Consider the following 115,343-nt stretch of genomic DNA (forward strand, 5'->3'; position numbering starts at 1 on the left):
TACTACGTTCTGAGCGACATTCTCGAGATACCGAACCTTGGTCAGCGCGCGACCAAATATCTCGGCTATCTGGTGCAGCGTTATCTGTTCGGCATCGAAAGCGCCGAAACGCCGGCGACCGCACAAGGCGAAGAGTTCTGGCTGTTCAGCTACGGCGTCACCGCGTTCTTCTACCGGATCGGCGTTATGGTGGCGATCGTCACATTGGTCAGCCAGCGTTTCTTTGTCGTCGGCATGATGATGGCTGGGTGGGCGCTGGTGCTGATGGTTGGCGTGCCGCTGGCGCGCCAGCTGTGGTTCCTGTTCACGAGTCCATCACTACGAAGGACGAGGGGGAGGGCCTTCGCCGTCGTTGCAGCCGGCCTCGCGCTGGTAGCCATGCCATTCTTTGTCGTCCCGCTGCCTTACGCGACCGCCGCGCAGGGCGTCGTCTGGCTACCGGGCGACGGAGTCGTCAATGCCGGTGTCGATGGCGTGGTAACGGAAATTGTCGCAACTCCCGGCGCCCGGATTGAGCGAGGCGCCCCGATCTTGCGGCTGGAAGACCCTTTGCTGGAAGCGCGGACTGTCCTGCTGGATTTGAGGGTTGGGGAGCTTGAGCGCCGCCTCGAAAAGCTCGATGTCTCAAACAAGGTCGACGCTAAAGTGGTGGCCGAGGAACTCAGGCTGGCACGCGCCGACCTCGTCCTCGCACGCGACCGTGCCGAAGCGCTGACGGTACGGGCGCAGGCAAGCGGGACTCTGATCGTTCCCTCGGCAAAGGATCTCGACGGCAAGTTCGTGCGCCGTGGCGAGACGTTGGCCTATGTGACGCGGTTCGATCAGCCGACATTGCGCGCCGTGATCCCAGAAAGCGACGCCGACCTGGTTCGCAACCATACGGCGTTCGTCGACGTGCGCTTCGTCGAAGACCCTTCGGTTTCGCATCTTGCCAAGATCATACGCGAGGTACCTTCGCTGACCGCAACTTTGCCGAACGCCGCATTGAGCACAGTGGGCGGTGGGGAGTTTTCGCTCGACCCGACCGATCCTTCGCAGAAGCGGGTGCTTGCCAACTTGATGCATCTGGAATTGGCGCTGGCCAATCCAAGCAAGATCGACCGCATCGGCGGGCGCATTTACGTCCGCTTTTTTCACGGCAACGTGCCGCTTTACGAGCGTACGTATCGCTGGATCAGGCAGGTGTTCCTGCGCGTTTACCAGGTCTAGTCCTCATGAACGGAGTCAGTAATCTGTGGTTGAAGTTAACTAAACTGCCCGGGAAGTGCGCTGAATGCCGCATTTCACTTTACAATCGGATGCCGCGGTGATGTGATCAATACTTGCTGATCAAGTATTAATGTAGAGAATAGCGCGGAAACGATAAATTAACCGAGTTTTCCACCTCAAGGAGAGTTATCATGACTGTTCAGCTTCTTTTCTATCAAGACGCCAAGCCGGTGACCTCAGACCGTCACAGGGATGTTTCGATCAAGACAGGTCACTCCTACGCCTTCGCCCGCAACGTGAACTCGGTACCGGTGACGGCTGTCGAATTCGCGCAGGCAGCGGCGGAGTATCCGATCGTTTTCGCGGGCACCGAACAGTCGATCATGCCGGCAGTCATTCTTGGCGTGAAGCAGACCGAAAACCTCTATGTCGACGATGCCGGCAACTGGAGCGGCAAATATGTTCCGGCGTTCGTGCGGCGTTATCCGTTCGTCTTCTCCTCCGATGCCAGCGGCCGAACATTCATCCTCAACGTCGACGAGAGCTTTGAAGGCATCAACCGGGAGGGCCGCGGCGAGCGCCTGTTCGACAGCGACGGACAGCAGACGCGCTACCTGAAAGAGGTGCTCGGCTTCCTTCAGGATTATCAGTCGCGCTTTCAGCGCACCAAGCGATATTGCGATCTTCTGAAGTCTCTCGGGCTGCTGCAGCCGATGCAGGCGCAGTTCAATTTGAACAGCGGCGAGCGCCGTTCGCTAGCCGGCTTCATGACGGTCGACCGGCAGAAGCTGAAGGCGATCGATGCCGCCGACCTGCAAGCGATGTTCGGAAATGACGAATTGGAGTGCACCTATCTTCACCTCCACTCCTTGCGGCACTTCGCCAACATGCTGGAGCGGATGCCTGCCGCAGGCCCAGATGTCGAGGACAAATTGGAACCGGCACCAGAAGCGACTTCTGCCAAGGCGAAACGGGAATCCGGCAAATCGGCGGCGCGCAAGGGCGGTGACGAAGCGGACGTGAGGCTGCCGCAGGCTTAACAAAGTGACGACCGAGATGTTACTCGAGCGTATTGGGGTGGGAGCTTGACTGCGGCCGGGCAAACGGCCGGGGTCCTGCTTCCGGCCCTCGATCTCGGCGCCGAGCGGGAAGACCCGGCGCCGAAATTCCTCGACTGGCTGGACCAGTGGCTGGTTGGCGTGGCCTCGCCGTTACGGGAGCGGGCAAGGCTCCGGCGGATGTATCGCGCGCTGCCTCGCATCGAGGCACTCGGACGTGATTATGCGGGCATAGCCGAAGTCGAGCTTGTCGAACGGGTCGCGGCGTTCCGCCCGGTGATGCGCCGCGGCGGCCTGACCCAGGCGAACATCGAACGATGCTTCGCGATCGTGCGCGAGATATCATGGCGCAAGCTCGGCCTGCGCCACCACAACGTTCAAATTCTGGGCGGCCTCGCAATGCTTGACGGGCGGGTGGCGGAGATGGCCACAGGCGAGGGAAAGACGATCACCGCCGGTCTTGCCGCATCGGCCGCGGCACTGGCGGGTACGCCGGTTCACATCATAACTGTGAACGACTATCTGGCGGCACGCGATCTTGCGACGCTCAAGCCTGTCTATGACTTTCTCGGCCTGACCACGGGCCTGATCCAGAGCGGCGACAGGGCAGGGCGACCGCAAGTCTATGCGTCGGACATTGTCTATGCGAGCAACAAAGAGGTTGCGTTCGATTACCTGCGCGATCGCATGGCGCTTGGCCAAAGGACCGGGCTGCTGCACCGCAAGCTCGGCTGCTTCGGCCAGGCCGGCAGTGTGAATTCGCAGACAGCCATGCGCGGTCTGCACCTGGCAATCGTCGACGAGGCCGACAGCGCGCTGGTCGATGAGGCGCGCACGCCCCTGATTATCTCCCAGGAAAGCAATTCCATCGACGAACGCAACTGGGCGGAAAAGACGTTTCGTCTGATCGAAGACCTGCAACAGGATGTCGACTACGTGCTGATGCCGGACCAGCGCCGCATCGAATTGACGGAAGCCGGCAAGGATAGACTCTGGACGCGCGCCGAGGCGGCCGACGGATTCTGGCGCAATCGCCTCCGACGCGAGGAATCGGCCAGGCAAGCGCTCTCCGCGTTGCTGCTTTTCCGACGCGGCGAACACTACCTGGTCACCGACGAGACCGTTCAGATCGTCGACGAATTCACCGGGCGCATCATGGCCGACCGCACATGGAGCGATGGCCTTCATCAATTGATCGAATTCAAGGAGGGCTGCAAGGTGACGCCGCGCAAACGCACCGCCGCGCGGATCACCTACCAGCGCTTTTTTCGCCGCTATCTGCGCCTCGCCGGGATGTCCGGCACTGCCTACGAGGTCAAAGGCGAACTGGGCGCCGTCTACGGGCTGTCGGTTCTCGCAGTACCGACCCATGTGCCGCCCCGGCGCGCGAAGCTCGCGCCAATTCTGTGCGTGACGCGCGAGGAGAAATGGAACCGCATCGTGCAGGAGGTCGAGACGATGCGGGCCCTCGGACGGCCGGTGCTGATCGGCACGCGTTCGGTCTCTGCCTCGCAGGAACTCAGCGCATGTCTCGACCGCGCCCGCATCGAGCATGCCGTGCTGAATGCCGAGCAGAGCGAGGACGAGGCGAATGTCATCGCGGGCGCGGGTCGTGTCGGAACGGTGACCGTCGCGACCAACATGGCCGGGCGCGGCGTGGACATCAAGGTCGATCCGGAGGCGCTGGCAATGGGCGGGCTTCATGTCGTGCTGAGCGAGCGCCACGATGCCCGTCGGATCGACCGGCAGATGGAAGGGCGGACAGCGCGCAAGGGAGACCGGGGGTCAACGCGGGACATTCTTTCGCTGGAGGATCCGATCCTCGATCTCGCGCCGCCACGCCTTGTCGAGTGGGCCAGCCGGCGTCAAAGCTGGTTCCGGCGCCGAGCCGCGCTTGCGCTGTTTCGGGTGGCGCAGATGCGCGCTGAACGCGCGCATGCATCGGAGCGCAAGGACCTGCTCGACCAGGACCGGCGACTGGGTGTGCTGCTCGCCTTCTCAGGCAAATCCGAATAGACTTGGGCCGGCGGCTGGACAGGCCGCGGCGGGCAGGGAGGCACGTCAAATGCTGCGACCTATCTTCTCCATCGCTGCCGTGTTTCTGGCCGGCGCAGCTCATGCGGCGGCATCCGATTGCGTCGTCAATCCTTCGATCGTGGTGGGTGTCGGCGGCACTGTGCCTGGCCTTCTGGAGGAGGTGCTGATCGATCGTGGCGACATCGTCAAAAAGGGTCAAATCCTGGCCCGGCTGAATGCCAACACCGAGCTGTCGACTATCGACTTGATGTCCGAACAGGCGGCCAACACGTCGGAAATCGAGGCCCAGCAGACACGATACCAACTGGCCTTGAACCGCATGGACCGCTCCAAGCGGTTGGCCGGCCTGAACGTCGCCTCCAGGGATGCCGTCGAGGAAGCGATCGCGCAAATGGAGGTCTCCAAACGCGAACTGGCGCTCGCCGAAACGCGCAAGCGCATTCTCGAACTGGAACTCGCCCGGGCAAAAACGGTGCTGGGCCAGAAGGTTATCCTCAGTCCGATCGACGGCATTGTCATGGAGCGCAAGCTATATGCCGGCGAGTACCTCGATCAGGACGGGCAACTGGCCACGATCGCACAGCTCGACCCGCTGAGCGTCGAAGCCTTCGTCGCCGACACCGAATACAGCAAGTTCAGCGTCGGCCTCGCCGTCCGGGTAACCGTCAGCGAGCCGCGCGATGAAGTCCATGTCGGCACAGTTCAAGTGATCGACCGGGTGTTGGACGCGGCCAGCAGGACGTTCGGCGTGCGCATCATGCTGCCCAATGCCGGCAGCCGTTTGCCCGCCGGCCAGCGATGCAAGGTCGAATTCGACGCCAAATCGAACTGAAGGGTTCCGACCGCAGCTGAATGCCGGCCGCGCATACGCTCCGGGCTCACCAAGTTGATCCATGCCATGCGGCCTGAGGTTGTCAAATCTCAACGACGGCGCGCGGTTGCGCTTTAAGGTTCTGCTGTTTTCCGTCCTCGCAAGGCCTGGATCGCCGCCCCTACGAAAGAGCGAGAGTGCGGACCGAGTCTTCCGTGACGGAGCCGGAGGAGAAGCCTCCTACGCCCGTCGCGGAGCTTGGCAATCGAACCATTGAGCAGTGTGTCAATCGAGATTTCTGGAAACTTCCTTAGCGCGGCAATCAACGGATCGATGAATCCGGAAAGCAGGTCAGCGCGAATACCAGGCTCCAAAATGGCGATGCTGACTGGGCAACAATTGTGTTTTCCCGCGCGTTGACTGGCCGCTGGCTAGCGGTGCACGAACACCTTTCGCCAGCCAGCGATACGGCCGTTGCCAAGTGCCGTCATATAGCCGTCATATAGAAGCAGCGGATCCGAGTTGACAGTCGTCGAAGCTCTCTAGATGTGAGCAACATACGGCACCCGCCACCGTTCGTCATCGTCAACTGGGTAAGTCCCAAATTACGCCTGGGCACCGGTAGCAGAACGGCCGCGTCCCAGGCCCGCGTGCTCCGCCTACCAACTTTGAGGTATCGCGGCTGGGCGGAAGGTCGATTGCGACTGCCGGGCGCCTGCAAGATAATGATGGCTCCGAGCTAGGGCTGAGTACCGGCTGGGCGCCGGCTTTGGACCAAATAGCGTTCGGGCGGGCAGGAACTGTCGCAGACGCAACGTGCATGCATTGCGCATAAGCGAGAGACAGCGAAGCTGCTGGAAAACTCAACGAATGCATTCAAGGAGGTCGCCATGAAACCCACCCTTTACTGTTTGGCACTCGGCGGACTCGTCGTTTTCCTGGCAGCGTCTACAGGCGCATCCGCGCAGGAACAGTCGATCAGCTGCAAGAAGGTGCCGTCGGTGGTGCGGGACGTGTTCCACAAGGATTTTCCCGATGCCAAGGTCAAGGCCTGCGCCCAGGAGGACGAAAACGGAGAGCTGGTCTTCGAGATCGCGAGCGTCGAGGGCACAATGATGCGCGATGTGCTCTACCATCGCGACGGGAGGGTCATCGTCGTCGAGGAATCAATTCCGATGGAAGCGGTGCCTCAGCCGGTGCGTGCGGCCGTCGATACGAAATTCGCAGGCGGAAAGATCAAGCTTGCGGAGAAACTGATGCGCGACGGCAAGGTGAGCTACGAGTTCCAGATACGCTACAAGGGCAAGAACGTTCAGCCCGTTTTCGATCCGGACGGAAATGAAGTGAAGGGCTGATGGACGAAGCCCTTGCGCTGAAGGGTCGTTGACGTAACGTTCTCTTCAATCAGCCTGAGGGAAGGAAGCAGCGGACATCCAGACTATCGGAGCCTACCTGCCGAACTCCACATCTCCGCCGAAATCGAGTGTCGCGCGCACGCTGAAAGTGTGCGTTCTCTCGTCTTCGGCATTCTGCGCGAAGGTGTAGGCGGTAGCGACGTTCCATTTCGCCCGGTCGAACGGCGTGTTTTCTCCGGACGTATAGATCATTTCGAAATCCGCCAGGTGCTCGCGCGTATCTGGACCTTCGGCGACAAAGTTCCTCTGCTGCGTGTAGGTGGCTACGTAGGTGAAAGGTTCCACGTCGAGCGCGACAGACCCGGTAAGAAGCAGAGCGTCGTCCGGACCGCTGTCGAAATGCTTGAGGTAGGCCGATTCGCCGAGAACCCTCAGTGTCATCCCGTTGAGGTCGAAATTCCTGGTGGCGGCAGCAAGGTAGGCCAATTCGTTGCCATGCGCTGGCTGCGGTTCCTCTTCTTCTTCTTCCTCGCCTGTGTCGGGGGACAGCCCGGCCTTCTGGTATCGAATGCCAAGGCGATAGCCAAATTCACCGTCCTGGTAGCAATCGGGCTTTTCCGCGCCTTTGCAGCCATCAAGGGTAACCGCGAATGAGGACAAACCGGTGGTGTTGCCGGCGCCGCCATCCGCCAGCGTGGCCCGTCCGCGGTTGGTAAACAGCGACTCGCTGAGGATCGTACGATCGGTTGTGAACGCCGTCGCGGCCAGGGCATGGTTCAGCCCAAAACCGTCGAAGCCAACGACAGCCTCGCCACCCAGACGTTCGTCAGCGTCGAAAGCCGATGCCAGGTCCGTGGAGCTCACCCCCGGCAGGACTTCGCTGGCAAGGCTGAAGACCGTGTCGAACTTTCCGATCCTTGCAGTGAACGGGTCGGCTTTAGCGACAGCGTAGAGTTCGCCGACATATGTGCCGATCCCCTGAAAGACTGCATTCTCGCCGGGTTCCGGGTCGACCACAGGCTCGGTAATGATGGCACTCACGAAACGAAGGTAATCCGTCGGCGCGTAGAAAAGATCGATCTCGACCGTCGGTTGCAACACGTCGGATCTCAGGAAAGACGGATCTGCGCCAAATATCCAGTCGTTCTGGAGCTCCACTGTAGCCTCGTACCCCGCGCAGGGCGCAGCGCATTCTTCGGCCAGAGCCGGTATCGTTTCTTCGGCCAGAGCCCGCTTCTGATTCTGGGCCAGTACCGAAGCCGATGAGGAGAGCAGCCCTATGCCGCAGAGAGTTAAGATAAGAAGGCGAATGGCCGACGAGCCCCCGTTAGACGCACCACGCGCCGATGATACCCGGGAATTCTGCGGCGGCAAGTGGGAGTTGGTCAATTTGTCCCTCGCAAACGCGACGTGTCGGCCGCATCTCTCTTCGCCATCCGGACGATCTCGGCTCGATACAGTTCGTCGAGGACCGTCGGTGCAGCAATTCGGCGATCTTCGGCTCGCCTTCCTCGAATCAATATCTGCATGGCCGCTCATGCTACCGAAAAGAGATAAAGAAGAACACCAATCCGCTGCCCGCGGCCGTTCGGATGAACATCCGGAACGGTATCCGAGGCTCGGTACATCCTGAACCGATCAAACGACGATTGGGGTCTGCTCGTTGTTCTGCCCGCAGTCCCCTCAGGCGGGCAGGAGGCGCTTCACGCGGCTTCGCCGTTCACGCCGCGGGAGCGTTGAACTACGCCAACAATCGCCAGCAAAATGACCGACCCCACCAGCCCTGCAAGCGCCGGATCGGCCATATCACCCACATCGATAACGTCGAGCCTGTCAAAGGCCAACCCGCCGATGAGCCCGCCCACCAGGCCGACCAGAATATTGCCAGTCAAACCCAGCCCCTTCATGACTTTCCCGGACAGCCCACCAATTATGGCACCAGTAATCAGGCAAATGACGGAGTCTATGCTGAGAAGGAATTCCATGGGTTGCTCCTATATTCGGGAAATTGCCGTTCGCCGCTGGTGCGTAGCCAGGTTGCGATCGCCTGTGTGCCCCGCTTTCTTGGCCGCGACCTGAGCAACGAGTCATGCATTGGTCTTGGAACCATCGGCGTTGGTTGCCCGGCGCCAGCGTTTGCTTCTGCGCGACAGCAAGGATACCGCGATCAGCCCGAGCGGCATACCTATGGCAACTGGCAGTACGCCGCCGGGATTGGTATTGGCAAACGGCCTTACCGTCAGGTGGATGCCCGGGCTGGAAACAGGCTGGCTTGTGGCCTCCGGACCCTTGGGTTTGGGGATGATCGTCAGGTACACTATGTACTCGCCTGCCAGAATCGCCTCGACGGCCCAGGACTGTTCGACCGATTCACCCGGCGCAAGCGACTCTACCTGTTGCGTCCGCTGTGGCGACCAGTCCTCCGGGTCCACCGGGTCTCCCTTGCCGACCAGGACAATGTTCATCGCCATGTTCAACGGGGGAGACTTCTCCGCACCGTGATTGGTCGCGACTGTTTTGAATTCGATCTGGCCGCCCGCATTGACAGTCTTGTAGCCCAAGTCGACGGTTATCCGCAGGTCTTGATCAATGTCTGTGGCAGGTGCTGTCTGTGCAGCCATCACCAGCGGCAGCGCAAGGAGAAGCGCCGCGCCAGTGCTCGTTAGCGAACTCGCAGCACGCTTGCTCTTGCGCGAGGTTAAGGGCGGCATCCCGCCCTCAAGATTAAGACGCGGTGCGGCATACAGGAAAAGCAGTCCAAGAACAACGACGGAGGAGACCGTGGCGGCCACAAGGTAATCTGACATTTCTGCCAAAGTCCGATTATTCACCAGAAACTTCTCAATGAACCCGCTGGTGCCTTGTATCGGGTTCAATTTCTGAACAAAGTAACCCCAGTCTCCCTTATGGGCGCCGCCCGGAAATTGCGTCGGGATGAGGAAGATGACATAGACGAGCAGGCACACCAGCAGGCTCACCTTGTTTGACTTCGACCAGATGCTCGTCAGCATACCAAACGCGGTGAACGCGGCTGCCAGTACCGTCCCCAAGAGGGCGCCAACGACGACCCCCTGACCGAAAGTCTCGTGTCCCCGGGACAGTACGGCCATATAGGGAATCGAAAGGAGCAGCGCCACGGGCCAGGGTGACAGCGCAGCCAGGAACTTGCCGAGAACGATCTGTCGGCGGCTTGCCGGCGTTAGCAGCAACGCTTCGAGGGTTACACGGTCGCGCTCGCCGCTGATGCTGTCTGCGCCAAGGATCAAGCCAATGAGCAAGCCGAATGAAAGGCTGCCCACCAGGGTCAAGAATACCATCTCGGCCGGAGGAATCAGACTCAACTCACTTTCGACTTCATTCAGGACGCTTGTGATTGACATCAGAAGACTGAAGATAATGAGAAGGACAAACACTCGCCCTCCCATCCATAGGTCGGTGAATTCCTGCTTCAGCACCAGCCACCACACTGGCGACGCCGGGCCCGACTTGCCCGATCGCTGCGCCTGAGAATTGCTCACGCTTTGGTTGCTCATTTGATTTCCTCTGCAGGGCGCCAAATCCGCCAGTTCATGCCTGCTCTTCCTCCCTCCAGGCTAAGACGTGGGGCGGCATATAGAAGAAGGACGCCAAGAAGCAGGGCAATGAATATTATTGGAGCAGCCAGGTAAAACCACACTTCGCCCAGAGGTTGACTTTCCACAAGCGTCCTTTTCAAGAATTGACGCGAGGCCTCCAGCGGGTTCGTTGTCGCGACAAGGACACCGAGCGGAGTGACCTGGAATTCGGAGGGAAGTTGAGCCGGAACGAGTGCAAAAACATAGGCCAGCAGGCTCACAGCCAGGCTGATCCTGCTCGAGCTTGACCACATGCTGAGCAGCATCCCAAAGCCCGTGAAGGCGACTGCCAGCAGGCTGCCCACAATCGCACCCCAGAACAGAGCCTGCCCCAAGACCGGTTCACTTCGAGACAGGACGGCAATGTAGGGGATGGAGAGGAGAAGGGTCACGGGCCACAGTGACAGCGCAGCCAGGAACTTCCCGAGGATGATGTGCTGGCGACTTGCCGGTGTGAGGAGGAGCGCTTCCAGGGTTGCGCGTTCGCGCTCGCCGGTGATGCTCTCAGCGGAGACGATGAGACCATTGAACAGGCCAAACGTGATGGCCGCCGTAAGCGCCACCAGGACCGTTTCGCTCAGCGGTAGCAGTTGCACCTCATTGTTGGTTGCCACGAGAAGCGCGGTGATCGACATCAGGACACTAAACAGGATGAGCAGGTTGAGCACGCGCTGCCCAAGCCATAACTCGATCAATTCCTGTTTGAGGACCAGCCACCAAACGGACGGTGCCGCGACTGATGGTTCTGTCTCGCCGCCCTTCGATCGTCGTCGGTCGCTCATTCGATTGCTCCTTCGGTCAACTGAAGGAAGACATCTTGTAAGCGGCCGCCTTCGACCTCGAAGCCGAGGATAGGAATTTCGGCACGAATGAGAGCCTCCAGGACCCTGTTCTTGCCGAGATGATCTGCTGACGAGGTTCCGTTGCCCGGGTCCGCCAATGCTATCGCCAGCGAGCCGGCTATCTTGTCTGTAGGGATTGCCCGCTTGACGTTCGGCAGCGTGTCCAGGACTTGCTGGGCTTGCGCAACCGACCCCGGCGGCACACGCACCCGGAGCTGGACCGTGTCGCGCCCGACTGCATTCTGCTGGGTTCGTCCGGTGACTTCTGCGACGGTCCCATTGGCAACGATCTGCCCCGCGTTCATGATGATCACGTCGTCACAGATGCCTTCGATCTCCGACAAAAGGTGGCTGCACACCACGACGCCCGCGTTACGCTCACGCGCGATCTGGAGAATGATGCCAAGCAGCTCCTGCTGTCCTCGAGGGTCTAGGCCCAAGGTGGGTTCATCGAGAAAGACAACCTTTGGGTCATTGACGAGCGCTCGTGCGATCCCCAGCCTTTGCCGCATGCCGCGGCTAAAGGTGCCGATTGCGGCGTCCGCCCTGTTCTGTAGTCCCATGTCTCTCAGATACGCCAGACCGATCCTGCGCGCCTCAGCCGCGGATCGCCCGTAAAGCTGACCAAAGTACGTCAAGTACTCGACAGCAGTAACGCCCTTGGGAAACCCCAACCCTTCCGGCAGAACGCCGATAGTCCGGCGGATCTTCTCCGGATACTTGGAACTGATGCCGTCCACAGAGAAGTCGCCCGACGAAGGTGTTAGAATCGTCGTCAGGATACGGATTGTTGTCGTTTTTCCCGCACCGTTGGGACCAAGAAAACCCAGAACTCGCCCGGCCTGCAGGGAGAACGACAGTCCGCGGAGCGCCTTCCGAGAACCGTAGGACTTACACAGATCTTGTGCTATCAGTACCGGCGGCGGGACTCTCGCGGCTTCACTCTGAACGTTCATCGGGGGCCCTTTCCCCTTTTTATATTGGATTTGTTTCTACTCCGCCGGCAATGTCTGCTTATAGACCTCGCTGATTTCGTAGGCATGCTTCTCCAATGCCAATGCCCCGGCGTTCAACTTCGCCAGCGCGTCAGCGTCTAGTTGCACGAAATCAACGAGTTCCAACTCCTCTTTCGCGGCGTCGTCACCCTTCCATCCGACGCGGAAGTTGCCGACCCCTGGTGCGTAGTACTTCACTTGGAAGGCGCCTTTTTCGGTCAGACTGCTCTCGTCGATGATCACAACATCCTTATAGCAGGCAACGGGGACGCAGTTTTCCTGGCCGACCTCCTTGACCTTCGCAAAGTCGTTCCACTCGACCGCAGGCCCCCAACCCAGATAGTGGCTGCCCTCTCCAACGGTCGGATTTGCTTTCATGTAGAGGCCGGCCTTGGCATCCGCGAATCCATGGATCCACGGTTTCGCGGCGACGAATACTTCGCTCTCGTATTCTTCTGGATACTCACCGAAGAACCAGACGTTGCCCATCTTGTCCTGCGCGAAGAATGAAATCTCCGACTCCACCAGCTCGTCATCCGCATAGTCGTTCGTAAAGACAACGACAGTTCTGACGCCGCCAATCTTCTTGGTTAACCCAGTTATGTGGAGTTCGATGCGGTGGGTTTCTTCATCACCCTCGACATCAATCGCTTTTCCTTCCAGGACAAGTTTCTTGCCGGGTGTCAAAGGGAGTAACTTGTTGTCAACCTTCGCCAAGTCATCGAAGTTTTTTGGGTCAAAGTCTGCGAATATCGGGTCAGAGGCTTGGCCGTAGCCAATGAGCGGCGACATCACAAAAAGCGCTGCGCCAATAACGCCGCCGAGTTGGACTCGCTTCATTTCAGATGCTCCTATCCTCGCCCCTGTTTTCCTGCTCAAGTCGCGTTGAATCTTGGGACTAGCTAAATCTTGGACGCTCGCCGTTCGCGCGACTTGGCGTGCGCATGGGCACGCCAGGAGCCGCAGGCAAGAAAATCGAGAAAATAGAATAACCCTTTTTGGTTCAATATGTTATATGCAACAAGTACGCCTATTAAACTGCATCTTTGTATCCTAATGGAGGAAGGGCTACGCCAAAGGTCGGCATGGCTTCCGCCGCCGCTGATGCAGTAACCAAAAGCTATCCGAATGGGAGCCTTGAAGCCGGCGATCCACTCGCACCAGGCCGAGAAGGGCTGAAGCGTGAGTGACGGCATCAGCGCGTACAACTGCTGAGGGCACCGTGTCGATAGCGAGAGTCTCCGTGGCAGGCGTGGTTCTCGACTATCGCTCGCAGACGCCGACTGTTGAGGCCGACTGTTGGCGGCGCGTTTACGCCCGTCTGCCGGACCGAAGCAGGTTGCGCCATGGCGCGTCCAGTCATTGCTGGAAACAGACGCACCCATGCAACCGCTGCGCGTTGTGGAACAATATTCAACCCTGAGACGCTCTCATTCTGATTTTGCAATGAACGCTACCTCTATTGGCATGCCATTTCTCTACTCCGAAAGTTTGCGGCTGCCGAAAATACGGCAAAAGTGCCTGCAATATGAAGTAATTATGCGACGCGTTTCCGCATGATACGTTGTTGTACTGTCTCTGATCTGTAGCAGTCGCTTTCGCGCACTGCCGAACCGCGGGGTGTTGCCGTGTTGCAAACGCTCGTCAAGCTGAGTCTCGAATTTCGGCATCTGGTCCTGGCAGCCGCGGTGCTCTTGCTAGCGGTGGGTGCCGTCCTGCTTCCCAAAGCCAAAATCGATGCTCTTCCCGAGTTCGGGGCGCCGATCGTGGAGGTGCAGACCGAGGCGCTCGGCTTGTCGACAGGCGAAGTGGAAAGCCTGGTGACCATCAATCTCGAGGAGATTCTGACCGCGACGCCCTTCCTCAAGTCGATTCATTCCAAGTCGGTACCGGGGATGACTTCGGTGTTGCTCACCTTCGAGCCCGGCATGGATCCGATGAAGGCCCGGCAAATGGTGCAGGAGCGTCTTACGATGGCTTGGGCCCTGCCCAATGTTTCGAAGCCACCCGCCATGCTGCAGCCGAAGTCGGCGGTAGGCCGGGCCATGATCGTCGGACTGTCGTCGAAGACCGTGTCGCTGATCGACATGTCGGTGCTCGCCCGGTGGACGATGACGCCGAAGCTGCTCAGCGTACCGGGCGTCGCCAACGTCGCGATCTGGGGCCAGCGCGCTCGCCAGCTCCAGGTGCAAATCGAACCTCAACGCCTGGAGTCGGCCGGCATCTCGCTCGAGGAAGCCATAGAGAGCGCCGGGGATTCGCTCTGGGTCTCGCCGCTGACTTATCTCGAAGCGTCAGTACTCGGAAGCGGAGGCTGGATCGACACGCCGAACCAGAGGCTCGGCATCCAGCATGTGCAACCGATCAGCAAGGCCAGCGATCTGACGAAGGTCGCTGTCGCGTCCTCCGCTCTCAAGCTCAGCGACGTCGCCGACGTCGTCGAAGGCCATCCGCCTCTGATCGGTGATGCCATTATCAACGGAGGGCCTGGCCTCATTCTCGTTGTCGAGAAGCTTCCCAACGTCGACGCCAGGGCGGTCGCAGCGGGGGTCGAAGCCGCGCTCGCGGAGTTGGGCCAAGGCATGCCGGGCATCGATATCGACTCCTCCCTCTACCGCGCCTCCGACTACGTCGACAGCGCCTTCGCCAATCTGGCCCGGATGCTGATCGCCGCCGCGGTGTTGCTGTCCGTAGCCGTCTTCCTGTCCTTGACGCCGGTCGGCGCGGCGAGCATCGCCGTCGTCGCGATCGTCCTGTCGTATGTCGCGGCATTTGTGGCGCTCTATCTCGGCAGCCCCACCTTCAACCTGATCCACCTGGCCGGCCTCGCGGCCGCGCTTTCCCTCGTGGTCGACACCGCCGTCGTGGCTGCCGAGGCCATCGCGCGGCGCCTCCGCGCCGCCGGTGGCGGTCGTCCGCTCGCCGCGGCCGTATTCGATGCGATCGGCGAGATCCGCAAGCCGATGATCTATGCATTGGTGATCGGTCTGCTGGCGGTCGCTCCGATTCTCGGACTCGACGGCGAAGCCGCGGCATTCTTCCGCCCACTGGCCCAGGCTTATGGCCTAACGGTGGCCGCTGCCTCGGTCGTGGTGCTCCTGGGAGCGCCCGCCCTCGCGATGGTTTTCCTCCGCTCGGGCAGCGCAGCAGGAACCAGATCCGAACCCGTGGTGGCGCGGCTGTTCGGTGCGGCCTACGGCCGGCAGCTGGCGAAGTTCTCGGCAACGGCCCGTCCTGCCTATGCCATCGCCGGTCTCGGTGCGTTGGCGCTACTCGCGGCAACGCCCTTCCTGAAGTGGTCGCCGTCGCCATCTTTTGACGAAGGCACCGTCCGCGTTTCGTTCGAGGCCGCGCCGGGTGCATCCTTGCCCGCCATGACCCGGACGATGGCGCAGCTGGAATCCGAAGTCCGCGCAATCGACGGAGTTAGCTCTGTCGCTGGCCATCACGGCCGGGCCATTACGGGCGACCAGGTCTCCGGCATCGAATCCGGGCAGCTCTGGGTTGGCCTCGACGAGCGGGTGGACCGGGCCGCCACGCTGTCGCGAATCCGCGACACGATGGCAGGCTTCGCGCACCTCGACGTGAAGGTTGAAGGCTATCTGGCCAGTACGGCTGGGCGGTTCTTCGCCGACGCCGGCGAACCAGTGGTGGTCCGCATCGAGGGGATCGAAACGACTGTGCTTGAAGAGCAGGCAAAGCTCGTTGCGGCGACGATCGCTGGCATTGACGGCGTCAACTCCGTACGTATCGACAAGAACGCTGTTTCGCCCGAAATCGAGGTCGCGGTCGACGTTGCGAAGGCGGCTGCACGTGGACTGAAACCGGGCGACATCCGGCGCGCGGCAGCTACGGTCTTCGCCGGGCTCGAGGTTGGCAATCTCTTCGAGCAGCAAAAGGTCTTCGACGTGGTCGTTTGGGGTGCTCCCACCGCACGCAGCAGCATCACCGACGTCGAGAATCTTGTGATCGAAACGCCTGATGGCCCGTATGCACGCCTTGGCGATGTCGCCGAGGTGCGGGTGGTTCCGCAGTTGCGCACCATCGAGCGTGAAGGCGTCACGCGCAGCATCGACGTTCACGCGAGCGTCGCGGGCCGCAGCGTCACGGCGGTGGCGGAAGACGTGGCGGCTGGACTCAAGAAGGTGCAGTTCCCCTTCGAATACCATGCCTATGTTCGAGGCGACTATGCCGAGAGCCGTGCAGCCATGCTGCAGGTGGAGCTCTTTGCAGCGTCGGCGGCGATCCTGATCTTCTTCCTGCTGCAGGCGGCGCTGCAAAGCTGGCGGCTGGCAACCGGCATGTTCCTTTCACTGATGGCAGTGTCGGGTGGCGTCGCGGTGATCCTCCTGGCGGTGACAGGCACTGTTTCGCTTGGGGCGCTTGCCGGGCTCCTCGCCGTCCTCGGGCTTGCGCTTCGCAACGGTCTGGTTTTGGCCAGCCGCGTCGATCAGACCAGCGAGCAAGAGGGTGGCGGATCCTGGCCGGACCTGGTGACGGCGGCCGCGCGTGAGCGCTTCGCGCCTGTGCTGACGAGCACGCTGATCACCTGCCTCGCCTTCCTTCCCGCGCTTGTCATGGGCAGCGTCACCGGTCTGGAGATCCTGCATCCAATGGCCTGGGTCGTGATCGCAGGCGCAGTCATTTCAGTCCTGATCAATCTGTTCGTCCTGCCGGCCCTGTTGCTCCATTCCGCTGCCAGCCCGGTTTCACGACACCTGGGAGGAGTTGCGCATGCCCCGCAATAAGCTTTTTCTCACGTCATCCGCCGTCGCCGGTGTGGTCTTCGTCGTGGTGGCCATGGCACCCTTTGCGACCGCGGAGTCGCCCGCAAGTGGTCCTGCCCGGCTGGAGGAGGTCGCAGGTTCCCCATTTCCACGGGTGGTTCTGACTGAACAGGCCGCCAAGCGGCTGAGCATCCAGACCGAAGCGTTGCGGGAGGAGATGGCGAAGCGGTGGACGATGATGAACGGTGAGGTCGAGATCGCGATCGGCGAGCCGTTGGTGAAGGCATTTACCGAGACGGCTTCAATCGCGCCAGTCGGTGCAAGCGACCAAGCCATGCAATCGCTGATCAGGGTGCCTGTGAATGCGGCGAGCCAGATGTTGATCGCAGTTGTCGTCGAAGAGGATGAAGAAGGCGAGAGCCGCGAGCATGACGAGTTTGCCGAGTTTTTCGGCGTCGATAACCCGGCCGACGAGGATAAGGACGGTCTGGTTGTCGTGCTGCTGACCGGCGAGGGCCGCTCCGGCAAATATTACAAGGCGCGGCCGGTCGAGGTGAAGGACCGGGACGACGGGCGGTTCTTCGAATTCCTCGAGGCAAGCGGCGGCGCCAAGCCCGGCGATCAGGTGTTAGTGGCCATGAAGGCGCCGGAGAGCGACAGGATGGCGAAGGTCGTGCCCTACTCGTCGGTCATCTACGACGAGCATGGAGACAGCTGGCTCTACTCCAATCCGGAGCCGCTCGTCTTCGTTCGCCAGAAGGTGGTTGTCGAGCGTGTCCTCGGCGACATTGCGGTTCTGTCGGACGGACCAGCGCGCGGTACGATGGTCGTGTCGGTCGGGGCGGTCGAGCTCATGGGGGTCGAACTGAAGGTTGGTGGGCACTGAGCGGGCGTGAAAACATTCCGGCCGCTTGCGAACACTGAGTTAGCCGGCATCCAATCATCGAACAAAAGGATAGGGCCATGTTCCGCTGGATCATCGGCACGAACCTGAAATACCGGTTTCTCGTTCTGGCCGCGGCAGCGCTGATGGTGCTGCTGGGCTTGGACGTCTTCCGCAAGATGCCCGTGGATGTCTTCCCCGAATTCGCCCCGCCGCTGGTTGAGATTCAGACCGAGGGTATCGGCATGTCGACCGCCGAGGTCGAGGAGCTGATCACCATTCCTCTCGAGGATGCACTGCGCGGCACGCCGGAGCTCGACGTCATCCGCTCGAAAAGCGTGATGTCGCTGTCCTCGATCGTCATGATCTTCAAGCGGGGAACCGATATCATGCACGCCCGGCAGCTCGTCCAGGAGCGCGTGCAACTTGCGTCGGCCAGACTGCCGTTCGGCTCGAGCCCGCCCGTCATGCTGCAGCCCTTGTCCTCGACCAGCCGCACCATGAAGATCGGCCTCTCGTCGAAGGAGCTCACTCCGCTCGACCTGTCGATGACCGCCTACTGGAAGATCCGCTTCCGCCTGCTGCGCGTGCCCGGCGTCGCCAACGTGGCGATGTGGGGCGAAAAGCTCAAACAGATGCAGATCCAGATCGATCCCGCACGCATGCTGAAACACGGCGTGACGCTGAACGAGGTCATGGAGGCTTCGGCCGATGCGCTGGACTTCGGCCTCCTGCCGATGTCGAACTCAGCCAAGAGCCAGACCGTAGGCTTCATCGACACCGCCAACCAGCGGCTTTATATCGGGGCCGATATTGCGGCCGCCGTGAAGTTGGACGACGTCAAGAGAATTCCGATTGAGTCAAAGACCAGCGGGCAGCGGGTACTGGCGGACGTTGCCGATGTCATCTGGGACGAACCGCTGCCGATCGGCGACGCTGTTATCAATGACGGCCCCGGCATGATGCTGATCGTCGAGAAGTTCCCGTGGGCGAACACACTGGAGGTCACGCGCGGCGTCGAGGCCGCCTTCGCCGAAATGAGTGACGGCCTCAAGGGCATCGATGTCGACCTGCAGATATTCCGCCCGGCGACGTTCATCGAGCTCTCGGTCCATAATCTGACAATGGCCTTGCTGGTGGGAGCGATCCTGGTGGTCTGCGTTCTCGGCGCCTTCCTGTTCGAGTGGCGGGTGGCGCTCATCAGCCTGCTGGCAATTCCGTTGTCGCTGGTCGCCGCGGGACTTGTTCTCTACTGGCTCGGAACGACCATCAACACGATGGTGTTGGCCGGCTTTGTCGTGGCGGTGGGATCGGTGGTGGACGACGCTATCATCGACGTCGAAAACATCACGCGGCGATTGCGCGAGAATCGCCGAAGCAGCGCCGGCAAATCGGTGGCATCGGTCATCCTGGAAGCATCGCTCGAGATCCGCAGCCCGATCGTCGCCGCGACCCTCATTATCGTCATTTCGGTTGTTCCTGTGTTCTTCATGGGCGGCCTGTCGGGCACCTTCTTCGTGCCGCTGGCGACGTCCTATTCCATCGCGCTCCTCGCTTCTATGGCCGTGGCGCTGACGGTGACGCCGGCATTCTGCCTTATCCTTCTTCAAGGAGCGCCGATCGAGCGCGTCTCGCCGCTGGTCGGGTGGTTGCAGCGCGGCTATGCCGCCATGCTGTCGCGGATCATCGCGGCTCCTCGCGCGATCTTTGCGAGCACCGCGTTGGTCGTGGTCGCGGGGTTGGCTGTTTGGCCGCTGCTCGGAACCTCGCTGCTGCCGTCCTTCAAGGAGCGCGACTTCCTCATGCACTGGGTGACGCCGCCCGGGACATCGCATCCCGAGATGTACCGGATGACGGTAGCTGCCAGCAAAGAACTGAGATCCATCCCCGGGGTGCGCAACTTCGGCGCTCACATCGGCCGGGCGCTTGTGGCCGACGAGGTCGTGGGCATCGACTTCACGGAGAACTGGATCAGCGTCGATCCGAAGGTCGACTACGACAAGACCCTGAAAACCATACAGGACACGGTCGCCGGCTATCCCGGCATCTATCGCGATGTCCAGACCTATCTCCGAGAACGCGTGAAGGAAGTGCTCACCGGCTCGGGCGAGTCGATAGTGGTTCGGATTTTCGGGCCCGACACGGCGGTGCTGCGCGAGCAGGCGGTGAGGGTCCGTGACGCCCTGACCGGCATCGAGGGCCTGGTCGACCTGCACGAGGAGTTGCAGAAGAAGGTGCCGCAAATTCAGGTCACCGTGGATATCGCCAAGGCGGCTGCCAGGGGTCTCAAGCCCGGGGATGTTCGCCGCGCCGCTGCGGTGATCTTCGCCGGTCACGAGGTGAGCGACGTCCATGGCATCGGAAAGGTGTATGACGTCATGGTATGGTCGACGCCCAAATCGCGGCGCGGCCTTGACGACGTGCAGAACCTCCTCCTGGATACGCCCGACGGCGGCCAGGTCTTGCTCGGCGACATTGCCGAAGTCAAGATTGCTCCGGTGGCCAGCACCATCAAGCGCGAGAACGCCTCGCGCCGCCATGACGTGCATGCCAATGTGCGCGACCGCGACCTGGGCTCGGTCGTCGGCGAGGTGGAGGAGCGACTGGCCAAGATCGACTTTCCACTCGGCTATCATGCCCAACTGCTGGGCGAGGCTGCGGAACGCAATGCGGCGCAAAGCCGGCTCTTGTATGCCTCGATCGTCGCCGCGGTCGTAATCTTCATGCTGCTGCAGGCCTCCCTGAGAAGCTGGAGGCTCGCTGCCCTGGTGTTCCTGTCACTGCCGGCCGCCCTGGTCGGCGGGGTCATCGCGGCCTATCTGGGCGACAGCATCATCTCGCTAGGCGGCCTCGTGGGGTTCCTGACGGTATTGGGCATCGCGGCCCGCAACGGGGTGCTCCTGATCCACCATTTCCTGCATCTGGAGCGCGAAGAGGGCGAGCCCTTCGGACCGGAACTTGTCCTGCGCGGCGCGCGCGAACGCCTTTCGCCCATTCTCATGACGACGCTGGCAACCGGCCTCGCGCTCGTTCCTCTGGTCATTACAGGCAACATTCCGGGCCAGGAAATCGAACATCCGATGGCCATCATCATTCTGGGCGGGCTGATCACGTCAACGCTTCTCAACCTCTTCGTCGTGCCCGCCATCTATCTCAGACTCGGTTCGTCGCAGGCGCGATCGCCGGTGCGGACCACAGGTCTCGGCCTGGAACCCTCAACGTGGCCATCCTAGAGCAATTCCAGGAAAAGTGCGTAGCGGTTTTCCGTCCGGAATTGCGTAAAAACAAAGAGTTAGAGCGGGTCGGCGATTCTATCAAAAGCTGAACCGCTCTAGACGTTTAATCCCGGCATTTGCTGGAGCGGCTCGAGTGTAAAGCGCTCGGGCTCTGCGGCCCAAGCCTGCAGATGAACTCGTAAGGGCGGGGCCTTTGAGGATCTTCAAGCGTCGCGCGAAGTTGTAGGCTTGGACGAAGTCGGCGAGATGCTGTATCGCTCGACGGACTGCCCCTGTCGTCGTGGCACTCCCATGAAACCTGGCTCATAGCGCATCCTTTGATTCGGAGGATGCGCCATCAAAGCAAGTAATCAAGCATCCGGGCGAAAAGTGGAGCTCCGGTATTGCTGCGCTGACTTACGGTTCGGAGAAGATCATCGTCGAATAAACGATAGAGCTCCATCGCGTTCTATCGGGATGGATCAGGCCCCGATCAATAAAGGGTAAAGAGCGTCGGCAGAAAGCCGCCGATCCTGAAATGCTCGACGGCTTCGATCGCTGGGAAGACGGCAAGAAAATAGAGACCGTCATAAAATGTCTGCTTCAACGCACGCGTTGAGAACACCAGTTCCGGCTCGTCACGAAACAGCAACGGATTCGGCCAGAACCGCGGCGTTCGCGCCGCATAGGCCGTATAGGCGGGGCCAAACGTTCCCAGCAGGAACTCGGCCTCCTTGCGCGCCGTCACCCGGAAAACAATGAAGCTGGCCAGACCAAGTGCTGCTGCCACCAGGATGGATCCGTACATGAATCCGATTCCCACTGCTCCGACCGTGGAGAAGAAATAGAGCGGATTCTGCGTCATGGAAAATGGGCCAGCGGAAACCAACTCTTTGTTCTTCTTGCCGCCAACGTAGAGAATGCTCCAGAGGCGGCCGGCGACGCAGATGAGCACGAGGCTAAAGCCGAGCAGTTCGCCAAACTCGTGGCCTCTCGATCCTTCGGCCAGAAACGGCTCGGTAAACAGCAGCAGCGTTGTGGCCGCGACGGCTGCTATCTGAACAACAAGCAACCGCTTGTGCTGGTCGAACGCCTTTTGTGTTGGCTTGAGGGTTGGCTTGAGGGGGGCGTAGCTCATCGCGTCTCGCGTAACTCTGTCGGGCCCGCTGACAGGGTAAAAGCCGCTGCCTGCTAGGCACTCGCCCTTCTGCCGGCACTCGGCGAGACGTTCATCAGCATTTGCTAATCTTACGAAATTGTAAGCCGGCATGTCAACGGTGGTCGGTACCTGGGCAGGGCTTCGATCTGGCGCATCCCCCGACTGGGCAACGCCAGCTTCCGACGCGGCGCCTGCTTGCCTGGCGCGCCTTGAAGCCGAGCGCGGCGGCGCCGACGCCATGACCTTTCCATCGTCACTCCTGGCGCGTCGGGACGATCCCGAGACCGGCCGCGCGATGGCCGGCGAGCAGCCCTTGTCGAGTTTCGCAGGCAGGCACGCGCTGGATGGTGCCGCCCGCCAGCATCGACGATGTTCATCTGGGGCAGGCGGTGGATATCCGTTTCCCCGCTTTCGACGCCACGACCACGACAGTCTGCAAAGGCACGGTACAGCGCATCTCGGCCGACCTCATCTGCGCCCCGAAACGTCGGACTGAGAACCCGCGTAAGCCATCCGTAAGCCGGGATCGCAGAACCTCGGTTCTGCGCAATCCTTCAGTTGGCTCCAGTCAGTGGGAAAGATGTCCAGGCTCCATGCGAACCTTCTGCTGTTTGCCGCGGCACTCTGGGGCTTCGGCAATGTGCCGCAGAAAACTGTGCTCGACCATCTCGACCCCTTGAGCGCGGTCGGCATGCGCTGCCTGATTGGCGGGCTTCTTGTTCTGCCGCTGATGCTCCTGGGCGTTGTCGCTCGCCTCTGGTGCCCTCTTGTTCGAGAGAAACCTAGCTAAGCGTGGGGTGGGAGCGGAGACCCGCTGGCCTTTGCCCGGATCCAGTCCGAGGCGCGATAGTATCGCAACATGGCGGCGGGAGCGAAGGACATGAAGAAGGGTGCCCGTCGCAGCGGCTCGAGCTTCAGCGACAGGTCCTTTTCCGGGACGCCCTTCGCCCATTCGCCCAGTATGCCGCCAAGCATGCTTCCGGTCGGCACGCCGCGACCGGACAGGCCTGTCAGCGCGACGACGCCCGGCGCGAGTTGATAGAAGCGCGGGATGGTGCGCTTCTGCATGTCCAATTCGCCGAACCAGAAATACTCCCATCTCAAGTCGCTGCTGAGCTGCGGATGGAGCCAGCGCAGGCGATCGGACATGAGGCGGTGTGTGAACGCCATGTCGCTTCCGCGCCGGCCCATCGGAAACATCGAGGCGACGATGCGTCCCTCGGCGTTGTACTTGTAGACGAAGATATCGCCGCGGCCGTCATGCATCGTCGTGTTGCGCGGCAGGATGGTTTGGCGTTCGCTGGCGGTCAGTGGCTGGGTGGCGGCGACGAAGACCCTCTGGATCTTGTAGCTCCGGTCGAGGCCGGGCCATCCGTCGACGGTGTAGGCGCCGGTCGCGAAGATGACCTTGTCGGCGACGACGGCTCCTTCGCCGGCATGCACTGCCCAGGCACCATCCTGTCGCACGACATCGCGGACCGGCGAGCCGGTGTGGATTGTGCCACCTTCCTCGATGACGGCACGGGCGAGTCCCCTTGCGTATCCCAATGGATTGAGGTGACCAGCCTCGGAATGAAACCAGCCGCCATGATATCGCGGGCTGCCGGTGATCTCCTCGCTCGCCTGCCTGTCGAGCACCCGCGTCTTGGCGCCGACTGCATTGTACTGCTGCGCCTTTGCTTCGAGCCTGGCGACGCCGCCGGGCGTAAGCGCACCCATGACGTAGCCGTTCTGCTGCCATTCGCAGTCGATGCCGTAGCGCTCGATCATCCCCGCGACCTGACTGTTGGCCCCGGTCTGCCGGGCGATCAGCCTTTCGGCCCATGGCTCGCCCAGCATGGCACGCAGTTCGGGCAGGCTGTAGTGGGTGAAGGTTGGCGTACAGTGGCCGGCATTGCGCCCCGAGCCGCCGAAGCCGATCTCTTGCGCTTCGAGCAATACCACGTCTATGCCGCCGCGGGCGAGGTCGAGTGCCGTGGTCAACCCGGTGTAGCCGCCGCCGACGACGCAGACATCCGCCCGCCTGCGTCCTTGCAGCGGGCCGGTCTTCGGCGGCGGCGCCGCGGTCGCATACCAGAGCGAGACTTCAAACGGCGAAAACCTTGCCATGCCGGGTGGCCTCACAGCATGTCGCTTCGCGCGTCGAGCGCATCGCGCAACCCGTCGCCGATGAAGTTGAAACTGGTGACCGCCAGGGTGATGGCGGCGCCGGGAACGATTGCCAGCCACGGCGCGCTGTCGAGATATTGCTGGGCGCCGTTCAGCATGTTTCCCCAGCTCGGCAGCGGAGGCTGGATGCCGTAGCCGAGGAAGCTGACATAGGCTTCCAGAAGGATGGCGCGGGCAACGGTAAGCGTGGCCGCGACAATGATCGGGCCGATCGCATTGGGCAGCAACTCGCGAAACATGATGTGGCTGTTGCTGAGCCCGAGCATGCGGGCGGCGACCACGAAGTCGCGTTCGCGCAGCGAACGCACTTCCGCCTCGACGATGCGCGCGATCTCCATCCAGCTCGTTGCCGCTATGATCAGGGTGATCATGATCGGGCTCGGCTTGATGAAGGCCGCCATCGCCAGCAGCAGGAAGATATTGGGGAAGGACAGCATCGCGTCGACGAAACGCATCAGGACCGTGCCGATGCGGCCACCGAAGAAGCCGGCGGCGATCCCGAGCACGGTTCCGAACACTGTGCTGATGACCATCGCAGCGAAACCGACCAGGAGCGAAATACGGCCGGCCATGAACAGGCGCGCCGCGATGTCACGTCCAAGCGGATCGGTGCCGAAGAAATGATAGCCTGTGAACGGCGGCGAGAACCTGCCACGCAGGTCGATATAGAGATCGTCAAAGGGCAGCAGCCAAGGTCCGAAGACACAGGCGAGGACCAGGACGATGATCATCACCAGGCCGAACATCGCCAGTCGATGACGGGCAAATCGGCGCACGCTGCGGCTGTGCCACCAGCGTTGCCTGGCGTGGGTGGGGATGAGGAATTCCGACTGGGTCATCTCTTCGTTCCTCAGCTCAATCGAATGCGCGGATCGACGAATGCGACGGTGAGGTCCGCGGCCAGATTGCCGACTAGGACGAGGACAGCGGACATCATCAGCAGACCCATCACGACGGGGTAGTCGCTGTAGCCGAGACTATCGAGGAACAGCCGCCCCATGCCGGGCCAGGTAAAGACCGTTTCCGTCACCAATGCGCCACCCAGTATTGTCGGCAGTTGCAGCCCCAGGAGGGTGATCATCGGCAGCAGGGCGTTCCCGAGGATGTGGCGAAGCAACACGCGGCGGGAACTCAGCCCCTTGGCCCGGGCCGTTCGAACGAAATCCTGGCTGATGACGTCGAGCGTCGCGGTGCGCATGTAGCGGCTCCACACGGCGATATTGACCAGCGCAAGAACGACGCTCGGCATGATGAGATGGATCGCGTAGTCGCCGAGCGAGCCATCGCCGATCGTGTACATGTTGCCGGCCGGCAGCCATCTGAGCCGCAGCGAGAAGATGTAGATCGCGATCAACCCGAACCAGAAGGTCGGGATCGACAGCGCCACCATCGCGCCGACGGTCGCGGCGTAGTCGAAGATCGAATATCGTCTGAGCGCGCCCAGTACTCCGATCCAGGTGCCGACAAGGATGGCGATCGCGGTCGACACGCCCATCAGCAGCAATGTCGCGACCAGGTGCTCCCAGATGATGTCGAGCACGGGCCTGCCGTCCCGGTAGGAACGCCCCCAGTCGCCGCGAAGCAGGTGTGCCAGCCAGTCGATGTACTGGACAGGAAGAGGTCGATCGAGCCCCATTTGCGAGGCGATGCGATCGAGATCGGCCTGTGTCATCCCCGGCGTCAGGGTGAATTGCGAGAGCGGTCCGCCCGGAGCCAGGTTCAGGACGGCAAAGCCGATCACCGAAACCAGCAGGAGCAGGACGAGACTTTGCCAGAAGCGTCCCAGCAGATAGCGAAGCATGCCGGTTGTCTCCGTTTTGCTGTCCGTCGGATACAGTCGCGCCAGGGAGGCGCAGCCACGTAGGCCGAGCCGGTCATTGCCGGCCCGGCCTCATTGGTGCGGCTATGCCCAGTACCAGGTGGCCACGTCCCAGGAGTCGATGCGCACATTGATGTTCGGCACGACGCCTTCGACACCGGACTTGTGTCCGCGGACCGTCGCGTATTGGAACATCGGCAGGAATGGCAGGTCGCTGCGCACGGTCTCCTGGATCTTCAGGTAAGCCTGTTTGCGTTGCTCCGGCACGAATTCGACACCGCCGGATTCAAGCAGCTTGTCCACCTCCGGGCTGGCATACTGCCAGGTGTTCTGGCCGGAGCCGCCCTTGGCCGGGATCGACTTCGAACTGAGGTAGTCCGAAGTGTCGGGATCGGAGCCCGTCAGGAAGTTGATGCCGACGACGACGGAATCGAATTCCGACTTCATCCAGTAGTCGCCCCACATCACGGCCGGCGGCAGGTTGGAGATCACCACCTCGACGCCGATGTCGCGATATGATTGCTGAATGAACTGCTGCGCCTGTTCGCGGATATGATTACCCGCCGTGGTCGAGTTCTTGAACGAGAGGCGAACACCGTCCTTGACGCGGATGCCATCCCCGCCAGGGACCCAGCCGGCGTCGTCCAGCAGTTTCTTTGCCTTGTCCAGATCGTATTCCTGCTTCGGCAAATCGGGATTGTAGTAGAAGGACTGCTGCGGCATGTAGGTTTCGGTCGGGGTCGGCAGCCCGTAGTAGAGGGCGTCGATGATCGTCTTCTTGTCCAGCGCATGGTACAGCGCCTGACGAACGGCGAGTTCCTTGAACTGCGGGCGCTCCATGTTGAAGCTGAGCGATTCGATCGTGGCGGCGGGAATAACGGCGACCGCGGTTCCGCCCAATGCCTTGGCTTCCTCATAGTGGTCGGCCGTGATCCACTGCAATCCGATGACGTCGATGTCGCCGGTCTTGAACTGGGTGTAGAGCACGGTTAGATCCGGAATGTACTTGTAGATCAGGCTTTTCAGGTAGGGGCCGTCGGCGAAGTAGTCGGTGTTGGCGGCCAGTTCGATATGATCGCCGGCCATGCGTTCCACCCATTTGAACGGGCCGGTGCCGATCGGGGCATTGTTGAACGGCGCGGTGTTCTTGTCCTCCGCCGCACCGAGCACATGTTTGGGAACGATGAAGGTCGCTGCCAGGATCGACGGGTAGGGCGCGTAAGGCTCCTTCATCTTCCACTTGATCTCGGTTGGCGAGACGACAGTCAGGTCCTGGACAAGTTCGTGGCCGGCGCGTCGCCAGCTGCGAAACTTCGGGTCGACCAGCAGTTCGATCGTGAACTTGACGTCCTCGGCGGTGAACGGCTGTCCGTCATGCCATTTCACGTCGTCGCGCAGCTTGACGTGCCACTCGAGCCCGTCGGCAGAGATGCCGCCGTTTTCGACGGTAGGCACCTCCTTGGCGAGCGCGGGGAAGAAATTGCCCTTCGGGTCGACACCAAACAGCGGATCGAAGACGCTGAAGTGGATGCCTTCGTCGACCTCGATATGCGGCAAATGCGGGTTGAAGACGGTGGGCTCCTGGGAAAAGCCGACGATCACCTGTCCCTTGGGCTCGCTCGGCGGGGTTGCCGCGAGGGCCCTGCCTGCTCCCGTCAGGCTGGGCATGGTTAGGCCGGCGGCACCGGCGATTGCCATTCCAAGCGCCTGACGACGCGTCGGTCGAAAGATAGTGCTGCTGCTCTTGTCTGACATTGGAGGCTCCTTTTTTAGTGTTCCACTTTCGCTGCGTCACGCTCTCTTGTCGGAGCGCTTATAATCCAGTGACCGGTGCGACCTTCGATCCGTCCGAAAACCGCGACCACCGGAAATCCCTGGGATCGACGATCGGCGGCCGTCCGGTGACGATGTCCGCCATCAGCCTGCCTGCAGCGGGCCCGATGCCGAAACCATGGCCCGAGAAACCGGTCGCCACATGAAAGCCGGGAACGTCGTCGACGGCCGAAATGACGGGGACGGCGTCGGGCGTGACGTCGATATAGCCGGCCCAGCGCTGCGCCACTTCTGCCTTTTCCAGAAGCGGAAATGCCTTGCGGGCATTTGCAAGAACGCGCTCCGAGCTTTTTTTGGAAGGCTTGGGATCGAGCACGCGGCAGTATTCGAAGGGGCTCGCCTCATCCATCGCCCAGCGGGTCGGCATCCTTGCCTCGTCGAGGAAACGACCGCCCAGGCGGAATTGCAGCGATCGCCACTCCGTCTTCCAGGCCGGAAGAAAATCGCGAACATAGCGAAAGGAGTTTGGCACGATGTCGACGACATTACTCATGCTGGAGGCGACGGTGTAGCCACCGTCCTGGCGCTTGCGTATGGCGAAGTTGTTTGCCCACACGGCCTGGTCCGGCCCGTTCTCGACCGGGGTGGTGCGAAGAACCGTGTTCATGACCTTTAACTGCGGCAGGTCGAGACCAAGCGTTCCGCAAAACAGGTTCGACCACGCCCCTCCGGCTAGGACGACCGCCTTGCAGGCAATGAAGCCACGCTCGGTCACGACGCCCGAGACGGCGCCGTTCGTCGTCTCCACGCCGCGCACGGCGCATTCCGTCAATATGGCGGCGCCGCGGTCGCGTGCGGCTTCGGCAATTGCAGGCGCAGCCTTCTGCGGCTCCGCGCGACCGTCGGCGGGCGTGTAGAGCGCTCCTTTGACATCGAGATTGGAGCCGGGAAGGAGGTCACGCAATTCGCCGGCGCCGATCATTCGCGACTCGAACTGATAGCCTTCGAGATGGCGTCCCCAGCGTTCGTGCTGGTCGTATTCCTTGTCGTCCGCGCAGGTGAAGACAATTCCGGCCCGGGCATAGCCCGTGTCTCGTCCCGTCCGTTCGGAGAGCCTCGCCCATATCCGCAGGGCTTCCGCCATCAGCGGAACCTCGCGTGGATCCCGCCGGGAAATACGGACCCAGCCCCAGTTGCGGCTGGACTGTTCCTGTCCGATGCCGCCCTTCTCGCACAGGGCCACCCGCAGGCCTCTCTCGGCCAGCTCCAACGCCGTCGAGGTACCGATGATGCCGCCGCCGATGACGACGCAGTCCACCTCCTTCGGCAGCTCGATATCTCCATGAACGGGGACGACGAACGGTCCGGGCATGCTCAGTAGGACTCCTCGAGTTGGCAATTGATGGAAAATTCCGCGACGCTCGCATGGTCTGGCAGATCGAGCAGCAGCCCGATGATCCGTGCGAGGTCGTCCGGGTCGGTCATCAGCGCATCGGCGCGATCGGTGATGGCGCGGGCCATGTCCGTGGCGACGAAACCGGGACAGACGGCCGTTGCCCGAATCCCGAGGTCCCACCCTGCCTGCCGGATGCCATGGGACAGCGCGACGGCGGCAAATTTGGAGATCGAGTAAGAGCCTGCCGTGACGGACTTGACCCGCTTGCCCGACAGCGAGGCGAGAATGATCACCCGGCCAGCGCGGCTCGCCGCAAGCGATGCCCATGACGCGCGTACCAGACGGCGCGGCGCCTTGACGTTGATCTCGAACATGAGATCGAGATCCGTGTCGTCGATGTCGATGACCGACTTCGCAATCATGATGCCGGCGCTGGCGATAACCGCGTCGATCCGGTTGAAGGCATCGATGGTACCGTCGACCCATGCCCGTTCGCTGCCGGCTTCCGCGGCATCGTAGGGGAACACACGGACACGCTCGCTATCGGCCCATTCTGGCAGCATCGGTTCGCGCATGCCCAGCGACAATGTCCAGCCCGTTTCGAACAGGTGCCGCGCGCAAGCCGCACCGATACCGCGGCTGGCACCGGACACGAGCGCCACACGCTGGCCGGCTCGTCCTGCGCCTGCCGCCGGCGCCGTCATTGGTCGAGGCCCAGGGTGCGGCGATAGACCCGCCGCAAAATGTCCAGCAGGCGCTTCTGATCCTCCTCGGGCACACCGGCGAAGAAATCGCTGGATTGCTTGGTGGCGATCTCGCGCACCTTGCGGGCGAGATCCGCGCCTTTTTCGGTGATATGGAGCTCCTGGGCGCGTCCGTCGTCCGATGCGTTTCGGCGCGTCACTAGGTCATGGTCGATCATCTGGTCGACCAGCCTGCCCATGGCAGAGCGATCACGCAGGATGAGCTGCGCTATGACCGAAGGCCGGATCCCCGGATGGCTGTCGACAAGAAGCAAGGTGGTGATCTTGCCGGTTCCCCGGGCAACGTCGAGACCTTCCAGACGATCATCGAGATCACGCGAAAGCGCTATGTTGATGGTCCGGATATAGAAGCTCAACGTGTCTTCGAGGACATCCAGCCCGACCGTTTCGACCGGATGAGGCGAGCCTTTCTTCTTTGCCGGCACCGAACACTCTCCCGAGGCTTCCTGACCGCCTTCATCGAGATCGCCGCAGCCCCAATCCGGGGTTGTCGAGGGTCTTCCAGGGCATGATTGAGCCGGTAGTGGACAAATGCAACTACTTTTAGTGGACAAACGCAACTATTCTGCTCGACAGCAGATTTGGACGAGCACGCGTCGGCGAGCCAATCGAAGAACAGGCTTACAGCCGCGCCTTTGCCAGCGCGGCCATCCATGGCTCAGGGAAGGTCAGGGGATCTTCAGCGCCGCCGTCGGCTCAGGCGGCGGGGACCCATTCCTTGCCGGGAATGGCGGAGATCAGTTGCCTCGTATAGGGGTGACGGGGCGACCGGAATATCTGCGAAGGCGGACCGCACTCCACGACTTCGCCGCGGTTCATCACCAGGATCTCGTCGCAGATGCGGCTCGCCACCCTCAGGTCGTGCGTGATGAAGATCATGGCGATCTTCATTTCGTCCTGGATGCTCGCCAGCAGGTCGAGGATCTGCGCCTGGATGGAGACATCGAGGGCCGAGACCGCCTCGTCGGCGACAAGGACCTTGGGGTCCATCATCAGGGCCCGTGCGATGCCGATCCGCTGACGCTGGCCGCCCGAGAACTCGTGCGGAAAGCGGCCATAGGCACCCTCGTCGAGCCCGACCAGACGCAGCAGATGCAGCGCCTTCACGCGCGCTTCCTTGGCGGACAGGCCATGCGCCATCGGGCCGACGGTGAGGATCTTGGCGATCGTCTGCCGTGGATTGAGCGAGGCGAACGGATCCTGGAAGATCATCTGGATGTGCGGCCGCATCGGCCGAAACTCGGAGTCCGAAAGCGCCGCGATATCCTTGCCGTCGAACAGGATGCTGCCCCCGTCGCTGTCCAGGAGTTTTAGCAGGACGCGGCCCAGCGACGATTTTCCCGACCCGGACTCGCCGACGATGCCGAGCGTTTTGCCCTGGCGAACCTCGAAGCTGACCTGCTTGACGGCGTGCACGATGCGGGACCGCGAGAAGAAGCCGATGCCCGGCCGATAGGTCTTGTCGAGTTTCTGCACCTCCAGCACGATCGGGGCATCGTCACGCGCCTTCGTTTCGCTCTCGATCATATGCGGGACGGCGGCGATCAGCCGCCTGGTGTAGGGATGGTTCGGATTGCCAAGCACGTCGGCGGCGGTGCCTTGTTCGACCATCGCGCCTTTTTCCATGACGATGACGCGATCGGCGATTTCCGCGACGACGCCAAAATCGTGCGTGATGAACATGACGCTCATGTTCTTTTCGCGCTGCAGGCGCCGGATCAGGGCAAGAATCTGCGCCTGGGTGGTGACGTCGAGAGCCGTCGTCGGCTCGTCGGCGATCAAAAGATCAGGCTCGAGCGCCAGCGCCATGGCGATCATGACGCGCTGGCGTTGCCCGCCGGAGAGCTGGAACGGATATTGGTGCCGCAGGACCTCCGGCTCCGGCAGTCCGACTTCGCCAAGCAGGTCGACAACCGCCTTGGCGTGGGTCGCCGAGGTGCCGGACTGGTGTGCTTCCATGACCTCCGCCACCTGTTGGCCGACAGTCATCAGCGGATTGAGTGCTGAAAGCGGATCCTGGAAGATGATGGAGACCGAACGGCCGCGCAGGCTCCGCATCACGCCTTCGCCGGCGCTGGCGAGATCGTGGCCCTTGAACCGGATGCTTCCCTGCGCAATCCGCACTGAAGACGGCAGCAGACCCATGATCGCATTTGCGGTCACTGACTTGCCGGAGCCGGACTCGCCGACGATGCACAGCATCTCACCCTTCCGCATGTCGAAGGATATGTTTTCGACCGCGTGCTCACGCTCCATGTTTGCGGGCAGGCGGACGGTCAGATTTTGAACAGAGAGAACAGTTTGCTCATTCGGCTCGCGGGAAGTCGTTTCGCTCGGCGGCATGGCTGGCCTTTCGAAATCCAGTGATCGGGCCGCGCATACTAGCCGCACCTCCTACCGATAGCGCAAGCCCGCATTTGTGAGATTGAGCGTTGTTGCGCTGTCGTCTTGCTGGGTGGTGGTGGTTCTCGTGGCGACGGGGAGGAGACGGCCTATCGTGTCCGTCTCCGCCCGCAGCGGGCAATTGCAATGACAGTGCTGCTCGTTGTAGCCATTCTGGCCGCCTGATCTTAGAGGAGACGCAGCATGGACCGATTCACCGGCGGTTGCCTCTGTGGCAACGTCAAAATTGTGGCGTCGGGACGTCCATACCGGGTCGGCATTTGCCATTGTCTCGACTGCCGCAAGCATCATGGCGCCCTTTTTTACGCCGCGGCGGTGTTCCCTCAGGATGCGGTGACGATCGATGGCGAAACACGCGACTACGCCGGGCGGTTTTTCTGTCCGCGCTGTGGCTCGTCCGTTTTCGCACGCACCGCGGACGAAATCGAAGTGCACCTGGGATCCCTGGATGCCCCTGACCAACTGACGCCAACCTATGAACTCTGGACCGTTCGTCGCGAGTCCTGGTTGCCGCCGTTTCCGCTCACGAGACGATACGAGCGCGACCGTGACGCCACGAGTCGCTTTGAGGAGTAGGTCGCACGAACGACCGGCGCGAAGGCGCCATTCACGCGGCACGTCACTCCGGAAGGCCGGCCTTGCGGAAGCCATCGACGAAATGCTCGAGCGTCGCAGCGTCGCGGAATGGCTCCGTCATGACCCAGTGGCGGGTTGTGAAATGCGGGTTGCTGACGAGGAACATTTCAACCTCTGCGCGCGCCTCGTCGAGCCGGCCCAGTTGGGCAAGGCTTGCCGCCAGGAAACGGCGTGAGCTTGTTCGATAAGTCTCGTCCCGGCGAAGTGTCTCGACAGCGGCTTCGTACTCGCGCGCCGCATATTGCGCCTGGCCGAGCATCAGATAGTACCAACCTGCCGGAAACGGGTTCAGCCGGAACGCCTTGCGAATGTGCTCAAGGCCCTCCTCGACCCGCCCGGCCAAGACCGCGATGTCGGACAATGTCGCCCAGGCGTCGGCCTCGTTCGGGTCGAGCTCGAACGCCTTGGCGAATTCCGCATCCGCCTCGGCGAATCTGCGCTCATAGGCAAGCAGGTTGGCCAGTACCCAGTGGCAGCCGGCATCGTTGGGATCGATCGCTACAGCCTTGCGCGCCAGTTCCAAAGAAACGCTACGGTTAGGTTCAATGGGTTCGCCCCAATGCACCCATCCCATCCAGTGGTTCATGGCAAGCCAGCGATAGGCCTCGGCGTATTCCGGATCGAGCGCAACCGCGCGCGTCAGCATCAGATGCGCTTCCCGCGCCGTCTGCGGCGAATCTTCGATCAGCTTGCGCGCCCGCACGCAGAGATCGTAAGCCTCGAGATTGTTGGGCCGATTGCGCGGCGGCGGCGCGCGCAGCCGGCCGAGCAACGCCTCGACGATCTTGGCCGTCACCTCGTCCTGAACGGCAAAGATATCCTCCAGGCTGCGATCGAAGCGTTCCGCCCATAGATGATCGCCACTCACCGCGTCGACCAGCTGGGCGTTGATGCGCACGCGCCCCGCGGCGCGTCTTGCGCTACCCTCCAGCAGATAGCGTACGCCAAGGTCCTCGGCGATCCCGCGCACGTCCATCGCCTTTCCCTTGGAGGCAAAGGTCGAGTTGCGCGCGATGACGAACAGGCCGGAGATCCTGGACAGGTCGGTGATCAGGTCTTCGGTCAACCCATCCGCGAAGGAGTCCTGCTCGGGATCGTTGCTGAAATTGACGAAAGGCAGAACGGCTATCGATGGTTTGTCGGGCAGCGGCAAAGGTTTTCGCTTCGCGCCACCGAGCTGTTCGGTGACCCCCGTGAAGCGGTAGCCGACGCGCGGAACCGTGGCGATCCATTCACCGCCGTCAGCGGGCGGACCAAGCAGCTTGCGCAGCTGCGCGATCTGGACGGTGAGATTGCCTTCCTCGACGGCCGTGCCAGGCCACGCCGCGTCCATCAACTCGGCCTTGCCCAGGATCTCGCCTGGCCGTCCGACGAGCGCCGCAAGCAGCTTCAGCCCGCGGTAGCCAACGGCAACGGGAACATCGTTCCGAAGCAGCGTTCCCGCACCGGAATCAAGCACGAACGGACCAAAGGCAAAGCGCGATCCCTGCATACGGCGCATCTATAGCCCGTTTGGAAGTTTTGAGAACTATTTGGGAGAGCTTAATTACGGCGCTGTTCGTATCCTGCAGAATTCAACCTCTTTCAGGTCGAGGGCCCCCAGACCCTCAAACCATATGGAGGTTGCCATGAACAATACCCTTGCGTCGGCCCCGCATCAGGCAGCGCGGCCGGGAACGCCTGTGCGGCTGGCGGAAGTGTCGCGTCGGCGCTACAGCCTGGCGACCCTGCGAAGCATTGTCGCGACCTGGCGCGATCGGACCTGGCGCGAGCGGATACGCTTTCGCTGGGAACTGGAGCAAATGTCGAAGGACAATCCCCATTTGATCGACGATATCGGTCTGACGAAACGGCAGGTCGAGGCAGAGCTCGCCAAGCCCTTCTGGCAAGGATAAGGCGAATGCCGCAAAGACGCCGGATCGCGGCGCCAGCCTCGCACAGGCGGTCGCATCAAGGTTCGCTCCCGAATCGGGAACTGAAGCACGACCGCAGGATTTCGCCTCAAGTGAGCCCGTGCCGGACGAGATGGCGAACGACCGGCGAAAACATTTGCTGGCCGATGTAAGACCCGGTGTTCGAACTCTCGAAGAGTGGTTCGGCGACGGCCGCATCCTCGATCACGGGGATGCCCGCCTGGCGCGCCTGAGCCATTATCTCGTCGGCCGCCCGGCCCCGGCCCTTGCCGACGACCGTCGGCACCGGCGTTTCGCCCTTGACGTAACGCAACGCCACGGCACGGTCGCCGGACACGAACACGATGACCGCATTTTTCACACCCAGCTTCGCGGGTTGCATCACCGCCTCGCGCCGCTGTCGCTGCTGTTCATGGCGGATCAAGGGATCTCCTTCGAGATCCTTGTGCTCACGCTTGTATTCGGTTGTCGTCATGCGCATGTCGCGAAGGAACAGCCAGCGCTGAAGTGGAACATCGATCACGCCGATCGCGACAAAGGCCAGGGCGGCGGCGATACCAAGAGGTACCAGCACCGCCTTGATGATCGGCTCCAGGCATGACGGACCGCAGCCTGGCGCATCGAAGAGCGGCTGCAGCCACGCGATCAAGATGAAGACGAACAGGCTTGCCAGCAGCACCACCTTGATCAAGCCCTTGGTGAACTCGATGACGTTGCGCAGCGACAGGATCTTCTGAAGCCCCTTCGCCGGATTTATGTGATCGAACTGCGGCTTCAGTGGCTCAAACGAGAAGACCGGCCCGAACGTCCCCAGCATGCCGAAGACAACGGTGAGAACGACGACGATCCCGACCAGCGGCAATGTGGCGAGCATCAGCAAAGAGAAGAAATGGCGAATGGCCCGCAGGCTGACCTCCGCGAACGAGCCGCCGGGCGCCGTCACGGTCTGCACGAGTTCCGAAAGGTGCGTGAACAGCATCGGCCAGGAAAAATAGAGATAGGCGAGCGCTGCGAAAAAAGTGAAGCCAGAGGTCAGGTCGCGGCTCTGCGGAACCTGGCCTTTTCGGCGGGCGTCACGAAGCTTCTTGTCGGACGCCGGTAGTTTCTTTTCCTCAGCTTCTTCAGCCATGTTGCAATCTTATCGCACTGTTGTGGTTCCAGTGGGCCGACGCCCTGTGTAAGGTGGGGCGGGCTTGAATACGGAGAGGTGGATATGCGGTCGCATGTCGTATTCTTGCCAGTCGTCATCACGCTGGCGCTGACCGGCTGCCAGACGAGCAAAACCGGCTCTGTGCAGGCGAAGGCGCAAGGGCCGTCGTCGCAGTCGGAGCGACTGATCAAGCTTGCGGACGATATTGATGCGCGCGGAGAAAGTGACACCGCAATCGCGCTCTACCAGCGCGCGGCAGCGATGCCGGACGCCAAGCCGATCGCCTTCGTCAAGGCGGGCGACGCCTATATGAAGGCGGGCTATCCTGCCGACGCCGCCAAGGCCTATCAGGGTGCGCTCGCAAAGGCTCCCAATGATGGCGGGGCAATGCTCGGGCTTGGCTCGGCGATGATAGAGGCGGGCGATATCGATGCCGGCATGCGCGCGCTCGCGCAGGCAGCGCCGCTGGTCAATACCAGCAGCGCCTACAACCGCCTGGGCGTGGCGCAGACGTTCGCGGGCCAGACAGGGGAGGCGCAGACGACCTTCGCCCAGGCGTTGAAACTTGCGCCGGGCGACCTCGACGTCGAGACCAACATGGCGCTGGCGGCAGCCCTTGAAGACAATTCCGCGACGGCGCTGCCGCTGGTGCAGAAGATCGCCGCCGCACCTGGCGCGCAGTTGCACCACAAGCGCAATCTGGTGATGGTCTATGGACTTCTCGGCCAGGCCGACCTGGTCAAGGCCTCGCCGCCTATCGGCCTGACGACCAAGGAGGTTGCCACCTTGCTTGCGCGTGCCAGAACCATCCGGTCGAAAGGTAGCACCCAAGCCAAGGCGAAAGCGCTCGGCTCCATCCTCGGCTAGAGCAATTCCAGGAAAAGTGTGAAACGTTTTTCCGTCCGCAATTGCGTCAAAGCAGGGAGATAGAGCGGTTCTGCGTTTCTGTGAAACGATGAACCGCTCTAGCACATCGGAACAGCGGAAACCCTGAAGCGGTCTTCCGCCAGGCCCGACGCGTAGAGCAGTGCTACGCGGGCGAATGCCGCAGGGGCTCACTCGACCGGGAGCGTCGTTTGCGGCGTCGACGGCGCGCTGTTGGCGCCGCCTATCGGAGCCTCTTCTCCGTCGAGGTAACGACGGGCCGCACGCGCAGTCGGTGCTGCCGCCGCCGACCCCATGCGCTGGCCCTCGACGAGGTCTCGCTGGCTTTCGGCCATGCGCTGAAGATTGTAGGCATTGGCGCAACCGGGTGGCAGGTGCGAGCCGACGCCGGAGACGATCGTCAAATCGGTCCTGGCGGCAGAATTGTCGTCATCGGCCGGTTCGGCCAGGCATGCGTTGGGCGCAAGGACGGAACCGCTGCCCCCCTTCTCGGAGCCGCCCGTATCTGTCGAAACATAGCTGTAGCCGGGAGAAAAATCCTGCCGCTGTTGCGAGCTGTTCACGCAGCCGGCCACAAACAGCGCCGGAAGAACGGAGCAGAAAGCGATGGGCAATGTCATGGTCGTTTCCCCCACTACTTGATGATCAGACCCGTCGCCGACGCGTCATTGGCGTGCTTGCGATTGGCGCGCTTGGCTGCTGGACGATCGAGCGGCGTGGCGAGGCTGTCGCGCACCGGCGCGACCAGATAGGGTGTGATCAGGATAACCAGTTCGGTCTCTTCGTGCTGGAAGCGCTGTGATTGAAAAAGCGGGCCAAGCACGGGCACATCGCCGAGAACCGGAAACTTTTCCAGATTGCGCGAAGTCCGCTGCTGGAAAAGGCCCGCGATCGCAAAGGTCTGACCACTTGCCACTTCGACCGTGGTGTCGGCCCTGCGCACGATGAAGCTCGGCATGGCGAAGCCGTTGGCGCTTACCGAGCCGGTCTCCGACAAGGAACTGACTTCCGGCTGGACATGCAGCGCGATGCGATTGCGGCCGATCAGCGTCGGGGTGAACCCGAGCGAAACGCCAAAAGGCTTGTACTGGACGGTGACGCCATCGGTTCCTTGCGGAATCGGAACCGGAATCTCGCCGCCGGCGAGAAAGCTTGCCGTCTGACCGGTCACCGCCGTCAGATTCGGCTCGGCCAGTATCTTGACGACGCCGTTGCGTTGCAGCGCTTCGACCAGAATGTCGAAGTTGATGCCGTGCGCCTGGTCCATGTTCAAGCCGAAATTGCCGCTGCCCGAGGGCACGCCATTGTCCTGGAACATGTTGAATTCGAAGCCGCCGCTCCTGTATCCGACAGACCAGTCGACGCCGTACGACTGCAGCTCGGTGCGCGCGACTTCGGCGAAGCGAACCCGGATATTGACCTGCTGCGAGCCCTGCACGGTCATGTTGTTCAGCGGCGGCTGTTCCGGCGGCGAGAACGTCCGGGCGACATTGTCCAGATCCGTTGCCTCATCGACGCCTCGTGCCTCGCCGGTGGTAACGATGCGGGTTCCGAAAATGTGGAGATTTGTCGACGAGTTCGGCTGCATCGCATGCTTGGCTTCATTGGCTGGTGTCACATCGGGGGTAACGCGGAACTGGGCCGTTGCCTCGATCCGCTCATCGGCTGTGACTGCGATGAGGTTGGTCAGGCCGGGTTTGAGGCCGAAGACATAGACCATGCTCGGCGACACGACCTGAAGGTCTGCAATCGTGGTGTCCGCAATCAGGACGGATTCGACCGGTTCATTGAACCGCAACAAGCGTCCTTGCCCGACCGGCAGGTCGAGCGATGGCTTGCTCGGCAATGGCGATGCGTTCTGTGCCGTCGCGTCGGCAAGTGTAAACAAGAGCGCCAGCAAGAAGCCAACCGTTGCGATAGCGAGCCAGCGCATATCCGTCCGCCCGGCGAAAGCGGCGGACCGAACGCCTGCTGCGGTATCGTGGATTGTCATGCCGTTCCTCTCCTGAGCATGGGGATTCCCCAACTGTCCCCCTCCGTCCGCCTGGCGTCATGAGGCCGCCTCTTGCCTGGCTTTCGCCTGGGCCGAGGGCAGCGACTGGGAGACATTGCGCGCGCCGGTCCTGCCGGTGCGTCCGGCAATCGTGGCCAATGGTTGGACGTTGAATTCCTGCGCGAGTTCCTGGAAGGACAGAACCGGAAGCTCGATGGCATTGTGCGTGAGCAGGCTGCGCATATGGCGGCGCACATCCATCGCGGCGAGGACGACCGGCGAGACGTCGGTAGAGTTCTGCGACAGCGCTCGCTCGATTTCGGTGACCAAAGCCTGCGCATCATCGTCCGAAAGGTTCAGGAATGTGCCGGTCGATGTGCTCTGCACTGCGTTTCGCAGGATATCCTCGGCCGACCGCTGCAGGACATAGGCCGCGATGATGTTGTTGCGGCCGGCGGAGCGGAAGCTGATCTGGCGTTTCAAGGATGTGCGGACATATTCCGTCAGCAGGACGACGTCCTGTTCGCGTTGGCCCCATTCGATCAGGGCTTCGAGGATCAAGCGCAGATTGCCGATCGGCACGTTCTCGCCGACGAGCCGGCGAAGCACTTCCGCGATCTTCTGCAGCGGCACGATCTCCTGTGCCTGTCTGACAAGATCCGCATAATCCGGCTCCATGTCCGACAGGAGCCTGCGCGTCTCCTGGATCCCGACGAAATGGCCGGCATAGAGCCGAAGTGCATTTCCCGTCCATCTGGCCGCCGTTTCCGCAGGTGCGGAGAAGGCGAAACCGGCTTCCTTCAGTACCGATATCTTGCTGCCATCGACCCACACGAATTTGCGCTGACCGGCAATCGAAGTCCCTTTTTCGTAAGTTACTTCGAGTAGGTCGAGATGCGTTGCGTCCGCTTCGACAAGAACGCGGTCGGCAGGAATTTCGGCATCCAGAATGGGTGCGCCCTCCAGATCGATGCGGATGCTTCGCGGTGAAAGCATCTCGTCGACCTGCATGCCGATGGCCGGAACGTCGACGCCCAGATCGCCGAAGAGTTCGCGGCGCACGCCGTCGGCGAGCGCGGCAAATTCGGGCTCCGGGATCGAGCCTGCGAGGTCGGTTCCGAGGCGGACGACGACGCGGTAGGAAGGAGGCAGCATTCCGGTGCGGATTGCTGAAAGCGACGCGGCATTTTCCGGTTGCTCGTGCACGGCGATCTGGCCGAACTCTTTGGACTCAGCTTCCTTTGCGGTGCGGCGATTGATTGCATAGGCGCCCGCTCCGAAGCAGGCGCCAAGGATCAGGAACACGATGGAAGGGAAGCCTGGCACCAGGGCGAGGCCGACCATGATGACCGCAGCGAGCCCGAGCGCCCGGGAATCCCGCAGGAGCTGGCTGGTTATCTGCCGGCCAAGGTCGCCCGTTCCATCCGCGCTGCCGACGCGCGTCACCATCGTGCCGGCGGCCACGGCGACCAGCAGTGCCGGTATCTGCGCCACCAGCCCGTCACCCACGGTGAGCAGGGTGTAGGTCGCGGCCGCATCCCCCACGGACATATCGTGCTGCAGCGTTCCGACCGCGAAACCGCCGATCAGGTTGACCAGAATGATTACGATGCCGGCGATGACGTCGCCCTTGACGAATTTCATGGCGCCGTCCATCGCGCCGAACAGCTGGCTCTCGCGCTCCAACTGCTGGCGCAGACGCCGTGCCTCCGCCTGATCGATGTCGCCGTTTCGCAACTCGGCATCGATGCTCATCTGCTTGCCCGGCAGCGCGTCGAGCGTGAAGCGTGCGGCGACCTCGGCGACGCGTTCCGCACCCCGCGCAACCACGATGAACTGTGCGACAGTGATGATCAGGAAGATGACGAGGCCGACCGCGATGCTGCCGCCGACGACGAAGGTACCGAAGGCGGTAATGATCTCGCCCGCGTCGGCCTGGAGCAGGATCAGTCGCGTGGTCGTGATCGTGATCGCCAGCCGGAACAAGGTGGCGATGAGGATGACCGACGGCAGCGACGAGAACTGGAGCGGATGAGAAACGTAAAACGATGCCAGCAGGATAAGCACGCTGATGGCGATGTTCGCGGTGATGAGAATGTCGACGAGAAACGTCGGCAACGGAATGAGCATCATCACCACTGCGACGAGCATCAGGACGGCAATGACCAGGTCGCTGCGGCGTGACAGCCTGGCGAGGAATTGCAGAAGTCGCTCCGACACGCTCATCCGACGCCTCGCTGCGACAGGAAGCTGAGCAAGGCACTGTGCGCCTCTGCCTTGCGCCCGGCCACGAGCAAGGCGCGGCTCTTCAGCAATGCAAGCGCCGGGTTGTCCATTCCTTCCAAGGTCTCCAGCCTGGCAATCGTGGCAAGCGCCTTTTCCGCCTCGCCATCAAGTATGAGCAGGTGCGCCAATGTCCTGAGGACGCCGGCATTTCCCGGCGAGAGCTGTGCAGCGATAAGCAGGTACGCCGCGCCCCGCTTTGCCTGGCCATGACACCCGTAGAGATAGCCAAGGACATGCAGCAGATGGACCGTGTCATGCGGGTCGGTCAGATTCCGATTCCTTCCTGCATGCGGCCGAGCAGTTCGCGATGACGCTCGATTTCATCCTCCATCAGCGTTCTGGCTAACGTCTTGAGTTGCTCGCCGCCCTCGAGGCCGGGGACCAGGTGCGTTACAAAATGCTGGAGAATAGGGACGGAGCGACGCAGGATGGCTGGCTCGGGAACAACGGGCATGACGAAGTTGGCGAGTATCTCGTCAAGCGATTCGCCGGCCGCACCTTGAGACGGCTGGAATTCCGCGGTCTCCGGCTTTTCTGCAGCAGCGGCAGATTTCGTCCCTTGAGCACGGTTTGCGGCCTTGTCGACGCCATTCATCCGTCGCCGGTTGATTGCCTGGCCGCGCACGCCTTCCGCCTGCCGCACCTCGCGTCCGGCGGCGTCCATCCTTGCCGAATCGAGTCGCGGTCCTTCAAGCCGGCGGTTCACGGATATTTCAGCGCGACCGTGGCGCCGCCCTTGGTCAGCAGAAGTTCCGTCTCGCCGATGTGCTTGACGGTCCAGCCGTCATTCGTGAAGGCACCTTCGTGATAGCGGGCGCCGTCGGTCGCGATGACGTAAGGCCGATCGCCATACCAGATCGCCTGCAGCGTCAGGCGCGGAGCCTGCTGCGCGTTGCCGACCATGACGTTGGAGACGAGGGGAATGTGTGCGCCGAACGCCTGGTCGAACCAGGCTTGCGTTTCCGCCCAGGCACCACTCTTGTCATTCGGGATCATGCCCGAGACCACAAGGCGTCCCGGTGATTGCTGAACGGTCAATGTGCCTATGCCGGATTGCTCGAGACGGAGCTTGAGCTGGCTTTCCGCTTCTGCGGCACTCTGGATTTGCGCCGGCGACGAGTCGTCCAGGACTTCCTGGTCCGGCTCGCCGGCGAAGGCCATTCTGATCGGTTCGCCGTCGTGAGAGGATGCCTTTGCGCCGATGTCGGGCTTGGCGAAAGAGAACCCGTTCGCGGCGACGGAGACAGCGAATACGGCAAAGAGAACGCTGCCCGCAACCAGGACGGAGCGATGGGAAAAGGACCACCGGCTCGGGGGGCGCTCCGGGTTGACCAGCCGGATACGGGCGTCGCCGACGCTGATGGTGAGCGGCAGCCTGCAGCGGCTGCCATGTCCCTCGTGGATGGTCTCGCCTGTGGCAAGAGTGACATCACCGCCGACGGCCTCGATTTCAAACTGGCTGCCCTTGCGCCGCAGCCTTGCGTGGATCGGCGCGATGCCGGCATCCCTGAGGACAATGTCGGACTCCGTGCTGGAGCCGATCGTATACAGTGGCTCGACCAGGCTGAGTTCGGCGCCGGCATGAAATCCATGGATTACGCTGAGCGCAACGGAACCTCCGGATGCCGGGGAGGGGGCGATAATCGACCGGAGCCGGCGCGCTGGCGCCGCATCCAGATATCTGCCGATAGGACTAGCGGTCATGCCACTTCATCTCCCGCCGATGACGATTTCAAATGCAGCCTGACGACGGCGTTGAACGATTTCTGCCGTGCAAGTACGCCGCCGGTTGCTTGCGGCGGCGTATGGGTTCGAGAATTCCCTGCCTTAGGCCTTTTCAGCCGACTGGCCGAGCGTCCTTGCGGTGCTCATCAGCATGTCATGCTGGGATTTCGCCATCTCTTTCGTGATCTCCAGGCCAAACATGCGCTCCTGGTGCTTGATCATCTTGTCCAGGTTCTGTTCCGGCGACCCAGCCGAGCCGGACGTAATGGGAGGGGTAGGGGCCATCATTGTCTCCTTGAGGGACTATTCAAGTTACAAACTCCAGACTCACACCGCTGCGATCCGGCAGGTTGCGAAACCAACTTAAGGCAGCATGACCGAAATTGAAAGTCCAGTTGGAATATTTGAGCCACTTCAGTTCCAACTGTTGCGTTGCCGGCGTTCCAGGAGTAACCTGCGAACCGGGTGAATGGGGTATTTCAGGATGGAAAAAGGTCCTTTGGCGGAGCTGTTGGTCGAACGGTTCGAGAATATGCCGCCGCAACTACGTGTCGCCGCTCGTTTCGTGCTGGATCATCCCAAGGATGTCGCACTGATGTCGATGCGTGAGCAGGCGCACCAGGCCGGCGTTTCGCACAGCACGATGATGCGGCTGGCGCGATGGCTTGGCCTTGATGGCTACGAGGATATGCGCAGCCTCTATGCGCGCGCGTTGCGTGAGACGATCGCCGGTGAGCCGGCGCGACGGGGTATCGAACAACACGGCGCTCCGGGATATTCGACTGCCGGCGTCGTTGCCGACACACTCGCGGCCCAGATTTCAAGCCTCGGTGAATACGGCAACGCCATGCAATTCATCGCCGCCGCCGGGCTCCTTGCGCGATCACGCAATCTGTTCGCTCTCGGCTCTCGCTCCGCTTATCCGGTCGCGAGCCACTTCGTTCACATCATGTCGTTTGTGGCTGGCGGCGACCGCCAGGCAACGCTTGTCGGCGAGATGGGCGGACAGGGTCTGGACGTCCTCCAGCACGCGGGACGTGGCGACGTGCTCCTTGCTGTAGGCATGGCGCCTTATGAACGCACGACCATCGACGTGGCGCGCCAGTCGGCCAGGCAGGGCGTCGGCGTGGTGGCAATCACCGACAGCAGCGTGTCGCCGCTGACCCGGATCGCGCGGGAAACAATTATCGTCACGTCAAATTCGCAGTCGTTCTTCCGAAGCATGGCGCCGGCATTCGCCGCCGTCGAGATTCTGGCGGCATTGACGGCAGTGCAGTCTGAAACGAATGCCGCAGAACGGGTGAAACAGTCGGAAGAACAGCTTGCTGCTTTCGGCATTTATTGGAAGCCCCCTCGATAAGACCTGAAGGGTTGCGATCAGGCGGGCGTGATGGCAGCCAGGCTGCCGGCAACAGTGATTTCCGGAGGTCGTCCAGATGGTCCGCCCGATAACGCTCACCAAGCCGCCAGTCCAGCCGCAAAAGGTCAACGCCTCGGCAAATGCAGCGCAGGTTGCGCGGCTGGAGGCGCAGGCAGCGCAGCTTCGGGAGCAGATCAGGCTTGCCAACAGGATGGGCGAGCGTGATTGGGCGGCACAGGCCCGCCAGCAACTGGCACAGGTCAATACGGAATTGAGTTCCCTGCAGCCGCCGCCGGTTGCGCCTCCGGGTGTCAACGTCACGAACGCCAGCAATGGCACATCCGGCAACGGCACGACGGTGGTGCCGGCACTCTACGTGCGGCCCGATCTCGCGGCACCCACGTTGACGCCGGTGAAGCTTGACGGAAGCAAGCCCGAAGACAACGCCGCGGAAGCGACCACCGCCCGCAACATCGTCAACGACGTCACCGGCGGCAAAAGCATCGACCAGATTGCGTCTGCCCGCGGCATGACGCGCGAACAGGTTATCGCCGCGCTCAGGTCTGGCGGCATGAGCGTGTCGACCACCGACCCGACCGGCGGCAATGGCGACGTGCAGACGACGAAAATCACCGATGCCAACGGCCGCACCGTCACGCAATATTACGACTACCAGCACGACAGCTACTATACGAGCGTCCAGCAACAACCCAACGGCGCGACGACCACGACGCCGGTTCGCGATGGGCTCGGACGCAAGGAAACCAGCAGCTACAATTCCGACACCGGCGCCATCACGACGCGGTATGAAGACGATCTTGGCACGGGTACCGTCACCGAGCGGACGTCGCTGCCCAACGGCGCTTCGGTGGAAACGGTGACGCCGGGCGCCGGTCCGTCCCTTCCCGTGACCACCGTCACCGGCCCGGACGGACGCAAGACCATACTGGCGGCGGCGCAGGATCCGGGCGGGACAAGCACGCAGAATATCAAGGACGCTCTGGCCGAGGGGAAAAGCATCGAGCAGATCGCGCAGGAAAACGGCCTCACCAGCGAGCAGGTGATCGCCGAATTGCAGGCCGCCGGTTATCAGGTCAAGACGCAGGAGCCGACGAGCGACAATGGCGACGTGCAGTCGGTCGAGATTGTCGACCCGCACAGCGGCGACAAGACCGTCTACTCTCACGACTATCAGCATGACGCACGCACCGTGGTGACCACGGCCGACGGCAAGGAAACGTCGCACTCCGTCGATGGCAACGGCAAGACCCGCAGCAGTGTGCGCGACACCAAAACAGGCGAAACCACGACCACGATCGTCGATCCGAAGGCCGGAACCGAAACCAAGATCGTCACCGACAAGGACGGCCGGGTGACGACGACCACCGCCGAGAAGATCAATGGCGGCAAGCCTGTCGAATATGAGGTCAAGCCGGGCGACAACCTGACCCTGATCGCTGAGCAACATGGCGTGACGCTGGATGATCTCAGACGCACGAATCCGGAGCTTTTCAGCTCGCCTCGCGACCCGGACATCATCCATCCGGGCGAAAAGATCACCATCGAAAACGGCACGCGCACGACCGTCGAGGTCACCTTCAACGGCTATACGCTGACCACCAGGCCCGATGGCAGCGCGACGCTGCACAACAACACCACCGGCACCGACCTGGAGATAAAGGCGGGAAGCACGCAGGAGGCCCTGGCCCGGACGCTATTGGCGGTGAACCCCAACAGCAGCGATCCCAAGGAGGCAAAAGAGGGCGAGGTCGTGAAGACCTTCGTCGAAGGGCTGCTGGCGGGCGAGGCCTTGCCCAGTCTTATCGACGCGGCGGAAAAAGCCGGACAAGACAAACTGGACCTGATCGCGAAATACGGTCCGGGTACCGTCATCGAGCCCAAGCTGGACGGTGAGAACAGGGTTGTCGATCCGTTCGGCGATCCGCCGCAGGGCAACGCACCTTCCGGCGGAAAATGGACGCCGATGAAGGTCGACGGCGTCTGGACCTGGGTCGACCCCCAGGTCGCGCAGGCCATCATCACCGAGAACATCGCACTGTCCCGCATCACCGAGACGCGAGCTCTGGCCGGCCAGCGGCAGGAGCAGTTCAACGTCCATATGCTCGACCCCGCCTACAAGGATGCCGTCGATGGCGCGCAGACCATCATAAACGAGGCGCTGGCGCCTCATGGTCTGCAATGGACCGCGCAGAAACCGAAGGGCACGCTTGCCGATGCACAGGAGCGGTTGACCAAGGCCAACACCTTGCTGCAGAACGCGCAGGATGCCCGTGGGGAGTACGAAAACGCCGGCAGGGTTCTTGCGGATGCGATCGCCCAGCAGAGCGACCTCACGCCGCTGATTGATCCCAATGCAGACGTTGTGTCCGCGCAGGGGCAGCCAGGTCCCAACCGGGAAACGCAGTATGCGCAAGGCCTCGCGGATCATGCAGCTGTCGATAAGCTGTTCTCCGAAGTCGGCCTGCATCTGAGCAAGGGCGACAAGCTCACGATCGACTTCCTGGTCGGGCAGGCCGAACTGAACGGCGTTCCCACGGATTCGAAGGAATACAAGGACCTCAAGGCCCTGCAGACGACGGCAGGCAGTCAGCTCGAATTGGCGCAGGCCTACCAGGATTACTTCGACGCCCATGCCAATGCCACGCAAGTGGGCGCGCAGCAGACGGATCTCGAGCAAAGACTACTCGCCGAATACAATAACGAGCACCAATTTCTGTTCGAACAGGGAAAGAAACATCAAAGGGTCAGTGGCGATTATCTGGGTCTCTTCCAATCGCAAAGGCTGGAGATCCGCGACGGCCAGCTGTGGGTGGTCAACCAGTTCGAAGAGGGCACGACAGAGCAGCAGCTCACCTACAATCTAAGCGAAAAGAACGTCAGGGACGAGTACCGGGACCGCCAACTCAACAAGGACTGGCAGCAGCTTCTGAGCGGCGCCAACTCCAGCGGGCCGGTGTGCACGGCCAATGGCCTGGGAGCAGCGAAGGCCGGCGAGGAGCAGGCGGCGAAGACCCTGAACGACGTCCTGGACAAGCAGCTCGGCAACAGCATTTCCGACCTGAACAGCAAGCTGACGACGCTACAGACCAACTTCAACAATGCGCTGACGGAACACGGGCCAGGAACGGTGGATGCCCCCGCTGGCACGCTGCCCGATGGCGTGCAGCCGGTCGAGATCAATGTCGGCGGACAGACGATCAAGGTGGCGCCTGAGGTCGCCCAGAAATACAACCAGACAGGAATCGATGCGCTGACCGAGGGCGGGAAGGCGGTCTGGATCGACCTGGATACAAAGGATGACGATGCCAGTGGACGCTGGGTCGATCCCGAACTGGCAGTTGCCAAGCTGAAGCTCGATGCGACAAGGCTTCAGATAACGCAGGCCGAGGATCTGCGCAGGGTGGTGCAAGGCTTCAGCGACTATCATGAGCTTCGGCTCAGCGATCCCTCGCTCTTGGCCGATCGCAACAGCACGGTGGACAAGACCTATCTGGACGAGCACGAGCAGCAGACGCTCGACGGCATCTATCAGCCGAAGTTCCAGCAACTGCTCGACAGCGGTTACGACGACGAATTCCAGGAACAGCGCGGCACGGACCTTGAGGAAACGGTCTCCAAAAAGCTCGGCGTGAATAGTTCGACCGAGGAAGGCCGCGAGGCGATCGAGAATGTGACGGAGGAGATCCGCGATATCGGCGGCGACAATCCGTACGTGCGCAGTGTGCCGATCTTCTATGTCGACGACGAGGTCGGGACGCAGCAGGCTGTGCTCTTTGCCGTGCGCGACGGAGACGGCAACACACGCTATGTCGACGTCACCGGCAAGAAGTTCGACGACCTCGGGGATTTTCAGGACAACAACAACCAGTTCGGCGAGAACGGCAAGCTCGTCGTTCCCAAGGGCCTGGAGATGAAGGCGGGAGACGACGGCAAGGTCGCGCTTGAGGTCGTCAAGGCGCGCAACGTTTCGGTCTGGGACAAGGTTGTCGATCCGCTGGTTGGCATCGGCACCGGCATAGCCACCATCCTGTCGTTCACGCCGGCCGCACCGGTCGCAGCACCGCTGGCCTATACGGGCGCGGCCTATCTCGGAACCAGAGCGGTCATAAACCAGGTCAACCATCTGGAGCATGGCGGCGAGTGGGACGACACCGAGTCGCTGATGAATGTCGCCAGCGTAGCGACCACGGTTCTGCCCATGGCTTCCAGCGGCCTGCGCACCATTGGAATGGCGGGAAGGGAAATGACGGCCGCTGGATTGGCTGGAAACCAGATGACGCGCCTGCAGGCCTTCCGCGGCAGCATAGGCGCAACACGGTCCGGCTCACCCCTGGCGCTCGAAACCCGCACCTACATGCAGTCGACCGCCGGTTTGAACAAGGTGGCCTGGGCGACGGATGTCGGCTCGGTGATTGTCGGCGCACCTTTGCTGGCGACATCGGCCTACGATCTCGCCGTCAACGGAGACCAGATGAACGGTCTCCAGCTTGCCAACGCGCTTACGGGTCTTGGCACCGGCATCACCGGCACGGGCCTCGGCATCCATGGTCTGCGCACGCTGCGGCCGGGTACGGGCACGCAGGCGAGCTCCAACGGTCCTGGCGCCAACCCGCCGCCGGGGAGCGGCGGACCGCACCAGCAGCCGCCCGGCGGCAAAGGACCGTGGCCGTCGCAGCCGGCGCTGGGACCTGGCCCCTCGGGGCGTCCAATGAATGTCCATGAGATGGGCGCCGACGGCGTTTACAGGCCGACGGGAGAGCAGGTTTTCCACGATCCCAGCCACCCGGTCATACAAGGAGAAGTGATCAAGACCGATGACGCCAGCGGCGATGGCTCGACGATGCTGCCAGGCCATGATCCGCATGGGTCGACCCCGCCCGGTACACCGCATCCCGCCGATGGCGATCCCATCATCGTGCCTGGTGAGCCGACAGGAAAAGACGGATCGGTTCACCTCGTCTGGGATCCGGAGACGCGCAGCTTCACCGGCATGCCTGAACCCGACACGAGCGGCTACGTCTACACCAGCGGCAAGGATGTTACTCCGCCGCCGCACTATCGCGATACCGATCCGGGCGACAAGCCGCTTTCCCTCGAACAACTGGCGGCTCGGTACCAAAAGGAGAAGGAATACTATTCAAGCCGTGAGCTCGATCAACGATACGGGGACGCCAGGCCCGTCCTGGAGGCGCTTTCAGAGACAAAGCCGCCCGAGTCGGCGGATGGCAAACCGGCAAAACGGAATAGATTTGGCGATTTCAGGGTATCGGCACTGGGACGTGTCCGGATCAATACCGAGCCACTGAATGCCGTTCTTGACCTAATCCCCGGCGCGCGGCAAGTCGATCTCGGTTCGCCCACCTGGCGCTCTTACATGGTAGGCATCGGAAGGCAAACCAATTTCCGCGCAATTGGCCAAGCAGTCTCCGACGGCGTGAAATACAAATCCGCAGAGCCGCTTCGCGGTACGCTTGGTGAGGAGCTGGGCATTTCCATTCGCCCGAACGAGCACCGAAATATCACGGCCGCGCAACTGAAGCTCTGGCCAGCTCAGCGCCAGATAGCCTTCCAATACAAAGGGGCGGACCTTCTCGAGGCGGGACACCAGGGGCTGTTCGGAGAAGCCGCAGATTCCGCGTTCGTGGTCGTGCCGCGCTCCGCGCGTTTGGCGGGTCCGACAGCTGAGGGAGCCAACGTCAAGGGCTGGGGGGTAGATCTCACCTTCAGCCTCGCTCTTCGTGCGCGACCAGCTACATTGAAAGATGGCGAGCGAGACTTTTTACACGTGCCAGCAGATGGTCGAAATAAGTTTATGCAATTCGAGGGCGATGTACCCTATAAGAAAGTCTATCAGGAGGATAAATACTACTTACCAAGTTTCATCGGTGTTGAGCAGCGTTACGAGGTTGCAATGAATGCAACCGTGCCAAAGGACACGGTTGTGGTGTCGCAATTTGTCGATGAAAATCAAGGCGTTCTTAGTCGGCTCAGATTGCGGGCTCATTTCGTCGTGAAGGACGAGGGCGTGGCCAAGGATCTCGTCGATAATCCAGACGTAAGCACAATTCGGGACCTGGTTGAGTCAGGACAAATCGATCCTGACAAGTCGATTTTCTATGTTCCAGGTTCAAGCAGCGGAATGCGTCAGTCTGCAGTTCCGGGACTGCCGTTGGAAGAGACAATCGTCAACTATAGTGGAAAAAGACAGCGCGTATGGAACGCACAATCCAGCAGGCTCGAGGTCATACTCAACGAAAAGTTCTTCGACTTTCTGCCCAGTCCGGATCGTATCTTGCTGCGGAAATTGCCAGCGCCGTTCAGCCATTATACGCCGTCGGACGGTTCGATTTACTTCAACCTCTTTGGCAAGCGGGAGGCGGTAGCGGCGACGGTCGACCGCACGATTGCGCTGTCGGCCCCGGCCCTAAGGATCGGCGTTCCCGGTGTCCCTTTCCTCCAGCTTCCATTTGCGCTCAGGGGTGAAATCAGATTCTTTTATCGGACGCAGTTGCCGGAAGCCGCTCCGATCGTCGCGAAAAGTGACTTTGTTCAACGGGATTTCGTCACTGAGGGCGAACTACCTCTGAGGATCGCCGTTCCTCGCTGGCTGCACGAACTCGACGCGCGTGCTGCCAACGGCGGAGGTATCGCGTTTCCAAAGGGCGGCAGGGCCTCACTGGAAAAATGGCTGGACGAAATCGAAACCACCGCGACTCCTCGGCAGAAGGGTGAGATTGCGGAATTTCGGGAGACCAGTTTGCCCTTGTTCGAGGATGAAACATTCATTCCTGCCGGCGCCACGCCTGCCTTGCGTACCTTCTTGATGGGACAGGCGAAGCCCGTCGAAGCGCCACCTCCAGAGTTTGCTTACTTGGTATCGCAAGACTTACAGGCACCGCTCGTGCACTGGTACAGTGAACAGGGTGTGACCGAGACGCAGCGGCAGACCTGGTACGTCAACCGGCTTGGCACACTTTCCGGGGATGGCCGACCGATCACTTTCGCAAGCGCATCGGACGCAGGTGCCACCCGAACGGCAGGCCGCCAGGGCGACCTGAACTACCTGCGCGACGGTTCGATCACCGTGGGCGGGCGCGCCGTCGATGCAGCCGCGCTCAGGCTTCCCGTCGCGTCCGATGCGTTCCTAGTGATTGCCGAGAAGGCCGACCTGCCGGGCGTGGATCAGCTGGTCCGCGACATCGAGAGTCATCCCAACTACCGCCGCGGCCAGGATGTCGTTCTATTCGTCTGTGGAGGAGGGACGCGGGAAAACAGTCCCGATTCGTTCGTTCCCGTATCGCTTGCGAGGACTGTCGCAGACAGGCTCGGCGGGCGCGCGCAGGCCGTCGACGGCGACGTCCATATCGGCGAGACGATCGCGCTCGACGGTTCCGCCGTTGTTGAGCTGCCGGGGCTACCAGTGATCGACGTCACCGGCGGACGGTCCGATCAGCAGCCGAACTATGACGCGCAGCGGCGCTATTGGCTGTCAGACGGTGGGCGCGACGTCCGTGTTGACGGCGTTTTCGACGCGGCGAGCATGGCGCACGGCGCCAAGGTCGACGGACGGCCGGTCGACAACAGGAGCCTCGGCGGTCCCACACCAACAAACAAGGGCCAATCCGCTCCGAACAATGGCCTCACCCGAGATGGCGTCAGAGCGACCCCGCTTGACCAGGTGCCGGATCTCGTCATGGGCGATTTCCAGCCGAACCAGATTCCATGGCTTAAGCGCGAGCAGGTGGCCGAGCTGACGGAACAGCAGTTCCGCGACATGGATCAGGCCGACTTGCTGCCCTATCTGACCAAGAGCCAACTGCGCGGTATCCCGAAGGCAAGGATAGGCCAGGTCAACATCGCTGGCCTAGACGGGAAACAGATTCCCTGGCTGACCGAGGGCCACATCCGGAACGTGACCGACCAGCAGTTCCGGGATCTCGGCAAAGCCGGTTTGACGCCTCACCTGACGAAACCACAGTTGCAGGCGATGAAAGGAGACATGGTCGAGCTCGTTGACGTGTCGAAGTTGGAAGCGCGCCAGGTTCCGTGGTTCAAGCCCGGCCAGGTCGCGAAGTTCACGTCACAGCAATTCAAGGATCTGGGCGAGGCCGGATTGCTGAAGAACCTCACCGAGCGCCAGGTTCAGGCGATCCCCGAAACCATGATCGACGCCGTGGACGTGGCGAAGCTCGATCCCAAGCAGGTGCCGTGGCTGACCGAGAAGCAGATCCCCATGCTGACCCGCGATCAATGGGGTGCCTTCACGATCCACCACACTGAAGCCCTGACCCAGCCGCAGATCGAAGCGGTGACGCCAAAACAGTTCGAGGAAATGAGCCCCGGCCAGTTCCGAAAGTTCACGCTTGAGCAGTTCGAGTGGATGAGCGGGGATCACACGAACGCCCTCTCGGTGCTGCAACTGACGACCTATCAGGCGACCCATAAAAAGGCGATGACGCCGGATCAGGCCACCAGCGTCGATCTGGCCCTCAGCCATGCCAGGATGCGGGAAAACGCTCAGGCACTCGCCACCTTTGGCGGCATGTCGACCACCTCCTACATGTTGTGGAGTTCGTTGCCGCCAACCTGGACCGCCACCGCCGGAGCGGTGGCGTTTGGCGTGCGAGGCATGGTTTTCGGCGCGCAGGCGCTCTTCCCCAACGCAACCGCAAGTCACAAGCCGTTCGGGCGATTCCTCAACGCGCTCGGCGGAGCCACATTCATTGCCGCAGCCCCAGGTGCGGCGACCGGGATGATCCAGGGTAAGGATCTTGTCGTCAACAGCACGTTCACGCTCGGCAACATCGTCTATGGCACGAAATCGATGCTGCAGTCGTTCACCGGCAGACCGGTGATCCGAAACCTGGCCGAACATCTGGCTGGACCCGGCTATGTGCTTGGCTGCGCCGTCTATACGTTGCACTCCTGGCCGGCGCCGATCGCCACAGTCGCCGGCACTATGTTCACGTTCGGCTGCGCGGAATTCTGGGCGTCAGCGATAAGGACGGACCGGATGAATCGCCGGTCGGTGCCGCGGACCGATGATGACATCGCGGCGGCGGAAAAGTCCGACAAAAAATGGACTGCATGGGATCGGTGGACTCTGGGCATCACCTTCGGCGTTGGAATGCTTCTCTTCTCGCTGGACGCCCTGCTCGCGGAGCCTTGGGAGGGCGCGAAGACGACCCCTCCACCCGATCCGAAAAAACCGGATGGCGATGCCTCGTCCCAGCAACCCGATGATCCTTCGGATGTTCCAGGTGAGCCGCAAACCCCGCCCGAGACCTTCCCGCAACTTGTCGTGCTGGCGGATGACGGCCTGAATTTGCGGACCCAGCCGGACGGCGATTCTGCCGTGGTGACGGTTCTGGAACCCGGCACGTTCGTCGAGCAGACCGCGAAGCCGTCGACGGATCCGTCAGGGGAAGCCTGGATACCCGTCGAAGGTTTCGGACCGGACGGCGACATGCATAGCGGCTGGGTTTCCGGCGACCATGTGGAGGTTCATCCCGCGGGCAGCAGCAATCCCGAGGGCCGCACCAATCCAACGCTGGAGAAAGACGGCTATCAGTGGGTCGAGGTCAAGAACGGCGACAGCATTCGCCTGATCGCCAGGACCCATTCAACGGACGTGGCGGAGACGGTGGTGCTCAATATGGATCATATCCTGAGCCCGGATATGATCTTCTCGGGTGATCGCATCTATCTGCCGGTCACCTCGGTCGGTTGAGGAACGGCCGGTCCAGTTTTAGCGATCGTCTACAGACTGCGCCTTGCCGGTTCTCGCGGCATAGGCGTGCGCAACGCAGGCGGCCAGCTTTGCCGCCCGCTCGGCTATCGGATTGGATGGCTCGGAGGAATAGGAGGCAGTAAACTGCAGGTCGGACGGGTGCCACTCGCAGTCGACAATGCGCAGTTTGCCGCTTGCGGTGTAATCCTGGACGACTTCCTCGGGGAGGGAGGCTATGCCGATACCGTTGAGTGTCATCTTGACGGAAGCGGCCAGCGAATTGGCCGGAAAGATACGTGGCGTCTCCTCCAACTCGCCGGTCAGCTTGCGGTAAAGTTCGCTGTAGGGTCTGGTGGTGCGCGCATAGCTGATGATCGGAAACTGCATCAGGTCAGTCAGCGTCAGTTGGCGTCGGTTCGGCAATTTCAATTGCGGCGAGCAGACCCAGACGAGCGGAAAGGATGGCAGCTCCATATTCTCGATGCTGTATTCCAGAATAGGCCCCATCAGCACCGCAAGATCGAGCCGGTGGGACATGAGTTCGTTGCGAAGGGTGGTCGTCGCATCAACGACGATGTCCGTATCGACAAGCGGGTAGTTTGCCTGCAATTCCTTCAGGAAATCCGGAAGCCAAGTATGCACGATGGTTTCGGCAACCCCAAGCCTGAGCACCCCGGCCGTCTCTGAAAGAGAGCTGGCCGTCAGTTGCAGCCGTTCGGCTACGCGCAAGACCCGTTGAGCAGGTGGTAGAAGCCGCTGTCCCTCGGCGGTCAGCCTGACGGTGCTGCTCTGCCGCTCGAACAGCTTGGTACCCAGCGCCTCTTCAAGCCCGGCAATTCGCGTGGATACCGCCGGCTGCGTGGTGTTGAGGCGTTCCGCCGCCTTTCGAAAGCTTCCGAAAGTCGCCACCAGGAGAAAGGTTTCGAGCTGCTTGATGTTGAAAGGGATCACGAGTCAGTGCCGGACAATAATCTGAGCACCGATTCTTACCCGGTCATATAGGTCGATGACGTCTTCATTGGTCATGCGGATGCATCCAGAGGAGTTGGCCTGTCCGACGGTCCATGGCTGATTGGTGCCGTGGACGCGATAAAGCGTGTTGCCGATATACAGTGCGCGCGCGCCCAACGGGTTGTTCGGCCCGCCCTCGACACGGGCGGGCAGGACGCGGCCTTTCGATGCTTCCCTGGATCGCATTTCTGCCGGCGGCCGCCAATCCGGCCAATCCTTCTTGCTCGAAATCGTGTCGCGACCGGACCACTCCAGTCCCTCCTTGCCAACGCCCACCGCGTATCGCAGCGCCTTTCCGTCCCCCAGAATGTAGTAAAGGCGCCGCTCCGTGGTGTTGATCACGATCGATCCCTTTGGCTGAGCCTCGCTGAAATTCACGATCTGCCTGGGGATCACCGACCACGCCGGCAGCATTCCTTCGTCCGACGTCTGGTCGGGAGCCGAAGGGGAGACCAGCACATTTCTCGCCTGATCGTAAGTCCAACTTCTAGGGTCATAGCCGCTGTTCGATTGGGCCTGTGCCGACGTCATGGCCGCCACCGACACCGCAGCAGTCAAGCCCGTTAGCAGGATCTTGTTTGCCGCCACCGAGACCGATCCCTTTCTGCATCCTGGCGTTGAACTGGTGATTCCAGCGCGCACCATATCGCTTTGCTCACTGTTCGCAACATTTGGCACCTAGTGCACAGATGCAATCCAATTGGACTTCCAATTTTGCGGTGCCCACGATAGAGTGAATTGGCGGGTAAACCATGGGACAGGCGACGCGTGCCATCGCTCGTGCGTCCCTTTGTGATAGGACTGAAGTTGACGGGACGCGGTATCTGCCACGCGGATCGGTTGTCGGGAGCAAGGGCTGCCTTTGCCGCCTGCGGCATCGCTATGGTCCTGGTGTTCAGCCTTGTCGCGCGGCCCGCGCACGCCGCCGAACCACGCTGGCCTGCCGGCCCGTACAAATACATCACCGTCGACCAGTCGGTGACAGACGCGCTCGTCGAGCTTGGCCGCAACATGCGGGTGCCGATGCGCGTCAGCAAGCTTGTAAAGGGGCGGCTCAGCGCCGGCATGCCGGTCGGAACGGCCCGTGAGTTTCTGGAAGAGATTTGCAATCGATACGGGCTGGTCTGGCATTTCGACGGCATCGTCATGAACGTCGCGACCGAAGCAGAAGTCCAGACGGAGATGATTCCGCTGGACGCCAACACGGCTGCCGGCGCGGAAGATCGGCTTTCGCGGCTGGGCGTCACTGATCCGAAGTTTCCGATCAAGGTTTCCAAGCAGGACGATGTCGTCTCGGTATCGGGGCCGCCGTCCTACATCGAACTCGTCAGGAAAACGCTCGGAGTTCCTGCCATGGCGAGCACGAAGCAGGAGCCCGGCAAGGTTGCTTCGGTTCGCGTTTTCCGCGGAAAGCAGGCGGAGGCGCAGAATGTCCCCTCCGGCAAACCGAACTAGGAAACAGGAGGGCAGGATCATGCAAATCGCGCCGATTGGAGCCCTGGAAGCCACGCTGGCAAACTTGACCACCAGCATAAGCGCGCAACAACAGATCACCGCCGGCGCGACAGCGCAGCCGGCTAACCGAATGGTGGGCGCCAACCAGGAAAAGCACGATGCCGCGAAGGTCAACACACCTGAGCGTGGTGATGTCGCCACGCGGGCAGGTCAGCAGGTGGCGCAGGCATCGTCCGGCACCAATCCGGCGATGGCCGGACAATCCTCCAAGTCGGAAAAGACCGAGCCGATCGTCGAACACAAGCTCTTCGACTATCTGGCCGAGGTCGAGAAGGCTGGCGGTGGGGTGTTCACGGATCCATCGGCTCTGTTCGGTTCCGCCGTTCAGTCGCTGGAAGGAACCATGCAGCAGGTCCAGAAAGCCCTTGGCCAGGCGAACGCCCCCGTGAATGCTGAAACGGCCGCCACGCAGGATGCCGCCGACAAGACGTCAGGCAAGGAAGGCGAAGACACCCCGGCAAGGAACGCCGAGCAACTGCTCGAACGGTCGATCTCGGTGATGTGGGCGGCAGCCAATCTCGAAGTCGTGACGAGCAGCGTGACGGCTGTCACGTCGTCCACCAGCACGCTGATCAAGCAACAATAGGCGCCGCGGAGTGTTCGTGCCCAGATTAGCCTTGCCGCGGCGGTCAACGCGATTGAGCCGATGCGGCGCCCGGTGCCGCGTTGCGCTCGTTGTCATGGGCATGCTTGTGCTCCAGGCCTGTTCGGTGGAGCTGTATTCCAACCTAAACCAGCAGCAGGCCAACGAGATCGTGGCCACGCTGATGCGTCGCGGGATTCCGGCTCAGCGCGAAGCCGGCAAGGACGGCAAAATGACGGTTTCCGTGCAGAAGGGCCGTTTCGCCGAAGCCATGGCGATTCTCGACGAAAGCGGCTTGCCCAAGCAGGAATTCCAGACGCTCGGCGAGGTGTTCAAGAGAGATGGGCTTGTGTCCTCGCCGGTGGAAGAGCGGGCGACGATGATCTATGGCCTGAGCCAGGAGCTTTCGCAGACGATCTCGGACATCGACGGCGTGCTTTCCGCGCGCGTTCATCTCGTCCTGCCCGAAAACGATCCGCTGAGACAACAGCTGGTGCCGTCGTCCGCCTCCGTCTTCATCCGGCATCGCGCATCCGTTCCGATGAATGAGCTGATCCCGCAGGTCAAGATGCTGGTGTCCAAGGGTATCGCCGGGCTGACCTATGACAACGTCTCCGTCACGCTCATTCCGGTCGCCGCGACAGCCCCCGAGCAGGAAAACGGCGAGGCAGGGTTCACAACCTTCCTTGGCCTCTGGCTGCATCCGGACAGCGTCGCCGCCGCGATGTGGCTGTTTTACGGGATGGCGGCGGCCATCCTCGCTCTGGCTGCCCGGCTAGCCTACGTTCAGTGGTATCGGCGGCCCGATGTCTATGCGCTCGACTCTTCCGCATTGCCTGTGAAGAAGACATGACCCAGACCGGCTCGGAGCAGACTGCCAGCCCGCAATGGCGGGCATTCATGTCCAACCCCGCATCCTATGCGGACCCGGCCCGGCTGGCGGAATGCTTTGACGGCACGATCAGCGAGGCTGCCTGCGAGCGCATGCTGCGCTCACAGCGCCTGCATGGGCGATTGTCGAAATTTCTGCTGGAGCGCTATCGGCTCTCTTTTGCAGTCGATGAACCGGCCGACGAGGTGGATCGGGCGATCGCCTTGTCGTCGAGCGAGGAGTTGGAAGAGCTCGCGCTTCGCTCGGGCGCGATCTACTGGGCCGGTAGCCTGGCTGCTGTCATCGACGGACGCGAGGCCGATGCGTTGCAGGCAGCACTTGGCGCCGATCTCTGCACGTTCGCGGTCGCCAACCGCGATCTGGCCGGTCCAATGCAACCGTTGGAGCCACTGGAAGACATGCGTTCCCGTGTCTATGCCGACGGCCTGAGTTGCCTTGGTGCGTGGTGTCAGGCGATGCCTGGCGAGACCAGCATGCGGGTTCGCCTCAAGCTGATGCCGCACGAGCTTGTCGACCAGACGGCGGAGCCGTTTGCCGAAGCCGGTCCGGCGATTGTCCGAAGAGCCGTGGGTTAGCGTGATGGTCGAACCGGGCACAGCGACCACTGACACGCCAAGGCGCCCTCATGCCCGCATCCTGCGCGCCGCGGAGGCGCGCGCCTGGCAGGATGGACACGCCTTTCTCGACGAGGCGAGGCGTGATGCCCAGCAGTTGCGTGACGCCGCCCGGCGAGCCTACGCGGCCGAGTATGCGCAGGGCTATGAAGACGGCAAGGCGCAAGGCGATGCGGATGCCACGCGGCTGGTAAGCGAAACAGCAGTCAAGGTGGATCGCTATCTTGGTGGGCTGGAAGCCGAAGTCATCAGCCTTGCCCTCGATGTCGTCAGGCGAATGCTGGGAGAATTCGACGTCGGCACGCTTGTCGCCAAGGCCGCAAGGGAGGCCGTGAGCGAAATTCGCCGCGCCAAATATCTGAAGGTCCGAGTTCATCCCGCTTCCGTCGACAGGGTTCGCGATGAGCTGGACGCGGTCTTGCGCGAGAGCGATCTGGGCATGACGGTCGAGATCGACGCGGACGATGCGCTGGCGGCCGGAGCCTGCATCGTTTCGACGGACTTTGCCGTCGTCGATGCAAGCGTCGACGCGCAGCTCAATGCCATAGCGGCCGCGATTTCGGCAAAGGCCAAGATCCCATGACCGCGCCCGTTGCTGACATCGAAAGCCGTCTGGCGTCAATCGTTCCGAACCTGCGTTCCGGCCTGCGCGACGATGCCAGCCGGCCGAGGAGAGGGCGTGTGCGGCGGGTCACCGGCACGGTCATCCACGCGACCGTGGAGGAGGTCCGGATCGGCGAGATATGCGAACTGGTCGACCCCAGGACCGGCAGGACGACCAAGGCGGAAGTCGTCGGCCTCATGGATGAGATGGCGATCCTAGTTCCGCTTGGCGATCTGACCGGTCTTTCAAGCCTGACCGAGGTCGTTGCGACCGGAAAGGACCAGCAGGTGCCCGTCGGTCCTGGCCTTCTGGGTCGCGTGATCAGCGCGCTCGGCGAGCCATTGGATGGCAAACCGCTTTCGCCGGATGGCATTGCCGGCAGCTATCCGGTCAATGCCTATCCGCCCTCTCCGCTCGAGCGCAGTTTGATCTCCGAGCCGATCCAGCTCGGAATACGCGCCCTCGATGGGTTGCTCACCTGTGCGCGCGGGCAGCGTGTCGGCATCTTCGGCGAACCCGGCGTCGGCAAGTCGATCCTGCTCTCCGACATCGTCAGCGGCACCGATGCCGATGTTGCCGTGATCGCCCTTGTCGGCGAGCGCGGGCGCGAGGTGCGCGAATTCCTCGAGCATCAGCTTGGATCGGAAGGGCGGGAGCGGGCAATCGTCGTCGTCGCGACCTCCGACCGACCTGCCATCGAGCGCGTCAAGGCCGCCTATGTGGCGACCAGCATTGCCGAATATTTTCGCGACCAGGGCAAGCACGTGCTGCTTGCGATGGACAACATAACGCGGTTTGCCCGTGCGCAGCGCGAGATCGGCCTGGCCTCGGGCGAGCCGCCGACGCGTCGCGGTTTTCCGTCTTCGCTGTTCGCGGTCTTGCCGCGTCTGCTCGAGCGCTCTGGCCCTGGCCGCGTCGGTTCCATCACCAGTCTCTACAGCGTTCTTCTGGAAGGCGACGGCACGCTGGATCCGGTCGCCGAGGAAATCCAGGCGCTTCTCGACGGCCACGTCTTCCTGTCGAACGACCTTGCGCAGCGCAACCATTTCCCTGCCATCGACGTCTTGCGCAGCCGGAGCCGCCTGATGGATGCCGTCGTGCCGCCGGCACATCGGGCTGACGCCAGCCGTCTGCGCGAGTTGCTTGCGCGCTACGCCGATATCGAACTTCTCCTGCGCGTCGGCGAGTATGAAAAAGGCAGCGATGCCGTGGCGGATGAGGCAGTGGCGAAGATCGACGCCATCAACGCCTTCCTGCGTCAGGCGTCAGCCACACGCGAGAGCATCGAGAAGACACGCCAGCGCATGCGGGAGATCGTCAATGAAGGAGCGTGACATGATCGCTCGGCTGCGCGACCTCAGGCATCGCCGTGAGGAGCGCGCAAAGGAAGAAGTGATCAGAAGGCACGCCGCCGCGCACCGGGCCGCAAGGGAGGGGCAGGAGGCGGCCGCTGCGGTCACCGAGCACCTGCAGCGCATGGTCGACGCCGAAGATGCAGCCTTCGGTTCGCTGGTCGGACAGCCGGTAAAGGCGGCCAGCCTCCATCGGCTTCAGGGACGGTTCGAAATCGCCGCCAGAAAAACCGAGCAGTTGCGGGAAAGCGAGAAGATGGCCGGTGTCGCCGAGCAGCGGCGGAAGGTGGAGTTGTCGGCAGCCCGCAAGGATCATCGCGCGAGCATGAAGGCTGTGGCGAAGCTGGACGGGCTGCTGGAGAATCTGACCAAACGCACCGCGCGGCGTCGCCTGGCGCTTGCCGAGCTTTCCGAGGAAGAGGAGCGCGGCCCACCGCGCTTGCCCGCAGAACGATAGCCCAATCCGTGACCGTGAATATAGATGTGATGCCTCAAGCCTTCGCGTCGGCAAAAACGAAAGCGCGGCTAAAACCAGCGAAACGCGCGGCCACGCGGTCGCGCGCTGGCGAGCGGCTGACGTTGGAATCCGTAGCGTCCGGGGACGTTGCGGCATTGAACGCCTTCTACCGCCGCCGTGCTCCCGCCGAGATCACGATTGCTGGGAAGACGATGGCGATCGCGGCCGTCTGGCCGGCGCCGAACCCTGGGGACCAGCTTCTGTGCACGATTGCGTTCACGGTCGGTGACAGTGCGGGCAAATTGCGCCTGCCGCTTTCCGTTGTCGAACGGGGTCTCGCCAAGGTGGACGAACTGGTCGACATGAAACGACTGGCGCCCGCTCACGCCGCACTGCTGTTGGAGACCGCGTTCGAAGACGATCTCGAATGGATCGAGGGCAAGCTGGGCGAGAGGATCGCGATCACATCGGTAGCACCAGGAGATACCGTTCCGGGCGAACCCCCATTCGCTTTTGTCCTGACCGGCAAGGATGAAACGATAGGCTGCGTCTTGAACACGAATGTCGCCCGTCTGGCGGTGCGGATCGGCCACCTCCTCGACGAGATCGGCAAGGCGGGGCCGCCGATCCCGGCTGAATTTCCGCTGCCGGTCTGCCTCCGGCGTGGCGCGCTCACGATCACCCTTGGCGACCTTCGAAGCCTGCAGGCTGACGATGTGGTGCTTTTCCACGATGCGCAAGAAGAACGCATGGCGGCACTCATCATTGCCGAGCGCCTTTATGCGCCGGTGGCATTGACTGAAGGCGGGCCGCAATTGCTTGCCGCGCCGACTGCAATCGCTGGATCGAATTGGGAGTGGACCATGAACCAGAACACGCCGCCGCCGGCCGGCCAGACTTTGGAAGAGTCGACCCTGGACGAGTTGCCGGTCGCGCTCGCCTTCGAGATCGGCCGCACGGCAATGCCTCTGGGCGAAGTAAGGCAGCTTGCGCCCGGCGCTATCGTTGCGCTCGCCGAGGTGAAAGAGGCGACTGTCGACATCATCGCCAACGGCAAGCGTGTCGGCCACGGCGAGGTCGTACGGATCGGGGAAAGCCTGGGCGTGCGGATCGTCCGCATGTTCGACAATGCTTGAGAATTCACCCAACCTGCTTGGCATTCTCATCGCCGTCGGCGTCGTCGGGTTGCTGCCGCTGGCGGTCGTCACGATGACCGGCTTCCTGAAGATTTCGGTCGTGCTGTTTCTCATCCGCAACGCGCTCGGCGTCCAGCAGATGCCGCCCAATCTGGTGCTCTACGGCATAGCGCTCGTGCTCACGGTCTATGTCACCACGCCGTTGCTGAGCGAGATGTCCGGCCGGCTTCAGGAAGGGCAGGTCCAGTTCCAGACCACGGACGACCTCGCCAGGGCGGCGCAACTGGTCAGGGAACCATTGCAGCGACACCTCATGAAATTCACCCAGCCGCAGGAGCGGCAATTCTTTCTCGATGGAACGACCCGTCTGTGGCCGGAACAGGCGCGCCAGAGTCTGAAGGACGACGATCTGTCGATCCTTGTTCCCGCCTTTGTCGCCTCCGAGCTTACCCGTGCCTTCGAGATCGGCTTCCTGCTTTATCTTCCTTTCCTCATCATCGACATCGTTGTCGCCAACGTCCTGATGACGCTCGGCATGATCATGGTGTCGCCGGTTCTCATTTCGATCCCATTGAAACTGTTCCTTTTCGTTGCCATCGACGGCTGGTCGCGGCTGATGCATGGCCTCATCCTGAGTTACGGCTGACGCTGCTGGGGGTTTTGCATGAGCAATGACTTCATCCTGGCGAAGGTCCAAAGCGCGCTTCTGACGGTGCTGTTCGCGTCCAGCCCGGCGATTATCGCGGCGCTGGCCGTCGGCATCCTCGTCGGCCTTGCCCAGGCGCTGACGCAGATCCAGGATCAGTCGCTGCCGCAAACGATCAAGCTCGTCGTGATCCTGTTGGTCATCATCGTCTTCGGCCCGCTGCTTGGCCAGCAGATCGCCGAGCAGGCCTCGACGGCGCTGGACGAATTCCCCATCGTCACGCGTTGAGGCACGCGGATGCCGGTCGAGCCACTCTTCACGTCGGTCAAAGAGCTTCAGTTCTATCTTCTGGCAGGCGCTTTCGTGCTCGCACGCATGACCGGTTTCATGCTCCTGATGCCGCTCTTTTCGCGCGTGCCGCTATCCGGACTTCTGCGCAACGGCGTGGCGCTGGCGCTGGCGGTTCCGGTCTTTCCGATGATCGTCAACAAACTGACGAGCACCGACATCACGACGACGATGATCGTGCTGTACATGCTCAAGGAGGTCGTGGTCGGGGTAACGCTCGGGCTGGCAATGGGCATACCGTTCTGGGCTGCGGAGGCCGCGGGCGACATACTGGACCTGCAGCGCGGCTCCACGATGGGGACGCTCATCGATCCGATGATGACGCATGAGACGAGTGCCACCGGCACCTTGCTCGCTGTCATCATGGTCACGATCTACCTCGCAGCCGGCGGCCTGCAACTTTCGCTGACCAGCCTCTACGACAGCTACGGACTTTGGCCGATCGACCAACTTCTGCCCGTGTTTAGCAAGGATGCAGCCGAAATCTTCCTCGGTCTGCTGAACCGCATCCTGATGATGGCGCTGACTCTTGTCTTCCCGCTCGTCATCAGCATGCTCTTGTCCGACATCGTGCTGGCTTTCCTGGCCCGCGCCTCGCCGCACCTGAATGTCTTTGCGCTGTCGCTGGTCGTGAAGACGCTGGTCTTCAGCCTCGTTTTTGTCCTCTACGCGGCCTTCCTGCTCTTCTACATGAACCGCGACCTCGGCTTTCTGCACGAGGCAGGTCGCCAGATAGAAGCGATCGGCTGCCGCACATGTCAATGACCAAAAGGTTTATTCGCAAGCGCTAATGATAAAGGTAGTCTCTGTTGGTAGGCCAATAAATACAATTTATCGTTGATGAAAGATTCTGACAATTTGACAAGCGGACGACCCGCCGATGATCTTACGCCCTCCCGACCTGTCTGTAAAAATGCATACTCTCGAAGGCCATGGCTCGCCAGACCACCGCATTGATCTATGACAATTTACGACTGGTCGATGCGGATAAGCTGCGCGGACTGGTTAGAACGGGTGCCTATGAAGGGTACACAGGAGGGCTTGCGCGCGGCAAGCTGCAGGCCAACGTTGTGATCGTGCCCCGCAGGTTTGCCAGCGATTTCCATCAGTTTTGCGTCCGCAACCCTAAACCCTGTCCTTTGGTGGGCGTGAGCCGTGCCGGCAGCCCATTGCTTCCAGCCCTGGGCGATATCGATATCCGAACCGATGCGCCTCAATATAACATCTACTGCTTCGGGGAGGTGATCCGTCGGAAAACCGACATCATCGACCTGTGGCGGGATGATTTTGCCGCTTTCGCGCTCGGCAGCTGGCTTACCGTCGAGGCTGCGCTTGCTGAAAAGGGCGTGAAGCTCCGCCGGATCGGCTACGGCAAAGCCTCCCCCAAATTTCGAACCAGGATCCAGACATCCCACGTCGGACCGTTTGGCGGCGAAATGGTTGTCTCCATGCGCCCGACAAGACGATGCGACGTCGACAAGGTTCGCGCTCTCACCGCACGCTTCCCGCATGCCCACGGCTCTCCCGTCCATGTCGGAGATCCATCGATCATCGGAATAAGAGATCTGATGGCTCCCGACTGGGGCGATGCGGTCGAAATCATGGCAGGGGAGGTCCCGGTATTCTGGGCCAGCAGCCTGACCGCCCAAGACGCTCTTGCCCGCGCCGAACTCGCGATCTCGATCACGGTGTCGCCTGGGCACATGCTGATCACCGACGTGGATGCACGAGCGGATGCGGGCACTTTCAAGGTCTACTAGTGGTGCGAATCTACCGGAACGTACCCGTGCTGTAGCTGCGCGCGTTGCTCTCTCGGGCGTGCGCCCGCTCCGTCCTCACCTCGGCGACCCGTTGACCGCCGAGGGGATGCTTCGGAGTATAGCGGACGATCGCCGGGATGGAGCGGGAGAAGAGAATGGCCCACGAACTGACCTACAAGGCGGAGGCCGCCGCCGAGTACGATCGTGCATTCTCGCACGTCTCCGCCCACTTCGTGCCGTTCGTGCTGCGCGCGGCGAGGCTCGCACCAAGCCAGTCCGTCCTCGATGTCGCCGCCGGCACTGGAATTGCGGCCGAGGCTGCCCTAGCCATCGTCGGACCTGAGGGCTCCATCGTGGCCGCCGACCTCTCGGCCGAGATGGTCGAGAAGGCGCGTCGGCGCCTGAGCAAGGCATCAAACGCCTCCGTGGCGGTCGAGGACGGCCAAGCCCTGTCCTTCCCCGACGCGAGCTTCGACGCGGTGCTGTGTAGCCTCGGGCTGATGTTCTTCCCCGACCCGGTGCGAGGCCTCTCGGAGTTCCGTCGCGTGCTCCGCCCCGGCGGGCGCGCGGCAGTCTCGGTTACCACGGTGCCGGACCGCTCCTATAACGGCCGGATCAACGTCGTTATGGCTCGGTATATGCCAAGCTTGGCCGAGGCCACCGCTCGCACCTTCGCGCTCGGCGATGCGGCACGTCTACAGTTGCACTTCAGTCAGGCTGGCTTCGTGGACATCGAGACCAACATCGAGAAGCACACTTTTGTGCTGCCGTCCTTCGACACCTACTTCGCGCCGTTCGAGCTGGGTGGCGCATCCACCGGCCAGGCACTGGTCGCGCTGCCCGAGGAGGTGCGCCGCGCCGTGCGCGAGGAGATCCGGCGGGACCTCGGCGACACGGGCGGGCCGATCGGAATCGAGGTGGAGGTCATGATCGCCAGCGGTCGGCGCTAGTCTAGTGGAGCGAATCCAATGCCTGGTGTCCGCGCCTGACGGCGGCAATGATCCTGTCCGGATCCTTTGTCCACCGGAAGGGACGCGGGTATGCTTTGGTTTCCGCCACCACCTGGAGTTCGACGATCGAGTGGAACACGCCGCGCTTGGGTTAATTTGGCGAAGAAGCGCTTCAGCCTGCGATTCAGGCGCTGGAGTTTGACGGTATTTCCGACAGTAAGCGCGAATACCCGGCTAACGCCCCCAGACGACGGCATTCTCATGCCGCTTGATGATGTGCTTCAGATTCTCGAAGGCGGTCGTGACGTGGCCCGCGAAGCGCTCTGCCGCGGGCGAGCGTGGCCCGCCCACCCGGCGCAGGATGCCGAGTGAGCGGCTGGGCTGCGGGATTTCATAGGGGAGCACCGTCACCCGGTTCTCCTTGCGTTGCGCGAAGACCACGGAGAATGGCAGCACGGCCAGCGCATCGGTTTCGGCAAGGAAGTTGATCACGCTCATCAGCGAGCCTCCCGAATAGCGAACGTTCAGGTCCGACATGCCGATGCTCATCAGGATCATCTGCAGGTCCGACATCAGCGGGGAGCCGGGCAGGGGGGCCACCCAGGGAAAGCTGGTCAGGTCATGCGCCCTGAGGCGGCGATTGCGCAGCAGTGGATGGTCGGGCCGGCAAGCCACGACGTTGCGTCCAGGCAGGATCTCGGTGAATTCGAAGCCGGGTCCGAGGTCGAGCACGCCGATCGGCACGATCCCGAGGTCGATCTGGTTGCTCTCCAGCGCAGCGACCATCTCGGGCAGGTTCATATAGCTTTGCTGGACGGTGACGTCGGGTTCGAGCTTCTGGAATTCTCCGATCATCCGGCTGATCATCGCATCCATGAAGAAGGGCACGCCGCCGACACGGACAATGCCCTTCGTGCCTTTCATGAAGCCCTGCACCGCATCCGACGCCTTGCGCGAGGCAGTGATGATCGTGCGGCCTTGCGCCGCCAGCTGGAAACCGAGCGGTGTCGCCTGCAGCGGTCGACGGCCCTTGAGGAAGAGCGGCTCGCCCACCCGTGCCTCCAGCATGGCAAGCGATCGGCTGACCGCAGGCTGGGTCAGGCCCAGCATGGCGGCTCCTTCCGACACGCCGCCGGCATCCAGCACCGCGGCGAGTTGCATCAGGTGGCGCTCGTTCAGCTTCATAGCAAAACGCTATACAAGGGGCGCCACATCTCATCAAGCACCGCGTCGGGCCGTGCTATCCCGTTTGGCAAGGGGAAGGGAGGTCCCGGCGGATGGACGGCCAGCACGACGGCCCGCAAGGGGATGAATTCCCCAAGATGATCTCGACGCAGGCCGAGGAATTCTCGCGGCGTCTGGCGGCAATCGGCCAGTCCCGCCTGGCAGCGGCGGCGCAGGCCGCCGTGGATGGTTTGCACGCGCTGATCGTGGAGTTGCGACCCTCTGGCGAGGAATTCCGGCAGGCGATCGATTTTCTGACCGAGGTCGGCCATTACGCCGATGCGCGGCGCCAGGAATGGGTGCTGTTTGCCGATGTCCTTGGTGTGTCCTCGCTGATCGAGGACCAGAACAGCCCGCGCCCCGCCGGGGCGACCCCAAACACCTTGGCCGGACCCTTCTACCGGGCCGACGTGCCGGAGATGCCGCTCGACGGGAACATCTCGCGCGATCACAAGGGCGAGCCGCTTGAGGTAACGGGCCGGATCGTCGCGCTCGACGGCGATGCGATCGGCAATGCGATGGTCGAGATCTGGCAGGCCAATGCCGAGGGTCTCTACGAGAACCAGGAGCCGGACAGGCAGCCGGAATTCAACCTGCGCGGACGCTTCCGCACCGATCAGCAGGGACGCTTCCGCTTCATGACGGTGAAGCCGAAGGGTTACACGCTGCCGTCGGACGGACCGGTCGGTCAGTTGATGTCTGCGCTTGGCCTTGGCCTTGAGCGGCCGGCCCACATCCATTTTCGCGTCTCGGCGGAAGGCTTCGAAACGCTGACGACCCACGTCTTCGACCGGTCGGACCCTGCGATCGGCCGGGATGCCATCTTCGGGGTCAAATCCGAACTCATGGCCGAGTTCCGTGCACTGCCGCCCAATGGAGGAAAGCGGAAGCACGCGCTCGACCTCAACCTCGTGCTCTGCCCGCAGCGGCGGGGCGAAACCGAAACCTCTGGGAGGAGATGACCGATGGCACGAGTCAGCGGCTACCACCACCTGACGCTGTCGACCGACGGCGCTCAGGAAGATTTTGATTTCTATACCAAGGCGCTCGGCCTGCATTCGGTGAAGCGCACCGTATTGTTCGACGGCGTAATCCCTGTCTACCACCTCTATTACGGCTCGCCCGACGGCGATGCCTCGACGATCATCACCACCTTCCCATTCCGCAAGCCGGGCGTCTACGGCCGCCGCGGGACCAACCAGTCGCGCACCATCATGCAGTCGATCCCCAAGGGGGCTGCGGATTTCTGGGTGGACCGGCTGAACGCGCGCGGCATCGAGGCCGTCAAAATCACACGCTTCGGCGCCGACCGTGCGGCTTTCGCACATCCCTGCGGCATCCCGCATGAACTGGTGGAAAGCGACAGCGATCCGCGCGCGCCCATCACCAACGAGGCGCAGGGCATCGGCAAGGCCCACGGCATCAAGGGAATTTACGGCGCCGTGGTGGCGGTGATGGACCGCACCGCCATGGACGATTTCCTGACCATTGCGTTGCCGCTGGAGAAAGAGGCCGACAACCACGAGGGGCTCGTGTTCCGCGTGCCCGACGCGACCGGCGTCGCACAGCGTGTGGAGGTCATTGTCGACCGCGACAACCAGCAGGGCACATGGACGCTGGCGGGCGGCACGATCCACCACCTCGCCCTCAACACGGGCGACGAAGAGAACCAGTTGAAGCTGCGCGCTCATATCGAGGGCCTCGGCTTCACGGACATATCGGAGCAGAAGGACCGCAACTACTTCAAGTCCTGCTATGTCCGCTCGCCCGGAGGCGCGCTGTTCGAACTTGCCTGGACCACGCCGGAAGGCTGGGCCAAGGACGAGCCCCCGGGCCAGATCGGCAAGACGCTGGTCTTTCCGCCGTGGTTCAAGGACCGCGAGGGCGAACTGCAGGCCGGTCTGGAACAGGCGGACTTCGTGTGAGCTCAGGCAGCGGTCCGCTCAGGGTTGGGTCCAGAGGTTCGGAGGCGAAGGCGATCTGCGTCTTCGTTCACGGCCGCGGCCAATCGCCGGAGGAGATGCAGTCCGACGTGCTGGCTCGGCTTTCCGCGCCGGCTGTAGCCTTCGTCCTGCCGCGCGCACCGCTCGGCGCGTGGTGGGAGGCGCGTGCCGTCGACCCGTTGACGCCGGTCGCCCGCGCGCAGCTTTCCGACGCACTCGACCACCTTGCAGCCGCCGTAACCGCGGCTCGCGCGGAGCTGCCTGGACGTCCGTTGCTTCTGGCAGGTTTCTCGCAAGGGGCGTGCCTCTCGATCGAGTATCTCTGTGCGGGCCTTCCACCACCGGACGCATTGGCGGCCTTCACTGGTTGCCGCGTCGGTGTCCCCGAGGATGCACGATCCGAAGCCGTACCGGCCGGTGTGCCGGTCTATCTCTCCGGCAGCGATGCCGATCCCTGGATTCCGGTCTCGGCCTTTGCCGATGCCGCGCAGTCGCTGGGCAGCAGTGGCGCGCGCCTGCGGGCCGATCTGTTCCCCGGCCGGAGCCACGAGGTCTCGAATGCCGAGATCGCGATGCTGGGCACGATCCTGGCGGACCTGTCCGTCGGACGGGGCCCGCGCATGGAGGCGGCGCGATGATGGACAATTTCACCTTTCCGGGTCTGGCGACACGGGTGGTTTTCGGATCGGGCACCATGGCGCGCGCCGGGGAGGAAGTCCGGCGGCTTGGCCATGACAAGGTGCTGGTGCTTTCGACGCCGCATCAGGAGGCCGATGCGCGAAGGCTGGCCGCAAGCCTTGGCGACCTCGCCGCCGGGATCTTTGCCGGCGCTGTCATGCATACGCCCGTCGAGGTGACGGAGAAGGCCGTCGAAGCCTTCCGCGCCAGCGGGGCCTCGGCGGTCGTCAGCCTCGGCGGTGGTTCGACCACTGGGCTCGGCAAGGCCATCGCTGTCCGCACCGGCGCCGATCAGGTGGTCATCCCGACCACCTATGCCGGCTCGGAAATGACCGACATCCTCGGCGAGACGGCGGCCGGCGAAAAGACCACCCGCCGCTCGCCGGATATCCGCCCCGAGACCGTGATCTACGACGTCGACCTGACGTTGAGCCTGCCGGCCGGCCTCACCGTCACCTCGGCGATGAATGCGATCGCCCACGCGATGGAGACCTTCTACGCCCCCGACCGCAATCCTGTGGTCGTGCTGATGTGCAAGGATGCCATGGTTGCCTTCCGCGATGGTATCCCGCGGCTGATCGACGATCCGCAGGACCGCGGAGCGCGGGCGCAGGCGCTCTATGCGGCCTGGTGCTGCTCGACCGCGCTCGGCTACGTCTCGATGGCGCTGCACCACAAGCTGGCGCATGTCTTCGGCGGTTCGTTCGACACGCCGCACGCCGAAACCCATGCAATCCTGCTGCCCTATACCACCGCCTACAACGAAGCCGCGGTCCCCGATCTGCTGCGCCCGATCGCCGAAGCATTCGGTGGTGGCTCGGCGGGCGGCGGGCTCTGGGATTTCGCGCGGTCGGTCGGCTCTCCGCTGAGCCTGAAGGAGATCGGCATCCGGGAAGCCGATCTCGACCGCGCGGCTGTGATCGCACTGAAGAATGCCTATGCGAACCCGAGGCCGATCGACCCGGGATCGATAAGGGAACTCCTCCAGGCGGCGTTCGAGGGGCGCCGTCCGGGGGGCTGAGAAGAGGGAAGAGGGAGGAGAAGCAGATGATTACAAGACGCAGCCTACTGAAAGCCTCGGCGGCGACAGGCCTGACGCTCGCCGGTTCGCGGCTGGCGACGCCGGCCATCGCGCAGGGCGCCAAGATCCGCCTGGGCTATGTTTCGCCGCAGACGGGGCCGCTCGCCGGCTTCGCGGAGAGCGATGCCTACAACATCAAGGCTTTCCTCGCTTCCGAGGCGGGCAAGAACTTCGAAATCATCGTCAAGGACAGCCAGTCGAACCCCAATCGCGCGGCGGAGGTGGCCAAGAGCCTGATCGTCGACGATGAGATCAACCTGATGCTCGTCGGCTCCACGCCCGAAAACACCAATCCGGTGGCCACCACCTGCGAGGCGGAGGGCGTGCCGGTCATCTCGACCATGGCGCCGTGGCAGCCCTGGTTCATCGGCCAGCAGGGCAATCCGGCCGATCCGGCCTCGTGGAAGCCCTTCGAGTTCGCCTATCATTACTTTTGGGGTCTCGAAGACATCATCGCCGTCTACACCGGCATGTGGAAGCAACTTTCCACCAACGGCAAGGTTGGCGGGTTGTTCCCGAACGACGCCGACGGCAATGCCTGGGGCGACCCCAAGAACGGGCTGAGGCCCGGTCTCGATGCCGCCGGCTTCAGCCTTACCGATCCCGGTCGCTATCAGAACCTCACGGATGATTTCACCGCGCAGGTCAACGCCTTCAAGTCGGCCGATGTCGAGATCGCCACCGGTGTGGTCATCCCGCCCGACTTCACCACCTTCTGGAACCAGGCCCGCCAGCAGGGCTTCAAGCCCAAGGCAGTGACGGTGGCCAAGGCGATCCTCTTTCCGCAATCGGTCGAGACGCTGGGCGATGCCGGCAACAACCTCTCGTCCGAGGTCTGGTGGTCGGCCTCGCATCCGTTCAAGTCGTCGGTGACCGGCGAGAGCTCGGCCGAACTCGCGGCGGATTTCACCGCGAAGACCGGGCGTCCCTGGACCCAGCCGATCGGCTTTGTCCATTCGCTGTTCGAGGTGGCGGCCAATGTCATGGGGCGCGTTTCGGATCCGACGAATGCCGAGGCGATCGCGACGGCCATAGCGGCCACCGACATGACGACCGTGGTGGGCAAGGTGGCCTGGAGCGGAGCGGGGCTACCGCCGTTTGCCGCAAAGAACGTCTGCAAGACGCCGCTCGTCGGCGGGCAGTGGCGCAAGAAGGCCGGCAGCGGCTTCGATCTGGTGATCGTTGAAAACGCCGGCGCGCCAGAGATTCCCACCGCAGGCAAGATGGAAGCCCTGGCCTGACGCTCGCGAGGGCGGCGGATGCGCCGCCTTCCTCCAGCGCGCCCCGAGGATGACAGTGATGATACTCAGGTTGGAAAACGTTTCGAAGTCCTTCGGGGCCTTGAAGGTTGCGGATTCCGTGACCTTCACGGTGCCGCGCGGCGAGGCCCTGGGCATCATCGGCCCGAACGGGGCAGGAAAGTCGACGCTCTTCAACCTGATCACCGGCAATCTGCTTGCGAATGAGGGCCGCATCGAATTCCTCGGCCGTGACGTGACCCGTGCTCCGGCGATGGAGCGTGTGCGCATGGGCGTCGGCCGCAGCTTCCAGATCCCGCAGCCCTTCGAGGGATTGACCGTGTTCGAAAACCTCTTGACCGCCGCCGCCTTCGGCCGGGGTGGACGCGAGGCCGAGATGGTCGAGGACTGCGCGCGTATCCTCGAGCAGACCGAGCTTCTCAGGAAGGCCAATGTGGTGGCCGGATCGCTGAGCCTTCTCGATCGCAAGCGCCTGGAGCTCGCCCGCGCCTTGGCGACGGAACCCGAGCTTCTGCTTCTGGACGAGATCGCCGGCGGTCTGACGGAGGGCGAATGCAAGGCCCTGGTCGCGACGATCCGAGCCATCCACGCGAAAGGAACCACGATCATCTGGATCGAGCATGTTCTGCATGCCCTGACGTCGGTGGTCGAACGGCTTCTCGTGCTGGACTTCGGGCGCGTGATCGGGATCGGCGCACCGGACGAGATCATGGCCTCGAAAGAGGTTCGGGAAATCTATCTGGGGCTCGAGGTCTAATGCTGCTCGAAACCCGCGACCTCACCGCGAATTACGGCCAGTTCCGAGCGCTGTTCGGCGTGGATATCACCGTGGCCGCCGGCGAATGCGTGGCGATCATCGGCGCCAACGGCGCCGGAAAATCCACCCTGATGCGCTCGATCGCGGGTGTGATCCGCAACGCGGCCGCCATGGTGATGCATCGGGGCGAACCCATTGGCGCGCTTTCCCCAGCCGAGGTCATGAAGCGCGGCATCGCCATGGTGCCCGAGGGACGCCGGCTCTTTGCCTCGCTGACGGTCGAGGAAAACCTCCTGATCGGCGGGCAGGCGCGCAAGGCGCCGGGGCCGTGGGGCCTCGACGCGGTCTATCACCTCTTCCCGGTTCTTCGCGAGCGGCGCAAGAGCCCCGGCACGGCGCTCTCGGGCGGCCAGCAGCAGATGGTGGCGATCGGCCGGGCGTTGATGTCGAACCCCGAATTGCTGCTCTGCGACGAGATCAGCCTCGGCCTCGCGCCCGTCGTTATCCGCGATATCTACGCCGCGCTTCCCAAGGTTCGCGAAGGGGGCGCCGCGATCGTGGTGGTGGAGCAGGATATCGGCAAGGCGTTGGCGGTGGCCGACCGTGTCTACTGCATGATGGAGGGCCGCGTGACGTTGGTCGCGAAGGCGGCCGAGGTCACGCGCAGGCAAATCCATACGGCCTATTTCGGAGAGGCGGCATGACGATGAGCCCGAAGCTCCATCGTCTGCTTGCGCAGCGCGCCTGTGGCCTGGTCGAGGTGCTGCGCCGATGATCTGGCTGGACACCCTCGTGCAAGGGATTCTGCTGGGCGGGCTCTATGCGCTGTTCGCAGCCGGACTGAGCCTCGTCTTCGGCATCATGCGGTTGGTGAACCTGGCCCATGGCGACCTCATCGTCCTCGCCGCCTATCTGGTGCTGATGGGCGTCACGCTGCTCGGCCTGTCGCCCTGGGTCGCCGCCCTGGTCGCCATGCCGGCGATGTTCGCGCTCGGCTGGCTGCTGCAGGCCGCCGTGCTGAACCGCGTGCTGGGCAAGGACATCCTGCCGCCGCTTCTCGTCACGTTCGGCCTGTCGGTCGCCCTGCAGAATGGGCTGCTCGAGGTCTTTTCCGCCGACAGCCGCCGCATTCCGGCGGGGGCGCTGGAAGGGGCGTCGCTCGATCTCGGGCAGGTCACGGTGGGGGTGATGCCGCTGATGACCTTTGCGTCCGCGATCGCCGCCATCGTCGCCTTGAACGGGCTCTTCTATCACACCGCCCTCGGCCGTGCCTTCCGCGCCACCTCGGACGACGCCGTGACGGCGGGCCTGATGGGGATCGAGCCGAAGCAAGTGTTCGCTGTCGCCACCGGGATTGCGATGGTCGTGGTGACGCTGGCGGCGCTCTATCTCGGCATGCGCGCGAACTTCGATCCCTCGATCGGGCCGGCGCGGCTGATCTACGCTTTCGAGGCGGTGATCATCGGCGGCCTCGGCAGCCTGTGGGGCACACTCGCAGGCGGGATCATCATCGGCGTCGCCCAGACGGCCGGCGCGGCGGTGAATCCGGAGTGGCAGATCCTGGCGGGCCACATCGCCTTCCTCACCGTGATGCTGCTCAAGCCGCGGGGCCTGTTCCCGCGCGCGGTCGATTGAGGGGGCGGCATGTATCGGCTGACAACCCGCACCCGCGCCGGAACTGCCACGGAGATCACCGTACTCGTTGTGATCCTGGCCGGGCTCGCACTGCCCGCCGTGACCACCCGCGGCGTCATACAGGACCTGTTCTTCATCTTCACCATGCTGACGCTGGCGCAGATCTGGAACTTGCTGGCGGGCTATGGCGGCCTGGTCTCGGTGGGCCAGCAGGCCTTCGTCGGCCTCGGCGCCTATGCGCTGTTCGCGGGCGTGATCCTGCTGGGCTGGAACCCGGTTCCGGCAATCCTGCTGGGCGGTCTTGCGGCGCTGGTGCTGGCCGTTCCCACGGCCTTCTTCGCCTTCCGTCTGCAGGGCGCCTATTTCGCCATCGGCACCTGGGTGATCGCCGAGGTGACGCGGCTGCTGGTCGCGCAGTGGAAGGCGCTCGGCGGGGGCACCGGCACCTCGCTGCCGCGCGAGGCGACGAGCAACATCCTGGGCACGGATGCGATCCGGGCGCTGTTCGGCGTACGCGAAGCCGCTGCGCGCGACATCCTGGCCTACTGGCTGGCGCTGGTGCTGGTCGTCGCCGTTACGGGCGGCATCTACTGGCTGCTGCGCAGTCGCCTTGGGCTGGCGCTGGCGGCGGTGCGCGACAATGTCGAGGCGGCCCAATCGGTGGGCGTCGATGTCGTGCGCCTCAAATGGGCGGTCTTTCTCATCGCCGCGGCCGCCACCGGACTGACTGGCGCGCTGATCTTTCTGCAGACGGCCCGCACCTCGCCGGATGCGGCCTTCGCCGTCACCGACTGGACCGCATACGTCATCTTCATCGTCGTCATCGGCGGCATTGGCACCATTGAGGGTCCGATCCTCGGGGTGCTGGTCTTCTTTGCGCTGCGCTCGGCGCTGGCCGACTACGGCAGCTGGTACCTGATGACGCTTGGGCTGATCGCCATCGTCGTGATGCTGTTCGCGCCAAAGGGGCTGTGGGGGCTGATCTCGGCCCGCAGCGGCCTGCATCTGTTTCCGGTCCGCCGCAGGCTGGCTGGTCCGAAGCTCGAGGGAGGAATTTGATGGCGGATATCGAAACCGACGTGCTGGTCGTGGGCACCGGCCCGGCAGGCTCGGCCACGGCGGCACTGCTGTCCAGCTCCGGCGTCGCCAACATGGTCGTGAACCGCTACCGCTGGCTGTCGAATACGCCGCGTGCCCACATCACCAACCAGCGCACCATGGAGGTGCTTCGCGACCTCGGGCCGGACGTCGAGGCCGAGGCCATGATGCATGCCTCGCCGCAGGAGCTGATGGGCGAGAACGTGTTCTGCGAAAGCCTCGCCGGTGAGGAGATCGGCCGGATGAAGAGCTGGGGCACGGACCCGCTCTCCAAGGCCGAACATCTCCTGTCGTCGCCGTCCTTCATGAATGATCTGCCCCAGACCTTCATGGAGCCGATCCTGTTCAAGACGGCGTGTGCGCGTGGCACGCAGGCGCGCATGAGCACCGAATATGTCAGCCATGTTCAGGATGCGGACGGCGTCACCACGACCTGCCGCGACCGGCTGTCGGGCAAGGACTTCACCGTACGGTCGAAGTTCCTCGTCGGTGCCGATGGCGGCAACTCGCTGGTGGCCGAGCATCTGGGCCTGCCGTTCGAGGGCAAGATGGGCGTCGGCGGCTCGATGAACATCCTGTTCAGGGCCGATCTCTCGAAATACGTCGCCCACCGGCCGAGCGTCCTCTACTGGGTCATGCAGCCCGGTGCCGACGTCGGCGGGATCGGCATGGGTCTCGTGCGCATGGTGCGGCCGTGGAACGAGTGGCTCATCGTCTGGGGCTACGACATCAACCAGCCGCCGCCGGACGTGACGCCGGCGCTGGCCACCGAGGTCGCGCGTCAGCTCGTCGGCGATCCGAAGCTCGAGATCGAGCTTCTGGGCGCCAACACCTGGACCGTGAACAACTGCTTCGCCACGCGGATGCAGAGGGGCCGCGTGCTCATCATGGGTGACGCCGCGCACCGGCATCCGCCCTCGAACGGGCTCGGCTCGAACACCTCGATCCAGGACGGGTTCAATCTCGCCTGGAAGCTCGCCAAAATCGTCAAGGGGCAAGCGGGGATCGGGCTTCTGGACAGCTACTCGGCCGAGCGTGCGCCGATCGCGCGCCAGATCGTAACACGCGCGAACCAGTCGATCGCCGAGTTCGGGCCCATCTTCGAGTCCCTCGGCATGGACGGCGGCGTGGATCACGACAAGATCCACCGGAACATGGAGGCTCGCGCCGATGCCGCCGCCGAAGCTCAGCGCGAGGCGCTCCGCAAGGCCATCGCGTTCAAGAAATACGAGTTCGATGCCCATGGTGTCGAGATGAACCAGCGCTATGCGTCGGGCGCCGTCGTGACCGACGGCCAGCCTGAGCCAGCCTTCGAGAAGGATCGCGAGCTGCACTATGCGCCCACGACCTGGCCGGGCGCGCGGCTGCCGCATGTCTGGATCTTCGAGCGCTCGGGCAGGAAGGTCTCGACGCTCGACCTTTGCGGGCATGGCGAGTTCACGCTGCTGACCGGCATTGGCGGCGAGGCGTGGCTTGCCGCGGCAAACAAGGTCGCCGCGGAATTCGGCCTGCCGATCCGGACCCATGTGATCGGCCCGCGTCGTGCTGTTGAGGACCACACGGGCGACTGGGCGCGGGCGCGCGAAATCCGCGATGCGGGCTGCCTGATCGTCCGCCCCGACCATCATGTCGCCTGGCGCTCAGAGGCCCTGGCGTCCGACCCCGCGGCCGAACTGCGCCGGGTCTTCAAATCCGTTCTTGCACGCTGAGGAATGTCCATGATCGATGAACACGAATACGGCTATTTCACCGAAGCGAACTCGGCCGAAATCGTCGTGGCGCGGAACAAGAATGCCAGGGATGAGCGGCTCGGCCAGGTGATGGAGGTCATCACCCGCAAGCTGCACGAGGCGGTGAAGGAGATCGAGCCGACACAGGAGGAATGGTTCGGCGCGATCATGTTCCTGACGCAGACGGGCCAGATCTGCAACGAGTGGCGGCAGGAGTACATCCTGCTGTCGGATGTCCTCGGCGTCTCGATGCTGGTCGATGCGATCAACAACAGGAAGCCGTCGGGCGCCTCGGAATCCACGGTGCTGGGACCCTTCCATGTCGCCGATGCGCCCGAATTGCCGATGGGCTCGAACATCTGCCTCGACCAGAAGGGCGAGCCCATGTTCGTGCATGGCCGCATCCTCGACACCGACGGCAACCCGGTCGCAGGAGCCAAGATCGATGTCTGGCAGGCGAATGACGAGGGCTTCTACGACGTGCAGCAAAAGGGTATCCAGCCCGACTTCAACCTGCGAGGGGTGTTCCGCACCGGCGCAGACGGGCGCTATTGGTTCCGCGGCGTGAAGCCCAAGTACTACCCGATCCCCGATGATGGGCCGGTCGGCAAGCTGCTGGGCGCGCTGGGTCGCCATCCCAATCGTCCGGCGCATCTCCATTACATCGTCGACGCCGATGGCTTCGACACGCTGACCACGCACATCTTCGATCCAGATGACCCGTATATCGATTCGGACGCCGTCTTCGGCGTGAAGAAGAGCCTGCTCGCAGAATTCCGCAAGGTCGAGGACGCTGCAGCAGCCGCCAAGGTCGAGGTTGCGGCCCCGTTCTACGACGTGGAGTCCGATTTCGTGCTGTCGCGGAAAAAGACCAGGTGACCGCGCGCCGCGGGCGCCGCGAAGGCGTCGGCATGCGGGTCGGTGTTGCGCAAAAGGGAGGAATGGATGGCTGCACTTGAGAAGATGTTCGATGTCAGGGGCAAGTCGGTGATCGTCACCGGCGGCGCCAGCGGCATCGGTCAGGCCTATGCCGAGATCATGGCCGAGCACGGGGCGAAGGTCTGCATCTTCGACCTGAACCCAGCCGGGCTGGAGAAGACCGTGGCCGCCATCAGTGCCGCGGGTGGCGAGGTCTGGGGCCAGGTCGTCGACGTCGGCGACCGTGCGGCCATGGCCCAGGCCTTCGACAAGGTGGCCGAGAAGGCGGGCTCGATCGACGTCGTGTTCGCCAATGCCGGGATCGACGCCGGGCCGGGCTTCAACACTCCGACAGGGGAAAGGAACCCCGAGGGCGCCATCGAGAACCTGCCCGACGAGCACTGGGACAAGGTGATCGAGATCAACCTGACCTCGGTCTACACCACGATCAAGCATGCCGTCCGGCACATGAAGCCGAATGGCGGCGGCCAGATCATCGTCACGTCGTCCATCGCCTCGCTGATCAACGAGAGCATCGTGGGCACGCCCTACATGCCGGCCAAGGCCGCGGTGAACCATCTCGTCCGCCACATAGCGATGGAGCTCGGCGCCTACAACATCCGCATCAACGCCATCCTTCCCGGACCGTTCATCACCAACATCGCCGGCGGTCGGCTGCGCAATCCGGCGGACCGCAAGGCCTTCGAGGCCCAGACACTGATCGGCCGGATCGGCGATCCGGAAGAGATCAAGGGCCTGGCGCTTTATCTGGCCTCGCCCGCCTCGTCCTACGTGACGGGCTCGCAGATCGTCATCGATGGCGGTTCGCTGCTGCGGATGACCTGAAGCATTGAACTGAGGCCGGCACCGTCGATGAGGGCGGGTCGGGGAGACTTTAACAACGGGAGGAAACGACAGTGACCTATTACAACAAACTGGTGAAATCGGGCTTGCGGCCAAGCCGCCGGACTGTGCTGAAAGGGCTTGGAGCCGGCGTCGCCGCCAGCACGCTGGCCATGCCGCGCTATGCGCGCGCCGCGACGGCCGGGAAGATCAAGCTCGGCTATCTCAGCCCCACGACCGGTCCGCTCGCCCTCTTCGGCGAGACGGACGGCTACACCTTGCAGAAGATCCGCGCTTTGCTTGGCGGTCAGCTGCAATCGGCCGACGGCAATACCTACGAGATCGAGATCCTTGATCGCGACGGCCAGTCCAATCCGAACAAGGCATCGGAAATCGCCGGCAACCTCATCCTGAACGAAGAGGTGCATCTGCTCGTTCCGGCGTCGACGACCGACACGATCCTGCCTGCCGCCGAGCAGGCCGAACTCTATGAGACGCCTTGCATCTCCTCCGGCGCTCCCTGGCAGGCGGTGATCATGCCGCGTGGCGGCGGCAAGCAGACCTTCGACTGGACCTATCATTTCTTCTGGGGCCTCGACGAGGCGCTGAACACCTTCGTCGGGCTCTGGAACCATCTGGAGACCAACAAGAAGGTCGGCATGCTGTTTCCCCAGAACATCGATGGCGAGACCTGGGGCAACGACGAATATGGCCTTCCGGCGCCGACCCGCAAGGCGGGCTACGAGGTGGTGGTTCCCGGCTACTTCCAGCCGCGCACCAACGATTTTTCCGCGCAGATCGCCGAGTTCAAGAAGCAGGGCTGCGAGATCATCGGCGGCATCACCTATCCGGACGATCTCAAGACCTTCGTTACCCAGTGCAACCAGCAGGGCTTCAAGCCGAAGGCGGTGACGGTGGCGGCGGCGCTGCTGTTTCCAGGCGGCGTCGAGGCGATGGGACCCCTCGGCAACGGCATGTCCTCGGAGGTCTGGTGGACGCCGGCCTTCCCGTTCAAATCGTCGCTGACCGGGCAGGTCAGCCGCGACATCGCCGACCAATGGGAAGCCGATGCGAAGCGGCAGTGGACGCAGCCGCTGGGCTATTCGCATGCCCTGCTCGAGGTCGCCCTGGACATCCTGAAGCGCTCTTCCAATCCGCTCGACCGCCAGGCGAACCGCGACGCGATGATCGCCACCGATCTGCAGACGCTGGTCGGCCATATCAAGTTCGACGGCTCGCCCCACAAGAACATCTGCAAGACGCCGATCTTCGGCGGCCAGTGGGTGAAGGGCGAGAAATGGCCCTATGACCTGAGGATCGTCGACAACACGGTCAATCAGCTCTTCGCGCCCCAACAGGCGATTCAGCCGGTCGCCTGGTGACATGAGCCGGGACGCGGAGGGAGCTATGGCTAGAGAAATCCTGCTGAAAGCACGCGGCGTATCGAAGTCCTTCGGCGCCGTCCGCGTCCTGCATGAGGTAAGTTTTGATGTACATCGGGGTGAGGTGCTGGGCATCCTCGGCCCGAACGGAGCCGGCAAGACGACGCTGTTCAACATGATCAGCGGCGACATGAGGGCGTCAGGCGGCGAGATCCAGCTCGGCGACACGGCGCTTCGCGGCGAGCCGCCTTTCCGGCGCTGCAAGATGGGGATCGGGCGGACCTACCAGATTCCGCGCCCCTATTCCGGCATGACCACCTTCGAGAACCTGCTGGTCGCCGCCGCTTTCGGCGGCGGCCGGTCCGAGAAGAAGAGCTATGCCTTCTGTGCCCAGGTCCTGCGCGATTGCGAGCTCTCCGACAAGGCCAATGTCTCGGCGGGCGCACTGACGCTGCTCGACCGCAAACGGCTGGAACTGGCGCGTGCCCTGGCCTCGGATCCGAAGCTGCTGCTTCTGGACGAGATTGCCGGCGGGCTGACCGACGATGAATCGAAGGCGCTGGTGGCGCTGGTGCGCCGCATCCGCGACCGCGGCATCACGATCGTGTGGATCGAGCATGTGCTGCACGCACTGCTGGCGGTGGCCGACCGGCTGTTGGTGCTGAACTTCGGCGAGAAGATCGCTGAAGGCGTACCTGCCGAGGTCATTGCGCTGCCCGAGGTCCAGCGCGTCTATATGGGGATCGAGGCATGACGGCCGTTCTTTCCACCCATGGGCTCCTCGCCCACTATGGGGATTTCCAGGCGCTCTACGGCGTCGACACTGAACTGCACCAGGGCGAGGCCGTGGCCTTGATCGGCGCGAACGGTGCAGGAAAATCCACCTTCCTGCGCTCGATCATGGGCCTGCTCCCGGTCGCGCGCGAGATGGTGCGGCTTAACGGCGAGCCTGTCGGTGGCACCGCGACCGACCGCATGGTGCAGAAGGGCGTCGCCATCGTGCCGGAGGGCCGCCGCCTCTTCACCGGCATGTCGGTCGAGGACAATCTGCGTGTCGCCATCGACCAGGCCGCGCGCATGGGTGCCAAGGGCGGATGGACGCTTCCGCGCTTGCACCAATTGTTCCCGATCCTCAAGGAAAGGGCCCGCACCCAGGTGCAGAGCCTCTCGGGCGGGCAGCAGCAGATGGTGGCGATCGGCCGCGCGCTGCTCTGTCAGCCGCGCGTGCTGCTTTGCGACGAGATCAGCCTCGGCCTCGCGCCCAAGGTGATCCGCGAGATCTATGCCGCCTTGCCCGAGATCCGCGCCACCGGCACGGCGGTGATCGTGGTCGAACAGGATGTGGGCCTCGCCCAGTCCGCCTCGGATCGTCTCTACTGCATGTTGGAGGGGCGCGTGACCCTCACCGGCAGGTCTGCAGACGTCACGCGCGAGCAGATTGGCAAAGCCTATTTTGGAGCGGGCCATGGAGTGGTTTGACGCCTTGGTGCAGGGGATCCTGCTGGGCGGCATGTATGCCCAGTATGCGCTCGGCATGGCGTTGATGTTCGGCGTCATGCGGATCGTCAACATCAGCCATGGCGATCTGGTGATCCTGCTATCGCTAATCGGCATCTCGATCGCCACGGCCTGGGGCCTTGGGCCGCTGCCGGTGCTGATCGTGCTGGTGCCGCTGGCGGTGCTGATGGGCTGGGTGCTGCAGAAGGCCGTGCTGAACCGCGTGGTGGGCAGCGATCCGCTGCCCTCGCTGATCGCGACCTTCGGGCTGTCGATCGCGCTGCAGAACCTGATGCTGCAGATCTGGTCCGCGAACAGCAGATCGTTGCCGGGCCACGGGCTGGAAAGCCAGTCAATCGAGATCGGCCGCATCTATGTCGGCCTTCTTCCGCTGATCGTGCTTGCGGTCGCCACGGGGCTGACCTGGGGTCTCGACCTGATGCTGAAGCGCACGCGTTTCGGCCGCGCGCTCCGCGCCGCTTCGGCCGATGTCGAGGCGGCGGCGATGACCGGCATCAACCCGCGCGCCGTCTATGCGATGGCGACGGCGGCCGCGGTCGGTATCCTCGGCTTTGCGGCCGTCTTCCAGGCGCTGCGGTCGACCGTCGCGCCCGCCGACGGACCGGCGCAGCTGATCTATGCCTTCGAGGCGGTGATCATCGGCGGCATGGGCGCCATCTGGGGCGCTTTCATCGGCTCGATGGTGCTCGGCATCTCGCAGGCCATCGGCTTCCGCATCGATCCCGGCTTCGGCGTGCTCGCCGGACATATCGTCTTCTTGATCATGCTGGCGACCCGCCCGCAGGGCCTTTTTGGAAAGGCGTCACAATGAGCGCGATCCCCTATGCCGCGGCCGAGGTGCCCGAGGTTTTGGTCCAGCGCCAGACGCCATCGGGCCGCATCGCCATGACGCTGGCGGTGCTGGCGTTGATCGGGCTGGCCGCCATGCCGTGGTGGGCATCGACCGGAACGATCCGGTCGATGCTGGAGTTGTGCTGCTATATCGCCGTCGCGCAGATGTGGAACCTGCTCGCAGGCTACGCCGGCCTCGTCTCGGTGGGCCAGCAGGCCTTCATGGGCGCTTCTGGCTATGCGCTTTTCGTGCTGGCACAGACTTACGGCATCGATCCATTCGCGGCGGTCTTCCTTTCGCTTCTGGTGCCGGCTGTGCTGGCGGTGCCGATCTACCTGTTGCTTCACCGCCTGGACGGTCCGTATTTCTCGATCGGCACATGGGTGGTGGCCGAGGTTTTCCGGCTGACCGCCTCGAACCTGCCGCTGGTCAATTCCGGCGCCGGCATGTCGCTTCGGGTGATGAAGGACTATTCGGCGTTCGAGCGAAATGTCGCCATGTCGCTGCTCTGCGCGGGGATGCTGCTGCTCACGCTGGGCGGCAGCTACTGGCTGCTTCGCTCGCGCTTCGGCCTCGCGTTGATCGCTATCCGCGACAATCCAGTCGCGGCCGCCAGCCAGGGCGTGAACGTCGCCAAGCTGCGCTTCCTGATCTACGTGGCGGCGGCGGTCGGGTGCGGCCTTGCCGGGGCGATCTACTTCATGGCGCAGCTGCGGATCACCCCCGGCTCGGCCTTCGATCCGATGTGGGCGAATATCGCGATCTTTATCGTGATGGTTGGCGGGATCGGGTCGATCGAGGGCGTCCTGATCGGGTCTCTCATCTTCTTCATCGCCGACCGTTGGTTCGGCGAATACGGCGCAACCTATTTCGTCGTCCTCGGCCTGATGACGCTGCTGGTGGCACTATACGCACGCTCGGGTATCTGGGGCCTGATCTCGAAACGATGGGACGCGCCATGGTTCCCGATCCAGCGCAAGCTGGTTGATCCGTATCGCTGACAGGGAGGATTTCATGAAAGCGGCCATCTTCGACACGGTCGGCAGTCCGCTGCGGATCGGCATGGTGCCCGATCCGGCACCAGCGCCCGACGAAGTCCTGCTGCGCGTTGCCGCCTGCGGTATTTGCGGCAGCGACCTCCACATCACCGAGGACCCGGTGCCCTTCGGCATCGGCGGCGGTTTCGTCCTCGGCCACGAATTCGCAGGTGAGGTCATCGACACCGGGGCGGAGGTGACCGGCCTGCGAACCGGTGACCGCGTGGCCGTCGTGCCGATGCGCGGCTGCGGGCACTGCGAGGCCTGCAGGCGAGGCGATCCGGCGCGCTGTCCCGAGATGGTGCTGATCGGCGGCGGCTATGCCGAATACGTGACCGTCGCCGCGCGCCAATGCCATATCCTGCCCGACGAAGTGGCGCTCGAGGACGGTGCGCTGGCCGAGCCGCTCTCGGTCGGGCTGCATTGCGTGATCCGCTCGGGCATGAAGCCGGGAGACCGGGTCGCGATCCTGGGCGCCGGACCGATCGGCCTGCTCGTCGCCTTCTGGGCGCGGCGGATGGGGGCCTCGCGTGTGGTCGTGGCCGACATCCACAATCATCAGCGCGAGCGAGCGCTCGCGCTCGGCGCGACCGGCTTCGCGCTTTCCGGCGATAAGCTGGCCGAAAATCTCGCCGATCTCTGCGGCGGAGCACCCGATATCGTCTTCGAATGCGTCGGCAAGCGGGGCCTCTTGGGTGCCGCGGTCGAGGCGGTCCGGCTGCAGGGCACGGTGGTCGGCGTCGGCCTCTGTATCGGCGGCGACGAATGGGATCCGTTCGTCGCGCTGACCAAGGAGGTGAGCCTGCTGTTCTCGGTCTTCTTCCATCAGCGCAACGAATTCGGCGCCGCGCTCGATGCGCTGCGCGGCGGACCTTTCGCGCCGCAGGCGCTGATCACCGATCGGATCGACCTCTCGCCGGTTCCGCAGATATTCGAGAGCCTTCGCCGCCGCACCACGCAATGCAAGGTGCTGATCAAGCCGGACCTTGTCTGAGGAGAAATGTGAATGGCCATTCAGTTCGAAACGCTCGAATACGATGTCGGCGGCACGAAAACGGTGGTGAAGGCCATCGGCAAAGGCAAGCCGATGCTGTTCCTGCACGGCGCCGCGACGCTTGAAGGCTTCGACTTCGCCGAAGGACTTGCCGACCGCTTCCGCGTGCTCTGCGCGAGCCACCCCGGCTTCGGCTTTTCGGGCGCCGCGCCGCATGTGGCGGGCATGTCCGACATGGTTCTGCACTATCTGGACCTGCTCGATATTCTGGACCTGCCGGAGAAGCCTCATCTCATTGGGTTTTCCATGGGGGGGTGGATGGCGAGCGAACTTGCGGGCGTGGCGCGCGAGCGTTTCGACAGGGTGGTCCTGATCGCACCTGCCGGACTGAACGATCCTGCCCACCCGGCCACCAATCTCGGCGAGGTCGCGCCGCAGGATCTGCCGGCCTATCTGGCACATGACGTCTCGGTGGCCCTGCGCTATTTCCCGGATGGTTCGGACCCCGCTTTCGCGGAAGCCTTCGGCGCCGATCGCGCACGTGAAGGCGAGACGCTCGGCCGGTTGCTGACGCCGTTCGGCATGGGCCACCCGAACCTGCGCCGCTTCCTGGCGCGCATCACCAACCCGACGCTGATCGTCTGGGGCACCGAGGACCGCATGCTGCCAGCCGGTCAGGCGCCGCTCTGGGTTGAGGCACTGCCCGATGCGCGGCTGATCCTGGTCGAGGATGCCGGCCACTTCGTGCAGCAGGAAAAGCCCGAAACGCTTAGGAAGATTGGCGATTTTCTCGCCGGCTAACCGCATTTGAAGGAGGAAGGAAAGACGATGAACAAACCGATTAAGCACGGCTACTGGGGTACCACCGTCGACCATGGCGACATGCTGAAGACGATCGCGGAGATCGGCCCGATCCTGGAAGCCAATGCCGCCGCCGATGAGGAGAGCGGCGAACTGACCCAGGCCACGTTCGAGGTGCTGAAGCCGCTGCGGATGTCGCATATCTTCGCCGCCGAGAGCCTCGGCGGCGCGCAGCTGCCACCCACCCAGGGCCTCGAACTCATAGAGGCGATCACCTGGCATTCGGGATCGGCGGGCTGGGTTTCCATGGTGCATTGCTGCATCGGCGCAATGTCGGCGGCCTTCCTGCCCGACAGTGCGGTCGAGCGGCTTTTCGCGCCGGGCACCGACAATCGTTTCTCGGGGCAGGGCGCGCCGCTCGGCATGCTGAAGAAGGTCGACGGCGGCTACAGGCTGAACGGCAAGTGGAGCTATGGCAGCGGCTTCAGCCACGCCACCTACAGCCACAGCGCCGCCTTCGTCGACGATGGCTCCGGCAAGCCGGCCAAAGACGACAAGGGCAACGTGATCATCATGTGCGCCCATGCGCCGATCTCCGAGCACAAGCAGCTCGGCAATTGGGACGTTCTGGGCCTCGGCGGCACCGGCAGCATCGACTATGCGGCCGAGGACGTCTTCATCGCCGACGATCTCGTCTTCCCGATCCTGACCGCACCGCCGCTGCGCCAGAAGGAGTTCTTCAGTCTCGGTGTCGTAGGTCTCGCCGCCATCGGCCATACCGGCTGGGCACTGGGGGCCGGGCGGCGGATGCTGGACGAGATCGCCAAGTTCGCCCGCACGAAGTCGGGCCGCGCCGGGCTGATCGGCGAGAGCGAGAAGTTCTGGCACGACTATGGCCGCACCGAGGCCCGCTATCGCGCTGCCCGCGCCTTTGTCTTCGAAGTCTGGCGCGACATCGAGGCGACGGTAGAAGCCGGCAACAGAACCTCGACGCGGCAGATCAGCCTTGTCCATCTGGCCAAGTCCGAGATCCACGAGGTGGGCGTCGATATCTGCAACTTCGCCTATCGCGCGGCGGGCGGCGCGTCGCTGCGCGCCGGCGTGATGCAGCGCATCTTCCGCGAGATGATGGTGGCGGCCAACCACTTCACGATCGCGCCGTCGATCGTCACGTCGGCCGGCCGCGACATAGGTGGTGTCTGGAGCAACCATGTTTGGCAGTTCTATGACCTGATCGAGAAGAAGTAGTTCCGAAGGGCCGGGCAGCGGACGCCGCCCGGCCCCCTTTCATGCTGCAGAAGAGACACGTCGATGAGCTTCCCGCATCCGATGACCAACGCCTTCCGCGAGGCCTTTCGCCACCATCCGGCCGGTGTCGCCGTGATCACGGCCGACCCTGGCGACCGACCGGTGGCGATGACCGTGTCCTCGCTGATCTCGGTAAGTGCCGCGCCGCCGGTCGTCGCCTTCTCGCTTTCGATGAAATCCACCTCGTCCGAGCCCATGCTGCGGGCCGAGACCATGGTGATCCACCTGCTCCGCTTCACCGATATCGACCTGGCGCAACTCTGCGCGTCGAGCGGCGCGGAACGCTTCCCGCCGGGGGGCGCCTGGACGCGACTGCCCACGGGCGAACCGCGCTACACCGGAGTTTCGACCTGGTTCCGCGCCCGCCGGCTCGGCCTCCTGCCTATCGAGGGCGCGACGCTGGTCGCGGCGGAACTGCTGGAAGGCGAGGTGCAGCCTGAGGAGGTCCTTCCGGAGGCGCATTCGCTGGTCTATCTCGACCGTCGCTGGCATCGCCTGCACAAGCAACTTGACGGCGTGGCCGAGCTTCTCGATTCGTCGCGTTTTCTTTAGAGAAACTCCAGGAAAACGCGTAGCGGTTTTCCGTCCGGAATTGCGTAGAAACAAATACTTAGAGCGGGTCGGCGGTTCTATCAAAAGCTGAACCGCTCTAAGCGATCCGGGTTCCACGGGTGCTCGAAAACGCCGATGCGCCGAAAGGGCGCCACGAGGCGCCGGCTCAATACCGTGGCCCCGCGACCATCCGGGCAATCCGCGTCATGTCGGCGCTCATTTCGCGGTCGTCGTCGAGCGGGTGGACGAGCGCGCGTACGGCGGCATAGGTGCGCTGTGGTCCTTCGCCCATGCTGCCGACGACACCGCGCAGCTCCACCCCGGTCGCGGCAAAGATCAGTTCCATCGCAACCAGATAGCGCAGGCGCACGATGATCTCGGCGGTCTTGGCCACCACCCGCGGCGCCATCGACGACTGATCCTCGATGCCGTCCGAAACGGCAAGCGGGCTGAGCGACATCGGATTGGCCAGATGCCGGATCTCGGCCTCCAGGCCGGCAAGCGGTTTCTGCAATTCGGCATAACCCTGGCGGCTGCCGCCCCTGGCCGACAGGAAGCGCGGCAGTTCCGCCACCGTCGGCGACATCAGCTTCATGCAGCGGTTGGCGGTGCCCACCGCACAATGCGCGAGGGCCTGCCCGAGCTGTTCCCAGGTCAGCGTCAACGCCGTAAGGTCGAAATTGCCGTTCGAGATGACCCGTTCGGCAGCAGGCAGGATAACCGGGTTGTCGCCTGAATGGGTCAGCTCGATCTCCGTCGCCAGCCTTGCCTGTTCCAACGCGTAGCGCAGGCCGCCCCACACCTGGGGCACGCAGCGATAGCTGAGCGGGTCCTGGATGCGCCGCGCCGCATTCTCCTGCCACAGCCCGCTTCCCTCGAGCTCCGCCCGCAGGCGCGCGCCGATCTCGCGCTGGCCGAACGCCGGTCGCGCCGACAGCGCGTCCTCGTCGATTGCGGTCAGCGATGAACGGAAGGCCTCGTAGTTGAGCGCCACCGCAGCCATCGACCAGTCGATGAGATGCGTGACGTCTTCGAGGTAGAGGCAGGCCGTTCCGGTCGAAAGGCTGTTGGCGACGATGATGGCGTGGCCGTCCTTCTCGCGCAGGTCAAGCGGCGCGAGCCCGGCAAGCGCCAGCCCCTCGGCAGACGGCATGACCTTGCCCTGGAACTCCACCTCGCCATCGCCGCGCAGCGCCCTCGCCATGTGGCCGAGAGGCGCGAGGTCCGCCGCCCCGATCGATCCCCAGGCGGGGATGACCGGGTGGACGCCGGCGTTCAGCGCCGCCACCAGGCCCATGACCACACGCTCGGAGGCGCCGGTGCCGCCCGCGGCCATGCCCGAGATGCGCGCTACCATCATTGCCCGCACGGCCTCGGTCGCCAGCGCCGGTCCGATGCCCATGCTGTGGCTGAGCGGCATGCTATGCTGGAAGGCGATCAGATCGGCCTGCGCCAGCGGCGTGTCGACACACGCGCCGAGGCCGGTGGTGACGCCGTATATCGGCTTACCGAGTTGCGCGAGACGCTCGATGACGGCACGGCTCGCGCGGATGCGGCGCATCGCCTCCTCGCCTAACACCAGGCGGGCGTTGCGACGTGCGATCTCGGCGACATCGGCCGCGCCGAGCGGCTTGGCGTCGAGGAGTATCATTCTGAGCGTCATGTCCTGCATGTATCCTATGATTGATGTTCAGGAAATGGCCCAGTCGACAAGGTGGCTCGGCCTCATCGACAGGTATAACCGCCGTCGATGGGCAGCGAAATGCCGGTGATCATCGAGGTGATCACCGACGAGGGCATCTCCCAGGACGCGCTTTCGTCCTTGCGCTCCGCCGAGCGCAAAGTGACGGTGGTTAGCACCAGCGGCTTGCCGGCTTCAAATCGTTCCAGATTGTGATGCCGCCACGCGCGAACCTGCACCAATCACGTCGCCTTGCCGACCGCTGCCTCCGGTTCCATCTCGCCTTCTGAAATATCGTCGAACGAAGCGTAGTTCATGTTGTAGAGGCGGGCGTAGAGGCCCTTTCTTTCCATCAATTGCTCGTGGTTGCCACTTTCGACGATCTCGCCGTTCTGCAGGACGATGATGCGGTCGGCGCCGCGGATGGTGGCCAGCCGATGGGCGATGACCAGCCCGGTGCGGCCTTCGAGCAGCTTTACCAGCGCCTTCTGGATCAGCATCTCGGTGTAGGAATCGATACTGGCCGTGGCTTCGTCAAGCACCAGGATCTTGGCGTCCGCCACCAGCGCCCGCGCGAAGCTGATCAACTGGCGCTGGCCGAGCGAGAGATTGCCGCCGCGCTGTTCGAGTTCCGTGTCGTAGCCATCAGACAGATGCTCGATGAAGTCGTGCGCGCCGACGGCTTGAGCCGCGCGCACCACCTCCTCTCGGCTGGCGCCGGTCTTGTGATAGCGGATGTTCTCCAGCACCGAGCCGGAGAACAGGAACGGCTCCTGCAGCACCATCGCCACCTGCTCGCCGAGCGAATCCTGCGTCAGGTCGCGGACATCATGCCCGCCCACCAGGACCTGACCCGACCACACATCGTAGAAGCGATGCACCAGCGCCATGGAGCTGGATTTGCCCGATCCGGTCGGGCCGACCAGTGCTACGGTCTCGCCCGGATTGACACGGAAGGAGATGTTCTTCAGCACCGGCAGGTTCTGCCTATAGCCGAAGGTGACGTTCCTGAACTCGACCGAGCCGTCCATGTCGCGCGACAGTCTAACCGCTCCGTCCTTGTCGCTGACGTCCACCGGCACATCGAGCACTTCGGAGATGCGCTGGCCCGAAGCCATGGCGCGCTGCATGACGCTGTACTGCATGGTCAGCGAGCGGATCGGGTCGAAGAAGCGCTGGATGTAGAACAGGAACGCCACCATGACGCCAACGTCGAGGCTGTGCGACAGCACCATCGAACCACCGACGACGATGACCGTCGCCATGGCGATGCCGGTCAGCGTGTCGACGATCGGCACCATCACCTGCGCATATTTCGCCGACCGAAGATGGGCACGGAGATTGGCCAGCACCTTCTCGTCATAGAGGTCGAAATTGACGTGCTGGCGTTCCAGGCTCTGCACCGTGCGCACGCCATGGATGCCTTCGGCCAGCGCGCCGTTGGCGATAGAGTTGGTTTCGTGCGCCGCCATGAAGGCGACCTTGGCGCGCGGCAGCCAGAACAGGCGCACGATGAACAGCACCGGCATGGTCGCCAGCGTCAGCAGCCCGAGCCGGAAATCCAGCCATAGCAGCACGCTGACGATGCCGAACAACAGCACGATGTCGCCGACCGACATCACCGATGTCTCGAGGAATTCCTGCATCGAATTGACGTCGCCCTGCAGGCGAGACATCAGCCGGCCGACCTCGGTCTTGTCCATGAAGCTCAACGATATCAGCTGCAAATGGCTGAACATGGCGCGGCGCAGGTCGGACAGCACGTTTTCGGCCACCTTGCCGACGACGCTTTCCTGCACATAGCTGGCGCCGTAGTTGATGAGGATGATGACCGCGAAGGCGCCGGTCGCCCAGACCATCACCGAGCGGTCGAGCCTGCCTGCCGCCATGCCATGGTCGATGGCGTAGCGGATGACCAGCGGAATCGCCAGCTGCGTCAGCGTGAACACCAGCACGGCGGCGACCGAGATGGAAATCCGGCCCTGATAGGGTTTTACGAAGCTCCAGATGCGCCGCACGATACGCGGATCGTAGGCTTTGCCGAAAACCTCTTCCTCGTCGCGGTGCGAGCCGACGACAGCCTTTGTCGGCCGCCCGCTGGTGTCTTCCTTCTCGTCGTCGTTCTGTGTCGACATCATGCGGCTCCCATGGCCGCTGGCCGGTCGTCTTCCGGCCGAAGCTGCAGGTCGTGGAGCGCGCGATAGCGTCCACCCAGCGCCAGCAGTTCCTCATGCGTGCCGCGCTCGACGATCCGTCCGCCCTCCACGAACAGGATCTGGTCGGCATGCATCAGCGAGCTCAGACGGTGCGAGATGATGAGCGTCACGCGGTCCCTGGCGAAGCGCTTCATCGCCGCCCGGATGCGCTGCTCGGTGCCGGCGTCGATGGCGGCGGTGGAATCGTCGAAGACCAGCACCGATGGCCGCAGCATCAGGCTGCGCGCGATGGTCAGGCGCTGCCGCTGGCCACCGGAAAGCGATGCTCCGCGTTCGCCGACGACCGTGGTGTAGCCCGCGGGAAGTCCGATAATGTAGTTGTGCAGCTGGGCGTATTCGGCGGCCTGTCCGATGCGGGTCTCGCGCGCCCACGGATTGCCATAGGCGATGTTGTTCTCGATCGAGGTGGTGAACAGGAACGCATCCTGCTGCACGACGCCGACCGCCTTGCGCAGCGACTGCAGCGTGACCTTGCTGATGTCCTGGCCGTCGATGGTGATCGCGCCTGAGGTCACGTCGTAGAAGCGCGGGATCAGGTGCGCGATGGTCGACTTGCCGCTGCCTGGCGGGCCGACGATGCCGATGGTCTCGCCGGACCTGGCCTCGAAGGAGATGCCGGACAGCGTCGGGCGGCTAGCGCCCGCATAGCGGAAGCCGACATTGTCGAAGCGCAGCACACCGTCGGTGACGACGAGGTCCTTGGCATCGGGTGCGTCCTCGATATCGAGCTCGGCATCGAGCAGCTCGAACAGCCGCGTGCCGCAGGTCGAGGCACGTGCGAACGAGTTGACCATCAGGCCGAGTTGGCGCACCGGCATCTGCAGGATGGTCATGAAGGTGAGGAATTGGGCCAGCGTGCCGACGCTGATCTGGCCTGCAATCACCTTCTGGCCGCCGAACCACAGCACCAGGCCCATGGCGGCCAGGAACGAGAAGTTCATGGCGCTGGTGTTGCTGACGCGGATGTCGACGCGCTCGGTGGCCAGGTCCAGCGCATCCTGCTTGGCGCGGTCGAATTTCTCCAGCTCGTGCCGTTGCGCCGCGAAGGCACGCACCACGCGGATGCCGCCGAGGTTCTCGTCCATCACCCGGCTCAGTACCGACAGCCGCTGCTGCAGCGTCAGCCAGGTGCTCCGCAACGCCAGCTGGGTGACCGAGGATCGCCAGGCGACGAACGGCACGAAGCTCAGGCTGAGCAGCCCGAGCACGAGATCGGTGCTGATCAGCAGATAGGCGCCGACGCCGATCAGCACGCCGAGCAGGACCACGCGCAGGATGCCGGTGGAAAAGAACATGCGCACGCCGTCGAGGTCGAGCAGGCCGAGCGTGATGAGATCGCCGGTATGGACCCGGTCGTGGAAGGAAAAGCTCAGGCGCTGGATCTTCTCGTAGAAAGCCAGGCGCAGTTCATAGCCGGTCTGATGGCCGACGGCCTCGCCAAAGTAGTTCTGCGCCATGGTGAAGAGACCGCGCAGGATGCTGACGACGAGCAGCGTCAGCGCCGTGTTCCACAGCGCATGCTCTGCCGCGGCGCCGGCACCCGCCGCCATCACGCCTTGCGCCTGATCGATGGCGCGTCCCAGCAAGCGCGGAATGAAAAGCTGCAGCGTCGCGGCGATGAACGTCGAGGCGATGGTGATCGCGACCTGCCAAGGATGGCGCAGCGTCATGCGCACGATGCGGAGCAAGGTGCTGAGGCCCTTGCCCCACGAGGCTTCGGCCACATGGGCAAACGATTTGCCGCGCTCCGGCGCGCCGCCGATGGCTTGCGTATTCAAGGAAAGTATCCAGACCAATCCGAGCATTAGCTCGGACGAATGAAGCAGACTCAATTAGATAGCGGGATGTTACGCTTGCCCGACTTGACCGTTCAAGGGCCAATGGCGGCATCGCACTGTGCCTGGCGATCGCGGACGAGAACTGTCGAGGATCGACTGGGGCACTCTATGCTGAGGTGTCCAGGTGCACGCGCTTATGCGGCATCGAGCCGCCCGCGAAGGGATTTTCGGGGGCCGCCGTCCTACCAGCATGTAAATCCGGCATCGACAGGCACGACGGCGCCGGTCATCAGGCTGGCCGCGTCGGAGGCGAGGAACAGCACGGCGCTTGCGACTTCATGCGCCTGTCCCATCCGGCCCATCGGCGTGTCTCGCAACCAAGCCTCGATCCGCGTCTTGTTCTCTGGGATCGCCAGAACCATCGGCGTTTCGATGTAGGTCGGCGCGACCGCGTTGACGCGCACCCCATGCGGCGCCCATTCGGCGGCGATCGAGCGCGTCAAGTGATGGACGGCCGCTTTCGAGACGTTATAGGGCGTCTGCGGCTGCGGCCGATTGCAAATCGTGCCGGACATCGATCCGAGATTGACGATCGAGCCATGCCGGGCGGTGATCATGTGCCTGCCGAAGGCGCGGCAGCACCGGAAGACGCCGTTGACGTTGACGTCCATCATCCGCAGCCACAGTTCGTCGTCCACATCCTCCAGTGAAATGCCGCTGCTGCCGATGCCGGCATTGTTGACGAGGATCGAAGCCGGCGTGCCACGGCCAGCCAGCATGTCGGCAATCTCGGTCACTCTTGCCGACGATGTCACGTCGCCGATCACCAGTTCGGCCTTGTGACCTTTCGCGATCAGCTCATCCCTTCCGGCACTGCCGACCTGCTCGTCCGGTTCGATGATCACCAGGGAAGCGCCGGCCTCGCCAAGCGCATCCGCGCATGCGAGGCCAATGCCGCGGCCACCGCCGGTCACCACGGCGACCTCGTTGTCCACCCTGAAACGAGCCTGGTACATGGTCCTCCTCCCAATTCCGATGCCGACTTGCCGTGCTGTCAGATATCGAAGTTGGCCGGCAGGATGACGACGTCCCGGATCGTTACCGTGCGCGATCGCGTCAGCATGAAAACCAGGACCTCGGCGACTTCCTTCGGGTCGAAAAGGGTCCCCGCGGCGATCGCCCGGTCGAGGTTCTCCTTCGGCCAGTCTTCGACGAGGGGCGTCAGCACCGGCCCGGGGGCGATCGCACCGACACGGATGCCGTGTTTCGCGACCTGCCGCCTCAGCGCGTGGACGAACGCCTGAACCGCGTGCTTTGAAGCGGTGTAGATCGGCTCCCACGGCACGGCCGTGTGGCCGGCAACGGAGCTGGTGACGACGATGTCTCCCGTGCCGCGTTCGATCATGTGCGGCAGGACCGCATGAACCGTTCGGAATACGGCATTGACGTTCAGGTTCAGCATCCGGTCAAAGGCGTCCGGATCGCCGTCCGTAAAATCGCCGCCGATATAGGCGCCGGCATTGGCGTGGAAGGCATCGAGCTGGCCGGCCTTGTCCAGAATGGCCGGCATCATGCCCGCCACGCTTTTTGGGTCGGTGAGATTGACCACCAGCGGGATCGCGTTGGCGCCCAGTTCCGCCGACAGGCTCTGCAGCCGATCCTCGGCATAGTCGACAAGAACGACGCGTGCCCCCGAAGAAAGACAGGCCTTGGCGCAGGCCAGGCCGATACCGGACGCCGCACCGGTGATTGCTATGACTTTTCCCGACAGATCCTGACCCATCTCAATCCTCCAATCTATCTGTTTGGCCGCGCACGGCCGTGTCCAAACCTGTGTCGTCCGCTCTCAACGTGACGCCCATTGGCCAACCATTGCGCCGCCCTCGCCAGGTCTCCGAGCAGGTCGGTCATCGGACGTTTTTCGGGGTCACGGCGATGAACTCGTCAAGCTGCTTGCGTGACGCGGCACCCTCCATCGGGCCTTGCATGGTGACGTTGCGAGCGCCCGCGGCATTGGCATATTCAAGCGCCTGGAACGCAGGCATGCCGAGGCGCCGGCAAGCAACGTAAGCGCCGCCGAAACAGTCGCCGGCGCCCGTCGGATCCACCTCGGCAACCCTGAACGCCGGACAATCGAGCCGCGAGCCGTCGGCGCCGAAAAATGTCGATCCGTGTTCGCCGCGCTTGAGCGCGATCTCCGTCACGCCACGGGCAAACAGAGCGGCGACCGCGGCGGCCTCGCCTTCGACGCCAGCTGCCACGAACAATTCGTCGCCGGAGGGCAGGACAAGGTCGGCGACATCGATGAGCCTGGCGAAGCGCTCCCGCGTCTGTCCGTGGCCGAGCAACTCCTTGCGCAGATTGGGGTCGAGGGAAACGGATCCGCCGCGCTGCTTGATGGCGCCGATGGCATGATCCATCATCTCCCAGACACCCGGGATGGCAAGAGCTGTACCCATGACGTGCAGGTGTCCGGCCCGCGCGAACAGCGCCTTCGCCTCAGCCGTCAGGCTGACCAGGGCGGCCGCGGATTTTCCGATGTTGTAGACGAAGTCGCGCGAGCCGTCGTCGCGATAGCGGACGAACGCGCTTCCGGTTGGATAGTCAGGGCTGACCGAGATGGCCGATATGTCCGCGCCGTCGGATCGAAGCCGTTCGATGTTGAGGCGGCCGAAATCATCGTCGCCGACCGAGGCGACAATTGCCGCCGAGCCGCCGATCTTGGCGCATTGATCGATGAAGATCGCCGGCGCGCCGCTGGGGTAGGGGCCGATGAGTTCGATTGGTTCGAGGAAACCGTCGCCACGGCTTTTCGCCATGATCTCCACCAGGATCTCGCCGATGACGACAGTCGGCCCGAGTGTGTCCGCTGCGAGCTTGGTCTGATTTGAAATCGCATCCGTGGGCATCGGCTGGCTCGGCTGTTGGGCACGTCGATATCGGAGAGCGCGCTTGCCGCAGGTCTCGCGGACGCGCTCGCTGATACTGGCAGCAAACGGCGGCCTGAGACGGGCCACGATGGAATGCGCTGTTATTCCTCCAAATAGCACGTTATGGACATTTGTATGCTTATGCAACATATTAATCGGGTCGAGAGTTTGCGGTGATTGGTGCGCGGTCGCTTTTGCAGCGGCTTCACAATGGCGCCAATCGCCCTTCGTCTGCCTCCGGCTCTTCGAGTTCCGCCGTATCGTCGGCGAAACGCTGGCTCTCCAGAGACAGATAACGCTGGTGCAGCATGCAGGCTGCACCGAAAGCGGAACCGACAGTTCCTTCATCGTTCACCGTGATCGATGGGAAAGGGAAACTGGATTCCTGTATGGCGTGGATATGTGCGGCCACCCTGGCCGCCATCAGCGGATAGAGCGCGGCGACCGAACCGCCCAGCACGATCCGGTCGGCGTCGATGATCCGGCAGGCCTGCACAAGCCCCGTTGCCAGGGCCTTTGCCCACTGCTCGGCGATGGAGACGGCGCTGGGCAGCCGATCCTGGACATCGGCCAGGAAGTTGCCGAATGCCGGATGGCTGAGGGCGGAGGTCTTGCGGTATTCGCCCATGATGGTTTCAAGGCCGATCAGCTGTTCCAGATTGCGGCGCGGACCTGGCGCGTCGCTGATGATCAGGTGCCCGATCTCGCCCGCCAGCCCGTTGGCGCCGCGAAAAAGATTGCCGTCGATGATGATGCCGCCGCCGACGCCGCTCTCCATCACGAGAAACAGCGTCACGCCTGAATGCGCCTCGCTGCGCCCGTAGGTCGCGCCGATGGCGAATGCGTTGGCATCGTTCTCGGCAAGCACCGGAACGCGCAGCGGCAGGACGTCTCGCACCAGCTCGGCGAGATGAACGTTTCGCCAGCCGAGAAGCGGCGCCAGGCGGACCAGGCCGTGCTTGTCCATCTGCGCCGGCGTCGAGACGCCAAAGCCTTCGCATCGCTCCAGTTTCGACGCCGGAATGGATTGGAGAGCCAGGCTTACCGCGCGATCGACCGCAGCCTCGACGCTGATCGACGGTCCGTCGAACGGTTCCACATTCGTCGAAACGATGTTGGTTCCGAGATCGATCTCGACCGTGCTGATATGTTCGACGCCGATCTCCACACCAAGGAAGAATATGGCATCCGGCACCAGTTCCAGCATGATGCCGGGGCGGCCGACCCGGGCATAACCCGGTTGTTCGGGCGGATCCTCGATGGCTTCGCGCACCAGACCGTCTGCCGTCAGGCTGGCGATGATATGCCCCGACGAAGAGCGGTTAAGGCGCAATTTGCGTGCGAGTTCGGCTCGGCTCAGTCGTCCAAACTGGTGAAGGGCTCTCAGAGCCGCCACTTCATTGCTTTGTCGAATTCTGCGATGCGAACTGGCGGTCAACGCCGGGTCATTCACGTAGGTCTCTCCAGGCTACCTGCGGTCCGCCAGCTGCAAGCGATCGCAAGCCGTCATTTGGTACACGCCGCTCAAGCGTGCGGCAACTGGGACTCGTGGAGGCTGCCCATCCGCAGCCTATGGACGGGCGTTCGTCGTTCGCCGGCGAACCGCCTCCTGCATTTTCAGGTCGATGAAGGCCTTGGCGTGCTTTGCCAGCGGCATGTTCTCGGTCCAGGTATCGCGCCAGATCGCGCATGCCAGCGAAAGACCTTCGTCGACCACGGCGCTGGAGAACGATTCGAAGGTAATGTCGCGCTGGTAGCCGATATCGAGCAGGGCATCGAAGATGCGATCGAAATCGATCACCCCGTCGCCGAGGTAGCCGCGATTGCTTTCGCCTATGTGAAAGTAGCCAATCTTGTCACCGACCAGACGAATGGCGGCCGCCGGGTTCGCTTCCTCGATGTTCATATGAAACGTGTCGAGATGGAGCCTTACGTGATCGGAGCCGGTGGCCTTGATAAAGTCGAGGCCTTGAGCCGCTGTGTTCAGGAGGTTCGTCTCGAACCTGTTGACGACCTCCAGCACCAGATCGACGCCGGCCGTCTTTGCCGCTTCGGCCGTCCTGGCAATGGCGGCAATGCTGTTCTTGCGGCCGCGATCGCTTGGCATGGTCGAATATTTCGTGTGGGCGGAATAGAGAATGCCGCCAAGCTTGGTGCCGCCGATATCTCGGACGGCCGCGACCGCGCCCGCGAGCAAGTCCGCGCCGGCCTTGACGACGGCAGCATCCTCGCTCGACACGTCGGCGCTCAACGGAAGGCCCATCGTGACGGCGATTTCGAGGCCGAGCGCCTCAGCCTTCTTCGCGAGGCGGTCGAGGTCGAATTTTTCGGGCCGCAGATACGCGAACTCGATCAGCTGATAGCCGCAGGCAGCAGAATTCTCCATCGCCTCCTCGAGCATGGCCTGGGTGCCGCCGCCGGTCCAAACGAATGAATGAATGCCCAATCTGCGCATGTGCAGCAGCTCCTCCACGACGCAATCTATGTTGCATAGCACAACAAAATAGCCAAACCAGGTTCATGTCAAGAGTCATACGAAGCGCGCAACGGTTCAGTCGGTTTCCGCTTTTCATACAAAAATGATTGACAGCTCAACGGAAAGCTCTAATTTGTCTTATTAAGCAACATATAAGTCTGGCAAAAGCACCAGACGCATTGGAGGAGGATCCATCGAGCCGGCGCCTTGAGCGCGCGGTACCTTGTGTCTTGTTTTCGCCTGATGGCATCGTTCAATGTATTTTGTTCGGTGGCCAGTGCGCACTGAATGACCTGCAAGGCCTGTGAAGATGGATCACCGTCCGTCAATGACGGTTTTCGATAAGCCCCGGGCAAGTAGGCGAAGGAGGCGTCGGCCTGCCGCCGAGGGAGGAGCCCTTGTCAAAGAGCCAGGGGAGACCGCGGATCAAGCGGTCGTTGCGTTACCGGGAAGGAGCCACTCAATGAAGCCCGCTCTGAAGATCGTTCCGGACTTCGAAATGATCATATGTCCGCCGGCGGAATCGTTCCGCTGGAGCACGCATGACTATCCGTTCTTCAAAGCCAAGTGGCATTATCATCCGGAATACGAACTGCACCTGACGCGAACGACTTCGGGCGTCATGATGGTGGGAGATCATATCGGGGAATTCGCACCAGGCTGCCTGGTCCTGACCGGGCCGAACGTCCCGCACAATTGGGTCAGCGATATTGAACCCGGGAAGACAATTCGCAATCGCGACATGCTGATCCAGTTCAGCCGCGAATGGGCCGATCGGGTCACCGGCTTCTGTCCTGAACTCGGAACCATCCGGCCGCTCTACGACGAGGCGGTCTACGGAGTGGAGTTTCGCGGGGCCACCGCCCTCGCAGGGCAGCGACTGCTCGCACAGATCGGCGCTGCCCAAGGTGCCGAACGTGTGGTGCTCTTTCTGCAATTGATGATCACGCTTGCCCGCAATCCTGGCGACCGCCGCAGGCTCTCGCGGCTGGCGCCCACCTCCGCGCAGGCGGAATTGCCGCCGGAACTCGACGTGGCAATGCGCTATGTTCTGGACCACTACAGCGACGATATCGACCTGCCGTTCGTTGCAAGGCTCTGCGGGCTGGAACCGCAAGCATTTTCACGTTTCTTCAAGCGGCAGACAGGTCACACCTTTGCCCGTTACGTGATCCTAGCGCGCATATATGCAGCCTGCTCGCTGCTGACGCAGACTTATCGGCCGATCACCGACATCTGCTTCGAAGTCGGGTTCAACAACGTCGCCAATTTCAACAGGCAGTTCTTCAAGATCTGCGGGCGCACGCCGTCGGACTACCGGCGCAATGCCCACAAGATCGGGACTGAGGCGCGCGCCGATCCGTTCAGGGAGATCCGCGCCTGGTCAGGCAGCGCGCGCGCAGTCGGCGAAAAAGTATAGATCGCCTGCAAACCACGCGTGGCACGGGGAGGTATCCCGGCACTAAGTTCATCGGAATGCCCGGGGGAGCGAGGCCGCAGGCAGAACAAATTCGCGAACGCCGGAGGATCCGTGTCGCTGAGCTTCATCTCAGGCACCGGTCGGGGAGGATGTCTTTGCGGGAACCACAGCCGCCGTTTCGTTGCCTGGAAGGCGTCACGTCGCGGCAAGCGCTGCGTCATGGCAATTGCACTACCGGCAGGGATTGGCGAATGGCGCCACGATCGGCTGGTCGGACGCGCGGCGGAGCCACTGCATTCGAGCGCGTGGACTTGGATTTGCCTCCCAGGGCCGGCACCCGGGGAGTTCTCTTTCCGGGTGCCACTTTTCCGGGAGGACGGACCGGCGCGCATCGGCCTGCAACGGGTTTCAGCCATGTCCGGGTGGCCAGGAGGTGCCGTTCCTGAAGGGGCAGGAACACGGCGATCGCAGAATTGACGACTGACAGTCAATGTTTTGTTGGAGGAGTGAAAAATGAAACATGAACTCAGAATGGGCCTTGCCGCATTGGCAGTCGGCCTAATGACCAGCGTGATGCCCGCCAAGGCCGATTTCTGGTCGGATGCCGGTGCGAAATACAAGGGTGTCACGCTGCACGGCGTGACCGAAAGCACGCCGCCTTCGAACTACATCAAGGACGTTCTTGCCCCCGCTTTCGAGAAGGCGACGGGCATCAAGGTGGAAATCGAGACCACCTCCTGGGACCAGATGTACGACAAGGCGATCAAGGACATGGAAGCCAAGACCGGCATCTATGACATGGTCTATATCGAGCAGGACATCATCTACGCCTACCTTGCCCGCGACTTCCTGGTCGACATCACGAAATCCCTGAAGGACGACCCGTCGCTGAAGGCGCCGGAATACGACGAAACGCATTTCACGACATTTGCCAACTATTTCAAGAATGCCGACGGCGATCTTTTCGGCATTCCGATGGAAGCCTTCATCAAGCTCTATCTGTACCGGACCGATCTGTTCAACGATCCGGCGATCAAGGAAGCCTTCAAGAAGGAAACCGGCAAGGACCTGGTGCCAGCCAAGACCCATGAGGAATACACGCAGATCGCTGAATTCTTCACCAAATGGGGCAAGGACCACAATCTGGAACTGTGGGGCACCACCGCGCAGGCGCATACCGGCCACCCGGCTTCCTGGTATGAGTTCTTCGAGTCGATTGCGCCTACGTTCGGTGTCTACAACTGGGGTATCGACGCTTCGAAAAACTACTCGGCGTCGGTCGCCAATGGCGGCACGATGAACAGCGACAAGGCAAAAGCCGCGCTCAAATACTGGCTGCATCTGCGTGACATCGCACCGCCGGAATCGCCGGCCAGCACATGGACCGAAGTCGGCACCACCTTCGCGGCGGGCCGCGCGGCACAGGGCCTGGTCTACGGCGAGAACGCGGCCTGGATTGCTGCCGACGCAGAAAAGTCGAAGGTCGTGGGCAATGTCGGCGTCGCCCTGCCACCGCTGGCACCGGGGGTCATGGAGGATGCGGAGGCCGGCAAGGGCTATATCGGCTACTATGACGGCGGCGCCTTCGGCCTTCCGGTCACCTCGAAGAACAAGGAAGCCGCGCTGCTGTTCCTGCAGTATATCGGCCAGGACTCGGTCCAGGGCGATTGGGCGGTGGCAGCACCCCGCATCACCAACACGGCAACCTACGACGATCCGAAAGTCATCGAGATGGATAAGAAGCTCAACGGCTACTACACCATGCTCAAGAACGATGGAAAGCTGTTTGCCGGCGCACCGCCCTATCCGTTCCATGCGCAGGTGCGTGAAGCCACGGCGCCCATCTTCTACAAGATCCTGCTGGGCGAGGTGTCGTCCGACGATGGGCTCGACCAGATGGCTGCAGCCGCCGAGGCGGAGCTGAAGAACCTCGGCTACCGCAAGTAGCTTCGCGAACCTAAAATTCGGGCCGCCGTGAAGCGGCGGCCCGAGTGTATTTTCGCCGCCGCAAGAATGTCGCGGACAATGCGCCGGCCAGGGAGTGGTTTCATGCGATCAAACAGAGTGGGATGGCTGATGCTCGCCCCGACGATTGCGATCCTGGGGATCTTCGGCATCGTCCCATTTCTGTACGTGCTCTATGTGGCCTTCCATCAATGGAACCCATTCGGCGCAAATCCCTACATGATCTACAACGGCGCCGACAATTTCCGCCGTCTCGTCTTCGACAACGAGTTCCTGACCTCGATCGCGTTCACGCTGAAGTTCGCCTTCTTCGCCGTCGTCAGCGAAGTCATCCTTGGCTATCTTCTGGCCCAGCTGTTCATGCGCGAGTTTCCAGGCCGGGGATTGTTCCGCACCATCCATACGCTGCCGCTGATCGTGGCGCCGATCGTCGTCGGGTCGGTTTGGCGCCTGATGACGACGCCCAGCATCGGCATCATCCCGTACCTTTTGAAATCCTGGTTCGGCTACGACCTCAATATCGGTCGTGACGCGACCATGGCCTTTGCGCTGACCGTGATCATGGATATCTGGCACTGGACGCCGCTGGTGACGCTGACGTTGCTTGCCGCACTGGTTTCGCTCCCCAAGGAGCCGTTCGAACAGGCCCAGATCGACGGGGCCAACAAATGGCAGATCTTCTGGCACGTCACCTTGCCGATGATCCGCCCGGCGATCCTGGCGACGGTCTTCATTCGCCTTATGGACGCGCTGCGCACCGTCGACGAAGTGTGGATGCTGACCGGTGGCGGCCCCGGCGCCGCGACGCGGTATCTCGGCCTGCACATCTGGAAGATCGTCTTTCCCAAGACCGACTACGGCTACGGCTCGGCCACGTCGATCATCGTCCTGTACCTCACTCTGGTGATGTGCTGGCTGCTCTATGTCGCCCTTGTCGCCCGGCGCGACCAGAAGAGGCCATCCTGATGCGCGCCAACAGTCCGGTTCTCTCCATCCTGCTGTGGACCTCGCTCAGCCTGCTGACGCTGTTCCCGATCTACTGGCTGTTCGTGATCTCGGTAAAGCCGGCGGTCGAGCTGTTCACCACGCCAAGCGTGCTGCTCGAGACCGTTTACTGGAAGAACTACGTCAAGGTCCTCGGCGACGACACGTTGCGCCGCTACATGTTCAACTCCATCGTCATCTCGACCGGCAACGCGGTGCTGGTGACCGTTCTTGCGTTCATGGCCTGCTACGCGCTGTCGCGCTTCGATCTGGCCGGCAAGGAGAACATCTTCTTCTGGACGATCACCAACCGCATGGCGCCGGCCGCGGTGTTCCTGCTGCCCTTCTTCCTGCTCTTCACGCAGGTCTTCACCATTGGCGACTGGAAGCTCTACGATACGCGCACGGGCATGATCCTGCTCTATTGTACTTTCAACCTGCCTTTCGCCATCTGGACGCTCAGGCCGACGATCGATGCAATCCCCAAGGAACTGGACGAGGCGGCAACCGTCGACGGCGCCACGACCTGGCAGGTGATCCGCGAAGTCATCTTTCCGCTGGCGCGGCCCGGCCTCGCCGTCACCCTGATCCTGACCTGGGTGTTCGCCTGGAACGAATTCCTGCTCGCTGCGACGCTGACCAGTTTCAACGCGCGCACCATCACCACCGGCCTGTCGGAATATGTCACGACGACCGGAACCGAATGGGGCACGATGGCGTCCATTGCGATCATCACGCTCGTCCCGGCCCTGCTGATCTTCTCGGTTGTGCAGCGGCACATCGTGGCCGGTCTGACCTTTGGCGCAGTCAAGGAGTAGGCCCATGGAGCACATGGTCGATCTTGACGAGGTGGACGACGAAGCCAACACCATCGTCGCAAGCCCGCAACGCACCGGTTTCCTGCCGATCGTCACCAACTGGTTCGACCGGGTTTTTGTCGGCATCTATCTGTTCGTTGCGCTCGAACTGTTCTGGATGCGCTTCCTCGAACAGTCGATCCCGTTGTCGGTCTGCCATGTCCTGGCGATCGTATTGGGCGTGCTGATCGTCTGGCGTGGTTAGGGCGGAGACAAGAGGAGGGAACGCAGGCTCATGAAGTCGCTGGTGCTGGAAGAAAAGCTGAAACTGTCGCTGCGGGATTTCCCGATCGAGCGCGAGGAGGTGCTCGGCGCTCGCGACGTGCGCATCAAACTGCACACCGTCGGCATCTGCGGCTCGGATGTCCACTATTATACGCATGGCGGCGCCGGCATCTTCCAGGTGAAGGCGCCGATGATCCTTGGCCATGAGGCGTCCGGCATTGTCGTGGAGACAGGTGCCGAGGTGACGTCGCTGAAGGTCGGCGACCGCGTCTGCATGGAGCCGGGCATTCCCGACCCGAACAGCCGCGCGACGCGCATGGGCCTGTACAATGTCGATCCGGCGGTTCGTTTCTGGGCGACGCCGCCGATCCACGGCGTTCTGCGGCCGAGCGTCGTGCATCCGGAGAACTTCACCTTCAAGCTCCCCGACAACGTTTCGTTCGCCGAGGCGGCCATGGTGGAGCCGCTGGCCGTCGGCATCCATGCCGCCACCAAGGCGCAGGTGAAGCCGGGCGATATCGCACTGGTGATGGGCGCCGGGCCGATCGGCCTGGTCACGGCACTGTCAGCGCTGGCGGCGGGCTGTGCACGGGTCTTCGTCTCGGACGTGGACGACAGCAAGCTCGAACTCGCAGCGAAGCTCGGCTCCATCACGGCCGTCAATGTCGCGCGTCAGGATCTGGCCAAGGAAATTCTGGCCGCAACCGATGGCTGGGGCGTCGAGATCGTGTTCGAATGCTCCGGCAGCCCGCGCGCCGCGGAAGGCATTTTCGATGTGCTCTGTCCGGCCGGCCGGGTGGTGTTCATCGGCGTGCAGATGCACGACATCAAATACGACGTCGGCAAGGCGATGGTGCGCGAAGCGCGCGTCGAGCATGTGTTCCGCTATGCGCATGTCTTCCCGCGCTGCGTTGCCATGCTGTCCTCCGGCGCGATCGACGTGAAGCCGCTGATCACGCGCACGTTCGAATTCGAAGACAGCGTTCGCGCGTTTGAGATCGCCGCATCCGCCCCAAAAGGCGAAGTGAAGATGCAGATTGCCTTGCCGCAATAGAGGGGATGCAAGTTGGCTGAGGTTACCGTCAGGAATATCGTCAAGCGTTATGGCAGCGCACAGGTCATCCATGGTGTGAATGTCGACATCGCCGATGGCGAGTTCGTTATCCTCGTCGGCCCGTCCGGCTGTGGCAAATCCACCCTGTTGCGCATGATCGCCGGTCTCGAAGCCATATCGGGCGGCGAGATCAGCATTGGCGGCCGGGTGGTGAACGATGTGCTGCCGAAAGACCGCGACATAGCGATGGTGTTCCAGAACTATGCGCTCTATCCGCACAAGAACGTCGCCGACAACATGGGCTTCTCGCTCAAGATCAAGGGCAGGCCGAAGGCCGAGATCGACGCCAAGGTGAAGAAGGCGGCCGAGATCCTCGATCTCGGCAAGCTGCTCGACCGGTTTCCAAAACAGCTGTCCGGCGGGCAGCGCCAGCGCGTGGCCATGGGGCGCGCCATCGTGCGCGACCCACAGGTCTTTCTGTTCGACGAGCCGCTGTCCAATCTCGACGCCAAACTGCGTGTTGCGATGCGCGTCGAGATCAAGGAACTGCATCAGCGCCTCGGCACGACGATCGTCTATGTCACCCATGACCAGATCGAGGCGATGACCATGGCCGACAAGATCGTGGTGATGCGGGACGGCAAGGTGGAACAGGTCGGCGCGCCGCTCGATCTCTACGACAATCCGGGCAATGTCTTCGTCGCCGGCTTCATCGGCTCGCCGGCGATGAATTTCATCAAGGGCAAGATCGATTCGAAGGACGGCAGGCAGGTTTTTGTCTCGGACACCGGTTCCGTGTTGCCGGTCGAGGAGGGCAGGGCAGAGCGCGGGCAGCCGGTCATCTACGGCATCCGCCCCGAGCATATCGACATCGCGCCCGACGGTTTGCCGGCAACGGTTTCGGTTCTGGAGCCGACCGGCTCCGAGACGCAGATCTTCGCCAGGTTTGGCGAGGACGCCATTGACGCCATCGTCAAGGACCGGCTCACCGTCCGCCCCGGCGAAGAGGTAAGGTTGAAAATCGATCCGCGCCGGGTCCACATCTTCGACAGGCAAAGCGGCGCGCGCTTGTGATTTGTTGCCATCCGAAGCGACTGGCCCGGACCTGACTTGCCGGGCCGAGTTCGGTAACGTCCGACGCTAGATATTCCGGCGGCGGGCGGTACCTCGCACCGGACCGTCGCTGCCTTTCGGCCGCGTCGCGATGAGGCCGGCCTCGATGGACCTGAGGAGTGCGATCGCATCGTCGAGCCTGCTGGCGTCGCCGCCGGCGGCGGCGGAGACGGCGTCGCCCCACTCTTTGCGCACCAGGGCGTAGTTGTCGGCCCCGCGCCGCGTGCGGTGGACGCTGACGCCCCGGCGATCATCCGCATCGACATGGCGCTCGATCAACCCCTTGCCTTCCAGGTCACGCAGCACCGTGGAGACATTGGTGCGCTGCAGCCCCGTGGCGGCCGCGATCTGGCTGGGCGTGGCCGAGGCGTGCGCCACCAGATGGCGCATAACCATGCCCTCTGATTGCGAAAGCAGGAACGCCCGCTCATCCCGGTAGCCACGGAACTGGATCTCGCGGGCAATGATGAGGATCAGATCGGCCAGATCCGCCCACCGAATGGCCGTGGGTGGGGTTTTGCGTGCGGATGAATCACCGTCGGTTTTCATACCGCGGGAGTTTACAGCCTCCTATCCGGTATGTATATGTGCATAATCATTATGTATACATAACTATGTCAGCATACACATCTGGAGACTCGAATGACTCCCGCCTATTCCCCAAACCCGGCCTGGCACTCTCCCCGTTCCATGGCGCGCGCCGGAGGCCTGCACGGGTTCGGCGTCTACGTGCTGCTCGCCGGCGCCTTCCTGCCGATCGCCGACTTCTTCATCGTCAACGTGGCGCTGCCGACGATCGCCGCCTCGCTGAAGGCAACCCCGGCCGCACTTGAGCTGGTGGTGTCTGTCTATGGCGTGGCCTATGCCGCCATGCTCGTTCTGGGCGGCAGGCTTGGCGATCGTTTCGGTCGCCATAGCCTGTTTCTGGTCGGGCTTTCCGGTTTCATCCTGGCCTCGCTGGCCTGCGGCCTGGCACCCACCATCGATGTCCTCATCGCGGCCCGCCTGGTCCAGGGCGCAACGGCGGCCATGCTGGTGCCCCAGGTGCTGGCGACCTTCCAGGCGACGCTGGAAGGCGAGCGCAAGACCCGGGCCATCGCGCTTTATGGCGCGACCTCCGGCATTGCGGCGGTCGTCGGCCAGCTCGCCGGCGGACTGCTGGTCAGCGCCGACCTGTTCGGCACCTCCTGGCGGCCGATCTTCCTGATCAACATCCCGCTCGGCATCATCGTGTTCTTCGCCTCGCGGCTTGTCGTGCCGGCCAACCGCTCGCCGCACCCGGCCGGCATCGACCTGCCAGGCACCGTGCTTTTTGCCGCCACTTTGACCGCTCTTTTGGTGCCGCTGACCGAAGGCCATTCGCTCGGTTGGCCGGCCTGGACCTGGATGATGTTGGCTGCAGCCGTGCTGCTGGCCATCCTGACCGTCATTGTCGAACGGGCGACCGAGGCGCGCGGCGAGGTGCCGCTGCTGCCGCCGTCATTGCTCAAGCTGGCCTCGATGTCGCGCGGTCTCGCCATGATCACGCTGTTCAGCGTCGGCTTTGGCGCCTTCATGTTCGTCTTCGCGCTCACCGTCCAGAACGGACTCGGCGCCAACGCATTCGAAAGCGGTCTCGCCATCCTGCCGATGGCGGTCATGTTCTTCATCGGCTCCATGGTCAGCCCGCGCATGATCAACCGCTTCGGGCGCGGCGCTCTGGCGGCGGGCGGCATCGTGCAGGCGCTCGGCCTGGCCATGCTGGTCGCCATCATGGTTTTGGGTTGGCCGCAGGTGAGCCTGATCGAGCTGGCGCTGCCGCTGGTGCTGATCGGCGCCGGACAGTCGATGCTGTTTTCAGGCCTGTTCCGCGCCGTGCTCGCCGATGTCCCGGCACACCTCGCCGGCGTCGGCAGCGGCGTTTTGATCACGCTGCAGCAGTCCGGCCTGGCGCTCGGGGTCGCAGCCCTCGGCACGCTCTATCTGGCGCTGGAGCCGGCGGGCATTTCGAAGGCCTTTGGCATCGTCATCGCAAGCCAGTTCGCGATCATCGTCCTGCTGGTGCTGGCCACCGGGCTGCTGCCCCGCTTCACCAGGCACCAGGTCAGCGCCCATCCGGTGGAAATGTGATTCCTCGGCGCGCCCGGGCGATCAGCGTCATGCTCGCCCGCGGCCGTCGGCCACGACGCAGCCGCTCGGCGGGTCTTTGCCGTTCAGCACCGCGATCACGCATTGCGCCGTAACCATGTTGGTGCGCGCCAGTCCTTCGACCGAGGAAGCCGCTGAATGGGGCGAGGCTACGACGTTGGGTAGCGCGACCAATTCGTCTGACACGGACTTATAGCCGGGGTCGGTCTCGCTCAAAAAGACATCGAGGCCGGCCCCAGCGATCCTGCCGCTTTTCAGCGCCTCGAGAAGATCCCGATCCTCGACCAGGCCGCCCCTTGCCGTATTGATCAGGACCGCGGTCTGTTTCATCAGCGCCAGCGTGTCCTTGTTGATCAGCTTGCGCGTCGTCGGCGAGAGCGGGGCATGAAGGCTGACATAGTCGCTTTCGCGAAGCAGCGTATCGACGTCGACATAGGTGATGCCGTTCGCCTCGGCATAGGCTTTGTCCACGGACGGAGCAGACACCAGGATACGCGCTTCGAAGCCCTTGAGCCGCTGGACCACATTGCGACCGATGCGGCCGAGGCCGATCAGGCCGACCGTCTTGCGGTACAGATCCGAGCTGATCAATATCGTCCAGTTGCCGGCAATCATGTTCATCTGTGTTTCGCGCAGTCGTCGGCCGACGGCCAGCATGAGGCCGAGCGCGTGGTCGGCCACCGAGGCATCGTTACCCCCGGCCGCGATCGTCACCACGCGGCCGAGTGCGCGGGCAGCCTCGACATCAACGCGCTCGTAGCCGACGCCGCGGCGCGCCACGATCTTGAGTTCGGGCAAAGCCTCGAGCAATTCTCGCGTCACCCGTGCGTGGCCGACGATCCAGGCATCGGCGCCGCTCAGGATACTCGCCAGCTGGTCGTGCGAGAGGTGCCCGTCGCCCTCGACCTTCGAGGCTTCGGCAATGTCGACCTGGCAACCGTTCGCCCGCAGATAGGCGGTCGTTTCGTCGTCGAAGAAGCGCTGGGTGACGACGACGCGAGGGATGGTCATGGGATGCTCCGAAAGTGCCGAGGAAGCGCGCTTGCGCAAGAGACCTCATTTGATCGCCTGCCATGAAGAGACAGGACAGATCAAGTCTGATTGCTTCTTCCGTCAGCCCGCCATCCAGCCGCCGTCCACCATCAGATTGATGCCGGTGACGTAGCTTGCCATGTCGCTGGCCAGGAACAGGGCGGCGCCCGCCACATCGTTCGGACTGCCGAGCCGCGGCCAGGGCGTGCGCTGGCGTGAATAGTCGAGCGCGCCGGGGTCGTTGGCCACGCCCGGCTTGCCGGTGATGATCTTGCCGGGCGCAATCGCGTTGCAGACGATCAGGTCGTCGGCGTGGTCGACGGCGATCTGCCGCGTCATCTGCACGATGCCGCCCTTGCTCACTGAATAGGGAAAATCGCCGGGGCAGGCGACCATGCCGTGCTGCGACGAAATATTGATGATGCGGCCGCGAACGTCGTTGACCGGCGCCTGATCGAGCATCTGCGCGACGGCGCGTTTGCAGCAGTAGAAGAAGCCTGTCAGGTTGACGCCGATGACGCGGCTCCATTGCTCCGGCGAGGTTTCGATGAGGTTGGTGCTGGTGTAGATCGCCGCGTTGTTGACCATCACATCGAGCCTTCCGAAGCGGGCGACGGTCGTGCCGACCAGCGCATCGACCGCGTTCCAGTCGGAAATGTCCGTCGCAATATGTATCGCCGTCCCGCCGCTCGATTCGATCAGTGCGGCGGTGCTCTGTCCACCTTCGATCGGCGTCTCGACGGTGTCGGCGATGACGACGCAGGCGCCTTCCGCCGCGAACTTCAAGGCGATCGCGCGGCCGATGCCGGAGCTGGCGCCAGTGACGATGGCGATCTTTTTCTCAAGCAGGGCCATGGGTCTTCCTCAGCTTTCCCGGTGGACGATCTCTCCCTGCGCCGGGCCAACCAGCCTCTGGTCGCGCACGATCTCGCGGCCGCGCAGGAAAACGTTGTTCAGCCGCGCCTTGACCGTCCAGCCGTCGAATGGCGTGTACGCCGCGCGGGAAACTTGCTCGGCATTCGAGATGGAACTGGATTGTCGCGGGTCGACGATCAAAATGTCGGCGTCGTAGCCGGCGGCGATCCGCCCCTTGCGCCGGCCGAGGCCAAAACGCTCCGCCGGATTGCGCGCGCATAGGCGCACCAAATCGGCAAGCGTGATCAGACCGTCGTCGACGAGTTTCAGCATGGCCTGAAGCAGCGTCTGCAGCCCCGGCATGCCGCCCGGAATGTCGGCGAAAGCCGCGTAGCTGGCGGCCTTTTCGGCCGGAGCATGCGGCGCGTGATCGGTGGCGACGATGTCGATCAACCCTGCGCTGAGTGCCGCGCGCAAGGCATCGACATCCTGCCGCGATCGCAAGGGCGGTGAGCCCTTTAGGCCGGCGCCTTGCGTCTCGTAGTCGTCGGCGCTGAAGAACAGGTTCTGCGGCGTCGTCTCGACGCTGGCATCCGCCCTGTCGCGCAACCGGCTCCAGGCCTCGACGCCCAGTTCCGAGTTGATCTGCCGGACATGGACACGCGTCCCCGTCCTGGCGGCGGCAAGAACCGCCCGCCTGATGCCGCTGGCTTCCGCCTGCGGCGGCCGGCTGTCGAGAAAGGCCGCGATGGTTCCCGCCTGGTTGCGTTCAATGCTGCTGGTCAGCATCGATTGATCGCCCGGCGAGATGCCGATCAGCGTATCGGCGCCGGCGAAATTCCGCAGAGCACCGGCGACCGCATCGAAGGTTGGAAACAGAAACTCTTCCGGCACATCGGCGGTGAACAGTTCGAACGAGACCGGCGCAAAATCGAGCAGCCCGGGAATGAGCGACAGGTCGCGGCTGACCACCGCCTGCAAGCCGACATCGACATGGATGCGGCCTTCGGCCATTGCCATCTTGTCGGCAAGCTGACCGGCGGTGGCCGTCCACGGCTCGTCGGTCGGCATATCGAGCACCGTCGTCACGCCGCCAAGGGCTGCGGCATGCGTGCCAGAGGAAAAGTCCTCCTTGTGCGTCAGGCCTGGCTCGCGCAGATGCGCGTGCGCGTCGACCAAGCCGGGCAGCAGCAGGCAGCCCGTGGCATCCAGAACTGTCTTCCCCTCTGCCCTTTCGCCAGGCGGAATGAGCGCCGCGATCTTGCCGCCGGTGATGCCGACGTCGCGCCGGTCGAGCCCATCGGCGTTGACGACGGTCGCGCCCCGGATCAGCGTCTCGAACATGCCGTCAGCCGCGCCGCTCGAAGCGCGCATGGTTCTCGAGCCAGAAGCGCGCAATGTCCTCGCGCCGCATGAAGGCGGCCGCCGGTTTCTTTTTCACGTGCTCGATCACCTCGCGCAGCCCCGACGCGCGGTTGGGCTGGCCCATCCAGCGGGCGTGGATGCCGATCGTCAGCATGCGGCCGCCGGTCTCGTCCGCTTCGTCGAGCATGTAGTCGATCGCCGAGCGGCAATCCTCGGCGAAGTCGCGCGGATTGCTGTAGCCCGGCGCCACCAGATAGCGGCTGTCGTTGAGGGCCTTGGAATAGGGCACGACGAGAATCTCGGTGCCATGATGGTCGAGGAAATAGGGCAGGTCGTCATTGCAGGGATCGGAGTGGTAGAGAAACCCACCTTCCCGCACCAGCAGGTCGCGCGTGTTGACGCTCGGAAACGAGCGGCAGTTCCAGCCCAAAGGCCGCCTGCCCATCAGTCTCTCGTAGAGCGCGATCGCTTCGTGCAATTGGCGCTCCTCCTCGCTGCGCTCCATCGTCGTGTAGTCGATCCAGCGCAGGCCGTGGCCGAGCAGATCGTGTCCGCGCGCGTTCATCCATTCGGCCACCGCCGGATTGCGCTCCAACGCGACGGCGCAGGCCGAAACTGTGACCGGGATCTGGCAGCGGTCGAACAGTCGCGCCAGCCGCCACACGCCGGCGCGGCTGCCATATTCGAAATGCGTCTCGGTGCCGAGGTCGCGCACCGGCGGGCTGCTGGCGAGATTGTACTCGCCCCAATTGTCGTTGCGGCCGTCCTCGAGCCAGGAGTACTCCGAGCCTTCCTCGTAGTTGAGCACCAGATTGATGGCGAGCTTGACGCCGCCCGGCCAGGTCATGAAAGGCGGGCGCGGACCGTATCCGACGAAGTCGCGCGGCTGCGCATGCTGGAGATCGGTCGGCATCGGCTGTCCTCCTCAAAGTTCGTTGGCGGCGATCCAGTCCATGTAGTCGTGGAAGGCCTGCTTGGCCGGCCTCGGCCGCCACTCCGTGTCCCGCTCGATGCGGGCAAGGTCGTATTCGCCCCACATGCCCGTCTTCAGCGCCGGGTTCATGACGATGTTCGCCGCCTCGGTCGGGCTGACCTCGGCCTTCAGGCCGGGAACGCGTTCGGCCGCCCAGCCGATGAAGTCGCCGACCGTCGTCGTGGTGCCGCTGCCGATGTTGTAGTGCCGGTAGCGCAGGCTTTCGGCATCGAGCAGCGCCATGATCGCCTTGGCAACGTCGCTCGACAGCACATAGTCGCCGAGCGGCTCCAAACTGTTCGGCCGGATCGTCTCGCCGTTGAGCGCCATATGCGCGACGCGGTTCGGCAAATGGCGGACGCTGCGGCTGCCGGTGACGCGGTCCATCGGGCCGTAGACCGACGACAGCCTGACCGAGATGGCGGAAAGACCGAACAGATCGGCGTAGCGGTTGGTGACCATTTCGGCCGCGAATTTCGAGATGCCGTAGAGCGTCAACGGCGCGACATAGCCGTCCTCGGGCAGCGGCTCGCCGTTCCAGTCCGGGCCATTGTGCCGATAGACAGAACCGGAGCTGACATAGACGAAGCGCTTGACGCCGGGACGGCTGCGCGCCCATTCCAGCATGCGCACCGTGCCCATCAGATTGACGTCGACAATCAATGCCGGATCGTGGGCCTCCGGCTGCATCTGCGGGTCGCTCGGGCGCGTATTCGGCGTCACCGTCGCGCCATGGACGATGGCGGTGATCTTGTGTGCATCGAGCACTGCTGCCCAGGCGGACGGCTCCAATATGTCCGCCGTCAGCACGGTCAGGCGGTCGCGCACCGGGGCGAAGAATGTCTCCGCGATCGCGTCGAGCCCGGAACGATCCAGGATGACGGCGCGGGCTTGCGGATCGCGGTCCAGCCATTCGCGTGCGACCACGCTCATGACAAAGCCGGTGCCGCCGGTGACGAGCAGCGTCATGGGAACTCCTGTGAAATTGAAGGAAGAGAGTCGACGTCAGCGCGTCGCATAGCCGCCGTCCACGAGCATGTCGGAACCGGTGACAAAGGATGCGTCCGACGACAGCAGGAAGGCCGCCGCCGCGGCGATCTCATCCGGCTCCGCGATCCTGCCGAGCAGATGGGCGGGGCCGAGGCCTGCATTGGCCGCCTCGAAATCCGGAAATCTGCGCAGAAGGCGCGTGGTCGCCACGGCTCCCGGCGACAGGCTGTTGACGCGGACCTTGTCGGGCGCATGGTCGACCGCCATCGCCTTGGCGAGATGGATCAGCCCGGCCTTGGCGGCGCAATAGGCGACGGCCCTGGTGGTGGCGACGCGTCCGAACTGCGAGCCGATGAACACCACCGAGCCGCCACCGCCTGCCGCGATCAACGGCACGGCGAACTTGCTCATCAGGAACGCGCCGGTCAGGCTGACGTCGAGTTCGCGTCGCCAGGCGCTCTCGTCGAGATCGACGACCGTGGCGTTCGTCGACGGCGCGGCGGCATTGTGCACCAGCCCGTCCAGGCGGCCGAAGCGCTCCTTGGCGATGTCGACGGCGCTGCTGGCGGAGAGGGCGTCGGTCACATCACAGCGGCAGCCGATCGCCGAAGCGCCAAGCCTGTCGGCAAGCGCCGTTGCCGCCCCGGCATCATAGTCGGTACAGACAACCCTGGCGCCTTCGGCAACACAGCGCTGGGCAATGGCGGCGCCAATGCCGCTTGCGGCACCCGCGATCAGGACGACATTGTCTTTCAGGCGGTTCGTCGCGGGATTGTTCGTCATCAGACCTGGTCCTCGACAGCTTGCACGATCGGCGTCGCGACCGGCCGGCGCAGAAGATTGTAACAGGCCGCAAGCGTGACCAGCACCGCTCCGCCGCCGAGCAGCAGGAACATCGCGGGCGGCCCGATATGCGCCATCAGCCCGGCGGCAACGCCCGGCGTGGCGACATTGCCAATCGAATAGAGCAGAAGCAGCGTGCCGGATGCGGCGACCATGTGCCGGCTATGGAGTTGCGATGCGCCGAACGCCATGGCCACCGGATAGATCGTCAGCGCCGTGGCGCCATAGACGAAGAACAGCACGAACAGCAGCGGCACCGAAAGAGTGCCGACCCAGGCTATTATGGCGCAGGCCGTCACCGACACCAGCCCCTGCACCAGAAGTATCAGGCGTCGATCAAGGCGGTCCGACAGCCAGCCGACCGGAGTCTGCGCGACCATGCCGGCGATGCTTATCGTGGTCACCAGCCAGACCGTCGCCGACGCCGACAATCCGATCTGCGTCCCATAGATCGGCGTCAGCACGAAGACGTTCATGTTGGTGATGCCGCCCTGGAAAATGGCGACGACCGTCACCGGCGCCAGCCTGAACAGCGCCAGCGGCCCGAGCCGCCTGTCGGCTCCGGTCGCTTGCGCCGGTTCGGCCGGCACCGAAGGCAGCGCCGGCCAGCGCAGCCCGGCGAATCTGGGCACGAACGCCAAAAACACCATCGCCGCCGCGACCGAAAACAGATGCGGCGATTGCGGGCCGACCAGCGCGACAAGGATCTGGCCGAGCAGCACCGCGATCGCCGTCGTCAGCATGTAGATCGAGAACATCGCGCCGCGATTGTGCTGCTCGGCATAGAGGTTGATCCAGCTCTCGCAGATCACGAACATCGAGGCCATCGACATGCCGCCGAGCAGCCGGAAGCAGAACCAGCTCGGCACGAAGTCGGTGAAGACGAAGCCCGCGGCCGACAGCAGCGCGGTTGTCAGGATCAGCAAGAATGTCCGCTCATGGCCGTAGCGGGCGACCAGCGGGCGCGTGATCAGGCATCCGATCAGAAAGCCGACCGGGTAGGCGGTCAGCACGATCTGCACGATTTCCGGGGCGATGCCGGGCTTGCCGAGGTAGAACGATACCGCGGTCGT

100 protein-coding genes and 2 pseudogenes (2 of these 102 cut by a window edge) are annotated in these 115,343 nt (G+C 63.0%); 56 read left to right on the top strand and 46 right to left on the bottom strand.

Features of this window, described 5'->3' with window-relative positions:
• The 5 genes from ACSQ3Z_RS10525 to ACSQ3Z_RS10545 form a co-directional block, all read left to right on the top strand.
• Positions 1–1,209, top strand: partial view of a peptidase M50 gene (locus tag ACSQ3Z_RS10525; RefSeq protein ID WP_436171204.1) — the 3' portion only. It extends 939 nt beyond the left edge of the window; 1,209 of the gene's 2,148 nt are visible here — the last part of the coding sequence; its start codon lies off the left edge, out of view; the stop codon is at positions 1,207–1,209.
• A gap of 191 nt (positions 1,210–1,400) precedes the next feature.
• The gene (locus tag ACSQ3Z_RS10530; protein WP_436171205.1) at positions 1,401–2,249 is read left to right on the top strand and encodes a SapC family protein; all 849 of its coding nucleotides are present in this window, start codon (positions 1,401–1,403) and stop codon (positions 2,247–2,249) included.
• A gap of 45 nt (positions 2,250–2,294) precedes the next feature.
• Positions 2,295–4,283, top strand: a complete 1,989-nt coding sequence (locus tag ACSQ3Z_RS10535; protein ID WP_436171206.1) for a prepilin peptidase — start codon at positions 2,295–2,297, stop codon at positions 4,281–4,283.
• Between the two features lie 49 nt (positions 4,284–4,332).
• Positions 4,333–5,136: an efflux RND transporter periplasmic adaptor subunit gene (locus ACSQ3Z_RS10540; protein ID WP_436171207.1), complete on the top strand. Its 804-nt coding sequence runs from the start codon at positions 4,333–4,335 to the stop codon at positions 5,134–5,136.
• 869 nt (positions 5,137–6,005) lie between these two features.
• The gene (locus tag ACSQ3Z_RS10545) at positions 6,006–6,470 is read left to right on the top strand and encodes a hypothetical protein (protein WP_436171208.1); all 465 of its coding nucleotides are present in this window, start codon (positions 6,006–6,008) and stop codon (positions 6,468–6,470) included.
• 93 nt (positions 6,471–6,563) lie between these two features.
• Here the strand turns inward: ACSQ3Z_RS10545 and ACSQ3Z_RS10550 are convergent, their stop codons facing one another.
• The 6 genes from ACSQ3Z_RS10550 to ACSQ3Z_RS10575 all read right to left on the bottom strand — a co-directional run bounded on the left by ACSQ3Z_RS10550 (position 6,564) and on the right by ACSQ3Z_RS10575 (position 12,761).
• Positions 6,564–7,628 carry a hypothetical protein gene (locus tag ACSQ3Z_RS10550; RefSeq protein ID WP_436171209.1) on the bottom strand — a complete coding sequence of 355 codons (1,065 nt, stop codon included), beginning with the start codon at positions 7,626–7,628 and terminating at the stop codon, positions 6,564–6,566.
• Between the two features lie 545 nt (positions 7,629–8,173).
• Positions 8,174–8,455, bottom strand: a complete 282-nt coding sequence (locus ACSQ3Z_RS10555; RefSeq protein ID WP_436171210.1) for a GlsB/YeaQ/YmgE family stress response membrane protein — start codon at positions 8,453–8,455, stop codon at positions 8,174–8,176.
• 102 nt (positions 8,456–8,557) lie between these two features.
• The gene (locus tag ACSQ3Z_RS10560; protein WP_436171211.1) at positions 8,558–10,003 is read right to left on the bottom strand and encodes an ABC transporter permease subunit; all 1,446 of its coding nucleotides are present in this window, start codon (positions 10,001–10,003) and stop codon (positions 8,558–8,560) included.
• Positions 10,000–10,866 carry an ABC transporter permease gene (locus ACSQ3Z_RS10565; protein ID WP_436171212.1) on the bottom strand — a complete coding sequence of 289 codons (867 nt, stop codon included), beginning with the start codon at positions 10,864–10,866 and terminating at the stop codon, positions 10,000–10,002. Before ACSQ3Z_RS10565 ends, ACSQ3Z_RS10560 begins: the two co-directional genes overlap by 4 nt.
• Complete coding sequence (locus tag ACSQ3Z_RS10570) at positions 10,863–11,882, bottom strand: ABC transporter ATP-binding protein (RefSeq protein WP_436171213.1); 1,020 nt, start codon at positions 11,880–11,882, stop codon at positions 10,863–10,865. Before ACSQ3Z_RS10570 ends, ACSQ3Z_RS10565 begins: the two co-directional genes overlap by 4 nt.
• Positions 11,883–11,918: 36 nt before the next feature.
• The gene (locus ACSQ3Z_RS10575) at positions 11,919–12,761 is read right to left on the bottom strand and encodes a hypothetical protein (protein WP_436171214.1); all 843 of its coding nucleotides are present in this window, start codon (positions 12,759–12,761) and stop codon (positions 11,919–11,921) included.
• A gap of 791 nt (positions 12,762–13,552) precedes the next feature.
• Here ACSQ3Z_RS10575 and ACSQ3Z_RS10580 point away from each other — a divergent pair.
• The 3 genes from ACSQ3Z_RS10580 (at position 13,553) to ACSQ3Z_RS10590 (ending at position 20,764) form a co-directional block, all read left to right on the top strand.
• Positions 13,553–16,669 (top strand): efflux RND transporter permease subunit, encoded by a 3,117-nt coding sequence (locus tag ACSQ3Z_RS10580; protein WP_436171215.1) that lies wholly within the window; start codon positions 13,553–13,555, stop codon positions 16,667–16,669.
• Positions 16,656–17,534, top strand: coding sequence for a hypothetical protein (locus ACSQ3Z_RS10585; protein WP_436171216.1), 879 nt, complete (start codon positions 16,656–16,658; stop codon positions 17,532–17,534). Before ACSQ3Z_RS10580 ends, ACSQ3Z_RS10585 begins: the two co-directional genes overlap by 14 nt.
• Positions 17,535–17,611: 77 nt before the next feature.
• Positions 17,612–20,764 (top strand): efflux RND transporter permease subunit, encoded by a 3,153-nt coding sequence (locus ACSQ3Z_RS10590; protein WP_436171217.1) that lies wholly within the window; start codon positions 17,612–17,614, stop codon positions 20,762–20,764.
• 98 nt (positions 20,765–20,862) lie between these two features.
• On the opposite strand, the pseudogene ACSQ3Z_RS10595 reads toward ACSQ3Z_RS10590, so the two are convergent.
• Positions 20,863–21,019, bottom strand: a pseudogene (locus ACSQ3Z_RS10595) (IS481 family transposase); the annotation flags it as partial.
• A 220-nt stretch (positions 21,020–21,239) separates the two neighbouring features.
• Positions 21,240–21,884 (bottom strand): methyltransferase family protein, encoded by a 645-nt coding sequence (locus tag ACSQ3Z_RS10600; RefSeq protein ID WP_436171218.1) that lies wholly within the window; start codon positions 21,882–21,884, stop codon positions 21,240–21,242.
• Positions 21,885–22,485: 601 nt separating this feature from the next.
• On the opposite strand from ACSQ3Z_RS10600, the gene ACSQ3Z_RS10605 reads away from it, so the two are divergent.
• The gene (locus ACSQ3Z_RS10605; RefSeq protein WP_436171219.1) at positions 22,486–22,695 is read left to right on the top strand and encodes an EamA family transporter; all 210 of its coding nucleotides are present in this window, start codon (positions 22,486–22,488) and stop codon (positions 22,693–22,695) included.
• On the opposite strand, the gene ACSQ3Z_RS10610 is transcribed toward ACSQ3Z_RS10605, so the two are convergent.
• The 8 genes from ACSQ3Z_RS10610 to ACSQ3Z_RS10645 all read right to left on the bottom strand — a co-directional run bounded on the left by ACSQ3Z_RS10610 (position 22,692) and on the right by ACSQ3Z_RS10645 (position 32,169).
• Positions 22,692–24,014, bottom strand: coding sequence for an NAD(P)/FAD-dependent oxidoreductase (locus ACSQ3Z_RS10610; RefSeq protein ID WP_436171220.1), 1,323 nt, complete (start codon positions 24,012–24,014; stop codon positions 22,692–22,694). The genes ACSQ3Z_RS10605 and ACSQ3Z_RS10610 overlap by 4 nt on opposite strands.
• An 11-nt stretch (positions 24,015–24,025) precedes the next feature.
• Entirely contained in the window at positions 24,026–24,913 is an 888-nt protein-coding gene (locus ACSQ3Z_RS10615; RefSeq protein ID WP_436171221.1) for an ABC transporter permease, read from the bottom strand.
• Between the two features lie 11 nt (positions 24,914–24,924).
• Positions 24,925–25,875, bottom strand: coding sequence for an ABC transporter permease (locus ACSQ3Z_RS10620; protein WP_404281645.1), 951 nt, complete (start codon positions 25,873–25,875; stop codon positions 24,925–24,927).
• A 102-nt stretch (positions 25,876–25,977) separates the two neighbouring features.
• A complete protein-coding gene (locus ACSQ3Z_RS10625; protein ID WP_436171222.1) occupies positions 25,978–27,648 on the bottom strand; it encodes a peptide ABC transporter substrate-binding protein in 1,671 nt (556 codons plus the stop codon).
• A 58-nt stretch (positions 27,649–27,706) separates the two neighbouring features.
• Positions 27,707–29,038: an NAD(P)/FAD-dependent oxidoreductase gene (locus ACSQ3Z_RS10630; RefSeq protein ID WP_436171223.1), complete on the bottom strand. Its 1,332-nt coding sequence runs from the start codon at positions 29,036–29,038 to the stop codon at positions 27,707–27,709.
• Positions 29,039–29,040: 2 nt separating this feature from the next.
• Entirely contained in the window at positions 29,041–29,766 is a 726-nt protein-coding gene (locus ACSQ3Z_RS10635; RefSeq protein ID WP_436171224.1) for an SDR family NAD(P)-dependent oxidoreductase, read from the bottom strand.
• Positions 29,763–30,251, bottom strand: coding sequence for a MarR family winged helix-turn-helix transcriptional regulator (locus tag ACSQ3Z_RS10640; RefSeq protein WP_436171225.1), 489 nt, complete (start codon positions 30,249–30,251; stop codon positions 29,763–29,765). Before ACSQ3Z_RS10640 ends, ACSQ3Z_RS10635 begins: the two co-directional genes overlap by 4 nt.
• Positions 30,252–30,522: 271 nt before the next feature.
• Positions 30,523–32,169 (bottom strand): ABC transporter ATP-binding protein, encoded by a 1,647-nt coding sequence (locus tag ACSQ3Z_RS10645; protein WP_436171226.1) that lies wholly within the window; start codon positions 32,167–32,169, stop codon positions 30,523–30,525.
• A 243-nt stretch (positions 32,170–32,412) separates the two neighbouring features.
• Here ACSQ3Z_RS10645 and ACSQ3Z_RS10650 point away from each other — a divergent pair, with 243 nt between their 5' ends.
• A complete protein-coding gene (locus tag ACSQ3Z_RS10650; RefSeq protein WP_436171227.1) occupies positions 32,413–32,805 on the top strand; it encodes a GFA family protein in 393 nt (130 codons plus the stop codon).
• Between the two features lie 43 nt (positions 32,806–32,848).
• On the opposite strand, the gene ACSQ3Z_RS10655 is transcribed toward ACSQ3Z_RS10650, so the two are convergent.
• Positions 32,849–34,366, bottom strand: coding sequence for a winged helix-turn-helix domain-containing tetratricopeptide repeat protein (locus tag ACSQ3Z_RS10655; protein ID WP_436171228.1), 1,518 nt, complete (start codon positions 34,364–34,366; stop codon positions 32,849–32,851).
• 127 nt (positions 34,367–34,493) lie between these two features.
• Between ACSQ3Z_RS10655 and ACSQ3Z_RS10660 the strand changes: the two genes are divergently transcribed.
• A complete protein-coding gene (locus ACSQ3Z_RS10660) occupies positions 34,494–34,760 on the top strand; it encodes a DUF1127 domain-containing protein (RefSeq protein WP_436171229.1) in 267 nt (88 codons plus the stop codon).
• A 106-nt stretch (positions 34,761–34,866) separates the two neighbouring features.
• Here ACSQ3Z_RS10660 and ACSQ3Z_RS10665 read toward each other — a convergent pair whose 3' ends face one another.
• Positions 34,867–35,907: an EscU/YscU/HrcU family type III secretion system export apparatus switch protein gene (locus ACSQ3Z_RS10665; protein WP_436171230.1), complete on the bottom strand. Its 1,041-nt coding sequence runs from the start codon at positions 35,905–35,907 to the stop codon at positions 34,867–34,869.
• Positions 35,908–35,991: 84 nt separating this feature from the next.
• Here ACSQ3Z_RS10665 and ACSQ3Z_RS10670 point away from each other — a divergent pair, with 84 nt between their 5' ends.
• Positions 35,992–36,795 carry a tetratricopeptide repeat protein gene (locus ACSQ3Z_RS10670; RefSeq protein WP_436171231.1) on the top strand — a complete coding sequence of 268 codons (804 nt, stop codon included), beginning with the start codon at positions 35,992–35,994 and terminating at the stop codon, positions 36,793–36,795.
• A gap of 188 nt (positions 36,796–36,983) precedes the next feature.
• Here the strand turns inward: ACSQ3Z_RS10670 and ACSQ3Z_RS10675 are convergent, their stop codons facing one another.
• The 7 genes from ACSQ3Z_RS10675 to ACSQ3Z_RS10705 all read right to left on the bottom strand — a co-directional run bounded on the left by ACSQ3Z_RS10675 (position 36,984) and on the right by ACSQ3Z_RS10705 (position 43,105).
• Positions 36,984–37,433 (bottom strand): hypothetical protein, encoded by a 450-nt coding sequence (locus tag ACSQ3Z_RS10675; protein ID WP_436171232.1) that lies wholly within the window; start codon positions 37,431–37,433, stop codon positions 36,984–36,986.
• 14 nt (positions 37,434–37,447) lie between these two features.
• On the bottom strand, positions 37,448–38,806 hold the full coding sequence (locus ACSQ3Z_RS10680; RefSeq protein ID WP_436171233.1) for a type II and III secretion system protein family protein: 1,359 nt from the start codon (positions 38,804–38,806) through the stop codon (positions 37,448–37,450).
• A 57-nt stretch (positions 38,807–38,863) separates the two neighbouring features.
• Positions 38,864–41,032 (bottom strand): type III secretion system export apparatus subunit SctV, encoded by a 2,169-nt coding sequence (sctV, locus tag ACSQ3Z_RS10685; protein WP_436171234.1) that lies wholly within the window; start codon positions 41,030–41,032, stop codon positions 38,864–38,866.
• Positions 41,029–41,220, bottom strand: a complete 192-nt coding sequence (locus ACSQ3Z_RS10690) for a hypothetical protein (RefSeq protein WP_006203919.1) — start codon at positions 41,218–41,220, stop codon at positions 41,029–41,031. The genes sctV and ACSQ3Z_RS10690 overlap by 4 nt, the downstream gene beginning before the upstream one ends.
• Positions 41,221–41,357: 137 nt before the next feature.
• Positions 41,358–41,756: a hypothetical protein gene (locus tag ACSQ3Z_RS10695; RefSeq protein WP_436171235.1), complete on the bottom strand. Its 399-nt coding sequence runs from the start codon at positions 41,754–41,756 to the stop codon at positions 41,358–41,360.
• A gap of 38 nt (positions 41,757–41,794) precedes the next feature.
• On the bottom strand, positions 41,795–42,796 hold the full coding sequence (locus ACSQ3Z_RS10700) for a SctD/MshK family protein (RefSeq protein ID WP_436171236.1): 1,002 nt from the start codon (positions 42,794–42,796) through the stop codon (positions 41,795–41,797).
• 123 nt (positions 42,797–42,919) lie between these two features.
• Positions 42,920–43,105, bottom strand: a complete 186-nt coding sequence (locus ACSQ3Z_RS10705; RefSeq protein ID WP_436171237.1) for a hypothetical protein — start codon at positions 43,103–43,105, stop codon at positions 42,920–42,922.
• Between the two features lie 211 nt (positions 43,106–43,316).
• Here ACSQ3Z_RS10705 and ACSQ3Z_RS10710 point away from each other — a divergent pair, with 211 nt between their 5' ends.
• Positions 43,317–44,177: a MurR/RpiR family transcriptional regulator gene (locus ACSQ3Z_RS10710; RefSeq protein WP_436171238.1), complete on the top strand. Its 861-nt coding sequence runs from the start codon at positions 43,317–43,319 to the stop codon at positions 44,175–44,177.
• Positions 44,178–44,253: 76 nt separating this feature from the next.
• Positions 44,254–53,928 carry a LysM peptidoglycan-binding domain-containing protein gene (locus ACSQ3Z_RS10715; RefSeq protein WP_436171239.1) on the top strand — a complete coding sequence of 3,225 codons (9,675 nt, stop codon included), beginning with the start codon at positions 44,254–44,256 and terminating at the stop codon, positions 53,926–53,928.
• 18 nt (positions 53,929–53,946) lie between these two features.
• Here ACSQ3Z_RS10715 and ACSQ3Z_RS10720 read toward each other — a convergent pair whose 3' ends face one another.
• Positions 53,947–54,879: a LysR family transcriptional regulator gene (locus ACSQ3Z_RS10720; protein ID WP_436171240.1), complete on the bottom strand. Its 933-nt coding sequence runs from the start codon at positions 54,877–54,879 to the stop codon at positions 53,947–53,949.
• A gap of 3 nt (positions 54,880–54,882) precedes the next feature.
• Positions 54,883–55,527, bottom strand: a complete 645-nt coding sequence (locus ACSQ3Z_RS10725) for a L,D-transpeptidase (protein WP_436171241.1) — start codon at positions 55,525–55,527, stop codon at positions 54,883–54,885.
• Positions 55,528–55,746: 219 nt separating this feature from the next.
• On the opposite strand from ACSQ3Z_RS10725, the gene ACSQ3Z_RS10730 reads away from it, so the two are divergent.
• The 13 genes from ACSQ3Z_RS10730 to ACSQ3Z_RS10790 all read left to right on the top strand — a co-directional run bounded on the left by ACSQ3Z_RS10730 (position 55,747) and on the right by ACSQ3Z_RS10790 (position 65,796).
• The gene (locus ACSQ3Z_RS10730) at positions 55,747–56,394 is read left to right on the top strand and encodes a type III secretion protein (protein ID WP_436171242.1); all 648 of its coding nucleotides are present in this window, start codon (positions 55,747–55,749) and stop codon (positions 56,392–56,394) included.
• A 19-nt stretch (positions 56,395–56,413) separates the two neighbouring features.
• Positions 56,414–57,040: a hypothetical protein gene (locus ACSQ3Z_RS10735; RefSeq protein ID WP_436171243.1), complete on the top strand. Its 627-nt coding sequence runs from the start codon at positions 56,414–56,416 to the stop codon at positions 57,038–57,040.
• Between the two features lie 124 nt (positions 57,041–57,164).
• The gene (gene sctJ, locus ACSQ3Z_RS10740) at positions 57,165–57,890 is read left to right on the top strand and encodes a type III secretion system inner membrane ring lipoprotein SctJ (RefSeq protein WP_436171244.1); all 726 of its coding nucleotides are present in this window, start codon (positions 57,165–57,167) and stop codon (positions 57,888–57,890) included.
• Positions 57,887–58,504, top strand: coding sequence for a SctK family type III secretion system sorting platform protein (locus ACSQ3Z_RS10745; protein WP_436171245.1), 618 nt, complete (start codon positions 57,887–57,889; stop codon positions 58,502–58,504). The genes sctJ and ACSQ3Z_RS10745 overlap by 4 nt, the downstream gene beginning before the upstream one ends.
• Before the next feature lie 4 nt (positions 58,505–58,508).
• On the top strand, positions 58,509–59,126 hold the full coding sequence (gene sctL, locus ACSQ3Z_RS10750; RefSeq protein ID WP_436171246.1) for a type III secretion system stator protein SctL: 618 nt from the start codon (positions 58,509–58,511) through the stop codon (positions 59,124–59,126).
• Entirely contained in the window at positions 59,123–60,481 is a 1,359-nt protein-coding gene (locus ACSQ3Z_RS10755) for a FliI/YscN family ATPase (protein ID WP_436171247.1), read from the top strand. Before sctL ends, ACSQ3Z_RS10755 begins: the two co-directional genes overlap by 4 nt.
• Positions 60,468–60,956, top strand: a complete 489-nt coding sequence (locus ACSQ3Z_RS10760) for a hypothetical protein (protein WP_436171248.1) — start codon at positions 60,468–60,470, stop codon at positions 60,954–60,956. Before ACSQ3Z_RS10755 ends, ACSQ3Z_RS10760 begins: the two co-directional genes overlap by 14 nt.
• A gap of 155 nt (positions 60,957–61,111) precedes the next feature.
• Complete coding sequence (sctQ, locus tag ACSQ3Z_RS10765) at positions 61,112–62,092, top strand: type III secretion system cytoplasmic ring protein SctQ (protein WP_436171249.1); 981 nt, start codon at positions 61,112–61,114, stop codon at positions 62,090–62,092.
• The gene (sctR, locus tag ACSQ3Z_RS10770; protein ID WP_436171250.1) at positions 62,085–62,738 is read left to right on the top strand and encodes a type III secretion system export apparatus subunit SctR; all 654 of its coding nucleotides are present in this window, start codon (positions 62,085–62,087) and stop codon (positions 62,736–62,738) included. Before sctQ ends, sctR begins: the two co-directional genes overlap by 8 nt.
• Positions 62,739–62,756: 18 nt before the next feature.
• On the top strand, positions 62,757–63,026 hold the full coding sequence (locus ACSQ3Z_RS10775) for an EscS/YscS/HrcS family type III secretion system export apparatus protein (RefSeq protein WP_006203901.1): 270 nt from the start codon (positions 62,757–62,759) through the stop codon (positions 63,024–63,026).
• A 9-nt stretch (positions 63,027–63,035) separates the two neighbouring features.
• The gene (gene sctT, locus ACSQ3Z_RS10780) at positions 63,036–63,851 is read left to right on the top strand and encodes a type III secretion system export apparatus subunit SctT (RefSeq protein ID WP_436171251.1); all 816 of its coding nucleotides are present in this window, start codon (positions 63,036–63,038) and stop codon (positions 63,849–63,851) included.
• Between the two features lie 167 nt (positions 63,852–64,018).
• Entirely contained in the window at positions 64,019–64,846 is an 828-nt protein-coding gene (locus ACSQ3Z_RS10785) for a D-glutamate cyclase family protein (protein WP_436171252.1), read from the top strand.
• A 155-nt stretch (positions 64,847–65,001) separates the two neighbouring features.
• Entirely contained in the window at positions 65,002–65,796 is a 795-nt protein-coding gene (locus ACSQ3Z_RS10790) for a methyltransferase domain-containing protein (RefSeq protein ID WP_436171253.1), read from the top strand.
• A gap of 1 nt (position 65,797) precedes the next feature.
• On the opposite strand, the pseudogene ACSQ3Z_RS10795 reads toward ACSQ3Z_RS10790, so the two are convergent.
• Together ACSQ3Z_RS10795 and ACSQ3Z_RS10800 are read right to left on the bottom strand one after the other, a co-directional pair.
• A pseudogene (locus ACSQ3Z_RS10795) lies at positions 65,798–65,944 on the bottom strand (IS630 family transposase); the annotation flags it as partial.
• Positions 65,945–66,030: 86 nt separating this feature from the next.
• Positions 66,031–66,981, bottom strand: a complete 951-nt coding sequence (locus tag ACSQ3Z_RS10800) for a LysR family transcriptional regulator (RefSeq protein ID WP_436171254.1) — start codon at positions 66,979–66,981, stop codon at positions 66,031–66,033.
• A 92-nt stretch (positions 66,982–67,073) separates the two neighbouring features.
• Between ACSQ3Z_RS10800 and ACSQ3Z_RS10805 the strand changes: the two genes are divergently transcribed.
• The 21 genes from ACSQ3Z_RS10805 to ACSQ3Z_RS10905 all read left to right on the top strand — a co-directional run bounded on the left by ACSQ3Z_RS10805 (position 67,074) and on the right by ACSQ3Z_RS10905 (position 87,386).
• Complete coding sequence (locus ACSQ3Z_RS10805) at positions 67,074–67,982, top strand: dioxygenase (protein WP_436171255.1); 909 nt, start codon at positions 67,074–67,076, stop codon at positions 67,980–67,982.
• A 3-nt stretch (positions 67,983–67,985) separates the two neighbouring features.
• The gene (locus tag ACSQ3Z_RS10810; RefSeq protein ID WP_436171256.1) at positions 67,986–68,945 is read left to right on the top strand and encodes a VOC family protein; all 960 of its coding nucleotides are present in this window, start codon (positions 67,986–67,988) and stop codon (positions 68,943–68,945) included.
• Entirely contained in the window at positions 68,942–69,601 is a 660-nt protein-coding gene (locus tag ACSQ3Z_RS10815) for an alpha/beta hydrolase (RefSeq protein WP_436171257.1), read from the top strand. Before ACSQ3Z_RS10810 ends, ACSQ3Z_RS10815 begins: the two co-directional genes overlap by 4 nt.
• Positions 69,598–70,662, top strand: a complete 1,065-nt coding sequence (locus ACSQ3Z_RS10820; protein WP_436171258.1) for a maleylacetate reductase — start codon at positions 69,598–69,600, stop codon at positions 70,660–70,662. Before ACSQ3Z_RS10815 ends, ACSQ3Z_RS10820 begins: the two co-directional genes overlap by 4 nt.
• A gap of 26 nt (positions 70,663–70,688) precedes the next feature.
• The gene (locus ACSQ3Z_RS10825) at positions 70,689–71,963 is read left to right on the top strand and encodes an ABC transporter substrate-binding protein (protein ID WP_436171259.1); all 1,275 of its coding nucleotides are present in this window, start codon (positions 70,689–70,691) and stop codon (positions 71,961–71,963) included.
• A 58-nt stretch (positions 71,964–72,021) separates the two neighbouring features.
• Positions 72,022–72,738, top strand: coding sequence for an ABC transporter ATP-binding protein (locus ACSQ3Z_RS10830; RefSeq protein WP_436171260.1), 717 nt, complete (start codon positions 72,022–72,024; stop codon positions 72,736–72,738).
• The gene (locus ACSQ3Z_RS10835; RefSeq protein ID WP_436171261.1) at positions 72,738–73,442 is read left to right on the top strand and encodes an ABC transporter ATP-binding protein; all 705 of its coding nucleotides are present in this window, start codon (positions 72,738–72,740) and stop codon (positions 73,440–73,442) included. The genes ACSQ3Z_RS10830 and ACSQ3Z_RS10835 overlap by 1 nt, the downstream gene beginning before the upstream one ends.
• Positions 73,443–73,509: 67 nt before the next feature.
• Positions 73,510–74,373, top strand: coding sequence for a branched-chain amino acid ABC transporter permease (locus ACSQ3Z_RS10840; protein WP_436171262.1), 864 nt, complete (start codon positions 73,510–73,512; stop codon positions 74,371–74,373).
• A gap of 9 nt (positions 74,374–74,382) precedes the next feature.
• Positions 74,383–75,432, top strand: a complete 1,050-nt coding sequence (locus ACSQ3Z_RS10845; protein WP_436171263.1) for a branched-chain amino acid ABC transporter permease — start codon at positions 74,383–74,385, stop codon at positions 75,430–75,432.
• Positions 75,432–77,180, top strand: coding sequence for an FAD-dependent oxidoreductase (locus tag ACSQ3Z_RS10850; RefSeq protein ID WP_436171264.1), 1,749 nt, complete (start codon positions 75,432–75,434; stop codon positions 77,178–77,180). Before ACSQ3Z_RS10845 ends, ACSQ3Z_RS10850 begins: the two co-directional genes overlap by 1 nt.
• A gap of 9 nt (positions 77,181–77,189) precedes the next feature.
• Positions 77,190–78,080, top strand: a complete 891-nt coding sequence (locus ACSQ3Z_RS10855; RefSeq protein ID WP_436171265.1) for an intradiol ring-cleavage dioxygenase — start codon at positions 77,190–77,192, stop codon at positions 78,078–78,080.
• 66 nt (positions 78,081–78,146) lie between these two features.
• The gene (locus ACSQ3Z_RS10860) at positions 78,147–78,965 is read left to right on the top strand and encodes an SDR family NAD(P)-dependent oxidoreductase (protein WP_436171266.1); all 819 of its coding nucleotides are present in this window, start codon (positions 78,147–78,149) and stop codon (positions 78,963–78,965) included.
• Between the two features lie 71 nt (positions 78,966–79,036).
• Entirely contained in the window at positions 79,037–80,344 is a 1,308-nt protein-coding gene (locus ACSQ3Z_RS10865; RefSeq protein ID WP_436171267.1) for an ABC transporter substrate-binding protein, read from the top strand.
• Positions 80,345–80,369: 25 nt separating this feature from the next.
• Positions 80,370–81,098, top strand: a complete 729-nt coding sequence (locus ACSQ3Z_RS10870) for an ABC transporter ATP-binding protein (protein ID WP_436171268.1) — start codon at positions 80,370–80,372, stop codon at positions 81,096–81,098.
• Positions 81,095–81,823 (top strand): ABC transporter ATP-binding protein, encoded by a 729-nt coding sequence (locus ACSQ3Z_RS10875; protein ID WP_436171269.1) that lies wholly within the window; start codon positions 81,095–81,097, stop codon positions 81,821–81,823. Before ACSQ3Z_RS10870 ends, ACSQ3Z_RS10875 begins: the two co-directional genes overlap by 4 nt.
• Positions 81,810–82,673 (top strand): branched-chain amino acid ABC transporter permease, encoded by an 864-nt coding sequence (locus tag ACSQ3Z_RS10880; RefSeq protein WP_436171270.1) that lies wholly within the window; start codon positions 81,810–81,812, stop codon positions 82,671–82,673. The genes ACSQ3Z_RS10875 and ACSQ3Z_RS10880 overlap by 14 nt, the downstream gene beginning before the upstream one ends.
• Entirely contained in the window at positions 82,670–83,695 is a 1,026-nt protein-coding gene (locus ACSQ3Z_RS10885) for a branched-chain amino acid ABC transporter permease (protein WP_436171271.1), read from the top strand. Before ACSQ3Z_RS10880 ends, ACSQ3Z_RS10885 begins: the two co-directional genes overlap by 4 nt.
• A 13-nt stretch (positions 83,696–83,708) precedes the next feature.
• Positions 83,709–84,725, top strand: coding sequence for a zinc-dependent alcohol dehydrogenase (locus ACSQ3Z_RS10890; protein ID WP_436171272.1), 1,017 nt, complete (start codon positions 83,709–83,711; stop codon positions 84,723–84,725).
• 12 nt (positions 84,726–84,737) lie between these two features.
• Positions 84,738–85,526 (top strand): alpha/beta fold hydrolase, encoded by a 789-nt coding sequence (locus ACSQ3Z_RS10895; RefSeq protein ID WP_436171273.1) that lies wholly within the window; start codon positions 84,738–84,740, stop codon positions 85,524–85,526.
• Between the two features lie 27 nt (positions 85,527–85,553).
• Complete coding sequence (locus tag ACSQ3Z_RS10900) at positions 85,554–86,774, top strand: acyl-CoA dehydrogenase family protein (RefSeq protein WP_436171274.1); 1,221 nt, start codon at positions 85,554–85,556, stop codon at positions 86,772–86,774.
• A gap of 63 nt (positions 86,775–86,837) precedes the next feature.
• Positions 86,838–87,386, top strand: a complete 549-nt coding sequence (locus ACSQ3Z_RS10905) for a flavin reductase family protein (protein ID WP_436171275.1) — start codon at positions 86,838–86,840, stop codon at positions 87,384–87,386.
• A 166-nt stretch (positions 87,387–87,552) separates the two neighbouring features.
• On the opposite strand, the gene ACSQ3Z_RS10910 is transcribed toward ACSQ3Z_RS10905, so the two are convergent.
• The 9 genes from ACSQ3Z_RS10910 to ACSQ3Z_RS10950 all read right to left on the bottom strand — a co-directional run bounded on the left by ACSQ3Z_RS10910 (position 87,553) and on the right by ACSQ3Z_RS10950 (position 98,446).
• Positions 87,553–89,049: an HAL/PAL/TAL family ammonia-lyase gene (locus ACSQ3Z_RS10910; RefSeq protein WP_436171276.1), complete on the bottom strand. Its 1,497-nt coding sequence runs from the start codon at positions 89,047–89,049 to the stop codon at positions 87,553–87,555.
• Between the two features lie 62 nt (positions 89,050–89,111).
• Entirely contained in the window at positions 89,112–89,309 is a 198-nt protein-coding gene (locus ACSQ3Z_RS10915; RefSeq protein ID WP_436171277.1) for a hypothetical protein, read from the bottom strand.
• Positions 89,310–91,202 (bottom strand): ABC transporter ATP-binding protein, encoded by a 1,893-nt coding sequence (locus ACSQ3Z_RS10920; RefSeq protein WP_436171897.1) that lies wholly within the window; start codon positions 91,200–91,202, stop codon positions 89,310–89,312.
• A complete protein-coding gene (locus ACSQ3Z_RS10925) occupies positions 91,202–93,088 on the bottom strand; it encodes an ABC transporter ATP-binding protein (RefSeq protein ID WP_436171278.1) in 1,887 nt (628 codons plus the stop codon). The genes ACSQ3Z_RS10920 and ACSQ3Z_RS10925 overlap by 1 nt, the downstream gene beginning before the upstream one ends.
• 215 nt (positions 93,089–93,303) lie before the next feature.
• Positions 93,304–94,077 carry an SDR family NAD(P)-dependent oxidoreductase gene (locus tag ACSQ3Z_RS10930; RefSeq protein WP_436171279.1) on the bottom strand — a complete coding sequence of 258 codons (774 nt, stop codon included), beginning with the start codon at positions 94,075–94,077 and terminating at the stop codon, positions 93,304–93,306.
• Between the two features lie 38 nt (positions 94,078–94,115).
• A complete protein-coding gene (locus ACSQ3Z_RS10935; protein WP_436171280.1) occupies positions 94,116–94,844 on the bottom strand; it encodes an SDR family oxidoreductase in 729 nt (242 codons plus the stop codon).
• A gap of 124 nt (positions 94,845–94,968) precedes the next feature.
• Positions 94,969–95,970, bottom strand: coding sequence for a tagatose kinase (locus tag ACSQ3Z_RS10940; RefSeq protein ID WP_436171281.1), 1,002 nt, complete (start codon positions 95,968–95,970; stop codon positions 94,969–94,971).
• Between the two features lie 226 nt (positions 95,971–96,196).
• Positions 96,197–97,444 carry an ROK family transcriptional regulator gene (locus ACSQ3Z_RS10945; protein ID WP_436171282.1) on the bottom strand — a complete coding sequence of 416 codons (1,248 nt, stop codon included), beginning with the start codon at positions 97,442–97,444 and terminating at the stop codon, positions 96,197–96,199.
• Positions 97,445–97,561: 117 nt separating this feature from the next.
• A complete protein-coding gene (locus ACSQ3Z_RS10950; RefSeq protein ID WP_436171283.1) occupies positions 97,562–98,446 on the bottom strand; it encodes a sugar phosphate isomerase/epimerase family protein in 885 nt (294 codons plus the stop codon).
• A 349-nt stretch (positions 98,447–98,795) separates the two neighbouring features.
• Between ACSQ3Z_RS10950 and ACSQ3Z_RS10955 the strand changes: the two genes are divergently transcribed.
• From ACSQ3Z_RS10955 to ACSQ3Z_RS10985, 7 genes are all read left to right on the top strand, one after another.
• Positions 98,796–99,887 (top strand): helix-turn-helix domain-containing protein, encoded by a 1,092-nt coding sequence (locus ACSQ3Z_RS10955; protein WP_436171284.1) that lies wholly within the window; start codon positions 98,796–98,798, stop codon positions 99,885–99,887.
• A gap of 531 nt (positions 99,888–100,418) precedes the next feature.
• Positions 100,419–101,834, top strand: coding sequence for an extracellular solute-binding protein (locus ACSQ3Z_RS10960; RefSeq protein WP_244425997.1), 1,416 nt, complete (start codon positions 100,419–100,421; stop codon positions 101,832–101,834).
• 102 nt (positions 101,835–101,936) lie between these two features.
• A complete protein-coding gene (locus tag ACSQ3Z_RS10965; protein ID WP_436171285.1) occupies positions 101,937–102,818 on the top strand; it encodes a carbohydrate ABC transporter permease in 882 nt (293 codons plus the stop codon).
• Positions 102,818–103,654, top strand: coding sequence for a carbohydrate ABC transporter permease (locus ACSQ3Z_RS10970; protein ID WP_436171286.1), 837 nt, complete (start codon positions 102,818–102,820; stop codon positions 103,652–103,654). The genes ACSQ3Z_RS10965 and ACSQ3Z_RS10970 overlap by 1 nt, the downstream gene beginning before the upstream one ends.
• A gap of 4 nt (positions 103,655–103,658) precedes the next feature.
• Complete coding sequence (locus ACSQ3Z_RS10975; protein WP_436171287.1) at positions 103,659–103,898, top strand: DUF2160 family membrane protein; 240 nt, start codon at positions 103,659–103,661, stop codon at positions 103,896–103,898.
• A 30-nt stretch (positions 103,899–103,928) separates the two neighbouring features.
• The gene (locus tag ACSQ3Z_RS10980; protein ID WP_436171288.1) at positions 103,929–104,972 is read left to right on the top strand and encodes an NAD(P)-dependent alcohol dehydrogenase; all 1,044 of its coding nucleotides are present in this window, start codon (positions 103,929–103,931) and stop codon (positions 104,970–104,972) included.
• 12 nt (positions 104,973–104,984) lie between these two features.
• Positions 104,985–106,046: an ABC transporter ATP-binding protein gene (locus ACSQ3Z_RS10985; protein WP_436171289.1), complete on the top strand. Its 1,062-nt coding sequence runs from the start codon at positions 104,985–104,987 to the stop codon at positions 106,044–106,046.
• 66 nt (positions 106,047–106,112) lie between these two features.
• Here the strand turns inward: ACSQ3Z_RS10985 and ACSQ3Z_RS10990 are convergent, their stop codons facing one another.
• Positions 106,113–106,634: a MarR family winged helix-turn-helix transcriptional regulator gene (locus ACSQ3Z_RS10990; protein ID WP_436171290.1), complete on the bottom strand. Its 522-nt coding sequence runs from the start codon at positions 106,632–106,634 to the stop codon at positions 106,113–106,115.
• 93 nt (positions 106,635–106,727) lie between these two features.
• On the opposite strand from ACSQ3Z_RS10990, the gene ACSQ3Z_RS10995 reads away from it, so the two are divergent.
• Positions 106,728–108,194, top strand: a complete 1,467-nt coding sequence (locus tag ACSQ3Z_RS10995; RefSeq protein ID WP_436171291.1) for an MFS transporter — start codon at positions 106,728–106,730, stop codon at positions 108,192–108,194.
• A 27-nt stretch (positions 108,195–108,221) separates the two neighbouring features.
• Here ACSQ3Z_RS10995 and ACSQ3Z_RS11000 read toward each other — a convergent pair whose 3' ends face one another.
• The 7 genes from ACSQ3Z_RS11000 to ACSQ3Z_RS11030 form a co-directional block, all read right to left on the bottom strand.
• A complete protein-coding gene (locus tag ACSQ3Z_RS11000; RefSeq protein ID WP_436171292.1) occupies positions 108,222–109,223 on the bottom strand; it encodes a phosphoglycerate dehydrogenase in 1,002 nt (333 codons plus the stop codon).
• Between the two features lie 102 nt (positions 109,224–109,325).
• A complete protein-coding gene (locus ACSQ3Z_RS11005; RefSeq protein WP_436171293.1) occupies positions 109,326–110,099 on the bottom strand; it encodes an SDR family NAD(P)-dependent oxidoreductase in 774 nt (257 codons plus the stop codon).
• A gap of 9 nt (positions 110,100–110,108) precedes the next feature.
• Positions 110,109–111,473, bottom strand: coding sequence for a dihydroorotase (locus ACSQ3Z_RS11010; protein WP_436171294.1), 1,365 nt, complete (start codon positions 111,471–111,473; stop codon positions 110,109–110,111).
• Complete coding sequence (locus ACSQ3Z_RS11015) at positions 111,448–112,377, bottom strand: allantoinase PuuE (RefSeq protein WP_436171295.1); 930 nt, start codon at positions 112,375–112,377, stop codon at positions 111,448–111,450. The genes ACSQ3Z_RS11010 and ACSQ3Z_RS11015 overlap by 26 nt, the downstream gene beginning before the upstream one ends.
• A 12-nt stretch (positions 112,378–112,389) precedes the next feature.
• A complete protein-coding gene (locus ACSQ3Z_RS11020) occupies positions 112,390–113,406 on the bottom strand; it encodes an NAD-dependent epimerase/dehydratase family protein (RefSeq protein ID WP_436171296.1) in 1,017 nt (338 codons plus the stop codon).
• 36 nt (positions 113,407–113,442) lie between these two features.
• Positions 113,443–114,210 (bottom strand): SDR family NAD(P)-dependent oxidoreductase, encoded by a 768-nt coding sequence (locus ACSQ3Z_RS11025; protein ID WP_436171297.1) that lies wholly within the window; start codon positions 114,208–114,210, stop codon positions 113,443–113,445.
• A protein-coding gene (locus ACSQ3Z_RS11030; protein ID WP_436171298.1) for an MFS transporter crosses the window boundary here: on the bottom strand, positions 114,210–115,343 show its 3' portion. The gene runs 6 nt beyond the window's last position; only the last 1,134 of its 1,140 coding nucleotides appear in the window; its start codon lies off the right edge, out of view; it ends in the stop codon at positions 114,210–114,212. The genes ACSQ3Z_RS11025 and ACSQ3Z_RS11030 overlap by 1 nt, the downstream gene beginning before the upstream one ends.

The organism is Mesorhizobium sp. LjNodule214, assembly GCF_964252735.1.
Lineage (GTDB): Bacteria > Pseudomonadota > Alphaproteobacteria > Rhizobiales > Rhizobiaceae > Mesorhizobium.

Coding starts and splice junctions, on each gene's coding strand:
- ACSQ3Z_RS10530 (WP_436171205.1), top strand. CDS start 1,401: ATGACTGTTCAGCTTCTTTTCTATCAAGACGCCAAGCCGGTGACCTCA.
- ACSQ3Z_RS10540 (WP_436171207.1), top strand. CDS start 4,333: ATGCTGCGACCTATCTTCTCCATCGCTGCCGTGTTTCTGGCCGGCGCA.
- ACSQ3Z_RS10545 (WP_436171208.1), top strand. CDS start 6,006: ATGAAACCCACCCTTTACTGTTTGGCACTCGGCGGACTCGTCGTTTTC.
- ACSQ3Z_RS10555 (WP_436171210.1), bottom strand. CDS start 8,455: ATGGAATTCCTTCTCAGCATAGACTCCGTCATTTGCCTGATTACTGGT.
- ACSQ3Z_RS10560 (WP_436171211.1), bottom strand. CDS start 10,003: ATGAGCAACCAAAGCGTGAGCAATTCTCAGGCGCAGCGATCGGGCAAG.
- ACSQ3Z_RS10565 (WP_436171212.1), bottom strand. CDS start 10,866: ATGAGCGACCGACGACGATCGAAGGGCGGCGAGACAGAACCATCAGTC.
- ACSQ3Z_RS10570 (WP_436171213.1), bottom strand. CDS start 11,882: ATGAACGTTCAGAGTGAAGCCGCGAGAGTCCCGCCGCCGGTACTGATA.
- ACSQ3Z_RS10575 (WP_436171214.1), bottom strand. CDS start 12,761: ATGAAGCGAGTCCAACTCGGCGGCGTTATTGGCGCAGCGCTTTTTGTG.
- ACSQ3Z_RS10585 (WP_436171216.1), top strand. CDS start 16,656: ATGCCCCGCAATAAGCTTTTTCTCACGTCATCCGCCGTCGCCGGTGTG.
- ACSQ3Z_RS10590 (WP_436171217.1), top strand. CDS start 17,612: ATGTTCCGCTGGATCATCGGCACGAACCTGAAATACCGGTTTCTCGTT.
- ACSQ3Z_RS10600 (WP_436171218.1), bottom strand. CDS start 21,884: ATGAGCTACGCCCCCCTCAAGCCAACCCTCAAGCCAACACAAAAGGCG.
- ACSQ3Z_RS10605 (WP_436171219.1), top strand. CDS start 22,486: ATGTCCAGGCTCCATGCGAACCTTCTGCTGTTTGCCGCGGCACTCTGG.
- ACSQ3Z_RS10610 (WP_436171220.1), bottom strand. CDS start 24,014: ATGGCAAGGTTTTCGCCGTTTGAAGTCTCGCTCTGGTATGCGACCGCG.
- ACSQ3Z_RS10615 (WP_436171221.1), bottom strand. CDS start 24,913: ATGACCCAGTCGGAATTCCTCATCCCCACCCACGCCAGGCAACGCTGG.
- ACSQ3Z_RS10620 (WP_404281645.1), bottom strand. CDS start 25,875: ATGCTTCGCTATCTGCTGGGACGCTTCTGGCAAAGTCTCGTCCTGCTC.
- ACSQ3Z_RS10625 (WP_436171222.1), bottom strand. CDS start 27,648: ATGTCAGACAAGAGCAGCAGCACTATCTTTCGACCGACGCGTCGTCAG.
- ACSQ3Z_RS10630 (WP_436171223.1), bottom strand. CDS start 29,038: ATGCCCGGACCGTTCGTCGTCCCCGTTCATGGAGATATCGAGCTGCCG.
- ACSQ3Z_RS10635 (WP_436171224.1), bottom strand. CDS start 29,766: ATGACGGCGCCGGCGGCAGGCGCAGGACGAGCCGGCCAGCGTGTGGCG.
- ACSQ3Z_RS10645 (WP_436171226.1), bottom strand. CDS start 32,169: ATGCCGCCGAGCGAAACGACTTCCCGCGAGCCGAATGAGCAAACTGTT.
- ACSQ3Z_RS10650 (WP_436171227.1), top strand. CDS start 32,413: ATGGACCGATTCACCGGCGGTTGCCTCTGTGGCAACGTCAAAATTGTG.
- ACSQ3Z_RS10655 (WP_436171228.1), bottom strand. CDS start 34,366: ATGCGCCGTATGCAGGGATCGCGCTTTGCCTTTGGTCCGTTCGTGCTT.
- ACSQ3Z_RS10660 (WP_436171229.1), top strand. CDS start 34,494: ATGAACAATACCCTTGCGTCGGCCCCGCATCAGGCAGCGCGGCCGGGA.
- ACSQ3Z_RS10665 (WP_436171230.1), bottom strand. CDS start 35,907: ATGGCTGAAGAAGCTGAGGAAAAGAAACTACCGGCGTCCGACAAGAAG.
- ACSQ3Z_RS10670 (WP_436171231.1), top strand. CDS start 35,992: ATGCGGTCGCATGTCGTATTCTTGCCAGTCGTCATCACGCTGGCGCTG.
- ACSQ3Z_RS10675 (WP_436171232.1), bottom strand. CDS start 37,433: ATGACATTGCCCATCGCTTTCTGCTCCGTTCTTCCGGCGCTGTTTGTG.
- ACSQ3Z_RS10680 (WP_436171233.1), bottom strand. CDS start 38,806: ATGACAATCCACGATACCGCAGCAGGCGTTCGGTCCGCCGCTTTCGCC.
- sctV (WP_436171234.1), bottom strand. CDS start 41,032: ATGAGCGTGTCGGAGCGACTTCTGCAATTCCTCGCCAGGCTGTCACGC.
- ACSQ3Z_RS10695 (WP_436171235.1), bottom strand. CDS start 41,756: ATGGACGCCGCCGGACGCGAGGTGCGGCAGGCGGAAGGCGTGCGCGGC.
- ACSQ3Z_RS10700 (WP_436171236.1), bottom strand. CDS start 42,796: ATGACCGCTAGTCCTATCGGCAGATATCTGGATGCGGCGCCAGCGCGC.
- ACSQ3Z_RS10705 (WP_436171237.1), bottom strand. CDS start 43,105: ATGATGGCCCCTACCCCTCCCATTACGTCCGGCTCGGCTGGGTCGCCG.
- ACSQ3Z_RS10715 (WP_436171239.1), top strand. CDS start 44,254: ATGGTCCGCCCGATAACGCTCACCAAGCCGCCAGTCCAGCCGCAAAAG.
- ACSQ3Z_RS10735 (WP_436171243.1), top strand. CDS start 56,414: ATGCAAATCGCGCCGATTGGAGCCCTGGAAGCCACGCTGGCAAACTTG.
- ACSQ3Z_RS10745 (WP_436171245.1), top strand. CDS start 57,887: ATGACCCAGACCGGCTCGGAGCAGACTGCCAGCCCGCAATGGCGGGCA.
- sctL (WP_436171246.1), top strand. CDS start 58,509: ATGGTCGAACCGGGCACAGCGACCACTGACACGCCAAGGCGCCCTCAT.
- ACSQ3Z_RS10755 (WP_436171247.1), top strand. CDS start 59,123: ATGACCGCGCCCGTTGCTGACATCGAAAGCCGTCTGGCGTCAATCGTT.
- ACSQ3Z_RS10760 (WP_436171248.1), top strand. CDS start 60,468: ATGAAGGAGCGTGACATGATCGCTCGGCTGCGCGACCTCAGGCATCGC.
- sctR (WP_436171250.1), top strand. CDS start 62,085: ATGCTTGAGAATTCACCCAACCTGCTTGGCATTCTCATCGCCGTCGGC.
- ACSQ3Z_RS10775 (WP_006203901.1), top strand. CDS start 62,757: ATGAGCAATGACTTCATCCTGGCGAAGGTCCAAAGCGCGCTTCTGACG.
- sctT (WP_436171251.1), top strand. CDS start 63,036: ATGCCGGTCGAGCCACTCTTCACGTCGGTCAAAGAGCTTCAGTTCTAT.
- ACSQ3Z_RS10785 (WP_436171252.1), top strand. CDS start 64,019: ATGGCTCGCCAGACCACCGCATTGATCTATGACAATTTACGACTGGTC.
- ACSQ3Z_RS10790 (WP_436171253.1), top strand. CDS start 65,002: ATGGCCCACGAACTGACCTACAAGGCGGAGGCCGCCGCCGAGTACGAT.
- ACSQ3Z_RS10800 (WP_436171254.1), bottom strand. CDS start 66,981: ATGAAGCTGAACGAGCGCCACCTGATGCAACTCGCCGCGGTGCTGGAT.
- ACSQ3Z_RS10805 (WP_436171255.1), top strand. CDS start 67,074: ATGGACGGCCAGCACGACGGCCCGCAAGGGGATGAATTCCCCAAGATG.
- ACSQ3Z_RS10810 (WP_436171256.1), top strand. CDS start 67,986: ATGGCACGAGTCAGCGGCTACCACCACCTGACGCTGTCGACCGACGGC.
- ACSQ3Z_RS10820 (WP_436171258.1), top strand. CDS start 69,598: ATGATGGACAATTTCACCTTTCCGGGTCTGGCGACACGGGTGGTTTTC.
- ACSQ3Z_RS10825 (WP_436171259.1), top strand. CDS start 70,689: ATGATTACAAGACGCAGCCTACTGAAAGCCTCGGCGGCGACAGGCCTG.
- ACSQ3Z_RS10830 (WP_436171260.1), top strand. CDS start 72,022: ATGATACTCAGGTTGGAAAACGTTTCGAAGTCCTTCGGGGCCTTGAAG.
- ACSQ3Z_RS10835 (WP_436171261.1), top strand. CDS start 72,738: ATGCTGCTCGAAACCCGCGACCTCACCGCGAATTACGGCCAGTTCCGA.
- ACSQ3Z_RS10840 (WP_436171262.1), top strand. CDS start 73,510: ATGATCTGGCTGGACACCCTCGTGCAAGGGATTCTGCTGGGCGGGCTC.
- ACSQ3Z_RS10845 (WP_436171263.1), top strand. CDS start 74,383: ATGTATCGGCTGACAACCCGCACCCGCGCCGGAACTGCCACGGAGATC.
- ACSQ3Z_RS10850 (WP_436171264.1), top strand. CDS start 75,432: ATGGCGGATATCGAAACCGACGTGCTGGTCGTGGGCACCGGCCCGGCA.
- ACSQ3Z_RS10855 (WP_436171265.1), top strand. CDS start 77,190: ATGATCGATGAACACGAATACGGCTATTTCACCGAAGCGAACTCGGCC.
- ACSQ3Z_RS10860 (WP_436171266.1), top strand. CDS start 78,147: ATGGCTGCACTTGAGAAGATGTTCGATGTCAGGGGCAAGTCGGTGATC.
- ACSQ3Z_RS10870 (WP_436171268.1), top strand. CDS start 80,370: ATGGCTAGAGAAATCCTGCTGAAAGCACGCGGCGTATCGAAGTCCTTC.
- ACSQ3Z_RS10875 (WP_436171269.1), top strand. CDS start 81,095: ATGACGGCCGTTCTTTCCACCCATGGGCTCCTCGCCCACTATGGGGAT.
- ACSQ3Z_RS10880 (WP_436171270.1), top strand. CDS start 81,810: ATGGAGTGGTTTGACGCCTTGGTGCAGGGGATCCTGCTGGGCGGCATG.
- ACSQ3Z_RS10885 (WP_436171271.1), top strand. CDS start 82,670: ATGAGCGCGATCCCCTATGCCGCGGCCGAGGTGCCCGAGGTTTTGGTC.
- ACSQ3Z_RS10890 (WP_436171272.1), top strand. CDS start 83,709: ATGAAAGCGGCCATCTTCGACACGGTCGGCAGTCCGCTGCGGATCGGC.
- ACSQ3Z_RS10895 (WP_436171273.1), top strand. CDS start 84,738: ATGGCCATTCAGTTCGAAACGCTCGAATACGATGTCGGCGGCACGAAA.
- ACSQ3Z_RS10900 (WP_436171274.1), top strand. CDS start 85,554: ATGAACAAACCGATTAAGCACGGCTACTGGGGTACCACCGTCGACCAT.
- ACSQ3Z_RS10905 (WP_436171275.1), top strand. CDS start 86,838: ATGAGCTTCCCGCATCCGATGACCAACGCCTTCCGCGAGGCCTTTCGC.
- ACSQ3Z_RS10910 (WP_436171276.1), bottom strand. CDS start 89,049: ATGACGCTCAGAATGATACTCCTCGACGCCAAGCCGCTCGGCGCGGCC.
- ACSQ3Z_RS10920 (WP_436171897.1), bottom strand. CDS start 91,202: ATGTCGACACAGAACGACGACGAGAAGGAAGACACCAGCGGGCGGCCG.
- ACSQ3Z_RS10925 (WP_436171278.1), bottom strand. CDS start 93,088: ATGCTCGGATTGGTCTGGATACTTTCCTTGAATACGCAAGCCATCGGC.
- ACSQ3Z_RS10930 (WP_436171279.1), bottom strand. CDS start 94,077: ATGTACCAGGCTCGTTTCAGGGTGGACAACGAGGTCGCCGTGGTGACC.
- ACSQ3Z_RS10935 (WP_436171280.1), bottom strand. CDS start 94,844: ATGGGTCAGGATCTGTCGGGAAAAGTCATAGCAATCACCGGTGCGGCG.
- ACSQ3Z_RS10940 (WP_436171281.1), bottom strand. CDS start 95,970: ATGCCCACGGATGCGATTTCAAATCAGACCAAGCTCGCAGCGGACACA.
- ACSQ3Z_RS10950 (WP_436171283.1), bottom strand. CDS start 98,446: ATGCGCAGATTGGGCATTCATTCATTCGTTTGGACCGGCGGCGGCACC.
- ACSQ3Z_RS10955 (WP_436171284.1), top strand. CDS start 98,796: ATGACGGTTTTCGATAAGCCCCGGGCAAGTAGGCGAAGGAGGCGTCGG.
- ACSQ3Z_RS10960 (WP_244425997.1), top strand. CDS start 100,419: ATGGGCCTTGCCGCATTGGCAGTCGGCCTAATGACCAGCGTGATGCCC.
- ACSQ3Z_RS10965 (WP_436171285.1), top strand. CDS start 101,937: ATGCGATCAAACAGAGTGGGATGGCTGATGCTCGCCCCGACGATTGCG.
- ACSQ3Z_RS10970 (WP_436171286.1), top strand. CDS start 102,818: ATGCGCGCCAACAGTCCGGTTCTCTCCATCCTGCTGTGGACCTCGCTC.
- ACSQ3Z_RS10975 (WP_436171287.1), top strand. CDS start 103,659: ATGGAGCACATGGTCGATCTTGACGAGGTGGACGACGAAGCCAACACC.
- ACSQ3Z_RS10980 (WP_436171288.1), top strand. CDS start 103,929: ATGAAGTCGCTGGTGCTGGAAGAAAAGCTGAAACTGTCGCTGCGGGAT.
- ACSQ3Z_RS10990 (WP_436171290.1), bottom strand. CDS start 106,634: ATGAAAACCGACGGTGATTCATCCGCACGCAAAACCCCACCCACGGCC.
- ACSQ3Z_RS10995 (WP_436171291.1), top strand. CDS start 106,728: ATGACTCCCGCCTATTCCCCAAACCCGGCCTGGCACTCTCCCCGTTCC.
- ACSQ3Z_RS11000 (WP_436171292.1), bottom strand. CDS start 109,223: ATGACCATCCCTCGCGTCGTCGTCACCCAGCGCTTCTTCGACGACGAA.
- ACSQ3Z_RS11005 (WP_436171293.1), bottom strand. CDS start 110,099: ATGGCCCTGCTTGAGAAAAAGATCGCCATCGTCACTGGCGCCAGCTCC.
- ACSQ3Z_RS11010 (WP_436171294.1), bottom strand. CDS start 111,473: ATGCGCGCTTCGAGCGGCGCGGCTGACGGCATGTTCGAGACGCTGATC.
- ACSQ3Z_RS11015 (WP_436171295.1), bottom strand. CDS start 112,377: ATGCCGACCGATCTCCAGCATGCGCAGCCGCGCGACTTCGTCGGATAC.
- ACSQ3Z_RS11020 (WP_436171296.1), bottom strand. CDS start 113,406: ATGACGCTGCTCGTCACCGGCGGCACCGGCTTTGTCATGAGCGTGGTC.
- ACSQ3Z_RS11025 (WP_436171297.1), bottom strand. CDS start 114,210: ATGACGAACAATCCCGCGACGAACCGCCTGAAAGACAATGTCGTCCTG.